This is a genomic window from Chitinophaga sp. (genome assembly GCF_039596155.1).
GTDB lineage: Bacteria > Bacteroidota > Bacteroidia > Chitinophagales > Chitinophagaceae > Chitinophaga.
The window spans coordinates 115,343-230,685 of the sequence record NZ_JBCNKF010000001.1; the positions used below are offsets into that span (position 1 = coordinate 115,343).

General features: G+C 45.9%; 86 protein-coding genes (2 of these 86 running past the window's edge). 61 read left to right on the forward strand and 25 right to left on the reverse strand.

The annotated features are described in order from the left end of the window. The 11 genes from ABDW33_RS00420 to ABDW33_RS00470 all read left to right on the forward strand — a co-directional run. On the forward strand, positions 1-3,280 hold the 3' portion of the coding sequence (locus ABDW33_RS00420) for a SusC/RagA family TonB-linked outer membrane protein (RefSeq protein ID WP_343688086.1). Its footprint begins 356 nt before the window's first position; 3,280 of the gene's 3,636 nt are visible here — the last part of the coding sequence; its start codon lies off the left edge, out of view; its stop codon occupies positions 3,278-3,280. A gap of 18 nt (positions 3,281-3,298) precedes the next feature. Further along, complete coding sequence (locus ABDW33_RS00425) at positions 3,299-4,750, forward strand: RagB/SusD family nutrient uptake outer membrane protein (protein ID WP_343688087.1); 1,452 nt, start codon at positions 3,299-3,301, stop codon at positions 4,748-4,750. Between the two features lie 24 nt (positions 4,751-4,774). Then, positions 4,775-5,686: a putative zinc-binding metallopeptidase gene (locus ABDW33_RS00430; protein ID WP_343688088.1), complete on the forward strand. Its 912-nt coding sequence runs from the start codon at positions 4,775-4,777 to the stop codon at positions 5,684-5,686. A 24-nt stretch (positions 5,687-5,710) separates the two neighbouring features. Further along, the gene (locus ABDW33_RS00435) at positions 5,711-6,991 is read left to right on the forward strand and encodes a DUF4302 domain-containing protein (protein WP_343688089.1); all 1,281 of its coding nucleotides are present in this window, start codon (positions 5,711-5,713) and stop codon (positions 6,989-6,991) included. A 36-nt stretch (positions 6,992-7,027) separates the two neighbouring features. After that, complete coding sequence (locus ABDW33_RS00440; protein ID WP_343688090.1) at positions 7,028-15,952, forward strand: gliding motility-associated C-terminal domain-containing protein; 8,925 nt, start codon at positions 7,028-7,030, stop codon at positions 15,950-15,952. A 21-nt stretch (positions 15,953-15,973) separates the two neighbouring features. Further along, a complete protein-coding gene (locus ABDW33_RS00445; RefSeq protein WP_343688091.1) occupies positions 15,974-20,131 on the forward strand; it encodes a PKD domain-containing protein in 4,158 nt (1,385 codons plus the stop codon). Between the two features lie 17 nt (positions 20,132-20,148). Beyond that, complete coding sequence (locus tag ABDW33_RS00450; protein ID WP_343688092.1) at positions 20,149-21,156, forward strand: PorP/SprF family type IX secretion system membrane protein; 1,008 nt, start codon at positions 20,149-20,151, stop codon at positions 21,154-21,156. A gap of 16 nt (positions 21,157-21,172) precedes the next feature. Further along, the gene (locus ABDW33_RS00455) at positions 21,173-22,939 is read left to right on the forward strand and encodes an OmpA family protein (protein ID WP_343688093.1); all 1,767 of its coding nucleotides are present in this window, start codon (positions 21,173-21,175) and stop codon (positions 22,937-22,939) included. A 6-nt stretch (positions 22,940-22,945) separates the two neighbouring features. Then, the gene (locus ABDW33_RS00460) at positions 22,946-23,971 is read left to right on the forward strand and encodes a type IX secretion system membrane protein PorP/SprF (protein WP_343688094.1); all 1,026 of its coding nucleotides are present in this window, start codon (positions 22,946-22,948) and stop codon (positions 23,969-23,971) included. Between the two features lie 134 nt (positions 23,972-24,105). Further along, positions 24,106-24,639, forward strand: a complete 534-nt coding sequence (locus ABDW33_RS00465) for a hypothetical protein (RefSeq protein ID WP_343688095.1) — start codon at positions 24,106-24,108, stop codon at positions 24,637-24,639. 89 nt (positions 24,640-24,728) lie between these two features. Beyond that, positions 24,729-25,316 (forward strand): sigma-70 family RNA polymerase sigma factor, encoded by a 588-nt coding sequence (locus tag ABDW33_RS00470; RefSeq protein ID WP_343688096.1) that lies wholly within the window; start codon positions 24,729-24,731, stop codon positions 25,314-25,316. Positions 25,317-25,322: 6 nt separating this feature from the next. Here the strand turns inward: ABDW33_RS00470 and ABDW33_RS00475 are convergent, their stop codons facing one another. Further along, positions 25,323-27,374 carry a tetratricopeptide repeat-containing sensor histidine kinase gene (locus ABDW33_RS00475; protein WP_343688097.1) on the reverse strand — a complete coding sequence of 684 codons (2,052 nt, stop codon included), beginning with the start codon at positions 27,372-27,374 and terminating at the stop codon, positions 25,323-25,325. A 330-nt stretch (positions 27,375-27,704) separates the two neighbouring features. Then, positions 27,705-28,562, reverse strand: coding sequence for an OmpA family protein (locus tag ABDW33_RS00480; RefSeq protein ID WP_343688098.1), 858 nt, complete (start codon positions 28,560-28,562; stop codon positions 27,705-27,707). Between the two features lie 342 nt (positions 28,563-28,904). Here ABDW33_RS00480 and ABDW33_RS00485 point away from each other — a divergent pair, with 342 nt between their 5' ends. Continuing rightward, a complete protein-coding gene (locus ABDW33_RS00485) occupies positions 28,905-30,296 on the forward strand; it encodes an alpha-L-fucosidase (protein ID WP_343688099.1) in 1,392 nt (463 codons plus the stop codon). 360 nt (positions 30,297-30,656) lie between these two features. Beyond that, a complete protein-coding gene (nfi, locus tag ABDW33_RS00490) occupies positions 30,657-31,322 on the forward strand; it encodes a deoxyribonuclease V (RefSeq protein ID WP_343688100.1) in 666 nt (221 codons plus the stop codon). Positions 31,323-31,332: 10 nt separating this feature from the next. Here nfi and ABDW33_RS00495 read toward each other — a convergent pair whose 3' ends face one another. Together ABDW33_RS00495 and ABDW33_RS00500 are read right to left on the reverse strand one after the other, a co-directional pair. Next, the gene (locus tag ABDW33_RS00495; protein WP_343688101.1) at positions 31,333-32,208 is read right to left on the reverse strand and encodes a FecR domain-containing protein; all 876 of its coding nucleotides are present in this window, start codon (positions 32,206-32,208) and stop codon (positions 31,333-31,335) included. Position 32,209: 1 nt separating this feature from the next. Then, complete coding sequence (locus tag ABDW33_RS00500; protein ID WP_343688102.1) at positions 32,210-32,782, reverse strand: RNA polymerase sigma-70 factor; 573 nt, start codon at positions 32,780-32,782, stop codon at positions 32,210-32,212. A gap of 294 nt (positions 32,783-33,076) precedes the next feature. Between ABDW33_RS00500 and ABDW33_RS00505 the strand changes: the two genes are divergently transcribed. The 13 genes from ABDW33_RS00505 to ABDW33_RS00565 all read left to right on the forward strand — a co-directional run bounded on the left by ABDW33_RS00505 (position 33,077) and on the right by ABDW33_RS00565 (position 48,712). After that, positions 33,077-33,514, forward strand: coding sequence for a hypothetical protein (locus tag ABDW33_RS00505; protein ID WP_343688103.1), 438 nt, complete (start codon positions 33,077-33,079; stop codon positions 33,512-33,514). Positions 33,515-33,699: 185 nt separating this feature from the next. Then, a complete protein-coding gene (locus ABDW33_RS00510) occupies positions 33,700-34,764 on the forward strand; it encodes a heparan-alpha-glucosaminide N-acetyltransferase domain-containing protein (RefSeq protein ID WP_343688104.1) in 1,065 nt (354 codons plus the stop codon). Positions 34,765-34,807: 43 nt separating this feature from the next. Then, positions 34,808-35,422 carry a sigma-70 family RNA polymerase sigma factor gene (locus ABDW33_RS00515; protein ID WP_343688105.1) on the forward strand — a complete coding sequence of 205 codons (615 nt, stop codon included), beginning with the start codon at positions 34,808-34,810 and terminating at the stop codon, positions 35,420-35,422. Positions 35,423-35,467: 45 nt separating this feature from the next. Beyond that, entirely contained in the window at positions 35,468-36,496 is a 1,029-nt protein-coding gene (locus tag ABDW33_RS00520) for a FecR domain-containing protein (RefSeq protein WP_343688106.1), read from the forward strand. A gap of 51 nt (positions 36,497-36,547) precedes the next feature. After that, complete coding sequence (locus ABDW33_RS00525) at positions 36,548-39,994, forward strand: SusC/RagA family TonB-linked outer membrane protein (protein ID WP_343688107.1); 3,447 nt, start codon at positions 36,548-36,550, stop codon at positions 39,992-39,994. Between the two features lie 24 nt (positions 39,995-40,018). After that, positions 40,019-41,539, forward strand: coding sequence for a SusD/RagB family nutrient-binding outer membrane lipoprotein (locus ABDW33_RS00530; protein WP_343688108.1), 1,521 nt, complete (start codon positions 40,019-40,021; stop codon positions 41,537-41,539). Between the two features lie 19 nt (positions 41,540-41,558). Then, positions 41,559-42,020 carry a RidA family protein gene (locus ABDW33_RS00535; protein WP_343688109.1) on the forward strand — a complete coding sequence of 154 codons (462 nt, stop codon included), beginning with the start codon at positions 41,559-41,561 and terminating at the stop codon, positions 42,018-42,020. 78 nt (positions 42,021-42,098) lie between these two features. Continuing rightward, positions 42,099-43,337 carry an aminotransferase class V-fold PLP-dependent enzyme gene (locus ABDW33_RS00540; RefSeq protein ID WP_343688110.1) on the forward strand — a complete coding sequence of 413 codons (1,239 nt, stop codon included), beginning with the start codon at positions 42,099-42,101 and terminating at the stop codon, positions 43,335-43,337. Between the two features lie 90 nt (positions 43,338-43,427). Next, complete coding sequence (locus ABDW33_RS00545; RefSeq protein ID WP_343688111.1) at positions 43,428-44,663, forward strand: amidohydrolase/deacetylase family metallohydrolase; 1,236 nt, start codon at positions 43,428-43,430, stop codon at positions 44,661-44,663. Between the two features lie 3 nt (positions 44,664-44,666). Beyond that, a complete protein-coding gene (locus ABDW33_RS00550; RefSeq protein WP_343688112.1) occupies positions 44,667-45,584 on the forward strand; it encodes an RraA family protein in 918 nt (305 codons plus the stop codon). Positions 45,585-45,600: 16 nt separating this feature from the next. Continuing rightward, positions 45,601-46,596, forward strand: coding sequence for a bile acid:sodium symporter family protein (locus ABDW33_RS00555; protein WP_343688113.1), 996 nt, complete (start codon positions 45,601-45,603; stop codon positions 46,594-46,596). Between the two features lie 393 nt (positions 46,597-46,989). Next, on the forward strand, positions 46,990-48,027 hold the full coding sequence (locus tag ABDW33_RS00560; RefSeq protein ID WP_343688114.1) for a sugar phosphate isomerase/epimerase family protein: 1,038 nt from the start codon (positions 46,990-46,992) through the stop codon (positions 48,025-48,027). 181 nt (positions 48,028-48,208) lie between these two features. Beyond that, complete coding sequence (locus ABDW33_RS00565) at positions 48,209-48,712, forward strand: hypothetical protein (protein ID WP_343688115.1); 504 nt, start codon at positions 48,209-48,211, stop codon at positions 48,710-48,712. On the opposite strand, the gene ABDW33_RS00570 is transcribed toward ABDW33_RS00565, so the two are convergent. Together ABDW33_RS00570 and ABDW33_RS00575 are read right to left on the reverse strand one after the other, a co-directional pair. After that, entirely contained in the window at positions 48,707-49,984 is a 1,278-nt protein-coding gene (locus tag ABDW33_RS00570) for a DUF4010 domain-containing protein (RefSeq protein ID WP_343688116.1), read from the reverse strand. The two genes, ABDW33_RS00565 and ABDW33_RS00570, sit on opposite strands and share 6 nt — an antisense overlap. 38 nt (positions 49,985-50,022) lie before the next feature. Further along, on the reverse strand, positions 50,023-50,796 hold the full coding sequence (locus ABDW33_RS00575; protein WP_343688117.1) for a DUF4974 domain-containing protein: 774 nt from the start codon (positions 50,794-50,796) through the stop codon (positions 50,023-50,025). 201 nt (positions 50,797-50,997) lie between these two features. On the opposite strand from ABDW33_RS00575, the gene ABDW33_RS00580 reads away from it, so the two are divergent. Genes ABDW33_RS00580 through ABDW33_RS00590 form a run of 3 tightly spaced genes read left to right on the forward strand, consistent with a single transcriptional unit; the run spans position 50,998 to position 53,544 of the window. Beyond that, complete coding sequence (locus ABDW33_RS00580; protein ID WP_343688118.1) at positions 50,998-52,176, forward strand: proline dehydrogenase family protein; 1,179 nt, start codon at positions 50,998-51,000, stop codon at positions 52,174-52,176. Between the two features lie 47 nt (positions 52,177-52,223). Next, the gene (locus ABDW33_RS00585; RefSeq protein WP_343688119.1) at positions 52,224-53,018 is read left to right on the forward strand and encodes a thymidylate synthase; all 795 of its coding nucleotides are present in this window, start codon (positions 52,224-52,226) and stop codon (positions 53,016-53,018) included. 28 nt (positions 53,019-53,046) lie between these two features. Continuing rightward, positions 53,047-53,544 (forward strand): dihydrofolate reductase, encoded by a 498-nt coding sequence (locus ABDW33_RS00590; RefSeq protein WP_343688120.1) that lies wholly within the window; start codon positions 53,047-53,049, stop codon positions 53,542-53,544. Positions 53,545-53,617: 73 nt separating this feature from the next. On the opposite strand, the gene dnaG is transcribed toward ABDW33_RS00590, so the two are convergent. Further along, positions 53,618-55,600, reverse strand: coding sequence for a DNA primase (dnaG, locus tag ABDW33_RS00595; protein WP_343688121.1), 1,983 nt, complete (start codon positions 55,598-55,600; stop codon positions 53,618-53,620). A 140-nt stretch (positions 55,601-55,740) separates the two neighbouring features. Between dnaG and ABDW33_RS00600 the strand changes: the two genes are divergently transcribed. The 10 genes from ABDW33_RS00600 (at position 55,741) to ABDW33_RS00645 (ending at position 69,954) form a co-directional block, all read left to right on the forward strand. After that, positions 55,741-58,758, forward strand: coding sequence for a PKD domain-containing protein (locus tag ABDW33_RS00600; RefSeq protein WP_343688122.1), 3,018 nt, complete (start codon positions 55,741-55,743; stop codon positions 58,756-58,758). A gap of 236 nt (positions 58,759-58,994) precedes the next feature. After that, positions 58,995-59,588: an RNA polymerase sigma-70 factor gene (locus tag ABDW33_RS00605; RefSeq protein ID WP_343688123.1), complete on the forward strand. Its 594-nt coding sequence runs from the start codon at positions 58,995-58,997 to the stop codon at positions 59,586-59,588. Between the two features lie 31 nt (positions 59,589-59,619). Beyond that, positions 59,620-60,582, forward strand: a complete 963-nt coding sequence (locus tag ABDW33_RS00610; protein ID WP_343688124.1) for a FecR domain-containing protein — start codon at positions 59,620-59,622, stop codon at positions 60,580-60,582. Positions 60,583-60,745: 163 nt separating this feature from the next. Beyond that, positions 60,746-64,159: a TonB-dependent receptor gene (locus tag ABDW33_RS00615; RefSeq protein ID WP_343688125.1), complete on the forward strand. Its 3,414-nt coding sequence runs from the start codon at positions 60,746-60,748 to the stop codon at positions 64,157-64,159. A gap of 12 nt (positions 64,160-64,171) precedes the next feature. Continuing rightward, the gene (locus ABDW33_RS00620; RefSeq protein ID WP_343688126.1) at positions 64,172-65,746 is read left to right on the forward strand and encodes a RagB/SusD family nutrient uptake outer membrane protein; all 1,575 of its coding nucleotides are present in this window, start codon (positions 64,172-64,174) and stop codon (positions 65,744-65,746) included. 230 nt (positions 65,747-65,976) lie between these two features. Further along, the gene (locus tag ABDW33_RS00625; protein WP_343688127.1) at positions 65,977-66,516 is read left to right on the forward strand and encodes a hypothetical protein; all 540 of its coding nucleotides are present in this window, start codon (positions 65,977-65,979) and stop codon (positions 66,514-66,516) included. After that, positions 66,513-67,253, forward strand: a complete 741-nt coding sequence (locus ABDW33_RS00630; RefSeq protein WP_343688128.1) for a hypothetical protein — start codon at positions 66,513-66,515, stop codon at positions 67,251-67,253. The genes ABDW33_RS00625 and ABDW33_RS00630 overlap by 4 nt, the downstream gene beginning before the upstream one ends. Positions 67,254-67,261: 8 nt before the next feature. After that, the gene (locus tag ABDW33_RS00635; protein ID WP_343688129.1) at positions 67,262-67,894 is read left to right on the forward strand and encodes a DUF3575 domain-containing protein; all 633 of its coding nucleotides are present in this window, start codon (positions 67,262-67,264) and stop codon (positions 67,892-67,894) included. A 2-nt stretch (positions 67,895-67,896) separates the two neighbouring features. Further along, complete coding sequence (locus ABDW33_RS00640; RefSeq protein WP_343688130.1) at positions 67,897-68,673, forward strand: DUF3575 domain-containing protein; 777 nt, start codon at positions 67,897-67,899, stop codon at positions 68,671-68,673. Between the two features lie 108 nt (positions 68,674-68,781). Continuing rightward, entirely contained in the window at positions 68,782-69,954 is a 1,173-nt protein-coding gene (locus ABDW33_RS00645) for an acetyl-CoA C-acyltransferase (protein WP_343688131.1), read from the forward strand. A 30-nt stretch (positions 69,955-69,984) separates the two neighbouring features. Here the strand turns inward: ABDW33_RS00645 and ABDW33_RS00650 are convergent, their stop codons facing one another. Further along, on the reverse strand, positions 69,985-70,623 hold the full coding sequence (locus ABDW33_RS00650) for a hypothetical protein (protein WP_343688132.1): 639 nt from the start codon (positions 70,621-70,623) through the stop codon (positions 69,985-69,987). 283 nt (positions 70,624-70,906) lie between these two features. On the opposite strand from ABDW33_RS00650, the gene ABDW33_RS00655 reads away from it, so the two are divergent. Further along, entirely contained in the window at positions 70,907-71,890 is a 984-nt protein-coding gene (locus ABDW33_RS00655) for a pyruvate dehydrogenase complex E1 component subunit beta (RefSeq protein ID WP_343688133.1), read from the forward strand. 135 nt (positions 71,891-72,025) lie between these two features. Here the strand turns inward: ABDW33_RS00655 and cysM are convergent, their stop codons facing one another. Then, a complete protein-coding gene (gene cysM, locus ABDW33_RS00660) occupies positions 72,026-72,913 on the reverse strand; it encodes a cysteine synthase CysM (RefSeq protein WP_343688134.1) in 888 nt (295 codons plus the stop codon). Between the two features lie 17 nt (positions 72,914-72,930). Further along, complete coding sequence (locus ABDW33_RS00665; RefSeq protein WP_343688135.1) at positions 72,931-73,740, reverse strand: serine O-acetyltransferase; 810 nt, start codon at positions 73,738-73,740, stop codon at positions 72,931-72,933. 177 nt (positions 73,741-73,917) lie between these two features. Between ABDW33_RS00665 and ABDW33_RS00670 the strand changes: the two genes are divergently transcribed. The 6 genes from ABDW33_RS00670 to ABDW33_RS00695 all read left to right on the forward strand — a co-directional run bounded on the left by ABDW33_RS00670 (position 73,918) and on the right by ABDW33_RS00695 (position 78,996). After that, entirely contained in the window at positions 73,918-75,102 is a 1,185-nt protein-coding gene (locus tag ABDW33_RS00670) for a sigma-54 dependent transcriptional regulator (protein ID WP_343688136.1), read from the forward strand. Between the two features lie 72 nt (positions 75,103-75,174). Beyond that, on the forward strand, positions 75,175-75,837 hold the full coding sequence (locus tag ABDW33_RS00675) for an alpha/beta hydrolase (RefSeq protein ID WP_343688137.1): 663 nt from the start codon (positions 75,175-75,177) through the stop codon (positions 75,835-75,837). A 102-nt stretch (positions 75,838-75,939) separates the two neighbouring features. Beyond that, positions 75,940-77,121 carry a signal peptidase I gene (lepB, locus tag ABDW33_RS00680; protein ID WP_343688138.1) on the forward strand — a complete coding sequence of 394 codons (1,182 nt, stop codon included), beginning with the start codon at positions 75,940-75,942 and terminating at the stop codon, positions 77,119-77,121. A 169-nt stretch (positions 77,122-77,290) separates the two neighbouring features. Beyond that, positions 77,291-77,776, forward strand: coding sequence for a nuclear transport factor 2 family protein (locus ABDW33_RS00685; RefSeq protein ID WP_343688139.1), 486 nt, complete (start codon positions 77,291-77,293; stop codon positions 77,774-77,776). A 77-nt stretch (positions 77,777-77,853) separates the two neighbouring features. Continuing rightward, complete coding sequence (gene cdd / locus ABDW33_RS00690; RefSeq protein ID WP_343688140.1) at positions 77,854-78,342, forward strand: cytidine deaminase; 489 nt, start codon at positions 77,854-77,856, stop codon at positions 78,340-78,342. 60 nt (positions 78,343-78,402) lie between these two features. Then, a complete protein-coding gene (locus ABDW33_RS00695; RefSeq protein WP_343688141.1) occupies positions 78,403-78,996 on the forward strand; it encodes a tetratricopeptide repeat protein in 594 nt (197 codons plus the stop codon). 59 nt (positions 78,997-79,055) lie between these two features. Here the strand turns inward: ABDW33_RS00695 and ABDW33_RS00700 are convergent, their stop codons facing one another. After that, positions 79,056-80,981 carry an arginine--tRNA ligase gene (locus ABDW33_RS00700; protein WP_343688142.1) on the reverse strand — a complete coding sequence of 642 codons (1,926 nt, stop codon included), beginning with the start codon at positions 80,979-80,981 and terminating at the stop codon, positions 79,056-79,058. Between the two features lie 85 nt (positions 80,982-81,066). Further along, positions 81,067-81,651, reverse strand: coding sequence for a porin family protein (locus ABDW33_RS00705; protein ID WP_343688143.1), 585 nt, complete (start codon positions 81,649-81,651; stop codon positions 81,067-81,069). A gap of 184 nt (positions 81,652-81,835) precedes the next feature. On the opposite strand from ABDW33_RS00705, the gene dnaK reads away from it, so the two are divergent. The 3 genes from dnaK to ABDW33_RS00720 all read left to right on the forward strand — a co-directional run bounded on the left by dnaK (position 81,836) and on the right by ABDW33_RS00720 (position 86,191). Beyond that, entirely contained in the window at positions 81,836-83,737 is a 1,902-nt protein-coding gene (dnaK, locus tag ABDW33_RS00710) for a molecular chaperone DnaK (protein ID WP_343688144.1), read from the forward strand. A gap of 218 nt (positions 83,738-83,955) precedes the next feature. Further along, positions 83,956-84,966, forward strand: coding sequence for a dipeptide epimerase (locus tag ABDW33_RS00715; protein ID WP_343688145.1), 1,011 nt, complete (start codon positions 83,956-83,958; stop codon positions 84,964-84,966). A gap of 13 nt (positions 84,967-84,979) precedes the next feature. After that, positions 84,980-86,191 carry a PmoA family protein gene (locus tag ABDW33_RS00720; protein WP_343688146.1) on the forward strand — a complete coding sequence of 404 codons (1,212 nt, stop codon included), beginning with the start codon at positions 84,980-84,982 and terminating at the stop codon, positions 86,189-86,191. On the opposite strand, the gene ABDW33_RS00725 is transcribed toward ABDW33_RS00720, so the two are convergent. From ABDW33_RS00725 to tssD (ABDW33_RS00740), 4 genes are all read right to left on the reverse strand, one after another. Then, positions 86,160-86,432: a hypothetical protein gene (locus tag ABDW33_RS00725; RefSeq protein WP_343688147.1), complete on the reverse strand. Its 273-nt coding sequence runs from the start codon at positions 86,430-86,432 to the stop codon at positions 86,160-86,162. The two genes, ABDW33_RS00720 and ABDW33_RS00725, sit on opposite strands and share 32 nt — an antisense overlap. Before the next feature lie 160 nt (positions 86,433-86,592). Further along, the gene (locus ABDW33_RS00730) at positions 86,593-87,240 is read right to left on the reverse strand and encodes a redoxin domain-containing protein (protein WP_343688148.1); all 648 of its coding nucleotides are present in this window, start codon (positions 87,238-87,240) and stop codon (positions 86,593-86,595) included. Between the two features lie 255 nt (positions 87,241-87,495). After that, positions 87,496-88,830 (reverse strand): hypothetical protein, encoded by a 1,335-nt coding sequence (locus tag ABDW33_RS00735; RefSeq protein ID WP_343688149.1) that lies wholly within the window; start codon positions 88,828-88,830, stop codon positions 87,496-87,498. Between the two features lie 519 nt (positions 88,831-89,349). Next, on the reverse strand, positions 89,350-89,742 hold the full coding sequence (tssD, locus tag ABDW33_RS00740) for a type VI secretion system tube protein TssD (protein WP_343688150.1): 393 nt from the start codon (positions 89,740-89,742) through the stop codon (positions 89,350-89,352). Between the two features lie 575 nt (positions 89,743-90,317). Here tssD (ABDW33_RS00740) and ABDW33_RS00745 point away from each other — a divergent pair. The 5 genes from ABDW33_RS00745 to ABDW33_RS00765 all read left to right on the forward strand — a co-directional run bounded on the left by ABDW33_RS00745 (position 90,318) and on the right by ABDW33_RS00765 (position 96,694). Then, positions 90,318-92,756, forward strand: coding sequence for an ATP-dependent Clp protease ATP-binding subunit (locus tag ABDW33_RS00745; RefSeq protein ID WP_343688151.1), 2,439 nt, complete (start codon positions 90,318-90,320; stop codon positions 92,754-92,756). Between the two features lie 49 nt (positions 92,757-92,805). Next, a complete protein-coding gene (locus ABDW33_RS00750; RefSeq protein ID WP_343688152.1) occupies positions 92,806-93,249 on the forward strand; it encodes a hypothetical protein in 444 nt (147 codons plus the stop codon). Positions 93,250-93,272: 23 nt separating this feature from the next. Then, positions 93,273-94,655: a DUF5458 family protein gene (locus ABDW33_RS00755; protein ID WP_343688153.1), complete on the forward strand. Its 1,383-nt coding sequence runs from the start codon at positions 93,273-93,275 to the stop codon at positions 94,653-94,655. A 129-nt stretch (positions 94,656-94,784) separates the two neighbouring features. Beyond that, complete coding sequence (locus ABDW33_RS00760) at positions 94,785-95,666, forward strand: hypothetical protein (protein ID WP_343688154.1); 882 nt, start codon at positions 94,785-94,787, stop codon at positions 95,664-95,666. Further along, complete coding sequence (locus ABDW33_RS00765; RefSeq protein WP_343688155.1) at positions 95,663-96,694, forward strand: lytic transglycosylase domain-containing protein; 1,032 nt, start codon at positions 95,663-95,665, stop codon at positions 96,692-96,694. The genes ABDW33_RS00760 and ABDW33_RS00765 overlap by 4 nt, the downstream gene beginning before the upstream one ends. A 61-nt stretch (positions 96,695-96,755) precedes the next feature. Here ABDW33_RS00765 and ABDW33_RS00770 read toward each other — a convergent pair whose 3' ends face one another. The 3 genes from ABDW33_RS00770 to ABDW33_RS00780 form a co-directional block, all read right to left on the reverse strand. Continuing rightward, positions 96,756-98,588: a hypothetical protein gene (locus ABDW33_RS00770; protein ID WP_343688156.1), complete on the reverse strand. Its 1,833-nt coding sequence runs from the start codon at positions 98,586-98,588 to the stop codon at positions 96,756-96,758. Positions 98,589-98,685: 97 nt separating this feature from the next. Then, positions 98,686-99,117 (reverse strand): GPW/gp25 family protein, encoded by a 432-nt coding sequence (locus ABDW33_RS00775; RefSeq protein ID WP_343688157.1) that lies wholly within the window; start codon positions 99,115-99,117, stop codon positions 98,686-98,688. A 10-nt stretch (positions 99,118-99,127) separates the two neighbouring features. Next, positions 99,128-100,111, reverse strand: a complete 984-nt coding sequence (locus ABDW33_RS00780; RefSeq protein WP_343688158.1) for a PKD domain-containing protein — start codon at positions 100,109-100,111, stop codon at positions 99,128-99,130. Positions 100,112-100,356: 245 nt separating this feature from the next. On the opposite strand from ABDW33_RS00780, the gene ABDW33_RS00785 reads away from it, so the two are divergent. From ABDW33_RS00785 to tssD (ABDW33_RS00805), 5 genes are all read left to right on the forward strand, one after another. After that, the gene (locus ABDW33_RS00785) at positions 100,357-101,313 is read left to right on the forward strand and encodes a type VI secretion system baseplate subunit TssG (RefSeq protein ID WP_343688159.1); all 957 of its coding nucleotides are present in this window, start codon (positions 100,357-100,359) and stop codon (positions 101,311-101,313) included. A 117-nt stretch (positions 101,314-101,430) separates the two neighbouring features. Further along, complete coding sequence (locus tag ABDW33_RS00790; RefSeq protein WP_343688160.1) at positions 101,431-102,285, forward strand: TssN family type VI secretion system protein; 855 nt, start codon at positions 101,431-101,433, stop codon at positions 102,283-102,285. A gap of 26 nt (positions 102,286-102,311) precedes the next feature. Further along, the gene (locus tag ABDW33_RS00795; protein WP_343688161.1) at positions 102,312-103,487 is read left to right on the forward strand and encodes a hypothetical protein; all 1,176 of its coding nucleotides are present in this window, start codon (positions 102,312-102,314) and stop codon (positions 103,485-103,487) included. 29 nt (positions 103,488-103,516) lie between these two features. After that, positions 103,517-104,029: a type VI secretion system TssO gene (gene tssO, locus ABDW33_RS00800; RefSeq protein ID WP_343688162.1), complete on the forward strand. Its 513-nt coding sequence runs from the start codon at positions 103,517-103,519 to the stop codon at positions 104,027-104,029. A 182-nt stretch (positions 104,030-104,211) separates the two neighbouring features. Continuing rightward, positions 104,212-104,601, forward strand: coding sequence for a type VI secretion system tube protein TssD (gene tssD / locus ABDW33_RS00805; protein ID WP_343688163.1), 390 nt, complete (start codon positions 104,212-104,214; stop codon positions 104,599-104,601). Positions 104,602-104,706: 105 nt separating this feature from the next. On the opposite strand, the gene ABDW33_RS00810 is transcribed toward tssD (ABDW33_RS00805), so the two are convergent. After that, positions 104,707-105,441 (reverse strand): GntR family transcriptional regulator, encoded by a 735-nt coding sequence (locus ABDW33_RS00810; protein WP_343688164.1) that lies wholly within the window; start codon positions 105,439-105,441, stop codon positions 104,707-104,709. Between the two features lie 41 nt (positions 105,442-105,482). On the opposite strand from ABDW33_RS00810, the gene ABDW33_RS00815 reads away from it, so the two are divergent. After that, entirely contained in the window at positions 105,483-106,751 is a 1,269-nt protein-coding gene (locus ABDW33_RS00815) for a hypothetical protein (RefSeq protein WP_343688165.1), read from the forward strand. A gap of 174 nt (positions 106,752-106,925) precedes the next feature. On the opposite strand, the gene ABDW33_RS00820 is transcribed toward ABDW33_RS00815, so the two are convergent. From ABDW33_RS00820 to ABDW33_RS00835, 4 genes are all read right to left on the reverse strand, one after another. Next, positions 106,926-107,456, reverse strand: coding sequence for a YceI family protein (locus ABDW33_RS00820; protein WP_343688166.1), 531 nt, complete (start codon positions 107,454-107,456; stop codon positions 106,926-106,928). Between the two features lie 164 nt (positions 107,457-107,620). Further along, on the reverse strand, positions 107,621-108,565 hold the full coding sequence (gene coaA, locus ABDW33_RS00825) for a type I pantothenate kinase (RefSeq protein WP_343688167.1): 945 nt from the start codon (positions 108,563-108,565) through the stop codon (positions 107,621-107,623). Positions 108,566-108,615: 50 nt separating this feature from the next. Beyond that, on the reverse strand, positions 108,616-109,974 hold the full coding sequence (locus ABDW33_RS00830) for an NAD-dependent succinate-semialdehyde dehydrogenase (RefSeq protein WP_343688168.1): 1,359 nt from the start codon (positions 109,972-109,974) through the stop codon (positions 108,616-108,618). A 40-nt stretch (positions 109,975-110,014) separates the two neighbouring features. Next, the gene (locus tag ABDW33_RS00835; protein ID WP_343688169.1) at positions 110,015-111,004 is read right to left on the reverse strand and encodes an AraC family transcriptional regulator; all 990 of its coding nucleotides are present in this window, start codon (positions 111,002-111,004) and stop codon (positions 110,015-110,017) included. A 223-nt stretch (positions 111,005-111,227) separates the two neighbouring features. On the opposite strand from ABDW33_RS00835, the gene ABDW33_RS00840 reads away from it, so the two are divergent. Further along, the gene (locus ABDW33_RS00840; RefSeq protein ID WP_343688170.1) at positions 111,228-114,002 is read left to right on the forward strand and encodes a TonB-dependent receptor; all 2,775 of its coding nucleotides are present in this window, start codon (positions 111,228-111,230) and stop codon (positions 114,000-114,002) included. 75 nt (positions 114,003-114,077) lie between these two features. Here the strand turns inward: ABDW33_RS00840 and pyk are convergent, their stop codons facing one another. Next, a protein-coding gene (gene pyk / locus ABDW33_RS00845; protein WP_343688171.1) for a pyruvate kinase crosses the window boundary here: on the reverse strand, positions 114,078-115,343 show its 3' portion. It continues 174 nt past the right edge of the window; only the last 1,266 of its 1,440 coding nucleotides appear in the window; the start codon falls outside the window, past its right edge; its stop codon occupies positions 114,078-114,080.

The following is a 115,343-nucleotide window of genomic DNA, read 5'->3' on the forward strand; positions in this document are numbered from 1 at the left end:
CGGCCATACCGTGGCCCTCCGCACACAGGACATTAAAGGCGTGGTACTCACCGCAAACAATGAACCACTGCCCGGTGTAGCAGTATTGATTAAAGGGACAACCAGGGGGACTACTACCAACGATAAAGGTGTGTTCGAGCTGAAAAATATTCCGGCTAATGCCGTTCTGGTTATCAATCTCACAGGATATGAACCTCAGGAGATTTCAATGGCCAACTTCAAAGGAGACATGCTGACCGTTCTCCTGAAAGAAAAAACAACGAAGCTGCAGGAGGTAGTGGTGACAGGATTTCAAAACATTGATAAGAATAAGTTTTCTGGTGCTGCTACCCGTATTAAAATGGAAGATGCAAAGATAGATGGTATGCCCGATGTGAGCCGTATGCTCGAAGGTCGCGTAGCCGGTGTGTCTATCCAGAACGTATCCAGCACTTTCGGCTCTGCGCCTAAGATTCGCGTACGCGGTGCTACCTCTATCAATGGTGACAACAAACCCCTTTGGGTAGTTGACGGAGTCGTGCTGGAAGATGTGGTGAACATCTCAAACGATCAGCTCTCGAGTGGTGACCCTACCACGCTGATGGGCTCTTCTGTCGCCGGTCTGAACCCCAACGATATTGAGAGCTTCGATATTCTGAAAGATGCTGCTGCAACAGCTTTGTATGGTGCCCGCGCTATGAATGGTGTCGTGGTGATCACTACCAAGAAAGGAAAGATAGGCAGACCGTCTATCGTATACAGTGGTAATTACAGCACACAGCTGAAACCCAACTACGGTAATTATAATATCATGAACTCAGCGCAGCAGATGTCTGTACTGGCAGAACTGGAACGCAAAGGTGCACTGACTTCAGATATCCTCTCCCGTGCCGATAACGGAGTCTATGGAAAGATGTATGAAAGACTGAATGCTGACGAAAACGGTGGCTTCCCATTAGAAAATACCCCGGCGGCCAAAAGGAAATTCCTGCTGAGATACGCTTCTGCCAATACTGACTGGTTCGATATCCTTTTCCGCACCAGCTTTATCCAGGAGCATTCCCTCAGTATTTCCTCGGGTACAGAAAAGTCTCAGTCCTATTTCTCCACCAGCTATTATCATGATAATGGCTGGACCGTAGCCGACAGGGTAAGCCGGTACACACTCAATTTCAGGAACAACTATAAGTTGTCCGATAAGGTCATGGCCGGCTTCTCTGTCTTAGGCTCCGTACGTCAGCAAAAAGCACCCGGTGCACTGAGCCGTACCAGCAATCCCGTAGAAGGGCAATATGACCGTGACTTTGACATCAATCCTTTCAGCTACGCCCTGAACACCAGCCGTACGCTGACAGCTTTTGATGAAAGCGGTAACAGGGAATACTTCAGAAGAAACTTTGCTCCCTTCAACATTCTTACGGAAGTTGATAACAACTTCCTCAAAATAAATATGATGGACCTGCGCCTGCAGGGCGATTTCTCCTGGAAGCTGACGAAAAATCTTCGCTATGAAGTAGTCGGTGCATTGAGATATGTAAAGTCTTCACGTGAACACATGATCACTGAAAACAGTAACATGGCCAACGCCTACCGCGCAGATGGCAACTCTACCATCGCAGAAAACAACAAGTTCCTGTATCGGGATCCGGACAATCCCGACGCATTGCCACAGGTGGTATTGCCTTACGGTGGTTTTTACAACCGTACAGAAGACCTGCTGGTAAACTACGATTTCCGCAACAGTCTGAACTATTCACTCAACGTGGCAGACAGGCATAACCTGAATGTACTGGTAGGACAGCAGGTAAAGTATGCTGACAGGCAGAACTCCTCCAACACAGGATACGGGTATCAATATGAAAATGGAGGTGTGGCATTCACGGATCCACGCATCCTGAAACAAACGATTGAAAGCAATTTCCCTTACTATGGCATGAGTCAGGACTATGATCGCTTTGCCGCATTTTATGCTACTGCAACCTATGCGTTCAAAGAAAAATATAACCTGACAGGTACTACCCGCTACGATGGATCAAATAAACTGGGACGTTCGAAAAATGCACGCTGGTTACCTACCTGGAGCGTATCTGGTAGCTGGAATATAGACAAGGAAGGGTTTATGAAACCAGCAACATGGGTAGATTACCTCGCGCTGCGCGCAAGCTATGGCCTCACCGCCAGCATGGGGCCTGCCACCAACTCTAATATTGTATACCAGACAGTCAATTCAAACCGCGGTCACCTCGATGAGGTTGAATCTGTGATTAAAATTGCGCACCTCCAGAATGATGACCTTACCTGGGAGAAGATGTATACTACCAATATCGGGCTGGATGGTACCTTCTTCGACAGGCGCCTCAACATCACTATCGATGCATACACCAAGAAAAGCTTTGACCTGATCTCTCTGATCAAGACTTCCGGTATTGGCGGTGAACTGTACAAAGCGGCTAACTACGCAGACATGAATTCAAAAGGTCTTGAAGTGATGGTAGGTGGCGACGTTGTTCGCAAGAAGGACTGGGGCTGGAAGGCGAATGTCACCTTCGGTTATAATACCAACAGGATCACCAACGCAAAAAACATTCCTTCCATCTTTGACCTGGTAGTACCAGAGGGTGGTAATAAAGAAGGCTATCCCGTAAGAGGACTGTTCTCTATCAAATACGAAGGCCTGGATCCAAAGAATGGTTATCCTCGCTTCCTGAATCAGAATGGAGATGTAAGTGCCGATGTATACCTGCAGGACCTGAACACCTCTCACCTTGTATACCAGGGACCGGTAGATCCTCCGGCAAACGGTGGTCTGTCCAATACTTTCCATTATAAGAATTTATCCCTGAATGTGTTTGTGACTTATCAGTGGGGCAATAAGATCAGGTTGTACCCTGCCTTTAAAACCGCTTACTCTGACCTGGATGCAATGCCTAAGGAATTCTATGACCGTTGGGTAATGCCAGGTGATGAAAAAGTGACAAAAACACCTTCTATTCTCGATGCATTGGAGCAGACGGTGATCTACGGCACTTATCCTTATAACAATTATAACTATTCGACTGATAGAGTGGCCAAAGGCGATATGATCCGATTGAAGACAGTTTCCCTGACTTATCAGCTGCCACAGCACTTAATAAGGAGAACCGGGTTTACAAATCTGGCGGTAACCGGTGCTGCGATCAATCCATGGCTGATTTATTCCGACAGCAAACTGAGAGGACAGGATCCTGAATTCTTCAATACAGGAGGTGTAGCACAACCTATCCAAAAGCAATTCACACTTTCATTAAAAGTAGGACTCTAAAAAAAGAAGAAGACTAACATGAAAAATTTTACACGGGTATCATTGATCAGTCTGGGCCTGCTTGCTATGAGTAGCTGCAGTAAATATCTGGACCAGTCTCCGGATAGTACCTGGACAGAGTTAAATACACCGCAAAAGGTATCACAGCTATTAGGCACTGCCTATCCGCAGGCCAACTACATCGTGTTTAGTGAAGCTATGTCTGACAACGTAACAGACAAAGGAGCCGGGGTGATTGAAAGGACAAATGAAGATCCATATTTTTTCAATGATGTAAACGACATCAAAGAAGATTCGCCTGAGTGGTACTGGACAGCATGCTACAAAGCGATCGCTGCCTGTAACAATGCACTCAAGGCATGTGAAAATGCGAAAGACACTACCCAATATCAGGCGCAGAAAGGAGAGGCGCTGGTAGCCCGGGCATATGCACATTTTATGCTCGTGACCTTCTTTTCTAAATTCTACAACGCAGCTACAGCAGCTACTGATCCGGGTATCCCCTATGTAACGGAACCAGAGACGGTGGTATTCAAACAATACAACCGCGGCACCGTGGCCAGTGTGTACGATAACATTGAGAGAGATCTGCTGGCCGGTATTCCGTTAATCAACGACGAAAAATACAACGTACCTCATTACCACTTCAATAAATCGGCGGCTTATGCCTTTGCTACCAGGTTTTACCTGTTTAAAAAAGATTATGCAAAGGTGGTGGAGTTTGCTAACAAAACTTTTCCAAATAATGACCTGGCCAGTTACATGCGCCCCTGGAATACCACCTACAGAACATTGACGCCTTCCATGCTGTGGGAAACGTATGCAAGAGCTACTGAAAAATGTAACCTGCTGCTCGTGGAAACACAATCAGTATATGGCCGGTATGTAGCACAGTACCGTTTCGGTATGGACTATAATATTGAACAGGTTGTACTTGGTGATAACGTAACCGGTGGCGCTTTTTCTTATCCACTGTACTACTATGGTACCCGCGACTACTTTGTACCCAAGCTGACAGAGTACTTCGTAAAAGCATCCGTGAACGCGACCATTGGCGACCCTTATGTGATGGTGCCGCTGTTCACTACAGAAGAGGTACTGTTCAACAGGGCAGAAGCGAATCTTTATTTAGGTAATACAAATGATGTGTTGGCTGACCTGAACCTGTTTGCCAGCAAACGTATCGTTAACTACGATGCTACCCGTCATGCCGTGACAATTGCCAAGGCACAGACTTACTATAGCACTTCAAACAGTAAGAACGCTTTGCTGAATACCATCCTCGGCTTTAAGAGAGCTGAGTTTATACAGGAAGGCCATCGCTGGTTCGATCTGCAACGATATGGTATCACAGTGACTCACTACGATGTTTCCGGCAATAAGACAACCGTCGCTGCCGACGACAACCGGCGTGTATTGCAATTGCCATTGTCTGCCCAGACATCAGGACTCGCCTTAAATCCCAGATAACAACCAAAAATATTTCGCATATATATGAAACCGTTAAACGCATTCTTTTTCTTCCTGCTGGTGATCACACTGGCAGCCTGCTCGAAAGAAAACGATGATCTAAGTGGTGTGCAAGACATCCCCGGCCTGGGTGGCGACACCTGGGTCGAGGATTCTCTGGACAAATGGCTGCATGACAGCCTCACCGTTCCCTACAACATAGAAGTGAAATACAAATGGGACCAGTTTGAATTTGATGTGACCAAAACACTGGTACCTCCTAAAGAGGAGGTGGTGATCCCTGCCATGCAGGCAATTATGAAGGTTTGGATAGATAATTATATCAGATATGCCGGAGAACTTTTCTTCAAAAAGTATTCTCCCAAATTTTTTATTCTCTCCGGTAGCGCCAGCTGGAATGACAACGGTACCATCACCCTGGGTACTGCCGAAGGTGGCCGTAAAGTAGTGATGTACCTGCTGAATGAATTCCGTACCAAGGGAATGGATGGCTATCAGAAAAGTGATACTGCCAATGTGAAGCAGATCTTTCATGTAATAGAGCATGAATTCGGGCATATCCTGCACCAGAATATTATGTATCCAACGGAATTCAAAAAGATCAGTGTCGGGCTTTATACGGCTAACTGGAACAATATCTATGATGCCGACGCGCATCAGGATGGTTTCGTTACAGCATATGCCATGAGCAGCGAGAATGAAGACTTTGTTGAGATGATCGCGACCATGCTGATAGAAGGAAAAGAAGGATTCGACAGGATCGTAAACAGTGTGAAGAACAAGACCAGCGACAATGGCACTACACAGGCACAGGCTGTTGCCGCCCTCCGAATGAAGGAAGCGATGGTAGTGAACTACTACAAGTCCGCTTACGATGTAGACTTCTATGCCCTGCAGAAAGCAACCAGAGACAGTATAAACGCCCTTTTTTATTGATGCGTACCAAAATCTAAATGCATTATGAGAACAAATTTAAGGCTCTATATTTTCCTTACTGCATTATTATTCGCCGCCTGTAAAAAGGAGGATGATAATGTATTTAAACAATCACCTGATGAAAGGATCAACCAGGTGCTCAATACTTACAGTACTGCGCTTACAGGCGCTGAATATGGCTGGAAAGCACTGGTATACCCCTCGGCATTTTCTACCGTACCTTTTAGCTTCTATTTTAAATTTGATACGGCAAACCGTGTGAAAATGTATTCAGATTGGGACTCCTCCACGCTCATCAATGCACGGGAAAGTAGTTACCGGTTGAAAGCCCTGCAACAACCCTGTTTATTATTTGATACTTACAGTTATATCCATATACTCTGCGATCCCGATGCCAGCATTAACAATGGTTATTATGGCGGAGGATTGTTGTCCGACTTCGAGTTCATACTGGATGGTATGAGCAGTGACGGAGATACAATTAAACTTACAGGACGTCAGCATGCCACAAGGGCCGTGCTCGTCAAAGCTACCTCCAAAGAGGCACAGGATTATTACGATAGAAAACGGAACTGGGATTTTCTCTATTCTTCCCGGTTTCTTACTTATTTCAAAAAGCTCCACACCGGTAAAGGTGATTATGACATCTACATCAACGAGAGCTTTAAAAGCGTTAAGATCGTAAATGCCAATGTAAAGTTCAGTGCCGGTTATTACCTCACCCCCAATGGGGTTGCCTTTGACAAAGCGTTTACAGACGCAGGGGAATCTATTTACGGATTTGACAACGTCGTATGGTCCGAAGATAGCCAGCTCATGACCCTGCAGGTCAATGGACGGGCTGCTACCATCACCAGCGATAAAAAGCCTTACATCGTAGACAGCACTGCAGGCACCCGCTGGTACAATACCGCTGTGAACGCCGCTAATTACTACATCGCGCCCAATGGAATTCATGTAGACGGACAGGATGACTACTATAATTTTTCTTCCGTCCCCGGATTTTCCTACCTGTTTTTCTTCCCTAATTACGGAAAGAGTGGATATGAATTTACGGGGATCATGGAAAACAGCTACTACGGACCTGCCTTAAAGAGGAAAATGAGCGCAGGTGGGATCACAACATTCACCTACGGAGGTACATTCGGTAATATCCCTGATTACGCCACCACACCCATCACGGACATCGTCACCAAATTCACGGAAAGCACCGGTTTCTACATTGTACAAACCAGTGACTACAATACCTATGATATGGTGAATGTAAAGGATGCCCGTAGCTGGATCAGCTGGCAATTGTACTAATGCATTAACCCTAAATAATAGAAAAAGAGAACCCATATGAGAACCAAGCCTGTTTCTGTACGCCTCGGGGCTGTCTTATACCTGTTATTGCTGCTGCTGCCGGCCATTGGTCTGCATGCACAGACTGATATCACCATCGGTCTGGGCAATGGTAGCAACTCTACGACAACTTATCCTTGTCCTATACAAGACTGGTATCAAGCTTCGCGTGCCCAATATCTTTATCGAGCCTCAGAATTGATAGCGAAGGGCATGGGCCCCGGTATGATCAATGCTGTAAAATTCAATGCCATATCCGTAGGCAGTGATGTGGACGGAGCAGAACAATATGCAGTCAAGATTGCAGGTACCACCGTTGCCTCCCTGTCCGATGCATATTATGAACCCGTAGGCAATAACTTCTTCGGACCGGTGAATTATATGCCGGTTGTCGGATTGAATACTTTTCCCATTCCTTCAGGTTTCTTCTGGAATGGTACCGACAATATCCTGATTGAAGTGTGTGGAGGCGCATCCTCTTATACACATAATCCCGAGTTTCCTTACACCACAGGCCTTGCGTTCAATGGGTCTCATACATATTACCAGGATGCCGGTACCAGTCTCTGTGGCACCAACCAGGTGAATTCCGCATCGACTACCCGTCCTGACATCATTTTCAACTGGACTCCTGCAGCTGCATGTACCGGCACACCTACCGCCGGTACTGCAGTCAGCAGTGCTTCAACCGTTTGCCTGAATGAAAGTTTTACCCTTTCTCTCAGTGGTACCACAGTTGCCTCTGGTCTGAAATACCAGTGGCAATCGTCTACCAACAATACCACCTGGACAAATATTCCAAATGATACATTATCATCACTTACTACCACACAGACTGTGTCCACATATTACCGTTGCGTGGTCACCTGTGCTGCCAGCAATAGTGCGGCAAACTCTAATAGTGTACAGGTGGCAAGTCCATCGTTAGTACATGGTACGTTCACGATCAATAAAGCATTACCTACGGGTGCCGGTAACTTTGCCTCCTTCAATGATGCCTACAACTACATCAAGTGCGGTATCGATGGAGCAGTTATATTTAATGTTGCGGCAAATGCAGCTTCCGCTTATAATGAACAGCTGATCATGACACCGGTACCAGGTGCATCAGCTACCAATACCATTACGTTCAACGGTAACAATGATACCATCGCTTACCTGAGCACAACCAGTGCAGAAAGGGCAGTGATCAAACTAAATGGCGCTGATTATATCACCTTCAATAACCTGGTGATCCAGGCAAAAGGCAGTACCTCCAGCCAGTATGGCTTTGGTGTGCAATTGCTGAACGATGCTGACTACAATACGATCAATAATTGTAAGATCCTCATCAACACTACTTCTTCCTCATCTGATTATGCAGGTATCGTAATCAGTGCTTCAGCGACATCAGCTACCGGCAGTGGCGCCACCAACTCCGATAATAATACCATCAGCAATAATACAATCATAGGCGGTTATTACAGTATTACACTGGTGGCCAGCTCTACGAACTCAAATGGCAGTAACAAGATTATCAATAACAAACTACAGGACTTCTACTACTATGGTATCTACATCCTGGGTGCTTATAACCTGACTTTTGAGAAGAATACCATCAGTCGTCCTACCCGTACTTCCGTTGATAATTTCTATGGTGTGTATGTGACAGGTCTGAGTACAAAACTGAACATTAACGCCAACAGAATCACCAATCCTTTCGGTGGTAATCCAGCCAGCACCAGTACTTTCTATGGTGTTTACTTTACCAGTGTAGACGCATTGAATACGCTGGAAAACGTAGTGAGCAATAACCTCATCTGCAACCTCACAGGCAGCGGGTCTGTTTATGGCTTCTACAACAGTTCTTCCGATAATGTCTTCTATTATCATAATACCCTTTCTCTCGACGGATCTGCCACACCAGGTTCTTCCTACGTGACCAGGGGTTTCTACCAAACCTCACAGGCTGCAGGTATTTATCTGAGAGACAATATGATCACCATTAACCGTGGTGGACAGAATGTGAAGCACGGCCTCTACTTTAATTCAACATCCAGCGATATCGTATCGAATTACAACAATATCTTCCTGGCACCAACAGTTGCCAATGCTTATACAGGATACTATTCGGCTAACAGGGCAACACTCACCGACTGGCAGACCGCTGTCTCACAGGATGCCAACTCACTGGCTGCCAACCCTATTTATAAGGATAGCACCAATGGCAATTATGCGCCCAGCAGCCAGACTGTGAACGACAGAGGTACACCTGTTGGCATTACTGCTGATATCAATAGTAATACCCGTAGCACGTCTACCCCTGATATGGGCGCCTATGAGTTCACCCCCGATCCATGTACTGCACCACCTGTACCAGGAACATCTACTGTGAATAGAAACCCTGTATGTGTGGGCACGAATGTAGGTTTAGGACTTACCGGCAATAGTAATGGTCTTACACAAACCTATCAATGGCAATACGCTGCCACTGCTTCAGGACCATGGACCAATCTCGGGAATGCCCTTAATTATCCTGATACCATCATTGTATCTACAGCCACTTTGTACTATCGTACTGCAGTGACCTGTAGTGGTAACACCGCCTACTCCACACCTGTGTTGCTGACGGTGAATCCCGCACTGCCGCCAAATACTTACACGATAGATAAGAATGCACCATCCAGTGCTACCAACTATACCAGCTTCGCAGCGGTGAAAGCTGCCCTGGAGTGCGGTATCACCGGCCCGGTTGTATTCAATGTTGTGGCAGGCCGTACTCCTTATGAAGAACAATTCTCGCTGGACTCTGTAAGAGGTACTTCTGCGATTAATACGATCACCTTCAGGGGGAATGGTAACACCATCCATTACAGTTCCAATACCACCGATGAGCGCGCAGTTATTAAACTGAAACATACAGACCATATCATTTTCGATAGTCTGAATATCGATGCAACCGGTACCGGTACCTACGGTTTCGGCGTACAATTCATCGACCATGCTGACAGTAACGTGGTGAGACATTGTAATATCATTTCAAATACAACCGAAGGTTATAATACAAATTTCGCAGGTATTGTTATCAGTGCATCTGATTCAGATCCGTCTGGCTCTGGAGCTACCCGTTGTACAGGCAACGTGATCGACAGTAATAAGGTAACAGGTGGTTTCTACAGCGTGACCGTAGTCGGTGACGACGGTGACCCGGTGTATAGAAATACCATCACGAACAATATTCTGCAGGACTTCTACTACTATGGTATCTACCTGGAATCTACTTTCGGTACCACGGTGAAAGGAAATACCATACAACGTCCTACCCGTACTAACGTAAGTTACTACTATGGCTTGTATGCATATGGAGAAAATACCAACCTGAATGTCCTGGAAAACAGGTTCACCAATCCTTTCGGTGGTGTACCTACCTCTACCGATTACTTCTATGGTCTGTACTTCAGCAGTGTGTCTTCCAATAACAGCACACCTATCCTGGTTGCTAACAACATTATGTACAAGACCACAGGTGCAGGATACCAGTATGGTATTTATAACTATAACTCACCTGATATTAATTACTACCACAATACTATTTCGCTGGATAATACAGGTGGTGGCTCTTCTTACTATTCAAGAGGCTACTATCAGTCCAGCACAACGACTGGTATTAATTTCAAGAATAACATTATTACAATCAATAATACCGGTGCCAACTATAAATACGCAGTCTACCTGTCATCAACCGGAACTGAGTTCTTTGCTGATCACAACGATTACTACGTAGCAGGTGGTGGTACCAATAAATTTATCGGCTATAGCAATGGTGATCAGGCTACACTCGCTGCCTGGAAAGCAGCAACCAATCAGGATAGTGCCACCATCAGTATAGATCCGGTGTATGCCGATGCGCCAAATGGGAACCTCACCCCGGTGATCTATCCACTGGATAATACAGGTTTGTCGTTAGGTGTCACAAACGATATCGTGCACAAAACGAGAAGCACGACTACCCCGGATATTGGTGCATACGAAATAGATATTGTGCCATGTGTATCTCCGCTGAACCCTGGTACTGCGGTCGTAACACCTAACAGCAATATCTGTATGGGTACCCAGATTACCCTCAATCTTACCAACAATACACCGGGTGGCCGCATGACCTACCAGTGGCAGGCTTCTTATACAAACAATGGTCCATGGATCAATGTATCTGATACCCTGTATGTGTCTCAGTACAGGATGGAGCTGGGCATGCTGAACTACTTCCGTTGTAAGATCGTGTGTAGCGGTACAGACAGTGCCTTCTCTACTGTGGCTGTAGTCAACATGAATGCACCACTCGTTAAAGGATTGTACACAATCGATCCTGCAGGTTCAGGTCCCCGTAATTTCACTTCATTCCAGCAGGCTGTAACAGCGTTGGAATGTGGTATCGCAGGATGGGTCATCTTCGATGTAGTGCCTGGCACTTACACAGAAAGGATCCGCATGCGCAAAATACCCGGTGCTGCAGATACCAGCCGCGTTACTTTCCGCAGCCAGAATGGCGATCCGGCATCTGTTACGCTCACAACAGCGCCAACAGCCGCCAATAACTATGTGCTGAAACTGGATAGCGCCAGCTTTGTAACCTATAAGAATATCACCATTAAAGCAACCGGATCCACCTATGCAAGAGTCGTAGAACTGGCTGGTACTACCGCGTACGATAGCTTACTTACCAATAACCTGGTAATGCCGGCTACAACCAGCAACAGTACCAATATGACAGGTGTGTATGCCACTAACTTTAAAGGAAACAATAATGCAATTGTCGGGAATACCATCACAAATGGCGCCAGTGGTATCTATTTCTCAGGTACCGGTTCAAGCGAACAGGCTGCGTCCATCGTGATTGACAGCAACACGGTGACTGGTGCCTATGTGAATGGTATCTACACCTCTTACGTAGACCATGTAGTGATTACCCGCAATAACGTGAACATGGCTGCACCACTGGCCAGCACTGCTTACGGTATCTATAACTACTACGATGATGGCGCGTTCAGAACAAACCACAACGTTGTAAAGATCAGCAATGCTACAACCACTACTTACGGTATCTATACCAACAGTTGTGATGCATCGCAGGCAGATACCTCTCAGATGGACGGTAACAGGGTGATTGCCACCACCGGAAATACAGGTAGCATGTACGGGCTGTACAACCAGTATTCAACCTATGTGAATAACGTGAACAACGTGATCAACATCAAGACATCCGGTAGCAGCTCCTATGGCCTGTACAGTGGAAGCGATGCGAACAGTGTATACTACAACAACACGGTGCAGAGTGCTGCTACTTCAGCCAGCAACAATGTTGCCGCATACCTGGGGCATGCTTCTGCCGGATACAGCAATGTCTTCTTCAGAAATAATATCTTCTCTCATACCGGTGGCGGTTATGCGATGTATGTAACCAGCGTGGGATATCACAATAGTGACTACAATACGCTGTATACATCCGGCACAAACCTGATCAGGAATTCCGGCCTCGGTACGAACTATACTTCCCTGAATGCCTTCGTCACAGCTGCCGACCAGGATATTCATTCCATTGTATACAAACCAGCCTTCGATGCCAATAATGCAAATCTGCAACCCGATCTGAATAACCCTGAAGTATGGGCGATCCATGGCCGTGGTGTACAGGTAAGAGGTAATGCGCATGACTTCAATGGTGCATACCGCCCGCAGACACTGGCTGAAGGTGTACCGGATATGGGTGCATACGAATTCCTGCCAGCTGTAGACCCGGTGTTGTTAACACCAGTACCGGCAGCACCATCTCCGGGTATTACCCAGACATTTATGTTCGGTACAGATACCGTAGCGAAAATTACATGGGCTGCCTCCGGTGCCGTTCCTGCTTCCCTGACGCTGAAACGTTACTCCGGTATTAAGCCGCCAAACCTGGCGCCAACACAGGAATTCATGTACTTCTATACAGACGTGGATGCCAGCGGTCAGTACAGCAACTTCGATTACAAACAATATTATGTGCCTTCATGGCAGGGTACTTTCGACGATGAACAATCTATTCACCTGGGTAGAACAAACGTTGACTCTGCATGGGTGGTGAATGACAGCAGTAAGATCGATACTGACTTCAAGATCATTTCTGAAAATCAGTTATCCTATCTCGACAGGTATACCGGTCTCAAAGGCAGCGAGCCTGAGGTACCACACTTCCCGGCACTGCCCGATAGTTCGAACAGGGGTACCCGCTTCTGGGTGGGCTATGGTCACCAATACTACATGAACCAGGATAACTCACAGAACATGGTGCTGTACCTGAGTGCACAACAACCCGCACATGTAGTTGTGAAGATCCATGGTACCAGCTACAGAAAAGAGTATACTGTAGCAGCCAACTCCGTACTGGCCACTGACATCATTCCTAAATCAGGTCTGAGCGATGCCCGCCTCCTGGGCGAAGGTCTGTACGAACAAGGTATCAGTATTGAAAGTGACGTACCTATCGTAGCCTATGCACACATTTATAGCTCGGCTTCTTCCGGTGCAACGATGCTGTTGCCCGTGGGTACTTACGGCTATGAATACTATGCGCTGACCTCCCGTCAGAACTATAGTTCCACTTCTTATTCATGGTTCTATGTCATCGCAGACAATGATAATACAGTCGTAGAGATCACACCATCTGTGCCTACACTGGCAGGTAAACCAGCCAATGTACCATTCACCGTAACGTTGAATAAAGGGCAGGTGTACCAGGTACTTGGTGCTATTATGAGCGGATCTGAAGGATATGACCTGTCTGGAAGTAAGGTAAGGTCTGTGACCAATGGAGCAGGTAAATGTTACCCGGTAGCTGTATTCTCCGGCAATAGCCGTACTTCCCTGGGTTGTGATGGTTCTGTTGGTAGCTCCGGCGACAATGCCATCCAGCAGAACTTCCCGTCACAGGCATGGGGTATGCACTATCTCACATCACCTACTTCCAGCTCTGACGATGCTGCTACACTTTCTACAAATATCTTCCGTGTAATGGTGAAAGACACCAATACAGTCGTGAAACTGAATAACGTGCAGCTGACAGGGCTGATTAATGGCCGCTACTACCAGTACCAGAGTAATACTGCCGATTATCTTGAATCAAATCAACCGATCATGGTAGCGCAGTATATGTCTTCTGAAGGCGCGTGTCCAAATACCGGTTCTATGGGTGATCCTGAAATGTTCTATATCAGTCCGCTCGAACAGGGTATCAATGCCGTAGGCCTGTACCGCAATACAGTAGATGATATCGAGGTGAACTACCTTACACTGATCATCCCTACAGGTGGGTTATCATCACTCCTGATTGATAATAGTAACCTCTTTGACTACACCTATGCACATCCTAACAAACCGGGATATACAGTAGTCGTAAAGAGATGGCCTGCTGCCTCTGCACAATGTATTGTAACCAGCGACTCCGCGTTTACCGCAGTCACCTACGGTATGGGTAGTGTAGAAAGCTATGGTTTCAATGCCGGTACCCTGGTCAGAAATCTGAATGCGACCACTTCGTTTAATAACAACTATGGTACTGGTACCAGCTCCAATTATACCTGTGCGGGAACACCGTTCCACTTCACAGCCATGCTGCCGGTCAAGCCAGTCTCCATCACATGGGAACTGAGCCAGGTAAGCAACCTGTTGCCTGCAGGTGATGTTACCCAGACAAATCCTGTTGCGCTCGACAGTATCGTCGCTAATGGTAAAACATACTATAAATACAGCCTGACAGGCGATTACATGTTCACAGCTCCAGGTACCTATTACATTCCAATGAAGATGCGTCATCCTGAAATCGAAAGCTGTGACAACAGTTCCGAAGTGATGCTGACCATCAAAGTGATCAGGAAACCAGTAGTGGACTACAGCATCGATTACTCCGGTTGTGTGGCTGACATTGCTGAACTGACAGGTAGTGTCACTACAGAGAACAATGCCGCCATCAATACCTGGAAATGGAATTTTGCAGATGGTACTACTGCGGCTACGCAAAAGGTAACCAGACAATATCCGGTAGCTGGTACATATGTAGAAGAGCTGCACATCATCACTTCTGAAGGGTGTATCGGCGATACTACAAAAGAAGTAACAGCCAATGAACCAACAGCTGCGATACTTGTGACCGATAGCTTTACCGTGTGCTACAATACATCTGTCACCTTCACTGTGAAAGATCCTGAAACCGGTGTGACTTATAGATGGTACAACGCGAAGAATGGCGGTGCACTGCTGGATACCGGCAATACCTTCACCATCAACCCGGTCACTACACCAGGTATCTACTATGTAGAGGCGATGAAAAATGGTTGTGTAAGCACTTCCCGCACATCCGCGAAAGTGATGGTGCTGCCACAGCTCACCGTACCAGTGGTAGAGGTAGACAGCATCGGAGTGAACACGATCCGCTTCAAATGGAATGCAATTCCTGGCGCTACCGGTTATGAAGTAAGTACTGACAATGGTACTACCTGGTCTGCTCCTTCATCAGGTTCGCTCGGTACTGAACATGTAGTGAATGGCCTGAGACCGGTGCAGGAAGTGACCCTCATCGTGAAAGTGAAAGGTTGTGAAGACAAGCTCTCCGATCCGGTATCAGCGATCACCCTCACAGATGGTATCTACATACCAAATGCATTCTCTCCAAATGGCGACGGTCTGAACGATGTGCTGAAAGTATATGGTGCGGTGATCCGTGAAGTTCACTTTATGGTCTTCAACCAGTGGGGTGAGAAAGTATTCGAATCGAATGACCAGTCAGTAGGCTGGGATGGTTTCTACAAGAATAAGGCGCAGCCTTCAGGTGTATACATCTATGTGGTAAAACTGAAACTGATAGATGGTAGTGCAGTAGATCGCAAAGGTTCAGTGAACCTGATCAGGTAAGCCTAAAAAAATAGTTATCCCATGAAGTATCCTGTTTTATTTTATACTGCTTGCTATTGCTCTCCACCTTCGGGTGGGGGCAATAGCCGCAGGTTACAGCGCCCCGCGTGGCTCACCCTGCTCTTGCTGTTCATGATTGTACTTTCCGGCCATGCACAGAATCTTTCCAACAGGGGAACGGAGTTCTGGACAGCCTATGGACACCATCAGTTCATGGAACCAGGTCAGCCCAACTCACAGGAGATGGTATTGTACCTGAGTGCAGAGCAACCGGCAGTCGTAACAGTATCTGTAGACAGCCTTGGCTGGAGCCGCACTTATTCCATTCCTGCCAATACGGTAATTGCCACCGATTATATTCCTAAAGGAGGTACTTATGATGCACGTTTGTATTCTGTACCGCCCATGTTTGGTGGTACAGGTGGTGAAGGTGTGTTCAGATACAAAGGTATTCATATCGTCAGCGATATACCGATCGTAGCCTATGCCCACATATTTGGTTCTGCCTCTTCGGGTGCCACCACATTATTGCCTGTCAATACATGGGGATATTACTATGTATCGCTGAACAGTGAGCAGAATTATGGCTCTGATTGTTTTTCCTGGATGTATGTAATAGCGAGTCACGATAGCACGGTTGTTGAAATTACACCTTCTGCACTGACCCGCAACGGACGTCCTGCAAACGTGCCTTTCACTGTAACCCTGAATAAAGGACAGATCTATCAGGTGGTGGGTACTACGAACGGTAGCTCCGGTCCGGAACTAACGGGCACCAAAGTTCGCTCAATTGCAAATCCGGGCGATACATGCTATCCGATTGCTGTGTATTCTGGTAGTAGTCGTACGGCTATTACCTGTGTACCAGGTGGTAGTGGCAGTGGAGATAACAATATGCAACAGGTATTCCCGTCACAGGCATGGGGTAAGCGTTACCTGCTGGCGCCTACCAGTACTGACAACAGTCCTTCTACTTTCATGACTAATATCTATAAGGTAGTAGTAAAGGACCCAACTACAGTGGTGAAAAGAAATGGTGTTGTATTGACGGGATTGATTGGCAATAGTTACTACCGCTTTACCAGTGGTACGGCAGATTATATAGAAGCAGACAAGCCGGTATTGGTTGCACAGTTTATGTCGTCTTCAGGTTCATGCCCCAATACCGGGGGACTGGGAGATCCTGAAATGGTCTACCTCAGTCCAATAGAACAAGCGATCAAAAATATCGGTTTCTATCGCAATAACAGGGAGTCTATTAACGTGAATTACCTGACCCTGATCATTCCGACTTTAGGATTGCAATCTTTAAAAATAGACGGGCAGAATAATGCGTGGAATTATACATATGCTCATCCCACCCTGGCTGGTTATTCTGTGGTTATTAAACGTTGGTCGGCGGCCCAGGCACAATGCCTCGTATCCAGTGACTCGGCTTTCACTGCCGTGACCTATGGTTTAGGGTCTGTAGAAAGCTATGGCTACAATGCCGGTACCCTGATCAATAACCTGAATGCAGTAGGTACTATTCACAACCAGTACGATACAGCCAAAACAAAGAATGATTTTACCTGTACCAATACGCCTGTAGAACTCTCCGTTTTGCTGGCTTACCATCCCACAAGAATGGTGTGGCAGATCAGTCAGCTGGGTAATGTGATCACACCAAATAATGATGTGGTAGTAACGAGCCCGGTCAGCACAGGACAGGAACTGGTGAATGGGGTACCTTATTACAAATACACCCTGCCCGGCACTTACCAGTTTAGTAATACCGGCACATACAATATTACGATCACTAATACCAATCCTGAGATTGAAAAATGCGATCATACTGAGCAGGTGAAAATATCGGTAACCGTTAACAAAAAGCCTTCCGCGAAATTCAGCTATACGCATACCGGTTGTACAAAAGACTCAGTTTACTTTACGGGCGATACCGCTGCAGGCGCTTACGACGTCAATCGCTGGAAGTGGACATTTGCAGGACCTGTGTCAGATAGTGGTCAGCATGTTACGCATGCATTTGCACCCGGCCCGCAAAATGTTCAACTGAGGGTGATCACAGAAGAAGGTTGCGTAGCAGATACAACAGCATCTATTACGATCTATCCCCGACCTACTGCCAATTTTAATTCCAATGTGCAAAGCGTATGTGAAGGCGGTGATGTAACGCTCACCGATCAGTCTACCTTTGGTGGTAGTGCGCCGATCGCAGGCTGGTACTGGGATGGAGGCAATGGGACTACCAGCAACAATACAACGGCTGCTGCCCAGAATGAGCATTATAACACATACGGCACTTACAATATCAGGCATGTTGTAAAAGTAAGTGATCTCTGTGTGAGCGATACAATAACGAAAGCTGTAACGGTTTATGCAAAGCCGGTACCAACCTTTACTTATCCTGACAACTGTCTGGCTGTAGACGGCATTGTACAGTTCACCAGTACTGCAACAGTACCGGATGGGCAGACACTGAGCACCTACACATGGGACTTCGGAGATGCTGCTGCGACGCCTTCTAATCCTAATACAAGCACAGACGCCAATCCACAGCATACCTATACTTCATTTGGTACCTATACGATCAGGTATAGTGCAACCACTGCCAATGGCTGTACCAAAGACACAACGGTAACTGCTACGTTTAAGCTGAAACCGAAACTCACTTTTACCCGGCTGGACTCTGTCTGCGTAAACCAGAAAGGTACAGTTGATATAGCAAAAGCTGCGGTAACCAATGGCGTGACAGGTGCAGGTGTATACAGGGGACCAGGTACAAGTGCTGCGGGTATCTTCACCCCGGCCACTGCTGGTGCAGGTACACACACGATCTGGTACGTATTTACAACCAACAGCGGGTGTATAGATTCTATCTCTGCAACTATCAAAGTGAATCCCAAACCTACTGCCGCTTTTACAGCCGGGAATGTGTGTATGGGTACACCGGTTGCGATCAGTGACCAGTCAGCTATCACCACCGGTAATATCGTGTCCTGGAACTGGAACTTTGGCGATGGTAATAGTGAAACGCATACTGATAATACAACCTTCAACAAAACATACACTGTCTGGAAATCCTACGCTGTGAAACTGGTAGCGGTGAGCGATAAAGGTTGCACGAGTGACACTGCTACCAACACAGTGATTGTACATCCCAACCCAATTGCCGACTATACATTGCCAGCGCATATCTGTATGCCGGGAGGGGTAGCTGAGTTTACAAACAACTCATCTACTGCTGACAAATCACAGATGACCTACGAGTGGAACTTCGGTGATAACACAGCCAATGGTACGACCACTTCGCCTACACATATTTATCAGCAGGCAGGCAACTATACAGTAGTACTGACTACCACAACTAAATATGGTTGCAGCAGCAGTAAAGAAAAAGTGCTGAATACATTCTTCACTCAGCCGGTAGCCAAATTTGCGGTATCGCCTGATACACTCTGTCAGGGTACTGAAAGCGTATTCACCGATCAAAGCACAGATGCCAGCAATAACATCACGACCTGGAACTGGACCTTTGGTGACGGTAGCAGTGCTACCAGCCGTAATCCCATCAAGGAGTACACTACACCGGGATCTTACACCGTACAACTCACGGTAACGAATGGTGCGGGCTGTGTATCGACACCAGTGAGCAGCCAGGTAGTGGTATACCTCCAACCTGTGATCGATGCCGGAGATGACTTTGTAGTGCCGCAGGGTACGCCTGTCACCTTCAATGCTACTGCCAACGATAGTACACAGCTGGTGTTCCGCTGGTCACCGGGCGAAGGGCTGTCGTCTCCAAATGAACTGAACCCATCGCTGATAGCCATGGCCGACCAGGTATATACCCTCACTGCGATTGGTAAAGGAAGTTGTGGCGCGCAGGACCAGATACAGGTAAAAGTGCTGAAGCCGGTGAAAATACCAAATGCATTCTCACCGAATGGAGATGCGATCAATGATCGCTGGGTAATCACCAACCTCGCAGATTACCCCGGTGCTACCATCGAAGTATTCAACAGGTATGGACAGCGGGTATTCTATTCTGTAGGTTATGAAACGCCGTGGGATGGTATGTGGAATGGCAGGCTGCTGCCGCTGGCGACTTACTATTACATCATCAAACTGAAAAACGGGTTCCCACCGCTCACCGGGTACGTTACGATACTTCAATAAGCAAATATTAACTCGCAATGAAAAAGATCATCACCTTCATCCTGCTTTGCCCGCTGTTGTTTGGAATGGCTGATAAGGCAAATGCGCAATCTGATCCGCATTTCTCCCAGTACTATGTGTACCCCTCCTGGCTGAACCCCGCATTGACCGGTGCTTTTGACGGAGACTACAGGGTATCAGCTATCTACCGTACCCAATGGGGTAATATCAGTAGTCCATTTTCAACCTATGGCGTAGCGGGTGATATTACTACCAATAAACAATTCAATGTCGGTGCCAGTGTATTGAATCAATCAGCTGGCGATGGTGGATATAATTATACAACCGGGTATGCCAGCGCTTCCTATACAGGTGTGAAACTGGGTGCTAATCAGACACACAGACTGGTATTCGGGTTACAGGTTGGATTGATCCAGCGTCGTTTCGATGCATCCAAACTCACCTTCGGTGATCAGTGGAATCCGGTAACTGGTTATAATCCGGGTACTCCCAGTGCAGAGGTATTAGGCAGAACATCGGCTACCTCGTTTGATGCGGGTGCCGGCGTGCTGTATTACGATGCTGAGCCAGGCAAAAAGTATAACATCTTCGGCGGTTTCAGTGTAAGTCACCTGACCCGTCCTACCGATCAGTTTAGTGCTACAGGTGATGCACGTTTCCCTATGCGCTTTACAGGCCATGCAGGGGTGAAGATTGCGGTCAACGAGACCTTCAGTATCACCCCCAATTTATTGTACCTGCACCAGGGGAATGCCGAAGAAAAGATGATCGGAGCATATGGACAGATGTATGTAACACCCACCTGTGATTTCCTGCTCGGCGTGAACTATCGTTTCAAAGATGCGATTGCGCCACATGCAGGTTTTACATATGGCAGCTTTACCCTTGGCGCCAGCTATGATATCAACACGTCTGACCTGGGCAAAATAGCAAGAGGTTCAAACAGCTTCGAGATCTCGCTGACCTGGATAGGTAGAAAACTCTTTAAAACACCTGAAGTAGAATTTGTGTGCCCACGTCTCTAAAATCTAATAAAGAACTATGAAAAAGATCTTCTTCACAGCAGCATTGTTAGGTGCAGTAATGGCAGGCAAAGCGCAATTTGCTTACAATTACCTCAAGGCGGCTGACTATTATTTCAGGAACGCGGACTATAATTCTGCTGCACAGTATTATGAAAAATACCTGGCGGGCAACCGTTCCATTGTTAGCAATGCAGTGTACAAACCCTACAATACACAACAGGTAGCCAGCAAGAAACAGTTACCCGTAAGTTCCGAACACCAGGCAATATATAAACTGGCGGAGAGCTACCGCTTATTACACGACTATAGCAAGGCAGTGCCCTGGTATGCAGAGGCGATGGAGTTTGACAAATCTGAATATCCATTAGCCCCCTATTATTATGCAGTATCACTCCGTGCGTTAAGTCGCTATGACCTGGCGGAGAAAGCATTTGGATATTTCCTCGATACTTATCAGCCGGAAGATAAATACCGCGATGATGCAAAGCGGGAACAACAAAACCTGCATTTTATCCTCGTACAACTCGCGCGCCCGGATCTCTCCCTTTATACCATAGAAAAAGGAAACGCTACCCTGAATCCGGAAGGTGCGAACTATGCACCCGTATGGCTGGGTGATACCCTGTTGTTATTCACTTCTACCAGACCAGATAACAGTGCGGCAAAGAACCATGTCTTTACCAACAGGGTATATGGTGCAAAGTTCAGTGGTACGGTACCGGATAGTATTTCTAAGCTGTCATTGCCCCAGCCGAAAAATGAAGAACAGGGTGTGATCAGTATTGCGCCTGATGGAAATACACTTTTCCTGACACGCTGGGTGAAAAATAAGAAGGCGGCGATCTACAGCAGTCATAAGAACGGTGATAACTGGAGCGACCCGGTATTACTGGATACTATTGTAAATGTAGCCGGTTTTAGCGCACAGCAGCCCTTTGTAACGGCTGATGGTAAGCGCTTGTTGTACGCCAGTGACAGACCGGGAGGTGAAGGTGGACTGGACATCTGGGAAGCACAACTGAATGGCGATGGCACACCTTTCTTTACCAGGAATTTAGGACCGGTAGTGAATACGGCGTCCAACGAGCAGGCGCCTTATTATCATGCTCCATCCGGCCTGCTGGTCTTTTCTACAGACGGCCGGGTAGGCATGGGCGGCTATGATTTCTTTTATACCAAAGACAGTGCAGGCGGATATACCACACCAGTTAATTTTGGTTATCCTGTAAACTCGGTAAAGGATGATATCTATTTTACCAGCAAAGGGAGTAAAGACAATATCCTTGAGTCAGTCTGGTTGTCATCAGATCGTGCGGCCAGCTGTTGTTTAGAGTTGTTTACCCTGAACAAACGGGTACCACCGCCGCCCCCACCAACGCCACCGGTACCTGAAACCCCTGTGGCTGTAGCTCCACCGCCAGCAGAGATACCTGTTGTACTGGACAATGTATACTACGATTTCAATCAATCATACCTGCAACCGGCTTCTTATCCTGCATTGGATAAACTGGTAGCTATGCTGCAGGCACATCCTGAAGTGAAGATAGAACTGAGTGCACATACAGATAGCAAAGGTGCAGATGAGCTGAACCGGAAATTGTCTGAAGCCCGTGCAAAGAGTTGCGTTGATTACCTCGTGAGCAAAGGTGTGGCAGCAGAACGTCTTACCTGGAAGGGATATGCGGCTACCATGCCGATAGCGCCGAATACCAATGCTGATGGATCAGATAATCCGGAAGGAAGGGCCAGGAACAGAAGGACGGAATTCAAAGTGATTAAATAGTAAACTATGAAAAGATTATCACTGCTGTTGTTGCTGCTGGCCTGGCTGGCCAGTAGCAACGCACAGCAACAACCGCACTACACCCAATATATCCTCAATACATTCATCATTAACCCTGCTGTAGCAGGAATTGAGAACTATTGGGATGTAAAGGCGAGCCATCGCCACCAGTGGGCAGGATTGAATGGTGCCCCGGTTACTTCTTACCTCACCGTGCATGGACCGTTGCGCAAGAGTGATTATCCTGAAGCGAGCATTACAGGATTGACCCCTCAGGGCGAGAATCCAAGAGGTAGGGCTTACTGGCAGCAGTATACAACACCGCCGGCGCATGCAGGTGTGGGGCTGACAATCCTGAATGATAAGACAGGACCGCTGAACAGGTTTTCTGTAACAGGCACCTATGCGCATCATATTCCTATATCCGCGCGTACCAGTGTAAGTGCCGGTATTTCCGTGGGTGCACAACAGGTGTCGCTGGATGCCTCTAAGCTGGATTTTGAGCAGGCGGGCGACCCGGTCATAGCAGCCAGTACCGTGCTGAATAAATGGAGGCCGGAAGTGAATGCGGGATTGATGTTGTACAGCAGTAACTATTATATCAGTGCGGCGGTACAGAATATTATCCCGCAGGGTATTGCATATGATAATGGAAAAGTGGTAGGTGACTCATTGTATAGAGGTAAACTGGTGCCGCATTTATTCCTTTCAGGCGGATACCGTGCATTTGTCACTGAAGATATCAGTGTATTGCCTTCAGTGATGGTGAGGATGATTACAGCAGCACCGGTGAGTTTTGATGTGAATACAAAATTTCAGTATAGAGACAGGATGTGGGTAGGGGCCTCTTATCGCATAAAGGATGGGTTTGCGGCGATGTTAGGTGTGAATGTTAACTCGACAATCAATATCGGTTATTCATATGATTATACCACATCGTCATTGAATACGGTGAGTAAAGGAACCCATGAAATTTTAATTGGTTTCCTGATAGGGAACAGATATGGTGATCTGTGTCCACGCAATTTTTAAAGTGTTTTTCCGGCAGCCGGCAGGCATATGCCATTAACCCATGTCCGCAAAGCGGGCGATGATAAAAGATGGAGATAAAAATTATTTAAAAGACTTAAACATTCTATCAATAACAAACAATCAAAATTTAAATTATGAAAAAGGTTTTCGGTTATTTATTCGTTGCATGTATGTTCTCCCTTGCTCTTGGAATGACTTCTTGTAAAAAAGGTGATGCAGGTCCTGTGGGTCCGAAGGGTGAGAAAGGCGACACAGGTGTTGCGGGTAATGCAGGTATTATTTATTCTGCATGGGCAGATGCTACTTTCAGCCTGGCATCTGACAATGTGACTTACTTTGTAGATATAGACGCGCCAAAGATCACATCAGCTATCCTGAACAGCGGCGATGTAAAAGTATACACTCAGTATTATACAAGCAGCGGTGAGCTGATCGTAATGCCGTTACCATATTTCGATGGCAGCTACATTCTCAACGTATCTATTTTTGCTGGTGGCTTTGAAATCTACAGCAATTCAGATTTTAGCTCTCATACAGATGATAGTGGAAAGAAGTCTTTCCAATACAGATATGTAATTATTCCGGGTGGCCAGGCTGCGGCACGCAAGGCGGGTATCGACTGGAACAATTACGAACAGGTAAAAGCTTACCTGCATCTTAAGAACTAGTTTACTAATGACCATCTCCATCAAAACCACAAGTAACAGGGCTGCTTTATCGAGAGCGGCCAGTTTCTTCAACATCTAATAATCATACCATGAAAAGATATAGTGAATTGACAGATGAAGAATTAATAAAACTCTACAGATCGGGAGACGACAGTGCTTTCTCGGTGCTGGTATACAGGCACAAGAACAGGATCTTTACCACCATTATGCTGTTGGTAAAGGACCGTCACCTGGCAGAAGATATCTTCCAGGATGTGTTTATCAAGATCATTAATGCGCTGAACGAAGGCCATTACCTGGACAACAGCCGTTTTATTGCATGGGCTGTAAGAATCGCCCACAACTGCTGTATCAGCCATTTTCGTAAGAAGAATGCCCGTCCTGCTTTTGCTCTCATCTATAACGATGACATCACCAGTGGCGACAGTCGTATGGACCTGAGCCAGGAGCAGCGGATTATTATCCAGGAAACCAATACCGCTGTACAGGCATTGCTGGATCGCCTGCCTGAAACACAGCGGGAAGCCCTGATCCTGCGTTACTATGCGGATCTGAGCTTTAAAGAGATTGCGCAAACCGTTAATGTAGGTATCAATACTGCATTGGGCAGGGTACGGTATGCCATTATTAACATGCGGAAGCTGATGGAGCGGGAGACAGTGGAGGCTGTATTATAACCAACATTATACGTTCAGACGCGCACCTTTAACAGCAGGTTGCTTACTAGGCTCACATGGGAGCGCTACATAAAACGTTGTTTCCTTACCAGGTATACTTTCAAACCATAGTTGACCATTGTGCATTTCTGCAATTTTTCTGGAGATGGATAACCCTAGTCCGAAGGACTGTTCACCGGCTGTACCCGGCCTTCCCGCAGAAGTGTGCATCTCAAAGATCTTTTCCTTTAATTCCGGCGGAATACCAATGCCTTTATCCTTGATCATAATGGTAAAGGTATTGTCTGTCCGGGTAGCACTGATACTGATCACTGATTTTTCACCACTGAACTTGATTGCATTGTCAATCAGGTTGGTGAAAAGCTGCCAGATCTTATCCCTGTCAAGATAGGCCAGACCTGCGGGTATACGGCCCACTTTGATGCGTTGCCGCTTTTGCTGTGCTTTGAACTGCAACAGATCAATACATTCCATCAGTAGGAGGGGAAGGTCGGTCAGTTCTGATTTTAAACCGGCCAGTTGTCCTTTGTTTTTATTCTCCAGTAATTGGTTGATGATTTCAAACGCCTGATTACCTGCGTTGGCAATCATCTGGTACATGGCTTTGCGCTGCACCGGGTCAAATTGTTCTCCATCCAGTAGTAGACCAGCTATGGCCCCGATATTGCCCACAGGGTTTTTCAGGTCATGAATGATGACTTTGAGCAGGGCTGCATTTTCCTGATCGCGGCTTTCCAGGTTGCGGAGGGCATTGGTAAGCCTGTCATTCTGGATACCTACAAGTTGCAGGTTTTGTTTGGAGCGCAACCATGTTCTCCAGATCAGGAAAGCGATTGTGATCACCGATGCTAAAAAGAGCGATGCGATCACCAGCAGGATTGTCTTGAGCCTATCGTCGTTTTTGAGTGAAATGATCTCCTGCTGACGGGCTACGTTGTCAAATTCCCTGCTGATATCTGCTTCGTGCATAGTCCGGTTACGATTGTCGAGCGAATCTTTGATGTAAGTATATTCTTTCAGAAAAGCATAGGCTTTATCAGGCTGATGGGTCTTCTCAAACCAGGTTTGTTCAGCTTTCAGCCATCTGAGCCGCAGTTCCCTGTCTGGCAGGGCAATAGTATCCAGTGCCGACTTTATAGAAGTCAGTATCCGGAATGCCTCGGACATCCGGTTGGTATTAATGTACAGGTTGGCCAGCCGCAACTGTGTATAATAGGCATCGTCGTTGGCAAAACCCGGTTGATTATTAATGCGGATACTTTCCAGGAGCAGTGGTTCTACACTGGCGGTATCTCCTTTTTTCAGGTACATGAACGACTGGTTGCCGTAGATGATACCTTTTGCGGCAATGATATAGCGCTTGTAATTGGCAGCATCCTGAAAGCGGGCTTCATTTGCTTTGATGTAATTGAGTGCTTTCCGGAAATATACATCAGCGCTGTCATAGTTGCCGGCACGGTCGTAGCTGAGGGCAGTATTGTCCAGGTTTTCCTGTATAAAAGAAAAGGCGCCGAAATCCTGCAATCCGCAAACCAGGCGAAGTTGCGTAGCCGACTTAAAATACCTGGCTGCTTCTGCGTATTTCTCCTGCCTGTAACAGATCATGCCCAGCTGGTTATAATAGTCAGCCAGGAAGGCGGTGTCATGGGTGGTTTCACCTATTTGCTTCGCCTTGTAATAATATTCAAAAGCTTCCGTCAGTCGTTTTTGCGCGACCAGTACATCTCCTTTATTCAACAATGCATTGACATAAGACTTTGTATACTTTTTATTGTCCGCCAGATCTTTCATCACATACAACATGCTATCGCAATAAATCAGGCTTTTTGAATAGTCTTTATCATAGTAGTATCCTCTTTTCCAAAGATATTTACGGTATAAATCGCCGGGGCCCGCATGTTGAAAATGGGAATAAACTGAATCAAGATAGCGCATACTTTTTTCTCTGTCCGGATCAGCACCCAGGCTATCAGTATGGCGAATGACGGTATCGAAAAATTTGGGGTGATCAACCTCGCCCTGTTGACCGGGGTTACAGGCAATGAATGCTGAGAGCATGTACACAAATAACACATACCAGAACATTCGCAAGCGGGATAATTCTTTTATACTACAAATAAACATTACATCTTATAACGTTAATAATCGCTAAACTATTTTTTTAGCAAAACATATTGTAACAGGTATCGGTTATTGTCCACCGTAGTGTAAGTTAAAGTGTTTTTTGCACTAGTGCTAACGGGGGGGTAAAAATTACATGTAAGTGGTATTTTGGTATAAGGATACTTTTTCAAGTAAAAGAGATTTTTAATGCGATCAGCTATCGGTTGATATTTTCTATAGGGGTAGAAAAACTGAGGACCACTTTCGTGATCCTCAGCCATCAATTTATTGTTTCTTTTCCAACAGCTTGAAGAACTGATCCAATTGTGGCAGGATCACAATCCTTGTTCTACGGTTGGCTGCGCGTCCTTCCGGTGTATCGTTGGATGCTACAGGCACATATTCGCTACGACCGGCAGCAGTGATACGTGCAGGGTTGATACCATAATCATTCTGTAAAATACGGGTTACTGCGGTTGCTCTCTTCACACTCAGATCCCAGTTGTCCAGCAGTACACCTTTTTTATATGGATTAGTATCAGTATGACCTTCTACCAGGAATTCAATATTAGGCTGGTTATTCAGCACTTTGGCCACCTTACCCAATACTTCCTTCGCGCGTGCAGTGATATCATAGCTGCCACTCTCAAACAGTAATTTGTCGGAGATATCGATGTATACCACACCTTTATCTACTTTGATGTTGATATCCTGGTCATTCAGATCACCAATAGCTCCTTTCAGGTTCATGACCAACGCCATGTTGAGGGAGTCTTTCTTAGCAATTGCTGATTGCAGATCCTGGATATATGCATCTTTTGCACCAATATTGTCCAGTGATTTCTTGATGCTTTCAGCCTGTGAATTACTGATTACCGACAGATTTTTCAGCTGATCCAGCAATTCGTTATTGTTCTTTTTCAGACCTTCTGTACGTTCGTCTGCGACAGTTCTGCGATGTTCAAAAGCAGCAGTGGAATCACGAAGGCTACGCTGGCAATCCTGTAATTGTCCCTGCAGTGCAGCATATTTCTCACTCAGAGAAACATAGCGGGCTTCCGAAGCTTTATACTTCTTTGTACCTACGCAGGAAAACAATAAAACAGGCAACGATACTGCCAAAGTTATGATCCTTAGTTTCATATGAATTTTATTTTAATTAATTGACTCTCTAGTTTGGTACCTGCACAGGGGTGATATTCCAAAACCTTGCCATAATCTGTTTTGGCGGGGTGAACCATACCTGTAAATTTGTTAAAATAGGGGAGCCAGTGATTTTCACTGCGAAAGCCGGGCACAGGGCATCCATCCACCATTAAATAGATGATAAAAAAGCCTTCCGGAGAGGATTGGTTGCACATGAACTTACCATAACATAAGTAGATTGGTGTGAATTTCACCAATCATGATAGTAGTTTATCTGAGAGATTGCAGCACGCAATGCTTATATTATATTGGGTTTTCTAAACCACGTATAGGTCTCATATGAAGAAAGAATTCTTTTCCAGCTTATTGGCAGGCTTACTGTGCTTGTCGCCAGCCATTTTAAGTGCACAATCAAAATCGCTATCCACACTGCAGCAACAATTTGTTGACCTGAGGTTTGGTATGTTCATTCATTTCAACATTCCCACATTCATGGACCAGGACTGGCCTGACCCGGAAACACCTGCCAGTGCTTTTAATCCTACCAGATTGGATTGCAACCAGTGGGCCACTACTGCCAAAGCAGCGAATATGTCCTACGGGTGCCTGACAACCAAACATCATAGTGGCTTTTGTATCTGGGATACAAAGACAACAGACTACAATGTGATGAATAGTCCCCTGAAACGTGACGTTGTAAAAGAATATGTAAATGCATTCAGAGCAAAGGGATTAAAAGTAATGTTGTACTATTCCATCCTGGATACACACCATAAGATCCGTCCGCATGGCATCACCCGCCAGGATATTGAAATGATCAAGGCACAGTTGACAGAACTGCTGACCAATTACGGGGAAATTACGGCATTGATCATTGACGGGTGGGATGCCCCATGGTCCCGTATCTCTTATGAGGATGTGCCTTTTGATGATATCTATCATCTTGTGAAGACACTGCAGCCTAACTGCCTGCTTATGGATCTGAATGCAGCCAAGTACCCGACCGATGCCCTCTTCTATACGGATATTAAATCTTATGAGCAGGGTGCGGGACAGCACATTTCAAAGGAAAGTAATCAGTTGCCGGCATTGTCCTGTTTACCAATCAACCAGAACTGGTTCTGGAAAACCAGCTTCCCGACTACTCCCGTGAAGGATCCTGTAAAGCTGGTGAATGATAACCTGGTACAATTGAATAAGGCATGGTGTAATTTCATACTGAATGTAGCACCTAACCGTGAGGGGCTGATCGATGATAATGCTGTTGCCGCATTGACACAGATGGGTAAGATGTGGAAACCTGCGGGACCATTACCTGCCTTGCCTAAAGGAGAGGCGCCTATTACTGCACAGAACTTTGCGAAATATCAGTATAGTAATTCCAGCTGGAGTGATGATATGAACATTATGGATTTTGCAAATGATGATAACTTCCGTACCAGCTGGCAGTCGAATGCAGTAGTAAAACAACCATGGTATGAAGTGGACTTTGATCGTGAGAAGGATTTTAATATGATTACGATTGTAGAAGATGGGGATCATATCAGGAAGTACAAACTTGAGTATAACGATGGTGGTGTGTGGAAGTCATTGCCGGCTGGTGTACAGCAGGGGCGCGTGAGAATACATCGCTTTAATACAGTTAGAGGTGGAAAAGTGAGAATCAGTATTGAGGAAAGTAGTGCGCCGCCGGCCATCGCGGAATTCGGTGTGTACGACGAAAGAAAGTAAATAGCTGATGTCTTAAATTCCTTCCTTAAAAGAATAATGCTACCAGGCCCCTATGTTTTTGCCAAAGGCAAAAACATAGGGGCCTGGTTATTTTATATGATGCATAAAAGCGGGATAACAGCAGCTACAAAATGGCCGCTTCCAATAGTGAAACAATAGCGCCAACCTATCACCAATTGAGTACTGGTACATCACCAAAAGGGCACCTCAATATCGTTTGGATATTGAGGTGCCCTTTTGGTATACTTATGGTGCCCTTATGATGTACTGTTAGATGTATCGTCAGCATATAGCCTGGCTATTGTGCAGGAGGGAGGAAAATTCTCAGGAATTTAAATGAGTAGGTTTTACTTTTATAGCATGCTAACTGAACAAGCTGCTATTGAACTACAGGAAAATCTTAGACAACAACTGATTCTAAAAGATGAGTTACCCGCAGATCTGCAATTGATAGCAGGTGTAGATGTGGAATATGATAAAGATACCGACCTTATTGCGGGTGCTATAGCTGTACTTGACTTTCATACGCTGGAAGTGAAGGCAGTGGCTACACATGTTATGCATGTGACCTTCCCTTATATCCCCGGGCTGTTTTCATTCAGGGAAATGCCGGTCTTACTGGAAGCCTGGAAAAAACTCTCACTTCATCCCGGATTGATTTTCTGTGACGGGCATGGATTGGCTCATCCGCGGCGATTCGGATTGGCCTGCCACCTGGGCGTTGTACTGGACCTGCCAACGTTGGGATGTGGGAAAACCCGCCTGTATGGTAATTTTGGCCCATTGGCGGAAGCACGTGGCAGTATCTCTCCTTTACTGGCAGAAGATAATAATGAGCATGTCGGGAATGTATTGAGAACACAACCAGGTATTAACCCTGTGTTTGTATCGCCGGGGCATAAGATCAGTATCGGTACTGCTACTGACATCGTACTGAAAATGGCGGCTGAATATCGCTTGCCGGAAACAACCCGAAAAGCAGATCATTTTGGAAGAGAGGCAATGCTGGCATATAAAGGAAGCTGATGGCAGCCCTTTATGAGGCCTCAATCAATATTTCATCTGCATGGATATAAGAATATTGTAAGTTGAGCGTAGAGGTGATCACCTCCAGCATGTAATCCAGCGTTTTACCTTCAAATACACTGGATATCCTTAATGCTGCCAGAGCAGGATCTTTCAGTATGATCTTTTTATGGTAGGCAATGGACAGTCTTTCAATAATGCTGCCCAGTGTATTGTTCTCAAAAGTAAAGTGATAGTTTTCCAGAACCAGGGCACCAGTTTTATAGTAGCCTAGTTGCCCTGCGGTAACGATGATCTCTTTACTATCTTTATTCATTTTTACCTTACCGCTGCTGACCTGCACAGTGATGAGTGAATCACTTTCTTCTACATGAAAGGCAGTGCCAAGCACGCTGATCTTCACTGGTCCTGCTACTACCACAAATGGTTTATCCGGGTTATATGTAACATCGAAGTCCCCATTCCCCTTCAGTTGAATGGTACGGTCAGTATAGCTGATGCTTCCACCGGTGGTGACTTTGGCGGTAGAGCCATCGGGGAGTGTTTGTGTAATGGTCTGTTGGATAGCCGCAATCGTGATGGTGGCCGGCTTTCTGAATTGCAGCCATAAGAGTGCAACGGCGGTAAGCAGTGTAGCCGCTGCCGCCATCCATGGTAATAGCCGTATTTTACGTGCCGGTTTTATTTTCTGCCACGTTGCATGGAGGTCTGGCGGCGTATAAGTATGCTCACTGGTCATGTGCCAGGCTTCCCAGCTGGCATTGAAAAGGTGCGCATTGTCTGCATGGCTTTTTTTCCACTCATCAATTGCCATAGCTTCCTCAGGGAGTGCTTCCCCTGCGAAATATTTTGACAGCAGTTCGTCGGTGATTTGAATATTAGCCATATCAGTGAAAGAATTTTTGAATTTCAGTCAATAAACGTAACGAGATCAATAGCCAGAAATAGGTCCTGTCTGATAATTTTGTTCGTAGTGTACGGAGTGCTTTCCCCATTTGTGCCTCAACTGTTTTGACCGAGATCTCCAGCTCTTTTGCTATTTCCGGGTAGGTTTTCTCCTCAAATCTGCTCTTGTAAAAGATTTCCCTGCATTTGTCCGGTAGCGATTCCATTGCCGATAAAACCTCCTGTTTCAGTGCCCGCATGGAGAGTTGTTGTTCATTGTCCGAGGTAGCATGCTCCTGTCCGCTTGCAAACCTGTTATAATGCTGTTGCCGTGTTTGCAGGCTCTTGATCCTGTTCAGACAGTGATTATGTGTAGCGGTATAGAGATAAGCCTTTACTGATTGCTGGATAGAGAGGGTGTCTTTCTTTTCCCAGAGGAGCATGAAGATATGTTGTACCACATCTCGTGCTTCTTCACTGTCTTTCAGTATTGTAAAAGCATAACGATGCAATCCTTCGAAATATTCGAAGAAATATCGCTCTATTGCATGGTTATCTGTTAATTTTTCTTTCACGGATTCCCAAAGGTAGACAACGGGGAATTACAAATACCCCTAGCGCTGCAATTATTTTTCATAAATTCTTACTTCCGGCTGTATGGCTATGGTGGGAGCAAAAAAATGCCCTTCCTGCAGCTGTATGAGCGAGGTCTCGCGGTATAGACCCGGCTGCAGGACTCCTTCATTTTATAAGGTTAATTTGGTAAATTAGGGAGAGCAAATGCTAGGATAAATTTAAACCTGTTGGAGCAAGGGCCGTCTAATCCGGAGCGTCGTAATCAAATTCAACCACCATTTATTCCCCTTCGTATGCAAAACAACTATCTCCTTTCTTTGGTGTTATGCCTGCTGGCATTACAACCTGCTTTTGCCCAGTCTATCGGAAATGTAGATCAGCGGGAGGTCGCTATCAGCTTTATGGAGTATGTACAGGATGGCAAGCCCGATAAGGCAGCTACCTTACTGGATCAAAGTAAGGTGAAGTATGATGATCATTTAAAGTGGAGTATGAAAGGAGCTGCGGAGAGCATCCGGGATGTGGCAGAAATGACGATTCCTGCTGTGACGGCTATGAAGACGGATAGCACCGTGTTTTTCAGGTGCCGGTATTACGCCCCCAAAGATAAGTTCCCGGATTACTACCAGGTGGATATACAGTTTGCAGATGAAAAGTCATTGAAAATAAACAAGCTGGTGTTCTATGACCGGGCTACACTGGTAAAAATGCAAACAGCAAAACAAGAATAAAAGAAGCACTTAAAAGTAATCGTAAAGTTTCCTCAGTTAGCTGCCGGCACGGCGTTCCGGCCTTACCTCCGTTTGCCCGGTCAACTGAAACGGTCAGTATCTCATTCAACGTTCATGCCGGTACCTGAATAAGTTTGGGTAAAAATTACTTTTGATACCCGATCTTTTTTTATATTTTTCATTCAATGAAACAGCGCTTACTTTCCTTAGATTTTTTTCGCGGCCTTACCGTAGCTGCCATGATCCTCGTTAATAATCCCGGGGATTGGGGACATATTTATGCGCCCCTGGAGCACTCCAAATGGAATGGATGTACGCCAACTGACCTGGTATTCCCGTTCTTCCTGTTTATGGTAGGCGTGGCCGTATCATTTGCATTAAGTAGCCGGCGGGAAGATCCTGCCTTACATAAATCCCTCATCCTCCACATATTTCGCCGGGCGGCCATTATTTTTGGTATCGGACTGGCTTTTGGCCTCATTCCTAAGTTCGACTTCGCGCACGTTCGCATTCCCGGTGTATTGGCCAGGATTGCCGTCGTTTATCTCATCATATCATTATTGTATCTCAAGACCAGCAGCAAGACCCGCATCTGGATCTGCGGGGGCCTGTTAATCGGATATTACCTCCTCATGACCCTGGTACCGGTGCCGGGTGTAGGATATCCTAACCTTGAGCCGGAAACCAACTTAGGCGCATGGCTGGACAGAACCATTCTCACACCCGATCACCTCTGGAAGGCATCCCGTACCTGGGATCCGGAAGGCATCTTAAGTACATTACCGGCTATCGGTACCGGGTTGCTGGGTATTATGGTGGGCGACTGGGTAAGAAGAAAAGATAAACCGGAAGCAGAGAAAGTAGCCTGGCTATTTGCAGCAGGTTTTCTTGCTGTGATCGCAGGATTAATATGGGACGAATTCTTCCCTATCAATAAACAATTGTGGACCAGTTCTTTTGTACTGTTTACCGGCGGGTTAGCCAGTATGGGCCTGGCCTTGTGTTACTGGCTGATAGATGTGCAGGGATATAAAAGGGTCACACCCCCGTTCGTGGCTTTTGGCCGGAACGCGATCACAGCCTACGTACTGTCTGGCCTGGTACCACGTATACACAGTATTCCCTCTTCTTTGTTTATGCCGTTTTTATCGCCGCTGAATGCATCACTGGCGGCTGCCATCACATTGGTACTACTCATGCTTATACCGGTATGGATCATGTATAAGCGAAATATTATCGTGAAGATTTGACCAGTTTTTCGTATTATTAAGCGTCTTCCAAAACTAACTGCCCATGCAATCGGAGAGTCACGTGTTATGGTGGAATGCGTTTAAACAGGGGGACTGGGATGCCTTCACCGCTCTATATGGAGAGTTTTACGAACTATTGAACAATTATGGCCGGAAGTTCACGCGCGATGAAGACCTTGTTCACGATGTAGTCCATGACCTTTTTGTGAGAATATGGACTACCCGTCAGCGACTGGGTCAACCTGTATCTGTAAAGAATTATTTGTACAAAGCATTCCGTTCTACCTTATTCCGTAAGATCCAGTCCCTTTCCAAATTTGTTGAACTGGATGGGGAAGGGGGAAGTTTTAGTGTCAACTTTATTCCGGATGCCTCTTTCCGCCAGGAAGAGCAGGAGCTGCGGAAGCAGGTGATCGACATGGTCAATACACTCCCCGCCCGGCAGCAGGAAATTATTTTCCTGCGATTTTATGAAGGGATGTCCTATGAAGAGATCTCTGGGATCATGGACATCAATATGAGTTCCACATACAAGTTATTATATAAAGCCCTGGATAATCTCCAAAAGGCCTCCAACAAACGAACCTGGCTACTGATAAGCTGTCTTTTTTTCCTCCTGAAAAATTTCTCAAAAAAAATTCCGATTCCGGAGGGATAATTTTTACTATGTCATGTATAATACCAATAAACAGGGGATAGCGTGATGAACAATGATAAATATTTAGATTATTCACTACAGGATTTTTTGGACGATGATGCTTTTATAAAATGGGTGTCCGGCAAAGAACAAGATGCTGTAGCAGCACAATTCTGGAGCGAGTTCCCTGTACTATACCCTGCAGCAGCTGCCAACTTTGAGTTTGCTGCAAGTGTGATCCGTTCCTACCGGTCACAGGAGTTCTGGGATAATAAGGATAACAAAGCCCGTGTACTCGAAAGGATCACGGCCACTATAGAAAACCACGGCGCAAGACCTGCGCGCATGCGTTGGTTAAACAACTGGGTGCGTGCTGCAGCTATAGCCCTTGTCGTTACAGCCGGAGGTTATATGATAGTGAACCATTATTTCCGGTCGCATATGGAGCAGATAGCAACAGGTTATGGAGAAATGAGAACAGTGACATTGCCAGACCACAGCACCGTAACACTCAACGCATCTTCTGCTATTTCATTTAATGAAGAGTGGAGTGATAAAAAGCCCAGGGAAGTATGGGTAGAAGGTGAAGCCTATTTCGATGTAAAACATATCAGCCGAACAGGCCCCGGGCAGCAGTTTATAGTACATAGCAATGGAATTAGTATCGAAGTGCTGGGAACATCCTTCAACGTAAGAAGCCGCCATGGCAGAACCAAAGTTGGATTGATCACCGGCAAGATCAAAGTAGATTATAATAAGAATCGCTCGCTCGTCATGTTGCCCGGTGATTATGTGGAATACGCAGATAATAAATTGTCAGTTACAAGAAAATTAGATCAACCAGAGAAGATTAAGCGCTGGACCGAGATACAGCTTACGTTTACAGATGCCACTTTGGGTGAGATCATAGAAACACTGCAGGATAACTATGGCTATACCGTAAAAGTAACAGACGCATCACTCAGGAAATTGAAAATTGAAGGAGATATTAACGTAACGAATGTAGAAGAACTCTTAACCGTAATTACCACTACGCTAAACGTAACAATCGATCACCCTTACAAAAAGGAACTGGTCATCACATCAGGAAAGTAAAGGGAGTACGCGGAGGAAGCGCGTATAAACAGTACACGTAAAAAAAAACTAATGAACATCGTAAACCAGAATCTACTTTTGGGGCTGCTTTCCTGTGCCCTGCTACCAGGTATTGCTGCACCTGTCAGCGCACAGACGCCCGCAATGTATGCTTCCATGAGGCAGACAGATAATATCCCATACCACAAGGCAGGAACAATTTCACTGAAAGATGCATTGGTAAGGCTGAAAAAGCTGCAAAATATCCGTTTCGCATACAGAGAAGGACTGCTGGATGGCAAAATGGTCTCCGCTGACCTCGTAGACAGAGCAGAAACAATGGAGGCAGAAGCTGCCTTAAAATTATTATTATCTGATTTTGCGCTGCGGTACATGCGTGTCAATAAGACACAGTATTCTATTTATACCAGTGACGCAACTGCAACTATTCTCAATTACAATTCCCTCTTTGCTGATAAACTGAAAGGTAAAGTTACCGGTCCTGATGGTGCGCCTGTGCCAGGTGCTACCATCTCTGTAAAGGGTAATTCATCTATCGCGACTGTCGCCAATGAAAAAGGAGAATTTGAACTGAACCTGAAGGATGCTACACTACCGGTAGTTTTGGTGGTTTCATCCATCGGCTTTGATAAACAGGAGATCACTGTAAACAGTGCCGCGGATGTTGTGGGTATTTCTCTTGCTGAATCCAATAAAGCACTTTCCGAAGTTGTAGTGACGGCATTGGGTATCAAGAAAGATAAAAAAGCACTGGCATATGCTGTAACCGAAGTAAAGGGAAGTGATTTTACACAAGCCCGTGAGGTGAACGTAGCCAATGCACTGACTGGTAAAATCGCAGGGGTGAATGCCACCAGCTTAGCTAGCGGCCCTGGTGGTTCCAGCCGTGTGATCATCCGTGGTAACACCTCCCTCAATGGCGATAACCAACCCCTCTATGTGGTAAACGGTATGCCTATCGATAATACTACTCCCGGTGGTAGCCCGACTACCGGTGGCGGTGGTCAGAACGTAGACCGCGGCGATGGTATCGGTGGTATCAACCCTGATGATATCGAAACCATCAGCGTACTGAAAGGTGGTACTGCAGCGGCACTCTATGGCTCCCGCGCAGCAAATGGCGTCATCCTCATCACCACCAAAAAAGGTCGTGCCCGCAAAGGTGTAGGTGTAGATTACAACAGCACTTTCACCATGGAAACACCTTCTGTTTATCCTGACTGGCAATATGAATACGGCCAGGGTGATGGCGGTGTAAAACCTACCTCACAGTCACAGGCAGTAACCTGGGGCCGTCGTAGCTGGGGGGCAAAAATGGATGGACAGAACTACATCGCATTTGATGGTAAAGAACATCCTTACTCTCCGCAAAAGAATAATATCCAGAACTTCTACCGTACCGGTTCTACCTATACCAACACCGTAGCTTTTAACGGTGGTAATGAAGCACTGAATTTCCGCTTCTCGCTCTCTAATACCAACAGCAAAAGCATCGTTCCCAATTCCAAGTTCGACAAGAAAATTGCCAACCTGAATCTGAACGCTGCACTGGGTAAAAGGATCAGCATCGAAGCAATAGCGCAATACAATGTAGAGAATGCCACAAATCGTTCCAGTTCCGGGGATGCTACCGGCAACCCCAACTGGGGCGTGTATATGATCGCAAACACTGTGGACATTCGCTCGCTGGACCCCGGTTATGATGCCGATGGCCGTGAAATTCAATGGAACGAAACTGCTTACGCGTCTAACCCTTATTTTGTTGTAAACCGCTTCAAAAACAACGATACTAAAAACCGTTTCATTGGTCAGGCCAGTGTGAAGTACGATCTCCTGAAAAACCTGTATGTCAAAGCAAATATCAGCCGCGACTTCTTCAACTATGACTATGTAGGTATTATTCCTACCGGTACAGTGTATACTACAGGGGCGGCAGGTGAATACAGTGGTTTGAGAAATGCCGTATCAGAAACCAACTCTATGCTGACGGCTAACTACAATACCAAACTCGCCGGAACGATCGGCCTGAATGTACTGGCAGGTACCAATGCCCGTCGTTACAAGTCAAACCAGACAGCGATCACCGGTACACAATTCATCATTCCATTCTTCTACAGCTACACCAACCTGAGTACCACGACTACTACGCCAACAAGAAATAACGTAGCCACCAACTCTGTATTCGGCGCTATCGATCTGGATTACAAATCTGTGCTGTTCCTGAACTTCAGCAGCCGCCAGGATTGGTTCTCTACCCTGAGCCCGCAGAACAATCACATATTCTATCCTGCTGTTGGAACCAGCTTTATCATCTCTGATGCGGTACAGTTACCTAAAGCTATCAGCTATGCCAAAGCACGTGCTTCATGGGCACAAGTGGGGGGCGCTACACCTGATCCGTACATCCTGAACCAGAGTTATACGATGGTACAGGGTGGACATGCCGGCCAGCCAGTACAGACGGTTACTCAGTCCGGTGGGGTAAACCTGGTGACTAACTCCAGCCTGAAACCGCTTACTTCTACTACATACGAGGCCGGCCTGGAAGCACAATTCCTGAACAACAGGATCGGTTTTGATATCACTTACTATAGCAAGCAAACGACCAACGATATCGTTAGCACCGCTATCTCTACTGCTTCCGGTTATAACAATGCCCTGCTGAACGTAGGTAAGTTGTCAAACAAAGGGATTGAAGTCCTCTTAACCGGTACTCCTGTAAAATCCAAAGACTTTACCTGGAACGTGAGCTATAATATGGCTTACAACAAGAGTGAAGTGGTACAACTGGCAGCAGGTCTTACCACCTTACAGATGGCTACCAGTGTTGGTAGCTGGGCATTCGTACACAATGCGGTTGGTCGCCCTTATGGTGTGATCATGGGGTACAGCGCAGCGAAGAATGACAAGGGTGAAACCATCTTCAACAGTGCTACCGGTTATCAGCAAAAGAGCGCATTGAAATACCTGGGTAATGGTGTACCACCACTGACCATGGGTTTCAGCAATACTTTCAGGTATAAGAGCCTGACACTGGATGTACTGGTAGACGGCAAATTCGGTAACAAAGTATTCTCTGTAATGGATGTATATGCTACCCGTTTCGGTCTGCACAAGAAGACCCTGGCTGGTCGCGAAAACGGACTTACACTGAGTGGCGTAGATCAGAATGGCAATGCTTACACCAACACCATTCCGGTATCTAACCTGCGTCTTTACTATGACAATACCAAGAACTATACAGATCAGTTTATGTACGATGGCAGTTTCGTAAAACTGCGCCAGGTTGTACTGAGCTACCAGATCCCTGTACAAAGCCTGAAGGTCGTACAGAGCGCTTCTATTTCTTTCGTAGCGCGTAACCTGCTCACCCTGTACAAGAAAACGGACAACTTTGATCCGGAATCAAGCTACACTAACAGTAATGCCCAGGGCTTTGAAGCGTTCGGTATTCCACGCACCAGGAGCTTTGGTCTGAACCTGATGGCTAAATTCTAATTGTTCATGTTACACACTCGAATTATGAAAATGCGTTTTAACTTTCTGATATATACAGCCATCGCAGCTACCTTACTGGTACAGTCCTGTGATAAAGGCTTTGAAGAAATGAATGTGAATCCGGATGCCTCTACCACTGTCGTGCCGGAATATATGTTCAGCAAGTCCCTGCTGGATGCACTGAACAACAGCTGGTTTGCGACCGACGCACTGGCTTGTGGCGGCTCTATGCAACAGTTTGCTACTTACAAAGATGTACCTGGTATTGGCGACAAATATTATTTCCAACAGGGTACTTATCCATATGATTATTTTACTACCGGGTATCCCGGGGCTGTGAATGAAATAAACACAGTCATCAATGCACTCGATTCATCACAAACCAACAAACGTGCTATCGCCCGTATCTGGCGTGTATATATCATGCATCGTCTCACAGATATCTATGGCGATATTCCTTACAGTGAAGCGGCACACGGTTACACAAACAACAACTTCACACCTAAGTACGATGCACAGCAGGCGATTTATGCTGACATGCTGAAAGAACTGGACGAATCTGCCAATGCTTTCGATGCATCTAAAGCAACATTTGGCGCAGGCGACTATATCTACGCCGGCAATGTAACCAGGTGGAAAAAGTTTGCCTACTCGCTCATGCTGCGCCTGGGTATGCGCCTGTCAAAAGTAGATGCTGCTACGGCACAGACCTGGGTGACGAAAGCAATCGCGGGTGGTGTGATCACCGACGATGCTGATATCGCTACCATGAAGTACACAGATGGTACTGCACTGAACAGGAATCCGAAAGCAGCTGCATTACTCTCCAACGACTACGCTGTAGCAGATGGTAAGAGCAATACAGAAGGCGGTAAACTGGCGCAGACTTTCATCAACATGATGAAGAGCAACAACGATCCCCGTCTGAATGTAATCGCGATCGTGTGGAATAATGGCAAGGCTGATACCACTACTGCTTTACAGGCAGGTATGCCAAACGGGCTGCTGCTGAAACCGGACAATTTTGCCACTTATTCAGAACCTAACCCGGCTACTATCTTACAATACACTGCTCCGATCATTGTAATGAGTGCCGCGGAAGTAAATCTGTACCTGGCTGAAGCTGCTGTAAGAGGCTGGTACACGGGTGTAGCAGCAACAGCATTCTCCAATGCAATTGGTGCTTCTATGCGTAACTGGGCAAAGTTTGGTGCTGCTGGTGTGATTGCAGACAGCAGGATTGCTGCTTATCAGGCTACACATGTACTGGCGGGTACTACTGCACAGCAGCTGGAGATGATCGGCAATGAATACTATGTATCTATGTTCCTTGATGAGCAGGAGATCCATGCTAACTGGCGTCGCCTGGGGTATCCTACACTGACACCTGTAAATATTTCCGGCAATATTACCGGTGGTACTATTCCCCGCCGTCTGCTGTATCCCCCTTCAGAAGAAAGCGTGAATGCTGCAAGTCTGCAGGAAGCTGTGAACAGACAAGGGGCTAACCTGATGACAACCCGCGTATGGTGGGATAAAGAATAATCCGCTCAAATTTTCTATCATGCAAAACCAAAGAAGATCAGTATTAAAGAAGATGTTGGCTGCTGCAGCTGGTTTCACAGGAATCAGTGCTGTTGCCAAAGCTGCCGGTGCTACTCTACCTGCTACCGCTGAAAACGGGCAGGTGGTGTATGACCAGGAAGTACCGTTGTTCTCCAGCTTCAAAGTACATGGTAATACGGTATACATTGCCGGCATCGGCGCTCACTTTGAAGGAGACATCAAAGCACATACAGATCATGTGCTGAAAGAAATGGAGACACAGCTGAAAAAGGCAGGTTCTTCGATGGACAAAGTACTGAAGGTAAGCGTATTCCTGCATGACCTGAACGATTATAAGGCCATGAACGAAGTGTATAGAGGGCGCTTTGGCGCTAACCCTCCGGTACGCACTACCGTGGCTGTATATGGAGGAGTGCCGGGAGACTCTCTTGTAGAGATGGACTGCATTGCATCTCTATAACAATAGTTCCCCCTTCTCTATGGGATCGCTTATTAAAGCGATCCCCCTTTTCTTCCTCACGTTTTTATTTTACTACTCATGAACCGCAGAGACTTATTGAAAAATATGTCTGTGATCCCCGTATTCGGGGCTTTCGCAGGCAGCGCTAAAATATTGCCATTAACGGACGACACCTCCACTGCTGTCGCAAAAGATTATTTCAGGGAACTGGGTATCCGTACATTTATCAATGCGGCCGGTACCTACACGGCTATGACAGGATCGCTTATGCGGCCTGAAGTGATGAATGCCATCAACTACGCCTCTAAAGACTTTGTATTGCTTGACGAGTTGCAGGACAAAGTGGGAGAGCGCATCGCAAAACTGCTGAAATGTGAATATGCCACTGTTACTTCGGGTTGTGCATCGGCCATGACCCTGGGAGCTGCCGGCGTATTGACCGGCATGGATGAAAAGAAAGTGGCACAGCTGCCTCACCTGGAAGGTACGGGTATGAAGACAGAAGTGATCATTCAGCGCAAGCATGATATTGCATATGCACATGCGCTGAAGAACACGGGGTTAAAAATTGTTTATACAGATACAAAAGAAGATCTCATTAATGCTATCTCTGACAAGACAGCACTGATGTACTTTCTGAATGCCAACAATTTTGATGGACCGGTACAGGTGGAAGAGTTCCTGAAAATTGCACAGGCGCACAACATCCCTACAATGATCGATTGTGCTGCCGACGTACCCCCGGTTGAAAACCTGTGGAAGTATACGAATATGGGATATGACCTTGTCTGCTTCTCTGGTGGCAAGGGCATTCGTGGTCCGCAGAGTGCCGGTTTGCTGCTTGGCAGAAAGAAATATATCCAGGCGGCACGCCTCAGTGCACCGCCAAGAGGAAATACCATTGGCCGAGGTCTGAAAGTAAATAAAGAGGAAATACTCGGGATGCTCATCGCCCTGGAAACTTACCTGGCTACCGATCATGATAAGGAATGGAAAATGTGGGAGGCACAGATCAAACTGATCGGAGATGCGGCTACTTCCGTTGGGGGGGTCACTACTACCGTAAAAGTACCGGCTATTGCCAACCACGTACCTACATTGCATGTATCGTGGGATGCAAAAAAGATCCCTGCCACAGCAGCAGATGTCAAGGAGAAACTGAGAAGCGGTAATCCATCGATAGAGGTCGCAGATGGGGAAAACCAGCATGCCATCGCTATTACAACCTGGATGCTGGTACCCGGACAGGAAAAAATAGTAGCTACCGCATTGAAAAAAGTGCTGACAGAAAAAGCGCTTTCAGAAACACATGGTTGATAAATTGGAGTGTGTTTAGTCACCCCACAGGGAGCCTTTGGGGCTCCCTGTTAATTTTTATTACAGGTCTTAACACTAAAGTAACAGCGTATGAGGTTCTTATTATTACTCATGCTGGCTGGGAGTGCAGTGCATGCACAACAATACAGCCTCCTCATCAGGAACGGGCACGTCATCGACCCGAGAAATCACATTGATGCAGTCATGGACATTGCGCTCAGAGAGGATACTATTGCCCGGGTAGCGCCACACATTGACGCTGCAAAAGCAGTGACCGTCATCGATGCGAAAGGATTGTATGTAACGCCGGGGCTCATCGATATTCATACACATAACTTTATCGGCACTACTCCCAACAGGTATTTAAATAACAGTTACAGTGCTGTTGCACCAGATGGTTTTACATTCCGTTGTGGTGTTACAACAGTAGTAGATGCCGGTAGTTCCGGATGGCGCAGCTTTGAAACATTTCTTGATCAGACCATTCGTCATTCACAGACGCGGGTACTGGCCTTCCTGAATATAGTCGGCGGTGGTATGCGTGGTGGTCCTTATGAACAGGACACCAATGATATGGATGCAAAGATGACGGCGCTGACCATCCGCCAGTATAAAAAGTACCTGGTCGGGATCAAGGTAGCTCATTTTGAAGGTGCAGAATGGACCCCGGTAGACAGGGCTGTGCAGGCAGGGGAGATGACGGGAACACCCGTGATGATTGACTTTGGAGGGAGTATTCCTCCTTTGCCACTGAATGAACTGTTTGAAAAGCACCTGCGTCCCGGAGATATCTTTACCCATGTATATGCGAATGTAAAAGGTCGCATGCCGGTAGTAAATGAAAACGGGAAAGTGCCCGGTTATATCTGGGCAGCACGTAAAAAAGGGATCCTTTTTGATGTAGGGCATGGCGGCACCAGCTTTTCCTACAAGATTGCCATGCCGGCTATGAAAGCTGGTTTCCTGCCTAACACGATCAGTACTGACATTCATACGGGGAGTATGAATGCGGCGATGAAAGACCTGCTGAATGTGATGTCGAAAATGATGGCAATGGGAATGGATTTCCCGGCACTGATCAAAGCGACAACGGACGATGCTGCAAAAGCAATTCGTCATGATGAACTGGGGTCGTTGTCTGAAAACACAGTGGCAGATATTGCGATCCTGCGGCTGGAAAAAGGACAGTTTGGGTTTGCTGATCCGATGGGTGTAAAACTGGAAGGAAAAGATAGAATCGCCTGTGAAGTCACGATCCGTGCAGGTAAGGTGGTCTATGACCTGAATGGGCTGGCAGATAATATCACCGTACAAACCGAAAATTAACATATGAAACTGTTTTTTTTGATTCCACTTTGCCTGCTGGGGTATATGAACTTAGCAGCACAGACCATATCCAAAGACGAACTGATATTTTTAACGGCCGACTGGAAAGGAGAACGCTTTCCGGACGGCCGGCCCCGTATTCCGGATGCCGTAATCACGCAGGCAAAGGAGGTGGGACTGGATGATGTATGGACGATTTTGGAAGGAGAGGGGTACCATTGCCAGTTTGAAGGAGGTTTTAAAATGATCCATCCCGATAGTGTGATAGCGGGAAGGGCCGTTACAGCAATGTTCATTCCCTCAAGACCTGATGTGGAGCAACATATGAAGGAACGCGGGCAGCAGCAGGGCTGGAAAGGCAATAGTAACTCCTGGCCGATCCAGCAACTGACGAAAGGAGATGTGTATGTGGCAGATGGATTTGGTAAAATTGCAGATGGCACCCTGATTGGTTCTACATTGGGTAATGCTATCTTTGCCCGCACAGGTAATGGTGTCGTTTTCAATGCTTCGGCGCGTGACCTGGAGGGGTTGGAAGAGATTCCGGGATTCAATGCACTGGTGAGAGACTGGGATCCGTCTTTCCTGAAAAATGTGATGCTGTCAGGTATGAATGTACCGATTCGTATAGGGAAGGCTGTAGTACTGCCGGGAGACCTCGTATTGACGAGTAAGGAAGGTGTCATCTTTGTACCGGCACACCTCGCAGAAAAAGTGATTGGTATTGCTGCTTTTATACAAGTTAAGGATGCATTTAGTTTTGAGATGCTGAAAGCGGGTAAGTATACGCCCGGTGAACTGGACAACAACTGGACCGACGCTATCCGTCAGGCTTTCCTGGATTGGCAGCACAAGCAGGTGGGCAGGCAGCCCATGACCAGACAAGCGCTGGACAAAATGTTAGAAAAACGCACATGGTAAAAATAAATTTCCACTTATGAATCAGCTGGGCCCTTACATTATTGGTTTTTGGATACTGTTAGCAATATTGTTTTCCAGAAAACCACAGACGCGCGGTTATGTTTATACATTAATGATCTTCGCCGCTGTGACAACCTCGTTATATTATCCGCAATATTTTACCCACATTGGGGAGTATGATCTGTCCATGCTGATCACACCATTACTCCAGATCATCATGTTTGGTATGGGAACGGCAATGAGTCTTCAAGACTTTTATGGTGTGATAAAGATGCCGATGGGCGTATTAACGGGCGTACTCTGTCATTTTACCATCATGCCATTTATAGGCTGGGCACTGGCCCACCTGTTTGGATTTCCGCCTGAGATAGCCGCAGGAGTAGTATTGGTAGGTACCGTGCCTTGCGGGATGGCTTCGAATGTAATTTCTTACCTGGCAAAAGCGAACATTGCCCTGTCCGTCACGCTGACGGCTATTTCTACCATGATGGCGCCTTTTGTGACACCATTGCTGATGCGCTGGCTGGCAGGAAGTTATATAGACATCAGTGTAACACACATGATGTGGGATATTTGCAAACTGGTGATCATACCGGTAGCAGCGGGTTTGATCTTCAATCATTTTTTGAGTGGAAAGGCAAAATGGCTGGATGATATTATGCCGAAGATTTCGATGACAGCTATTGGACTGATCATCGTGATCATTACAGCACATGGTCGCGACAGCCTGCTGGATGTAGGATTGTTTTTGATACTCAGTTCCCTGATCCATAATTTATCAGGTTACGGCCTGGGCTACTGGTTATGTAAACTGATCAGGATGAGGGAGCAGGATTGCCGTACAATTGCGATAGAAGTAGGCATGCAGAACAGCGGGCTGGCATCTGCGATAGCGAAGAGTATGGGTAAGATCGCAACGGTAGGACTGGCGCCGGCAGTGTTCGGCCCGTTGATGAACGTGACGGGGTCCCTGCTGGCAAGCTGGTGGCACAGGCATCCGCCAAAGGAATAGTTTGAGGATCGTTTATAAACGCCTGTAATAACAATCTGAAAAGAAATTGATTGACAGTTTCCGGAGAGAGAAAGCGCTGTTATTCAGCAAAGGATAAATGAAAAATAAGGAAGAGATAACGTGGAGGAGCCGTACTACCGTAAGCAGTACGGCTCAAGTTTTATCATACAAGACGCCTTTCGGCATCACGTGGTGGAATCTATAATAAAGACAAACGGGAATGAGAGGCAAAAGATAATAACTAAAAGCGAAAAAAGTATGCCTTTCGGCTAAATTTTTATAAATAATCTGTAGTCATCTTTCATTTGTCCTGTTAATTTGATAAATTGTTAGGGAATAAGCAGGTCTCAAAAACGGGGCCGGAATCCACTTTCATCAATCAAAACCACGTATATGAATGCTCCTTCTCATCGTCGGGATTTCCTTCGTCAACTGGCATTGTACACAATGGGCGCCGGCATGGTTCCTACAATTCTGGCAGCATGTAATAATGGTCAGTCAACAAAAGAATCAGGTACAAGCGACTCCACTGCCGCCACTAAAGCGGAAGCGCTGGGTACAGCCAAGTCCCTCTTTTTCAAAATATCCCTGGCAGAATGGTCCTTCCACCGTGCATTGTTTGCAAAACAAATGACTCACCTTGACTTCCCTGTGAAAGCCAAAAAAGATTTCGGCATTGAGGCGGTAGAGTATGTTAACCAGTTTTTCATGGATAAAGCGCAGGACAAAGGTTACCTGGCTGATCTGAAAAAACGCTGTAGTGATAATGGTGTAAGAAGTGTACTCATCATGTGTGACGGAGAAGGTGAAATGGGTGATCAGGATGCAAAGAAACGGCACCAGGCTGTAGAAAACCATTACAAATGGGTAGAAGCGGCAGAATACCTGGGCTGTCACGCCATCCGCGTAAATGCCGCCGGACAAGGTAAGCCGGACGAGGTAGCCAAAGCAGTGGTGGAATCACTCTCTAAATTATCAGAATTCGCAAGTACCCACAATATCAATGTGATCGTGGAAAACCATGGTGGCATTTCCTCTAACGGTAAATGGCTGTCTGGTGTCATGAAAACAATCAACCGTCCTAATTGCGGTACCCTCCCTGACTTTGGTAATTTCTGTCTGAACAGGACCAAGCCTGAAGCCAATACACCGGAAGCCTGGGCAAAAACAAAATGCCTGGAGGAATATGATCGCTATGAGGGCGTAACTGAGTTAATGCCTTTCGCGAAAGGGGTAAGTGCTAAAACCTATGATTTCGATGCAAATGGTAAGTGTATAGAAACCGATTATCACAAAATGTTGAAGATCGTGAAGGAGGCTGGTTATACAGGTCATATCGGAATAGAATTCGAGGGTAACCAATTGTCTGAAGATGAAGGCATAAGGAAAACTCTTGCATTATTGAAAAAAGTAGGAGAGGAACTTAGCTAAGTTCCTCTCTTTAAATTTTTATGATTTTAGCTTTTTCTTACCATTTATCAATTATATTTGGAGCTGACGATATAGTAATATCTTAGTAGTCAATTTTACTTCTCACTTTCGTCCACCGTTTAGTAGATTATCCCTAAAAACCTTTGTCAGCAACTGTAAGTTTGTAGCATAACCTCCCTCAATGGATAAGTTAATATTATTCGGAGTTATGGCAAATGTGGTATTCATCTTTGCCTTTTATATGGATAAACTGATGTCTTTCTTAGAGGAAACAGAAGAAAAGGAAGTATTGAGTGTAAGTTATGGAACCTGTACCAGAGAAGGATTCCCAGCCGCATCACAGGGTCCGGAAGCGCCGGAATTGTTTACGGGTATTCACAGGAATGTGGATAACCAGTACGTGTACATTTATCCCAATCCAAAGGATCGCTTTCTGGCTGGGTATTTTGTACAGGTAGTGGGTACCCGGGTGCTGTATAAAATAGGGAATTATGGGGATGAGGCCATTGTGATCGGCATACCGGAAAGATTGCAGGGTAAGCAGTTTACCTTGCAATATGCGGCGTATGACACGATGAATCTTGTGAGTAATAAGATTATCGTGGTGGTAGATCCGGTGGAAGTGTTGGCAGATGATCTCTCGGACGCCCGGGAACTGGACTGGATGCCGGAGAATGGATTATAATTTTAAGAGCATTTCTGAGAGCTGGAAGATCCTATCCAGTATCACTAATCCGATCCCTACACCAATTACCACCATTAACTCAATTGTCAGTCTTTTCACAACACCTTTATCCTGAATATTCTTCCATACGATAGGCAGGTTAACGACTGCACTTGCCAGCGAAGATAAAATCGCTACGTTCCCTGCCAGTGCCGGGCTGATTCTGTTGTGCATGGCCATGGTAGCGGCAGCTGCTGTAGTGCTGGCACTACTTACCAATCCACCAAATACCCCGGTAGCCAGTAAGCCATAACTGCCAAATACCCTTGTCAGTAAGGTACCACCTACCTGGATCATGATAAACAACACACCAAACCATAATACCTTGGGCAGGGAAATAGGAGATGCAAGTTTCAACGTTCCGGCATCATCTGAAATGCTGCTTTCATGAATTTTATCCCGCCATATAAAGAGGCCGGCAACAATGGACATAGCCAGTAAAGGAACAAGGGTAGAAGATAATGAGGCTGGCGAAAATAAGGTAGCAATGACAAGATTGCGTGCAAACATGGCAATGGTAGTCAGCATACAAAGGGTTGTCATTTTGGAAGTAAGCCCCGATGTCTGCACCCTGGAACTCACCTCTGCTACTGTAGCACTACTGTTTACCAGTCCCCCGAATATAGCGCCCAGGTATAACCCGCTTGTACTGAATACCCTTAAGCATACATAGTTTACAAAACCGATACCGGCTATGGCAATGACACTGAGCCAGGCATCACTGGGGTTAAATAACTCCCAGCGGTCAATATATCTGTCCGGAAGAATAGGATAGATCACGAAGCCGATCAGTCCCAGTAAGATAGCACTTCTGATTTCGGAAGGCAGCAGACCACCGGCAAACTTATTCAGTTCTGACTTCCATGCCAGCAGCATGGTCATCACAATGGCGCCGGCCACAGGTGTGAAAATATGCCCCAGACCTACCAGCACTCCTAGTACGCAATTGACAATGAGTGCAGCAGATGTGGTGATTTCAACCTGTCTTTCCGCCAGCAGGCTACGCGCATTGATGGCAATGACCAGCAGGAACACGCCCAACATGGCAATAACGATGAACTGCTCACTGATGACGGCACTTAGCATACCCAGTAAGGCGACAATTGAGAATGTACGAATACCAGCCTCTTTTTGAGACCATTTTCTTTCCATACCTACCAGCATTCCGATGCCAATAGCTACTGCCATTTTTAAGGCAATTGGCGTAGCCTCTAAGTGCGCGAGTTCATCCATGGGTTAATACGTATTCTTAATAAAGTTATCAGGCACCTTTATACTTTTATTTTTACCTTATCACCTTTCAGGCTATATGTAAAAGGCATTTTTTGCTGCATCACTTTCAACACCTGTTCCAGTGATTGATTTGTATACGCGCCCTTTACATTTTGTAATCCGGACACATCGCCATCTACATAGATCTCTGCACCATACCATTCTTCCAGTACCTGCATAGCCTTCATAAAAGGGACATCTGAAAAGATCAGCTCACCCCTGAGCCATTGATCCAGTTCTGCCGGCTGGTAAGTCTCCTTTTCCATGAGGTCTATCTCTTTGTTGGCGAGCACCATATTGCCAATACCCAGCGTTTCTGCCTGGTTATCAGTAGTGGAATGGTAAGATTTAGCTGCCAATACCGTTCCACTTCCCAGATAGGCCGTGGCGCCCTGCTGTTTCTCAAAACAACGAATTCTGAAAGCTGCCGGTGCAGTATTGCTGATCGTGAGAATATTCGTTACCACTTTCAGGGCGTTCCGGGTATTGATCCAGGCTTCCCCATCCAACAATAACGTATGTGTCTGTGCATAATTATCAGGCACCAGTACGGTCGATTTTCCATTCAGCAGTATCTCTGTACCATCAGGTAATGTAAACCGGGTACGGTTACCCAGGGTACCCTCATGCGGGGTATAATTCACCTGTGCTTCTCTGAATGATGCCAGGGCTGGCTTTCCCTGCCTGAAATACCACATGCCGATGGTGGTGCCACTTAAGATAAGAACGATAATGATATACAGCCACTTGCTGGACTTTGAGTTTGAAGGCACTGGGAATTTTGATTTTGTTGAAGCTATAAAAATAAAGAAAAAATTATAGGCCGTATACCCGACGGGATCAAATAAAAAAAGAACCTTTATTATCAATTTATTTAATTAAGACTTCACTTGATTTGATATTATCTAAACCTGACGACAAGCAGGCGGGCCTCACTGTTGGTGATGTTGGGAGGCACCTTAACTTTGCGCCCCATGGAAAAGCAGCAACCTTTGTCATTCGAGAATACCGCTATCGCCTTTGAATCCAGAACGGATAAAGCATTGAAAAAAGCTGACTTCCTGTTTAGCAACATCGGTAAGCCCTGGCTGGTAAAGCTGGGAGCGGCCCTTACGCCCTTAGCCTTTAAGATGCACCTGCCTGTAAAGGGGATCATTAAATCTACCATCTTTGACCAGTTCTGCGGAGGCGAAAACCTGGAAGAAGCAGCCCGTACAGCTGAGACCCTCAGCAAGTATCATGTAGGGGTGGCCCTGGATTACGGGGTAGAAGCGATGGAAGGAGAGGAAAATTACGACCAGGCGGTACCGGAATTCATCCGGGCGATCGAGTATGCCGGCAATAAAGCCAGCATTCCGTTTATCGCCATCAAGGTGACCGGATTTGCCCGTATTTCCCTGCTGGAAAAAATGCATGCCGGCGAAACGCTCTCTGCTGAAGAGACTGCGGAGTTTGAAAGAGTGACAAAGCGTATACAGACGATTGCTGCGACTGCTGCTAAGTATAACAAAGGCCTGCTCATAGATGCCGAAGAAAGCTGGATTCAGCAGCCGGTAGACGACATGGCTGACAGGTTGATGGCACAGTTCAACAAAGAAAACGTAATCATTTTCAATACTTTCCAGTTGTATCGTCACGATCGCCTGGAGTTTTTAAAAGCTTCTTTCCAAAAAGCACAGCAGGAAGGTTACCTGCTGGGTGCAAAACTGGTAAGAGGCGCTTATATGGAAAAGGAGCGTAAACGCGCCGAAGAAATGGGATATCCATCCCCCATCCAACCAAACAAAGCAGCTACCGATGCTGATTACAACGCTGCGGTAGCATTCTGCATGCAACACCTCGATAAACTGGCCGTTTTCATTGGTACACACAATGAAGACAGCAGTATGCTGGGGGCCCGGCTGCTGGAACAACAAAATCTACCTCACCAACACCCACATGTCAGCTTTTCCCAGTTATATGGCATGAGCGACAACATCACCTTCAACCTGGCGCATGCAGGTTACAGGGTGTCAAAGTACCTGCCTTATGGTCCTGTAAAGGATGTAATGCCTTACCTGATCCGTCGTGCACAGGAGAATACTTCTATCTCCGGGCAAATGGGACGTGAACTGGGCCTGCTGCGAAAAGAGATGAAACGAAGAGGGTTGTAACCACCTGGCAAAGGTGGAAGCGATCCTTTTTTCCTTACTTTTGCCAAATGGAACAATACCTCAACTTACTCCAACATATCCTGGACCACGGCTCCGTAAAAACCGACCGTACTGGTACAGGCACTGTCAGCTGCTTTGGAGCTCAGTTACGTTTTAATCTACAGGAAGGCTTTCCGCTGGTAACGACCAAGAAGCTGCACCTGAAATCCATTATCTACGAACTGCTCTGGTTCCTGAAGGGCGATACCAATATCAAATACCTGAAAGACAATGGCGTAAGGATCTGGGATGAATGGGCTAACGAAAACGGCGATCTCGGTCCTGTATATGGTAAACAATGGCGTAGCTGGGAAACAAAAGATGGCAAAGTCATCGACCAGATCAGTGATGCGATCAACACCATCAAAAAGAATCCTGACTCCCGCCGTATTATCGTTACAGCATGGAACCCGGCTGACCTGCCGGAAATGGCGCTGAGTCCATGTCATTGCCTGTTCCAGTTCTATGTGGCAGATGGTCGTCTCAGTTGTCAGCTCTACCAGCGTAGTGCCGACGTTTTCCTGGGTGTACCTTTCAACATTGCCTCCTATGCGCTGCTGACAATGATGATCGCGCAGGTATGCGAGTTGGAACCAGGCGATTTTGTACACACTTTTGGCGACGTACATTTATACAGCAATCATATAGAACAGGCAAAGCTGCAGTTGACCCGCACTCCTTATGCATTGCCGCAAATGAAAATCAATCCTGCGAAGAAGGATATTTTCGCCTTTGAATATGAGGACTTTGAACTGGAAAATTACCAGTTCCATCCACATATCAAAGCACCGGTAGCCGTTTAAGTTTTTCTTCTTTTTCTAAAATCAATACATGGTTTCTATAATCGTTGCTGCATCAGAAAATAATGTGATCGGTATTCATAATCATCTGCCATGGCACCTGCCGGTAGATATGAAATATTTCAAAGACACAACAATGGGGAAACCAATTGTGATGGGTCGTAAATCATTTGAAGAGTTAGGAAAAGTGCTGCCGGGCCGGCCTAATATCATGATCACCCGTCAGGAAGGCTATACCAGGCCGGGATTGATTGTGGTACCTTCACTGGAGGCGGGTATTGAAAAGGCAAAGACCTTTGGCACAGATGAACTATTTGTGACAGGGGGAGGAGAGATTTTTAAGATGGCGATTGAAAAGGAAATCATAGATAGGATCTACCTGACAAGAGTACATGCAGAAGTGGAAGGGGATACATATTTCCCTGACTTTGACCAGTCAAAATGGGTGAAAGTGAAGGACGAACTGTATGAGAAGGACGAGCGGCATCAATATTCCATGAGCTTCCAGGTATGGGAGTTTAAAAAATAATCACAAAAAAGGAGCCTGTATCAAAAGAAAAGATACAGGCTCCTTTTTTATGTAGCATGCAGTCATGCTTAAATTATCTGAATATCACCGTCCCCAATCCATTCGTCAGCTCATTCTCCAGTTGCTTCAGGTGCTTATGCATTTTAATACAGTTGATCTGTACTTCAAAATCCGTCGATTTCTCCATCTCCTGCTGGTTTTCAATGATCATTTTCCGGATCTTCCGTAGCATGAGATAGTTGGTAGTAGAGATCGTATCTTTCAGGTAAGCATTATCCCCGTACACTGTATCAATTTCAAATTCCTCTTTCCATTTAGGACTCAATTCGGCTTCTTTATCTTCCATGATCTGTACCACCAGTGCGGTTACATCATGATCACTGTGATAGAGGAACCATTTCTTATCAGGCAGGTTATCTTCATCATACATCTGCTTATATTCTCTGAGAATGCGTTTTACAATCTCGTTGTCTGCCAGCGATTCAAAATCATAAGGCAGGTGGAAAATATAATCAGCCACGGTATTCTGATCTTCTTCACTAAATGGTTTATCGCCAAAGCGGAGCAATATTTTCACCAGTTCTCTCTCCTGTCTTTCATCAGGATTAAAGAAGTTGTCCGATACGACACCTCCATTCTCCATGGCTTCCATCGCGGCGATGGCTTCGGGAGACAGATCATCGTCCGACGGGGGAGGGGTATTTTTCTCCTGGTCGCGGGTGAACTGTTGTTCTTTCTTCTGTAATTTCTCCCTGATGAATTTGTTCACCAGGTTGATCAGGCCCTGTTCATCGATCTTCAGTACCTGGCTACACTGGCGGATGTAGTCCTGTTGCCGGGTAAAGTCTTCCGTCTTATCGATTTTGGCGATGGTCTCCGCAATTTCATTAACCAGCTGTGATTTTTTTGTGGTATCATTGCCGGCGTCCTGCATGGATATTTGCAGTTTAAACAGGATGAAGTCCTGTTTATTGTCTGCAATGAATTGGCGGAAAGCTTCTGCACCTATTTTTTGTACATAACTATCCGGGTCTTCCTTGTCAGGTATCAATACCAGCTTCACATTTAACCCTTCTTCAATCGCCATATCCAACCCGCGCAATGCAGCTTTTACACCGGCATTGTCACCATCGAAGAGGATGGTCAGGTTATTTGTATATTTCTTGATAAGGCGCAGCTGGTGCTGTGTGAGGGAAGTACCACTGGAGGCCACTACGTTTTCAATACCGGCCTGGTGGAGGGAAATGACATCGGTATAACCTTCTACGAGCAAACATTCATTCAGTTTGTCGATAGCATGGCGGGCAAAGTAAGTACCATACAACACCCGGTTTTTGACATAGATTTCATTTTCCGGGGAGTTGACGTATTTAGGCGCACGATCGTTTTTGACAAGGATACGGGCACCAAACCCCAGCACTTTACCACTCTGGTTGTGAATAGGGAAGACAACCCTGCCCCTGTAGTTATCGCCGGGTTGTTCATTCCTGATGGTGACCAGACCTGTTTTTTGCAGGTATTCCAGGTTATACCCTTTGGCGAGGGCTGTTTTGGTAAAGGCATCCCATACATTGAGGCTATAGCCCAACTGGAACTTACGGATAGTTTCCTGTGTGAAGCCTCTTTCTTCAAAGTAACTGAGCCCTACATTCTGGCCTTCTTCTGTATTAAAGAGCGTATTGGAAAAGTATTCTCTTGCAAAGTTGTTGATAATGTAAAGGCTGTCAGCCAGTTGCTGTTGTTGCTTTACTTCTGCGCTGACTTCTGTCTCTTCTACGGTGACATCGTAGCGCTGGGCAAGCCATCGGAGGGCTTCCACATAGGAGTATTTTTCATGCTCCATGAGGAATTTGATGGCATTTCCGCTGACTCCGCAGCCAAAGCATTTGTAGATCTCTTTGCTTGGCGTGACAGTAAATGACGGGCTCTTCTCGTTGTGAAAAGGGCAGAGTCCAAGGTAATTGGCGCCTCTCTTTTTCAGTTTTACGAAATTGCCGACAATCTCCACGATATCAATGCGGGCAAGAATCTGTTGTATGGTTTGTTGCGAAATCACCGGGCAAAGTTAGGGGTTTTTAACGGAAGGGTAGGTAGGGCAGATTACCAGCTGATAAATTATAACAATAATATTTATGAGTATTTTATAATAGGATGCATATCTTTATCTTTTAGTTGATTATCAATCCCTATACATAAATGAGAAGAATTTTACTATTGTTTGTACTGCTCTGCATTGGTACGTATTCATCAGCACAATTATTAAAAGCCCGCTATACTGTAGATTCCGCTGTGATGTGTGCTGCCCGGCAGAACTTACATTTTACAGATCAGAGTACAGGAGATATTGTTTCCTGGCAATGGAATTTCGGTGACGGCAATACGGCTACTTCACAATCACCGACGCATGTGTATGCGCAGCCTGGGCGGTATGTGGTGAAATTGGTAGTGAGGGATGCAAAGGGAAATGTGGATTCCACGCAGGTGTCAGATAAGCAGGATGCTGTGTATTTGTTGCCCGTATTAAAAGTACCGTCTTACTATCTGATGTGTGGTAATGAAACAACTGCCACTTTGAAAGATAGTGGGTATGCATCAAAGTTTCCTCAATTTCCATACAGCTATCAATGGTCGACTGGTGAAACCTCTTCTTCCATCCAGGTGAGTAAAGATGGTTTGTACAAGGTAAACCTGCAGCAATGCGGGCAGACGGTGACGGATTCGGTGTATGTACAGAAGCTGCAGACCGCTTTATCTGTGACGCCTGCTGACAGTGGTGATTATTATGATATTGACAAGGATACAATAACGATAAGATGGAACGTTAATTTCCCTTTTCCCGAGGGTAGTTATAATTCATTTATGTTTAAGTCCGGCAGCGATTATGACCGGGGATTAAATACGCTTCCTTATGCTGTTGGTTACTATTATAATGCGAAATCAAACTTTTATCCGGGTATAAGTGTAAATCTTAAGAGTGATGTAGTATACCATTGTGATACAGTAGCAAGCTATCATTTCATTCCCCGTGCGCCTTATATACATCATAACTTTTTTAATAACATTGACACCACAATTATAACAGGAGACACATTATTCCTGAAGGATTCAAATAGCAACGCTACCTGGCTATGGGCGAACTCCAGAACAGGAGAGCTCATATCAACGGATTCTACTTTTTATACAAGGAATGCCGGGTCATATTTTTTAAAAGTGCAAAAGCAAAATGATTATGCCTATGAGTACTTTAGAGTCAACCTGGTCGATAAGTTAACACCAGCCATTCAGACAATGATCAATTGTGATGACGCAGTGGTAACTTGTAAATTTGGAGGTGGTTATAAACGTACAGATACCATCCAGGTATATAAATGGACGCTCAACGGAGAGCCTTTGTCTTCAGAAAGAAATCCTCCTGTACTTCATTTGAATAAAGGAAATTATGTGTTGAAATTATGGGTGCAGACAGCTTCGGGCGATACCGCATCTACGGCTAAGACGCTGACGGTAACTGCGCCGTGGACAATGAGTACAGCTATTGTTCACAACTATAATTGTGGGGAATCATTTGAAATAGGCACTAACATAAATGCGACGGTAAATCAATATCAACCCTATTCCATAACATGGAGTAATTTTCCTTTTCAGGGAGGAAGTATTTACGTGAATACTTCAGGCACTTATATTGCAACACTGAAAGACTACTGTGGGAATATCCGTGCCGTAGATTCAATCAGCGTGCAGGTAAATAGATTACCTGCTGCGATTGTGAACGATGCAGATACATTGAAAGCGAAGGATTACAATGCTGCCTATACATACAACTGGTATAGGAATGATTCGCTGGTCGCTACTGGTGGAAAAGCACCTTTCCCGACTCTTAGTGGTGTTTACAAACTGGTGTTAAAACTTGATAGCTGTTCACGTGAATCAGCACCGCTTACATACGTGGCCAGGACTGCGTCAGCAATACTGACCTTTACAGCTGCACCGTGCGATTCTGCAAGCTGGCTTATGCATGCCAGTATTGAAAACCTGCCTGCGAATGATGTGATCGTTTCCCGATCTGTTGACTATGGGGATGGAGCAACTGCAACAGTAGAAGAATGGCATCGTTTCGCTCATCCTGGTACCTACAATATTTCCTTTACGGCAGTAACAGCGGCTGGCTGGACGATCAGCCAAACAGCTGCACTGATTGTTCCTGTTTACCTGTCAAATGCGATAAACCTCTCCATACACCGTGGTGTACAGGATACTATTTTTGCTATACCCGCATACAGAGACCATTCTTCCTTTACTTATAAATGGAGCAAGGATGGTAAAGGCCTGCAGGATACCAATTGGTTCATCTACCCGTCCGGATCCGGCAACTACGAGGTAGTAGCAACTTCTCAATATGGATGTGATGATACCGAAACAATAGTATACACCGCACCGGCAGTAACTGAAGTCACTCCACCTGCTGCTAACAGCGACAGGCTGCAGCTCTCTGCTGATTTCGGTAATGTCGCCTTTAATACTGACAACGAATTTACCATCGAACTCACCGTCAAAAATCCCGGTGCCCGTACGCTGACTGACACAGAAGTAATCAATCTCGGCACTATAAAAAGTACCGATCCAACCAACCTGTCCGTAGCTATACCCGACTCTCTGGCATGTGCTTCCAACTATATAGTAAGAGTGATCTCCAGCTCCCCTGCTGATACGACTAACTGGTCGGGGACATTTGCCATTACCAATCAGCCACCACCACCTGTCATTAAGCAAGTCGGCGATAGCCTTTTCACCAGCAGTATATATGACCTGCAGTGGTACAAAGATAATGTGGCTATATCCGGGGCTACAAGCGCTGCTATCCGTGCAAGGGCGAATGGCTCTTATACGGTAGCTGCCATGAACGGTACCGGTTGTAGCAGCCAGTCAGACGCCCGTGCTGTGATTATTACTGCTATTACCAACGTCTCACTGGGAAGCAACACAGTCAGTGCGTTCCCTAATCCTTCCGAAGGACAGGTATACCTGAAATTCGGTTACCCGCTTACACAACAGGTAGCCGTGAAAGTGTATAACTTACAGGGTGTGGTTGTATATGCCATCAACACCACTCAACAACAGCAATTACTTGAACTGTCGGCACTGCCAAAAGGGTTCTACATTGTAGAAGTATCTGGCTATGGTGCTAAGAAAATGCTGACAATCATCCTTCAATAATTAATTATCACCGGCCATCGGCCATACTGTTCCGTCCCCAATTGCTGAAGCTGCGGCTTCAGCAATTGGGGACGGTTATATTCAGTACATAAAAGCAAAAGGGTGGCACTCACCATCAATTGATTAATTCCTTTATAATCAACCCTAAATTTCCTCCACTGGTAAAAAAGTACCTGTAATGGGTAATTTTACATTTAATAAAGTTCCATAACCGGCCTAATTTTATCTATCACGGAATGGAATCAATACGCAACAACGATCAAATTCTGGCCACGCGTCTGAAGAACGGCGATCACTCTGCATTTGAGGAATTGTATGCTACCTATCACCAACTATTATATGGTGTAGCATGCAGGTACCTGAAAAGTGCGGCTGCCGCTGAAGATGCTGTGCACGAAACCTTCGTGAGACTGTGGACGCACAGGGAGGCGCTTGATCCGTTGCAGGGGGTACGCAATTACCTGTTTAAAACGCTGAAGTTCCATATACTGAACCTCATCAGGAACAACAAACGTATGCTTGTCAAGAACTATGAGATCTCTTACAATGCAGGCGACATTCACCAGGAAACTGAATCCATTATTATATTCAATGATTATAAAAAGGCAGTTGACACTGCTATCGACAGCTTGTCTGCACAGAAGAAACATATCTTTAAAATGAAATCTGAGCAGGGGCTCTCCAACGAGGAAGTTGCCCAGCGTTTAGGACTGAGTATCAATACAGTTAAGTTCCAGTATTCACAAGCCAGCAAAACCCTGAAATCTGTGCTGAAATTGCTTTTTACCTTCACCACCATCGTTTGCAAACTTTTTTTTCATCAGGCATAATACTTTTTAAAACTTCAGGTGTAGTACTAATATGAAGCCGCTTATCGACCAGCATCTTTTACAGAAGTTCAGACAGGACCAATGTACGCCCGGAGAATACCGGATTGTACTGGAATGGTTCTCAACTGATGAGGGTAAAAGGTATCTGGAGGAATCGATTATGCTGGACCTGGAAGAAGGAAATGGAAGTGATGTTACGGCACCACCGGCACTGTACGAAAACGTTATGCATACGCTCTTTTACAAGCCACGTCGCCGCATCCGCACCTTGCTGAAAGTAGCCGCCGTCACCGCAGGGTTGATCGTGATGACCTATGCAGGTGTATCCTTTTATCATTATCAACAACTGAAAGTAATTCATACAGCTTATGGAGAACTGCGTACCGTCGTACTACCTGATCAATCGGTGATTACCCTGAATGCCAACAGTACCTTACGCTATTATGATAATTGGAAACATGTGAAAAACAGGGAAGTGTGGATAGAAGGAGAAGCCTGGTTCTCCGTTCACCCTACGCCCGTTCCACGTCCTTTTCTGGTCAATACTGCCAGCCGGATGCAGGTAGAAGTACTGGGTACTACCTTCAATCTCATCGACAGACATGGTCGCATGCAGGTAGTGCTTAATTCTGGTAAAGTACGCCTGCATAGCAGTAAAGAACCTGAAAAGTCAATCGTTATGCAGCCAGGGGACCTGGTTGAATTCAAACAGCAGGAGCAGACGATGCAAAGGAAGCATGCAGATACACTCACCTATACTTCCTGGACTAAGCGCAACCTCCATTTTGAAAATGCTACGTTCGCCCAGCTGGCCCAGCAACTGGAAGATACTTATGGGGTATCAGTAGAGATTAGGGACTCCTCGCTGTTACGCCAGCAGTTCACGGGCACAGTACCCGGTCAGCAAATGAATATGTTGCTGGATGGTTTATCTGAATTATTTCATGTGAAGATTACAAAGGAAAACAACAAAGTAATAATAGAGAAAAAGTAGTTAAAACAACCGATGCCGCAAAAGATGTATGTTGGTGTACAACAACATACAACGCAACAGCGCTTTTATTTTCAATTTTTGCTTAAAGGCCGTAGCACTTTCGCTCAATAGCGGAACAGAACTTCCTATGACTTTTAGGTAACGAAACACAAACCACACTCACATGAACAAGTTCGTTAGTGCCTTTATGGCGGCTATGGGCGTGGCATGTTTACACAACATGCCTGCCAGTGCCCAGGACCTGGCTATGCTGGGGAAATCCGGCACTGTACCGTTCGAAAGAACACAGACAAAATCGCTGAAGACAGTTCTGGACAAACTGGAGCTCAAGTACAATGTACACTTCATGTACAAAAGTAAGCTGGCCAGATTGCAGTTGTCGAACGTAGACGAAAGCGCCAATTCCATTGATGAGGAGCTGAGAGCTATCACCGTTCCCAATAAACTGCGTTATAAAAAACTTGGAGAAGGTTTCTATATCATCTTTGCACAGGATGATGAACCTGCTACACCTGCTACTTCCAATGGCACTATAAATGCCATCGCTTCATCCATCTCCCCCGAGACTATCACCAGTAGCGCCCTTAGGTCCATTCCCGTTACAGGTGTGGTAACCGACGACAAAGGACAACCTATTCCGGGTGTGACCGTATTAATAAAAGGTACTACTATCGGTACTACTACCGATGTAAATGGTACATGGAAACTGAATGTGCCGGATGCAAACGCCATACTTGAATTCTCCTTTATCGGATATGTAAAACAGGAAGTACCTGTAAACGGTACTACTAACTTCTCTGTGAAACTTGCTGCTGATGTAACAAGTATGTCAGAAGTCGTGGTAGTAGGTTATGGTACACAGAAGAAGGTAAACCTTACAGGTGCAGTCACTGCCATCGATGGTAAGGAGATCAGTGCAAAGCCCGTAGGCCAGGTATCTGCTGCGTTGCAGGGGGTTGCTCCGGGAGTAACTGTTACGACAGCTTCCGGTCAGCCGGGTGTAGACCAGGGAACTATCAGGATTCGTGGTGTCGGAACACTGAATAATACGGACCCATTGGTATTGGTAGATGGTGTGCAGATGAGCATGAACGATGTAGATGCAAATGATATTGCTACCTATTCAGTACTGAAAGATGCCGCTGCCGCTGCTATTTATGGGGTAAGAGCAGCCAATGGGGTGATCCTCATTACAACGAAAAGAGGTGCTACCGGCAAGGCAAAGGTGACCTATTCCAACTATTTCGGCTGGCAGAATCCTGCACGCCTTGCAAAATATGTAGGTGCGCAGGACTTCATGAAACTTGTGAATCAGACAGCTATCAACAGTGGAGGTGCTGCCGTTTATTCCGATGCACAGATCTCTGCCTATAATGATCCTAACCGTGATACCGATCTTTACCCTGATAACTACTGGCTGAAAAAGATCCTGACGGGTAGCGGGTTTCAACAGGAACATAGCCTGGGTGTAGCAGGTGGTTCCGAGAATGTGAAATACCACTTTTCCGCTAACTATTTCGACCAGAAAGGGCTGATCCAAAACATGGATTTCAACAGGATTACGGTTAGGCTGAACACAGATATTAATGTGACCAAAAGACTGACTTTCAGTGCAGACATCTCTGCGCGTCTGAATGACAGGAATGAGCCACAGGGTGTATCTGGTTCCGCATGGTACCAGTTTGGTCAGGGTGCAGTGATCAATCCGCTCACCGTGAACAAATATAAAGATGGGACCTGGGGAATTGTAAGAGGAGGGCAAAATCCGATCCGTTTACAGGAAGAAGGTGGCATTTACAACTATAAGAGCAATTTGTTCTCCGGCAACTTCAAAGGCGTTTACGACCTGGCAAAAGGTTTGAAACTCACAGGTACCGCGGCTGTGAACTATCAATCTGATTACAATTCACTCCGTGATAAAACGCTGAATTATTATACTGATTATCCTACTAACTCCAACATCCTGCAGCTAGGTCAGAATAACCTGACCAAGGCCGCACAGGGTTACTGGTTCAGGAACTTCCAGGCTTTAGCAGAATACACCAAACAAATAGGTAAGCATTATTTTAAACTGTTAGGCGGGGCCTCTCAGCTGAATGAAACGACCGATTACCTGAGCGGTTTCAGAAAGAACCTGGCTACCGGTACCACCCAGCTGAATGGTGGTGAGCAATCCGGCCAGAGCACTGCAGGCTATGCAATGGAGTATAACCTGGTATCCTTCTTTGGCAGGTTGAACTATAGCTATGATGAGAAATACCTGTTCGAAGCGAACCTTCGTCGCGATGGATCTTCCCGTTTCCCGAATGGCCAGAAGTGGGGTACATTCCCTTCATTCTCACTGGGCTGGAGAGTATCACAGGAATCATTTATGCAGGATGTAAACTGGTTGAATGACCTGAAACTGCGTGCTTCATGGGGTAAGTTGGGAAATGACAGGGTGATTGTTAATGCAAGCGATCCTACTTCATTCAACTATCCATATCAGACGACTTACAGCTATGGCAGCTATCCTTTTGGAGGGGTGCTGTATCCGGCTGCAGGTATCTCTATCTATCCAAACAGTGGCCTGACCTGGGAAACTTCTACCATGACAGATATCGGTCTGGATGCGACGATCCTGAAAAAACTGGATGTTACCTTCGATTGGTATAACAGAACGACCAGCGACATCCTGATGACGTTGCCTATTCCATCTTCTGTAGGGTTGAGTGCTTCTGCCATGAACGCTGCCAAGGTACAGAACCTGGGTTGGGAATTGGGGCTGAATTACCGTAATTCCATCGGTGACAAAGGATTTAAATACAATGTTGGTTTCAATATTTCAGATGTACACAACAAAATCCTGGATGTGAAAGGTACCGACCAGATAGCTGCAAACACCAATTATATCTACACGGGTTATGTAACCGGTCAGCCGATCAATGCACTGTATGGTTACAAATCAGAAGGTATCTTCCAGACAGCAGAACAGGTAGCTGGTCATGCGAAGCAAACAGTAGGTACTACCGGACCTGGTGACCTGATCTACAAAGACATCAATGGGGATGGTACCATCACACAGGCATTGGATAGTAAAGGTGGTGATATGGTTTACCTGGGCAATACCATGCCGCGCTTTACATATGGCTTTAACCTGGGCGCATCCTATAAGCACTTTGATTTCTCTGCATTCTTCCAGGGAGTAGGTAAAGTAGATATCATGACCATGCCAATAGAAAGAGCGCCTATCAGCAATGATGGTAACTTCAGGGAAGAACATCTGAACAGCTGGACAACGACGAATACAGGTGCTGCTTTCCCCCGACTGCTGACAACTACACAAAACTACCAGGCTTCTTCCTACTGGGTAAGAAGCGGTGCATATCTGCGACTGAAGAATGTGCAGCTGGGTTATTCCCTGCCGGCAAACGTCCTGGGTAAATCAGGATTTGACAGATGCCGTGTGTATGTAAGTGGTTCCAACCTGCTTACTTTCTCTTCACTGCCTAATGATATAGATCCGGAATCACCCAACGACAGCAGGTATTACCCACAGGTAAAGACCTTTACTTTCGGATTAAATGTGTCATTCTAAACTTAGACAACCATGAAGAAATTATCGATCTTAATAATGCTGGGTGGAATCGCGTTTGCCGGTTGTAATAAGCAACTGGACGACCAGCCACAATCCAGCACCAGCCAGGCAACTTATTGGGCCACCGCCACAGATGCCACCAATGCTGTGAACAATTGTTACACCCGGTTGGGTGATGTGGATAACCGTATCTTCATATCCTGTGCGACAGATGATAGCTACAGCTGGAGCGACTGGCCAAGTGATGTAAGGCTGGTGGGAAACGGAAGTGGTTCTATCAGCACAGGTACCTTTTCGAATTTCTGGAGCAATTTATATCGCATGATTGCCAGCTGCAATGATGTACTGGATAATATAGACAGGGTGAAGATGGATGCTGATCTGAAAGCACGTCTGAAAGGTGAAACCCGTTTTATCCGTGCATATGCTTATCAGCAGCTGATAGGTTTGTACGGTGATGTGGTGTTCAGGGATCATACACCTGCTGCCGCTGAATTCTCTGTACCCCGTACGCCCCGTGCTACTGTTGCTAAATGGATTGTAGATGAACTGGATGCTATTGCACCTGCGTTGCCGCTTTCTTATGGTTCTTCTGACCAGGGTAGAATTACCCGGGGGGCTGCGCTGGCACTGAAAGCACGTACACTGCTATATGAGGGTGATTATGCAAATGCGGCCGCTGCTGCAAAGGCAGTAATAGACCTGGGATATTACCAGGTTGATGCAAATTACAACAGCCTGTTCAACGGTACCAATAAGAACAGCTTGGAACTGATTCTGACAGCAGGATATGTGAAGACAACCAAACCCAATGCCATGGCTACCTGGGTAGGGGGTCCTTCCATGGGTGGCTGGTCACAGGTAGTGCCTTTACAATCACTGGTAGATGCGTTTGAATGTACAGACGGTAAAACTATTGATCAGTCACCACTGTATGATGCAGCACATCCTTTTGCCAATCGTGATCCACGTTTGAAAATGGTGGTTATTACACCGGGAGATGTGCTGAATGGAGTAACGATCGATGTAACAAATAAGAATGGCCTGGATGCACTGGGGAAAAACAATGCTTCATTCACCGGTTACTATTACAGGAAATATGTACCGGCTGATATTGATGGTAACTGGGATAGTAACTCTTACAATGACATGGTGCTGATGCGCTACCCGGAGGTATTGCTGACTTATGCAGAATCAAAGATTGAACTGAACCAGATCGATCAGTCTGTATATGATGCCATCAACCTGGTACGACAACGCCCGGGAGTAGGGATGCCTGCTGTTACAGCTGCAACGGCAGCCACACAGGAAGCACTGAGACAGGTAGTCCGCCGGGAGAGACATGTGGAGTTTCCCATGGAAGATAATCGCATTTTTGACATACGCCGCTGGAAAATTGCGGAGACGGTAATGCCAGGTGTTGCACACGGCATACTGAATAACTATGATGCCAGCCGTTCTGATTATGGTAAAAACGTGGTGATTGAGACAAGGAATTTTTCAAATCCACGCGATTACCTCTGGCCTATTCCGCAGTCTGAAATAGCTGTGAACGCAGCAGCACTGCCTAATAACACAGGATGGTGATTTAATTAGAACCTCCCGCCAGACAAAAGAGGTTGTCTCCTGAAGTAGCCTGGAAGTTTCGGAAATCGTTTATACGAAATTCCGTACTGCCAGGTACCCGGATAAGATCGGGTAACATTACTACAGGAGGCAACCTCTTTTTTATTGTTATTGCACACGTTAAAACCATGTTAATTCCCCGCTTAAAAGTAACTTTCGGCCCCGGTATTTCGCTTTAATAAAAAATCTTTATGCCTACCCGACTGTTATTCTGTACGTTGCTCGGGGGACTGCTATTCTTAAATGCGTGTAGAACGGACAATGAGTGGGATACCAGTTCGCCCCCCTACGAACCTGTTTACAATGCAGACCCTACTACAAAGCTTATTCGTTTTCAACCTCCCCGCACGACCGTTAATGGAGGAAACCTTTACACGGCAGGGAATTATGTACTGGAAGAAGAAAAAGATTCCGGCTTACATGTAATCTCTTACCAGGACGCCGCCAATCCAAAAAAAGTGGCATTCATCAGCATTCCCGGCTTTCGCGCAGCCGCTATCAAAGGAGATTACTTATATGTGAGTAACTACGATGACCTGGTTACGATTCACCTGGATAGCTTCAATAATTTACAGGAGGCTAGCCGGCTTTCCAAAGCCTGGCACCTGAAAGATTATCCCCCGTTTGTAGGTGTATTGTTTGTATGTGCCGACACCACCAAAGGGACGATCATGTCCTGGAGACTGAATGAAAATATTCCCGGAACCTCTGCAAAATGCCGTAGACAATGAAGAAAATTTACATCATCTACTTATTCTTACTGTCAGCCCCCTTGTTAATGTCTACTTCTACTCCTGTACACTATCGTTATGTAGCACCCTATAAAACTGTGGCACAGGCAGGCATCGTCATCGATGGCAATAATATGTACATCGCCGATAATGATGATTTAGTCAGCTACGATATATCCCAACCGGCCAGTCCTGTCGAAACCGGGCGTGAGCATTTGCGTGAAGGGATCGATACCCTGTACATGTACCGGCAATACCTGGTAGTGTGCCAGGACAATTATTTTGGTACAGTTGTATTCGATGTGACAGGAGGTACCTTCAACCGGTCTGGTATTAACTGGATGTGGGGAAGCTGTAATAAAGTCGCTTTAAATGAGAACAAAGCTTTCGTGGCCGACAAGCCAGGTTATTCGTGTACCGGAGAACAGGTTGACCACATCGTAGGTATCTATAATTTGAACGGTACCGTCACGGATGATTATGTGACTTCCTTTGCTGTCCGGAATGTAAAAGCTATGGTCGCAAATGGGCAAGCCCTGTACGTTTCCGACGAGAGCAAGGGCCTCAAAGTAGTGGATCTGGCTACCAATGATGTAAAGACGGCCGGTGCCAATATGAACTATTATCAGCTAAAGATAGCCGGTAATAAACTGTATGCCCGGACTGCCAGTTCCCTGGATTGTTATGACATCAGCAATGCGCTGCATCCTACCCTGATATCACAGCTTTCAAACTGATACCGGACATGAAAAAAATCTACTTAATTATATGGCTGACCGGCTGTATGGTAGCTGTAAAGGCACAATCGTCACTAACGGGTATGCGGGTATTTGTCAATGTACCCTCCTTCACAGAAATGGACGGTGGGCCTGCTGCGGGTGTGGAATATCGCATCAAAAATAATATCAGTATTGCACTGGAAGGACAGTGGATCTTATACAGCATGCTGGACTATGAGAGACAGAACCACGGGTTCCGTTTTACCCCGGATGTGAAATTTTTCATTCCCGGCAGTAAGCAGCGTTATAAATGGTTCTTCGCCGTACAGGCTTTGTATAAGCAGGTGAATTCGTACGAAGACTACATCATACCGCACTATGAGGATAATACGGAGGTATACCAGGAATTGAGGTCCGTCGGGAAACAAAAGCAGGTGTTTGCAATGGGTGGACGTTTTGGCGTACAATCTACTTTTGGGGGAAAGAACGAGCGATTTTACATGGAGATCTCTACTGGTTTTGGTTTTAGATGGAAAGAAACGCACTTTGTGCAGCAGCCACCTGCAGGCAGTGTAAAAAGAGGGCGTGAACCGATATTGGAGACAGATGGTTTTCTGCCGGATATACCCTATAAAATAAGATTTGGATATCGTTTTTAACTATGAAGAGACTATTACTTATTTGTATCACTCTCCTGCCTGCAATCTATGGAATAGCACAGGAAAGGCCGACTACCGGCACAGGGGCAGCACTGATCCGCAATGCGAAACTGAAAAGGAACTATAAAAAAAATATAATGCCAGATTCCAGGCCGCCGGCACCCAGTGAACCGGGGTTGACAATAGGTACGAACCTGCTCTCACTGCTGGAGGAAGATGCCGGCCCGTCTTTATGGGCGGAATATAGGTTCACCCGGCACCTGGAAGTGGGTTTGCAGGGGACATGGGTGGCCTACAATTTCCTGGTGGGTGATAACTTTAACCATTATGGATTTCGTTTTCAGCCGGATCTTAAATATTACATCATTCCCAGGCATCATAAGATCATGCCTTTTGTAGGGATAGGCGGAGTGTTTACAAGGGTGCATTACAAGGCATACACGGCTGATTGGGATAATGGATTAGGCGGTGGTCCTGATCTGTCAGCAGGTAAAACAACAGTGGAAAAAAAGCTGTTGCTGGGGTATGCCTTTTTATTTGGGTTTAAGAAATATTTAGATGGAGACAAACATCGGTTAGCATTGGAGGTGTATATGGGATTGGGTACCAAGTGGAAGACTTTTCCCGGGCGGTCGGCGGAGAGAAAAAGGTATGTCGAGTATAAAGCCAATGATATGAATGGTGGGAGAACCGTTGGTTTCGTTAATAAATTCGATTATCTGAAACCGGATCAGTATGGATATTTACCGGTTTGTGTGAAGTTTGGCTATCGTTTTTAATCCTGTGATGATAAGATGGGTGAGGTCCGGTTCGTTGCGAAGTTTCGATACCGTTTCCGAAATTCCATTATATTTGGTTATCGCCAAAACAAAAAAAACATTCACGGAATGAAAGACGTATTTATTGTCGCCGCTGTGCGCACCCCCATAGGCTCGTTCAATGGCGCCTTGTCGACCCTGCCAGCTACCCGGATGGGAGCACTTGTCATCAAAGCCGCTTTGGAAAAAGCCGGTGTGGCAGCCGGTGCAGTCAACGAAGTATTTATGGGCAATGTATTGAGTGCTAACCTGGGACAGGCCCCTGCCAACCAGGCAAGTATCTATGCCGGGTTGCCAGATACGGTGCCTTGTACCACTGTCAACAAGGTTTGCGCGTCGGGTATGAAATCTATCATGCTGGGTGCGCAGAGTATTATGCTGGGAGACAATGATGTGGTGGTAGCGGGTGGTATGGAGAATATGAGTGCAGTACCCTATTACCTCGATAAAGCGAGAAATGGGTATAAACTGGGGCATGGCACTTTGTCGGATGGCATTATCCGCGATGGTCTCTGGGATCCTTACAAGGATTTTCATATGGGCAATGCTGCAGAGATCTGCGCTACAGAATATAAAATATCGCGCGAGGAGCAGGATGAATATGCCTCGCGGAGTTACAAACTGGCAGCAGAGGCATTTGAAAAAGGATATTTTAAGAATGAAATCGTTCCTGTAGAAATCCCCGGAAAAACAGTCGTTACAGTCGCCGAAGATGAAGATTATAAAAAGGTTAACTTCGAAAAGATCCCTACCTTAAAACCCACATTCCAGAAAGACGGTACTATCACAGCTGCCAATGCTTCCAATATCAACGACGGGGCTGCCGCAGTGGTATTGGTAAGTGGTGAGAAACTGAAAGAGCTGGGGCTCCGGCCGCTGGCAAAGATTATCAGTTTTGCAGATGCTTCGCAGGCGCCGGAATGGTTTACTACCACACCGGTAAAAGCCGTCAATAATGCACTGAAGAAGGCAGGTATGACCATTGATCAGATGGACTTTGCGGAGATCAATGAGGCATTTTCCTGTGTGCCGATCGCAAATCAGCGTGATCTGGGACTGGATATGAAGAAGGTGAATGTATGGGGTGGCGCGGTGGCGTTAGGGCATCCGATTGGTTGTAGCGGGGCGAGGATCGTAGTCACATTGAATTCAATATTGCATCAGCATCATGCTAAGTATGGTGTGGCCGGAATATGTAATGGGGGAGGAGGGGCAAGTGCCATCATTATAGAAAGAGTCTAATGAGGAAGAGCGGCCTTGAGGCCGCTCTTCTTATCTGTATAAACTTAATGTAGTATCCAGTTTAGCTACCTGCCCGGCATCTTCCAGCATATTCAGGTGCAACATGACGCTATCGGTTCCTCTCTTTTCCATTTTCACGCCCAGCACCCGCCGTTCCGGCATCACCACATCACTGCTGATCTTCTCAAATAAATAGTATTTATCCTGTACCAGGCTAATGCTGGGATGTCTGTCGATAATATCGATGCTCCTGGTTTGCAAGGCAAAATCGTCATCTATCCGGTACCTTTCCATTCGGGCGTCTGACAGCAATCCTAAACCCATAATAACGGCCAGTGTACGCAGGGGAGGTAGCAACAACCCCGCTGCGAGTACAAACGGGAACCCGTAAAATGCGGCCAGGTATACCCGTTTCCCAGATACCTCTGGTTGGGTGAGACCATATAATATGATAGCGGAGCCGGCATACAGGGTAAAAAATACCCGCTCAGTGTAGGTGCCTTTAAAACCGTAGCCACAGATCAGCAGGATCACAGAGAGAATAGAAAAGAATAACATAGAAAGATGGAAGTACCACATGAGCTGTGTGATCACGGGTGCTTTCACTTTTTTGATCTTGCAGGAGATGGCTGCCAGGAAGCAGCCGAACAGGACTGTTAAGGTAAACATAGGTAAGGATATTCGCAGCTAATATATATAATATATATCTATTATTTAAATAGACGTCCTGCAAATCACGATAAACACTTCCTGCCGCCGGAGTATGAACCCATATCCTGGCGATAATTCCCCCGGTTGTTAAATAAATAGAAATTCTTCCCTGCTGCCGCAGGCCAATTCCATTCTTTCAACACGCAATTAATCTTTGCTTTTTTCACCATTAAACAATAATTTTGCCCCTGCCTTTGGGAAAAGCAAAGGCAATTATCTTTCAAACTTTAAGAGTAACAGCATGCGTCAGATAGCTTTCAGACAAGCCTTACGAGAAGCCTTACAGGAAGAAATGCGCCGTGACGAGCGGGTTTTCCTGATGGGAGAGGAAGTAGCCGAATATAACGGAGCCTATAAAGTTAGCCAGGGAATGCTGGATGAATTTGGGGCAAAAAGAGTGATAGATACCCCTATTGCCGAGCTGGGTTTCACAGCAATCGGTGTTGGTGCTGCTCAGAACGGACTGCGTCCGGTTCTGGAATTCATGACCTGGAACTTCGCCGTACTGGCACTGGACCAGATCCTGAATACTGCTTCTAAAATGCTCGCTATGAGTGGTGGACAGGTAGGTTGCCCGATCGTATTCCGTGGCCCTAACGGTTCTGCTGGTCAGCTGGGTGCTCAGCACTCCACTGCTTTTGAAAGCTATTATGCAAATATTCCTGGTTTAAAAGTTATCTCTGTTTCCAACCCATACGATGCTAAAGGTCTGCTGAAAGCGGCTATCCGCGACAATGACCCGGTTGTATTCATGGAAAGTGAGCAGATGTACGGTGATATGGGTGAAGTACCAGAAGAAGAGTACATCATTCCTATCGGTAAAGCTGATATCAAACGCGCTGGTAAAGATGTTACCATCGTATCTTTCAATAAAATGATGAAGGTTGCACTAGGTGCAGCAGAAGAACTGGCTAAGGAAGGTATCGAGGCGGAAGTAATTGACCTCCGCACCATCCGTCCGCTGGATTGGTTCACTATCCTGGAGTCTGTTAAGAAAACTAACCGCCTGGTGATCGTGGAAGAACAATGGCCATTCTCCAGCATTTCTTCTGAGATCTCTTACAGAATTCAGAAAGAAGGTTTCGACTACCTGGATGCTCCAATTCGTCGTATCACAGCTGCTGATGCTCCAATGCACTACGCACCGAACCTCGTGAAACTGTACCTGCCGGATATCGAAAGAACAGTGAAACTGGTGAAGGAAGTAATGTACATGAAAAAGTAATTTATTTCAGGGAAATAGAAAAAGCCGTCTCAATTGAGGCGGCTTTTTTATTTACATCTTTAGATGGTGAATGCCCAATAAGGTACTAACGATTATATTGGACCACTCTTGTTTACAACCAGGGTTTGCAGGTCATCAACCGAATAAGTCAGAAGACAAATACCGGTCTCCTCTGTCACAAATAATACAAACAATCACCCCTTTATCCAGCTCTTCCGATAGCCGTTGCGCAGCAGACACCGCACCACCACTACTCATCCCGCAAAACACCCCTTCTTCTTTTGCAAGTCTCCTCGTCATCATCCGCGCTTCCTCTTCCGCAATATCCATGATCCTATCTACCCGCTGCCGGTCAAAGATCCTGGGCAAATAGGCCTCCGGCCACTTACGAATACCTGGAATCTTAGAGCCATCTGTCGGCTGACAACCTACTATCTGCACCGCCTCATTCACCTCTTTCAGGTACCTGGATACGCCCATGATGGTGCCTGTGGTGCCCATGGCGCTTACAAAGTGTGTCACCGTTCCCTGTGTATCTCTCCAGATCTCCGGACCTGTAGTTTTATAGTGCATGCCGTAGTTGTCCGGGTTGCCAAACTGGTTGAGCATATGATACCCACCTTTTGCTACCTGTGCATTGGCATAATCAATAGATCCTTCCATTGACTGCTCTTTGGGCGTAAGAATGACCCGGGCGCCGAAGGCCTCCATGGTGAGTACCCTCTCGCGGGTGGCATCTTCTGGCATTACCAGCTCAATCTCTACGCCAAACAGGCTGGCGATCATAGCCAGTGCAATACCTGTATTACCGCTGGTAGCTTCTATCAGTTTAATCCCCGGTTTCAGTTCGCCCCTGTCCAGCGCGCCTTTGATCATGCCATAAGCCGCTCTGTCCTTCACACTGCCTCCCGGGTTGTTACCTTCCAGCTTTGCCAGAATGGTCACATTGGGATTGGCGCTGATATTTTTCAGCGTAACCATAGGTGTGTTGCCTACCAGGTCCAAAATTCCTTTTCCTTGCATCAGTTTTATAGTTTATATCACACGTTCACTGTGTTCATGCTCCCATCTGCCTTGTAATAGATCCGGCTGAAAGGTTCAGTGCTCTTGATCAGCCACACGTTCCCTCCGATAATGCTGTGATGGCCTACTACCGTATCTCCACCCAGAATAGTCGCTCCTGCATAGATCACTACATGATCTTCAATAGTCGGATGTCTTTTGCTCCGGGCCATATCCTTATCCACGCTCAAAGCCCCCAGGGTAACGCCCTGGTAGAGTTTTACGTGCGCACCGATTTCAGTGGTTTCACCGATCACGATACCGGTGCCATGGTCCATGCAGAAGTAAGGAGCGATCACCGCAGAAGGGTGAATATCAATACCGGTACGGCTATGCGCCTGCTCAGTGATCATACGGGGCAGGAGAGGGATGTTTAATTTATGTAAAGCATGGGCAATACGATAAAAAGCAATGGCATAAAAACCGGGATATGCCCTGATCACTTCATACAGGCAGGTTGCTGCCGGGTCTCCCTGCAACAAGGCTTCTGCGTCCTTATTGAGTGCATCATATATATCTGGCGCCTGTGCCATAAACTGCTGGCTTAGCTTTGCAGCCTCTGCCGGCAATTGTGGTTGCATAGGTTGTAAAAGATGTTGCAATTCATTTTGCAACATGTGCGCGTATTCTTCTAACAGGACGAGGTCCGGCATCACTTTTCCCTGATATTCGGGAAAGAGCCAGTTAATAAAATTATTCGCAAAGTCGTTTACCGAGCTTGTCGAGGGATAAGCTATCGCAGCAGCCTGCTGATGTCTTCTCCTTAATTCTTCCAAAAGTTGTTGCATATGCAAGTGAATTACAGGCCTATAGTGAATCTTCCTATTCCCTGAAATTACGTAAAAGTCCATAAAAGTAGTAGATAATTATCAAATAAACATGCGATCTCCTATGGCCGGCAAAGGGGATTTGTTACCCAATACATTTTTATATTATTTTTGCCTGTTGTTCACTAAAACCAACATATGGCCAACATTCTGATAATCGATGACGAAAAAAGTATCCGCAAAACGCTGTCGGAGATCTTAAGTTATGAGGGGTACAAGGTAGATGAAGCTGCGGACGGCGCCGAAGGCTTTAAAATGTTCAAAGACAAGCAATATGATGCAGTGCTTTGCGATATTAAAATGCCTAAAATGGATGGGCTGGAATTTCTGGAGAAAGCAAAAGAAACTAATCCGGATGTTCCCATTGTGATGGTGTCAGGCCATGGCAATATCGATACAGCGGTAGATGCCGTAAAAAAAGGAGCTTATGATTACATCTCCAAGCCACCCGATCTGAACAGGTTGTTAGTCACCCTGCGCAACGCGATGGACAAAAGTACCCTTGTTGCAGAAACCAAGGTACTTCGCCGCAAAGTGAACAGAACCCAGGAGATGATTGGCCAGTCAGCTCCCATCCTCAAGATCAAAGAAACTATCGAAAAGGTGGCGCCTACCGATGCCCGTGTGCTGGTTACCGGCGAAAACGGGGTAGGTAAGGAACTGGTAGCCCGCTGGCTCCACGAGCGCAGCAACCGTGCTGCCGGTCCTATTGTAGAAGTAAACTGTGCTGCTATTCCCAGCGAACTGATAGAAAGTGAGCTCTTTGGTCATGAAAAAGGCTCGTTCACTTCTGCCGTGAAGCAACGTATCGGTAAATTCGAACAGGCGAACGGTGGTACGCTCTTCCTCGATGAAATTGGCGATATGAGCCTCAGTGCACAAGCCAAGGTGCTCCGTGCCCTGCAGGAAGGTAAGATCACCCGCGTAGGTGGCGATAAGGAGATCAGCGTAGACGTACGCGTGGTAGCGGCTACCAACAAAGACCTGCTGAAAGAAGTGGAAGACAAGAACTTCCGTCTCGATCTGTATCACCGTCTCAGCGTCATCCTGATCCATGTCCCTTCCCTGAACGATCGTCGTGACGATATCCCGGCACTGGTGGAACACTTCCTGGAAAGTGCCTGCCAGGAGTATGGTATGGCGAAAAAAGGTATCGAAAAGGACGCCATGAAAGCCCTCCAGAACCACAACTGGTCCGGTAATATCCGTGAACTGGGCAACGTGGTTGCACGTCTGGTCATCCTTTCCGGCAAAACTATCACCACAGAAGACGTGGTAGATTATGTAGTACCGGCAAGAGATAAGAAGAAAGTGAATGCATAAGATATTTTTAAAGAGGCTGCCATAGCGAAATGAGCAGCCTCTTATACAACTCTCTTTCCAATTGTTATTCCCATGTCAAAACACCTGTACTTGTTGAGTGGTATGGGCTCCGATGAACGGGTGTTTCAGCACATTACCTTCCCGGATAAATACACCCTTCATTTCATTCCATGGCTTACTCCATTGCCGGATGAAACGCTTGCCGGCTATGCTTCCCGTATGACCGCCCATATTCCTGCTGATGAAGATATCACCCTGGTGGGTGTATCTATGGGTGGCATCTTATCACTTGAGATAGCCCGTCAGCGCCCTGTGAGCAAGGTTGTCCTGATCAGTAGTATCAAGACCACCGCCGAGCGCCCCCTATATTTTAACCTCGTGCGTCGTACCCGCCTGCTGGCATTACTGGCCTTGCCGGATGCCATCCTTTTCGGGAAACACCGGAACCTCATTATCCCCTTCTTCCTGAAGGCAGAATCGCCGGAAGAAAAGGCGTTGCTCCTGGATTATGTGAAGCATACAGATTTTACATACCTCCGCTGGGCCATAAAGATCCTGATCGGCTGGGAAAACGAAGACGTGCCTTCTCCGCTGGTCCACATCCATGGCGGCAAAGACCTGACCCTGCCCATTGCCACTGTCAAGGCGGATTACGTAATTCCCGACGGTGGACATTTCATGGTATATAACCGGGCAAAAGAGATCAGCGCCATACTAAAAAACGAGCTGAACTAACGCCGGTTAAAATATTTTAAGAAAACTTTTATCTGTTATTCAGTAGCTTGCAAACAACAGAATATTATATTTGTAAAATTAACTATCTTAAACACCATCTGAATGAACCTGGCTTTTTGGAAAAAGAATAACGAGGGTCAGCCAAAGAAGAAAAAATCTGCCGTAAGAGAGTGGTTTGATGCAGCCATATTCGCTATCATCGCTGCTACTTTGATCCGCACTTTTATTTTTGAGGCATATACCATTCCTACCCCGTCTATGGAAAAAACCTTGCTTGTGAACGACTTCCTGTTTGTAAGCAAGATCAGTTACGGCCCCCGTATCCCCATGACGCCACTGGCAGTACCTTTCACACATCACACCCTGCCTTTTACAAAATATTCCAAAGCCTATTCTGAAGCAGTACATTGGAAATACAGACGTTTACCAGGTTTCTCTGATGTGAAACGCTATGATGTAGTGGTATTTAACTTCCCTGAAGGTGATACCGTAGCCCTAGAAAACCAGGACCAGAGTTACTACCAGATGGTGCGCGCCTATGGCCGCGAAACAGTATGGGAGCAGAATCATGTGATTTCCCGCCCTGTAGATAAAAGAGAAAACTATATTAAGAGATGTATGGGTGTTGCAGGCGATACCCTCTCTATAAAAGATGGTGTTGTATTTATAAATGGACAACAGGCACCTATTCCACCAGAAAGCGAGCGTCGCTACTGGGTGACTACCACGGGAGATCCCCTGAACCCATCCCGTCTGGATGAAATGGATATCGATCCGGGTACTGATGGTCCTTATGACTCTGCTAAGTACAGGTACAACCTGACACCAGGCGCCGCGGCCACCCTGAAGTCCTGGCCGGTAGTAACAAACCTTACACCATTCGTCAATCCAAGCGCTGAAGAAGTGGCAGTGTTCCCACACGATACTGCACACTACCACTGGACCGAACACAATTTCGGCCCAATGTACATTCCTAAGAAAGGGGTGACAGTGAAGATCGATGCGACGAATATTGCTTTTTACGATCGTATTATCAGCGTGTATGAGGGGAATAAGTTGGAAGTGAACAACGGACAGATCTTCATCAATGGCAAACCTGCTGACTCTTACACATTCAAAATGAATTATTACTGGATGATGGGGGATAATCGCGATAACTCCCTGGACTCCCGCTATTGGGGTTTTGTTCCGGAAGATCATATCGTAGGTAAGGCCTGGTTGATCTGGATGAGTTATGGTAAAGGCAGTATTCGCTGGAGCCGTTTGTTCCGCACGATTAAGTAAACCAGTCCAACTTTTTAATACTACAGGGAAGCTATTGTCTCAGGACAATAGCTTTTTTGTTTTAAATAAGATGTGAAGCAGTTTTTGTCAGTGATTTCCGCTGGTTCATCAGTTCTTTTTCCTGATTCCTGCCGGCTCCCCGTTCTTTGTGTTATAAAATCAGTGACACATGAGAGTCTTCTTTCTTTTTTGTTTTTGCGTCATCAGTGGTCGGTTATTCGCACAGGTTGCCGATACCAGTAAGCTTTATAAAGATATTAAAGCCGGCGACAGCCTCATTTTTGATATAGGTTTCAATACCTGTAACCTGGCGCCGTATGAGGATATCTTCGCTGATGACTTCCGGTTTTACCATGATAAAGGTGGTATTACATCCGGCAAAGCCGCTTTTATTCAGGACATGCAAAACGGCATCTGCAAGCAGGAGAATAAGTTAGATCGTCAACTTGTACCTCATACACTCAAGGTTTTCCCTTTATACAATAATGGGGTGCTGTACGGAGCTATCGAAAATGGAGAACATGCGTTTTTTAGCACAGAAAAGGGGAAAGCCCGTTACCAGACAGGAGTGGCCCGGTTTACCATTGTCTGGCTGTTAGTCGATGGAAAGTGGAAAGCCACCGAAGCATTGAGTTATGATCACCACGGTGTTTAGCCTGCTACGGGTCTTTCATCCTATCCTCCAAAAATGCTGATGCAGAAGGCAGAAGCATTTTTTTCGTAATTTCAACCATGACTACCCAACAATTCACATTCGAATTCACTTCCTACCCGGACATCAGCGAGCTCACACCCGCAGATCAACAACTGTTAAGTGCTGCCCGCAAAGTCACTGAAAACGCCTATGCACCTTATTCTAATTTTTATGTAGGTGCGATCATTCAATTGGAAAACGGTCAGACAGTACCTGGTACCAACCAGGAAAATGCGAGTTTCCCGGTGGGTATCTGTGCTGAAAGAACCGCATTGTCTACTGCCAGTTCCCTCTACCCGGGCGTAGCCATCGATACAATCGCTGTGAGCTATAACAATCATAATGGTGGTAAAAACGATGCCCCCATTTCTCCTTGTGGCATCTGTCGCCAGACCATCACGGAATATGAAAACAGGCAGAAGAAGCCTATCCGTATCATTATGAGCGGACAGAGCGGGAAAGTTTACATCCTGCAGACAGCTAAACACCTGCTGCCATTCGGATTCACGGCAGAAGATATGGAGTAGAGAGATTTTAATTATCTTTACGGCCTACTCGAACCTATGTTGTATATCCGTATCCTATGTATGCTACTTTTTGCAGTGCTCACTGTACATACTGCTTTCAGTCGCACGCGTTATAGAATGATTCCATGCAAAACAGCACTACCTGCGTCATTACGTCCTGCTATCATGCATTATCAAAGTGAAACTCCCGGAGGAGACAGCTCCTACCTGCATGTTATTAAAGCAGCTATAGAAAAGGAGCCGAAGGAGCCACTCTTTTATTATGCGTTAGGGGTGATTTACTTTAACAAGCGCCAATATACCGAAGCAGTAGCAGCGTTTGAAGCAGCAGCAGCGAAAGGGTATAAACGTGATGCAGACTTTTACCTTCACATCGGTACGGCCTGTCTGCAATCAAAACAATTTAGCAAGGGATTCCATCACCTGTATCACTGTCTGAACCAGCGCCCCAACGATACTACAGCGATGCAAGCCCTTGCACAGGGGCTGTATCAGCACGGAGATTACAAGCAGTCCGTAGCTTATTGGGAACAGTTATTACGCTTGCAGCCAGAGAATGCTTTTGTAATGTTTATGCTGGGTAAAGCATATATAGCACATGGAGACACAAAGAAGGGACAACAATGGTGTGACAAGGCCACTGCGGGACTATAAAATAAAAAACGGCATCCACTCAAAGCGAATGCCGTTTGTAAAACAGGTATCGTCAACGACTACATCTTTTCAGGAACATTTATACCCAACAATTTCATCGCTGCCGTAATAGTATTAGCTGTCAGCATAATGATCTGCGTACGTAGCTTCTGCTTTTCAGGTGTTTCTGCATTCTTTACAGAATAAACCGGCACTCCCTCTTCCTTTGCAGCATAGAAGCTGTTGAAAGTCTGTGTCAGGTTATATACATAATTCGCGATCACAGCAGGACTCATTTCCTTTGCGGCTTCTTCCAGTATGGTTTCATATTGCTCATTCAGCAGGATCAGTTCCTTCTCCAGCGGCAATAAGCTGCCCTTATGACAGTAGCCTTCCAGTTTTGTGACATCAGGAGCTACGTCACGGAGAATTGATTTGATACGTGCATGACCATATTGAACATAAGTGGCAGTAAAGCCATGGAGATCTATGGATTCTTTCGGATCGAACACCATTTTTTTCTTAGGATCTACACGCAGCAGGAAGAATTTAAGACCACCTAAACCGATCATTTCATACAGTCCATCCAGCTGGTCATCACTCAGATCCTGTAACTTTTCGACACTGGTTTTTTCCCTGGCAGTATCAATCATTTCATCTATCAGGTCATCTGCATCCACAACGGTACCTTCGCGGCTCTTCATACGTCCATGTGGCAGTTCAACCATGCCATAAGAGAGGTGGTAGATACCATCTGCACCGGGTTCCTGCATTTTCTGCAGGATCAGTTGCAGTACTTTGAAGTGATAGTTCTGTTCATCGGCCACCACATATACGCTACGATCCATGTGGAAGTCTTCGTATTTCAGGCGGGCAGTGCCCAGGTCCTGCGTGATATATACAGAGGTTCCATCACCACGCAGCAGGAGCTTTTCGTCCAGGCCATCAGCAGTGAGGTCGATCCATACAGAGTTATCTTCTTTCTTAAATAATACTCCCTTGCGAAGGCCATCTTCTACGAGGTCTTTTCCTAACAGGTAGGTATTACTCTCATAGTACATCTTATCAAAGTTGATACCCAGGCGCTTGTAAGTCTGGTCAAAGCCTTCATATACCCAGCTGTTCATGGTACTCCACAGGGCGCGTACTTCAGGGTTACCGGCTTCCCACTGTTGCAGCATGATCTTAGCCTGCTGCATGATCTCCGTTTGTTTTCTTGCCAGTTCTTTGATATCGTCGTTGATCTTTGCTGTCTTGTCCTTATCAGCCTTTACTTCGGGTTTTTGGGAAGCGGTAACGAGCTTCTGTACTTTGTCCAGGTCTTCGCCGGAGAAATCTCTGAAATCATTTTCCAGTGCCCTTGCGATGATGGGGGCTGTCTGTTCTTTCAGGATGGTTTCGAACTTTACGTAGTAGTCGCCTACCAGGTGATCGCCTTTGATACCAGTACTTTTCGGGGTATCGCCATGGGCAAAGATCTGCCAGGCGAGCATCGATTTACAGATATGAATGCCCCTGTCGTTAACAAGGTTTGCCTTGATCACTTCATAGCCATTGGCTTTCAGTATTTCTGCTACAGAATAGCCGAGGAAGTTATTACGGAGGTGGCCCAGGTGCAGTGGTTTGTTGGTGTTAGGGGAGGAGTATTCCACCATTACCTTCTTACCATTGGCTGGTTTTCTGCCAATATTTCTGTTATTAAAGCGTTGTTGCAGGTCCTGTACCCAGTACTTTTCAGCGATGGAAAGGTTCAGGAACCCTTTGATGACATTGTAGCCAGCAAGGAGGTCCGGGAAATTTGCTACCAGGTAAGTACCCAGTTTGTCGGCGGTATCTTCCGGTTTCAGTCGGCTGAATTTGGTGAATGGGAACACAAGAATGGTATATTCTCCCTCAAATTCAGGTTTGGTAGAATTGATGGCGATATCCTGGGCAGGAATATCCTGGTCAAACAAGGCCTTGATGGCCGCGGCCGCAGCCGTTTTTATATTAAATACTACACTCATGCTGAAACATTGTTGCGAACGGCAAAGGTAAAATAAAAAACGCTCCCACCTCAGGCAGGAGCGTTTTCTATCAAAATAGATCTTTTTATAACTTGAATTTCTTATTGAAGGTATACGTCAGGCCGACACTGGCTACACTGTTCTTGTGAGATTCGGTGGCATTCTTATATACGTCGGTAAGACCAAACATATATCTTGCAGAAATACCCACGCCAATCGGGAACTGGTAGCCCAGGCCAAAGCCAAGTCCGAAATCAGCAGTAGTCATCTGGTCTTTTATATCTACTGTTACCTTTCCTGCTTTTGCTTTTGCCGATGCCAGGAAACCTACCTGCGGGCCTGCTTCCAGGAAAAACTCGTCCACCAGGTGTACCTGGAACATCACAGGGATGTTGATATAGCCGAGTTTAGTAGTGTATTTATTATTTACTGCATCTCTATAAAAATATCCCTGGCCGGAATAAAGCAACTCTGGCTGGATGGCAAACATGTCACTGAGCGCAAAATTGGCAAAACCACCTGCATAAATGGAAGCCCTGTTGTGGGAATTTTCAATGTTTGTCAGTTTGGCAACATTTAAACCGCCTTTCACGCCAAAAGTGAGGGTTTGTGCTTTCGCTCCCAGGGCAGCGCAAGCTACAAACAATGCAGCAAGGATAGATTTTTTCATAATATAAGGTCAAATTTCCCCTGTAGGACCAAATATTATGCCGAACCTGCATGTGTAGGCCACTCCACGATACTGACAACCTCGACTGACATAATTGCATGTTATATCCCGTTGGCATAAAGATTGACTTATAGCGGTAAGAAGACAAATCTATCTACAACTACAATCGAGAATTATATAAACTATGGGAAAGATAATAGGTATCGACTTAGGAACTACCAACTCTTGCGTTGCCGTAATGGAAGGTAACGAGCCGGTAGTAATTGCAAATGATGAAGGACGTAGAACGACCCCTTCCGTTGTGGCGTTTTTGAAGAACGGGGAAAGAAAAGTAGGTGACCCAGCAAAACGTCAGGCTATCACAAACCCAGTTAACACCATTATGTCGGTGAAGCGTTTCATGGGACGTCACTTCGACGAGGTGTCTAACGAAATTCCTCACTGGAGCTATAAAGTAGCCAGAGGTGAAAACAATACTACCCGTATTGACATCGACGGCAGATTATATACACCACAGGAAATCTCTGCAATGATCCTTCAGAAAATGAAGAAAACTGCTGAAGATTATCTGGGTCAGGAAGTAAACGAGGCAGTTATCACTGTTCCTGCTTATTTCAACGACGCTCAGCGTCAGGCTACAAAAGAGGCTGGTGAAATCGCTGGTCTGAATGTACGCCGTATTATCAACGAGCCTACTGCAGCAGCACTGGCTTATGGTCTGGATAAGAAACACCAGGATAGCAAAATCGCTGTATTCGACTTAGGTGGTGGTACCTTCGACGTATCCGTACTGGAGTTGGGTGATGGTGTGTTCGAAGTAAAATCTACCAATGGTGATACACACTTAGGTGGTGATGACTTCGATAAAGTGATCATGGACTGGCTGGCTGAAGAGTTCAAGAAGGACGAAGCTGTTGACCTGCACAAAGATCCAATGGCATGGCAGCGCCTGAAAGAAGCGGCAGAGAAAGCAAAGATCGAACTCTCTTCTTCTCAGGAAACTGAAATCAACCTGCCTTATATCACCGCTGTTGACGGGGTGCCTAAACACATGGTGAAGAAACTGACCCGCGCTAAATTCGAACAGCTGAGCGACAACCTGGTGGAAAGAACACTGGAACCTTGCCGTAAAGCACTGAAAGATGCAGGCCTGGGTGCTTCCGAAATCGATGAGGTAATCCTGGTAGGTGGTTCTACCCGTATTCCTAAGATCCAGGAAGTAGTAGAGAAATTCTTTGGTAAAAAACCAAACAGAGGTGTAAACCCTGATGAGGTAGTAGCGATCGGTGCTGCCATCCAGGGTGGTGTACTGACCGGTGAAGTAAAAGATGTACTCCTGCTGGACGTAACACCATTGTCTCTGGGTATCGAAACAATGGGTGGTGTAATGACCAAACTGATTGAGTCTAACACAACCATCCCTAGCAAGAAATCTGAAACTTTCTCTACCGCAGCTGATAACCAGCCTAGCGTTGAGATCCATGTACTGCAGGGTGAGCGTCCAATGGCTAACCAGAACCGTACACTGGGCCGTTTCATCCTGAATGATATTCCTCCTGCACCACGTGGCGTTCCTCAGATCGAAGTAACTTTCGATATCGATGCGAACGGTATCCTGCACGTGACTGCAAAAGATAAAGGAACCGGCAAGAGCCAGAACATCCGTATCGAAGCAGGTAGCGGCTTGAGCAAGGAAGAAATCGAAAAGATGAAGGCTGAAGCGAAAGCAAACGAGTCTACAGATAAAGAAGCACGCGAAAAGATCGAGAAACTGAACCAGGCAGATAGCCTGATATTCCAGACAGAAAAACAACTGAAGGAATATGGTGACAAGATCTCCGCTGATAAAAAAGCACCTATCGAAGGCGCGCTGGCTAAGCTGAAAGAAGCACATAAAACACAGGAAGTAGCAGCAGTAGATGCAGCAGTTGCAGAACTGAACAATGCATGGACCGCAGCTTCCGAAGAAATGTACAAAGCAACACAGGATGCTCAGGGCGGCGCACAAGGCGGTCAGGAAGCTCCTCAGGGTAGCACAGCCGGCAACGATGGTGTAACCGATGCAGAATTCGAAGAAGTGAAATAACGTTCACTTTAGGAATAAATAGTTGAAGAGGGCAGTATCTGATGATACTGCCCTTTTTTATGTGATGACGTGCCGGAAATGACTGGCATGAAACCTGATTTCATTGTGCGATACCAGCATAAAAGCGATCTCCTGATCATACTTTTGTTAAAGGTAGACTCGTTATCATCACTGTTTGTGAAGTAAGTTCATGAATGTTTTTATTATATTTATATCCTATGCAATTGACACTACATCCTTTTGAGTTAAAGTTCAGATATACATTCACTATTTCGCGTAAGTCCAAAGATGTACAGCCCCTGCTGGTCGTAGCGCTTGAACAGGATGGATACACTGGTTTGGGGGAAACTGCTGATAATTCCTATTATCACATTACCGTACCCAAACTGATGGATGATATCAATGCCCATCGTGCGCTGATAGAAAACTATCGTCTCAATACCCCGGAAGCATTCTGGGAAACGATGTACCCACTGTTGAAAGATAATCTCTTTGCGCTCTGTGCATTGGATCTTGCCGCCCATGATCTGTACGCTAAAATGCAGGGAAAGAAACTATATGAAGTATGGGGACTGGATATCTCCCATAACCCAATGACAGATTATACCATTGGGATTGACAGCGTGGAGAACATGGTAAAGAAACTCGAAGAATTCCCATGGCCCATTTACAAAATTAAACTGGGCACAAAGGATGACATAGCAATCATAAAAGAGTTACGGAAACATACAAAGGCTACCTTCCGGGTAGATGCGAACTGTGCCTGGGGCGTAGAAGAGACCTTGCGAAATGCGACAGCCTTTGCACAGCTGGGCGTAGAGTTCATAGAGCAACCCATGCCTGCCGATAACCGGGAGGGGATGAAGGAAGTATTTGCCCAATCCGCGTTACCACTGATTGCTGATGAAAGTTGTATAACCGAATCAGATGTAGCTGCCTGCAAAGGCCTGTTCCATGGTATCAATATCAAGCTGACCAAATGTGGGGGTATTACACCTGCCCGTAGAATGATCGCAGAAGCGAGGGAGCTGGGTCTGAAAGTAATGACCGGGAGTATGAACGAAAGTACGGTTGGTACATCGGCAGTTGCTCACCTGCTGCCTTACCTGGACTACGTAGATATGGACGGCCCGTTGTTGCTGGCAGAGGATGTAGCAGATGGCGTGAAGATCCTGGATGGAAAGATCTACTACGCTGACAGGCCCGGTACAGGTGCCATCCTGAAATAGAAAATAACCCGTTATGAAAGATATAATAACCCTACTATTGTGGCTGTGCTGCCCGATCTGTTTGCAGGCACAGCAGGTAGCCCGTTTTACAGTCAAAGCAGGGAACTATCCCTGTAAGAATTTACCCGTTAGTTGTGCCTTCGACACGCTGGTAAATAGTGATCAGGTGGAGATGTTCGAGATCAAAGGGAAAGAACGCATAACTACCCCGTTCCAGATCGAACCCGGGAAGATCTGGTTTACAATGACAGGTAATACCCAACCCCGACAAACCCGTGTATTTGAATTGAGGGAGCGGCAATATCCGGTCAGGGTACTTGTTGACCTGGTCCGGGCCTTCGATACTACCGGTGTACTGACCATCTCAGAAAAGGGCAAGGCCCGGCTACAATATCATACCATTGGGGTGGATAGCATTTATCATCGAAGTGGGTTTATTCACCCTTTATGGGCACCTAACGGGCAAGTGCTCACTAATATCCAGCCGAAAGATCATCTGCATCACTACGGGATATGGAACCCGTTCACGCATACATCCTTTAAAGGAAAAGAAATTGACTTCTGGAATATGCGGAAAAAGGAAGGTCGTGTGGATTTCGTAAGTTTTGTAAGCAGGAATACAGGACAGGTATTTGGCGGATTCAAAGCGTTACAGCAACATATGGCAGGGCAGGTGAAGGCAATGGATGAATTACTGGATGTAAAAGTGTATTACAGCGGCTCAGATACGTCCCGCTATACCTGGGATTATACTTCTACCCTGAACTGTGCCACCGTAGATGGTATTATGCTACTGCAGCACAGATATGGTGGTGGATTCGGCTTAAGGGCTACGGCAGACTGGAAAGCTGGCAATACTACCCTGCTTACAGATGCTGGTACCACCCGTAATAATACCGACAGTACCCGTGCCCGCTGGGTAAAAGTAACCGGCAATACCGGCACGGGACGTTCCGGCATGTTAATCCTCTGTGCTCCTGACAATTTCGACGCACCGCAACCTTTGCGGGTATGGGATGAGAAGGCGGAGCATGGAGAGTTGATGTTGAATTATAGTCCGACGAAAATGAAGGAATGGGATTTACATTACGGCAGGCAATACCGGCAACGTTACCGGGTAGTAGTATTTAACAATGACTTATCAGTAGCTGAATCAGAAGCTGCATGGCAGGCATTTGCGCATCCACCGAAGGTTACCTGCGTCTTACTTCACGGAAAGCAATAATAGCGTTGAAAAGGCCCACAAAACCCATTAACAGCAGGATTGCGATAAGGCCCCACTGACCGGCAGCCCGGAAAATAAATCGTTCTATTCTGGAAAGCTGGTTGAAGCTGCCTGCATCGAAATTGTGATAGAACTGCATATAACGCAGCAGGGCAAAGCCAAAACCGGTCAGGGTGAGAAGAGTCGTCCAGACGACAGTGGTCCAGGTGGATACATCTTCATCATGACGTTTTGTAGACATGATAGTAATATACATAAAAAAAGAGGTTGCCTCAAAAGTAAATTTTACCTGATTTTGTTCAGGTACCTGAATGAACGGAATTTCGTAAAACGATTTCCGAAGCTTTCAGTTTACTTTTGAGGCAATCCTCGATTATTTATGCGTTAATGTATATATAATATTAAATAGCGATCGCATGTTCCTGCTCCTGGCTGGCAGCTTCCAGCGCTTCCAGTAAGGCTTCTTTTGCAAAGGGTTGGTCGAACCATTTATCCACACTTGCATACACGATCTTCAGAGAAGGCGTCAATACATAAATACCCGGAACCGGTACATCTGCCTCGATACCTGCTACCCTGTCCCAGATAGGATCGGTGGTAGCGTACAGGCCTGCTTTCTTTGCAATACCATTAAATTGGTCAAAGATGGTAGCAAATGGCAGTTGGTACTGGGCCGTCGCGTTTTCGAAAGCCTGTTTATCATCAGTAGTAGCTACCAGCAACTGACCACCCAGTACACGGATATCAGCGTATACTTCCTGCAGTTTTTCCAGCAGTGTATTACCATAGTTATTCCAGTGAATTGAGTGGAACGCCAGTACAAGAGGACCGTCTATTACCTGTGTTACAGGGAGAGAGCCGTTCAGTGTTTTGAGCGTATCAGAAGTAGCAATGATGTTCTTCTTATGTATATGGAAGGTCGGTAAATGCTCACCTGCCTGCAATGGATTGATCGGTGTTCTGTCCTGACTTCTTTTAGGAAAAAATTCAACTTCAAATTCAGGAGCGATATCAGCGTATCTGTATAAGTTATTATTGTTAGTGGCCATGTTCGTAAGGTTGGTTTGATTTGTTAATGGTAGTTCGATTTCTAAGAAACGGTGTATAAAAGGCTGGTGTCACATGCACATACAACAGCAGGCATTTGGGATTGTCGAACAAAATTGGCCATTAAATTTTTCCGATGTTGTCTTGTTAGGCATGTGATTAAATTTTAGATGATTGCCTGTTATTAACAACACAAAGATAAGGGAATTTCTATTACTCCACCAACTTTGTAGGGTAATATTTTTTATCGTTGGTTATCAGTTGTTTAGGTTTGTTATTTCTAATGGCAGGGGCATGGGGGCTCTATTCTTACGTATATTATCTACGTCTGTTTTCCATTCAGCGCCAAATATGCGGCTCATTTTTGCATCTATCTCGTTAAGGATATCTGTTTGCTTATTTGAAAATGCATATTCATAATAGTCGCGCAGCATGTAAATGTATACAGAAGCGCTGATTTCATCGTCTGACAGCAGCATACCTGCCTGGTATCCTTTTTCAAGTACATCGTGGTAGCGACTGGTGTCTTTGCGTCGGCACAATTCTGCTGCCTGGTACCAAGCATTTAATGCAGCAGTCTGTAATTGGTGCTGCTCCGCAAATTCAGCTTGTTGTATATATAAAGGGATGGCTTCGGAGAAGCGTCGTCTGATCTGTGCATAAGCTGCCTGGTAACCGTAAAACTGTACCACCAGCGGTAAACAGGCAGGATCTTTTTGGAGCATACCTTGTTTGGCTACCCGTAAGCCTCTTTCCAGCAGTTGCGAAATCTGCGGTTCACGTTTGAAATTAAAAAGCAGGCCTGCATACATAATATGTGCGGTTGCAAACAAGCCTTTATTTCCGCTTCGCTGTGTACAATCTAAAGCCTGCTGCCCCCATTTATGTAATCGTTTCACGTCTTTATCTTTGAGCGCATTCCCCATTTCAAATGCGCATTTGCGTAACATGATCTCCGGGTTGTTTGGATCGCCCTGTCCTGCCAGTTTTCGGATAGCATCGGATAGGTCCATGGGTACATGCAGGTTGCAGATCATACCAGGAAATTGTTTCTCAGCAATGGTAAATTGTTCATTACCTACATGGTCAATGAGCATGATCTTTATGCCTGTTGGAATACCTTTTTTTAGAAGCTGGGTGATCCAGTTTTTTAGATGGAGGGTATTGCTGACCTGTCTTGGAATCAATGCTAAAACAAGATCCCTGGATGTTGCCTTATGAAATGAGTCCAGCATGGCGATGAGTAATTCATCCTGCTTAAACAATTCACCGGATCTATATGGTTGGGAATTCCATTCAAAGTTAGCTTTCTGAATTATTTCACTACTCTTGTCATATTCTGTGAGCCAGTCTCTGACCAGGGCACCGCTGAATGTATCAGTATCATCGAAATCGGTGAGTTGTGTTACAAATACTTCCGGCAGCCGTCCATGCGGAGTGGATTCCAGTTTACAAAACCCTTCATATACCCGTGATTCCTCGGGTTTGATCAGCACACGTACAAAGTGTAGGTTTGGATTGCCGGCGACCTTTTCCATCCAGGCCTGCTGGATTTTCAGCACCAGTTGGGCAATCGGATTATGTTCATTCATGCTATTTTATTGTTTCTCCTGTAGCAGTAATGGCTGATGTAAAGTACCTGTGGCCTGTACAGGTGTCAGTACCACATTTTACCTGCGAAAGAAATGGTATAACTGGCAGTATATGGGCTGTAAATGCAGGTCGCCCGGTGAATGTCGGAAGGCCGGTCATTTTAACATCTTTGAAGTCTGAATGTTACTATACAGTAGGTGAAATGACTGATCGTATCTATCGAATTGTTTTCCTTTGAAAAGAGAAGAGCGGTGATTGCCTGGCATCTCAGGATATGGTTTTGTCTTCCTGTCGGCAGGAGGATCGTTTACCTGGGATGGAACGTGAGTAGTTATACATGATAACAGTGCTGAGCGTATCAATAATGTTTTCATACAATACGATGGTACCATTATTGGGCCAAAATCTACCTGGGAAAAACAGGGTTGTCTCAAAAGGTATTAATTTGAAATTTCTTTTCATCAGTTGGCCGGATAAGATCCGGGAGATTCACTTTTGAGACAACCATATGATCCACTTTAGGCTTGTGGCCATGGATTCTGGAAGGTGGAGCTGCCGAGCTGGAGTTCTCTTGCAGAAAGCACGAGCTTAATCTGCATAGGAATTTCGCCACTGGCATTGAAGTGCTCAAAATATTCAACACAGTAGGCATCGGTAAATTTGAGCTCTTTCATTTTGGACATGGCATCGCGGCGATAGAAGATAATACTGCCACTCTTGGTTTGCGTATTAGAGATCATCCAATCAAAAAGATTGGTGTCGCCGTCTGATTCAAGTAAAACTGTTACAGCGCCTCCTATAGGGCGGGCAGCGGGTTTACCATTATGATCTGTGTGTTGGGAAAAAGCATACTGACATTCCAGTACATTGATTTCTTCACCGTCTAATCGCATTACTGCTTTGAATGACATACCTTGAAGGTTTTGTTTTAACAATAAATTTATGGTACAGCAGATGAATTGGGGTTATATCAATTGCAAATGCCGGATTAACATGTTAATTAAGATATATGGTCCATGCGAAAATAATTATTCTGGGAGATAATGGAAATTTTTTTTGTTCGGGTGTTGTTCGACTGTTCTTCGACTGTTCTTCGACTGTTGTTCGACTGTTCTTCGACGCTAGTTCGATGCTAGTTCGATGCCAGTTCGACTAAAATACATCCGGGAGGGCAGTTTGTAAAATAAAAAATCAGTCATTATCGCTTAATGATTAATTGTTATTTTAGAAATAAATAGAATTTGTATTTCGATTGCATGGTGATTAAATCTTATTGAATAGTAGTCGTTTAACTGTTACCGTAATTTGAACAACTATCGTAGAGTAACATTTATCGTTCCAACAGCTAAGAGGAAAACCTTTATGATTAACCGCTTATTAAATAATTTATATACATTTTCGCGTATCTTTACTGCGAGATCATGACCCAAAACAGTATTAACCCTTGATCGGAAAATATTTTTAAGAAAAACCTTAGATCATCCAAATGACCCTGGCAACTTATACAATTCAAGCTCCGGAGGTGCAGGCAGCCATACGCATTGCCCAGGCCCTCGCAAAAGAACATCAGCATGTGCAATATACGCCTGCACACCTTTTACTGGCATGTTTACACAAAGAATTGAATCTGACAGCTCCTTTGCAGGCAATGGGTATCGACGTCTATTACCTGGAAGAATGGGCGGAAGTAAGGTTGGATGGGTTACCCAAAGCATCCCGTATACCGGATGAACCCGAGGCAGATGAGAATGCAGCCAATGTATTGCAGGAAGCCGATGCGATCAGGCTTGAATACGATATGGATATGGCAGATGCCTGGTGCCTGCTGGTAGCGATCAGTACACCCGGGGTAGGTTTTACTTTTGAACAATTGAAATCATTTCCGGTACAGCGTACACAGCTGCTTACCCATTTCATTAAGGATGTACCGCAGCCTAACCTGAATGGTGCAGCCAAACCACCTGCTGCCGGGAAATTGAAATATATCTATCGCCTCACCGATCCGCAATACCTGCAAATGAAGCATGCACTGGCCGGCAGAGATGCAGAAGTGCGTACGATGCTGGAGATCCTTTCCCGCAAAGGTCGTTCAAGTGTGCTGCTGATAGGGGAAGGAGGGGTAGGTAAGACTTCCATGGCCGAAGCACTGGCCAGGGCTATCGTACAAAAACAAGCGCCTGCCCACTTGCAGCAGACTGACATTTATGCCCTCGACTATGGTGCATTCATAGCAGGTGCTGCTTATAAGAACGAGCTGGAAGACAGGCTGCAGCAAATTATCTCCCATTTACAGGAAAGAGGCCGGCATGTGTTGTTTATCGACAACCTGCACACTTTGCTGGATAAGCAACCCGGCTCTGCCGGAGGCATGGGCAATGTGCTCAAAGCTGCAATCGGCAAAGGAGAGCTGATCGTGATAGGGGCCTGCACCCCCGAAGGCTTCCGGAAAATGATAGAACCAGATAGCCTGCTGCGCCATTGTTTTGAAACGATGAACCTGCCGGAACCAGATGAAACACTGGCGGCGAGAATGATCAAGGCAGTGATGCCGGATTATGAGAGTTACTACAACCTGACGGTGGATAACGAGGTCATTAAGGAGGCCATTCGCCTGTCACGCCGTTACCTCAAGGAGCGTAGCCTGCCGGATAGTGCGATTAATTTACTGGATCGTACCCTGGCTGCTATCAGAACTACCGCAGATACAGGTAAGCAGGTGGTGGACGATCTGAGAAAGCAATTCGAAGAGATCGAAGACGACCGTACAGAATTACTTTGGTGGTATCAGCAATGTATGCAGCGCCTGAGCGCCTTACTTACGACAAGGCTGCATATAGAGGAAGAGGTAACGAAGATAGAGGATATTGCAACTTTAAAGGCTGTTTTAAGCGATATACTGACCCAATTGGACCAACAGGTCATCGAAGTCCACAATGCGGTTAAAACCGTGGATTTGGCTACCATGATCGCCGAAAGTACCGGCATCCCCCTGGGAAAGATCCAAAGCAGTGAGCGTGAACGTCTTGTGAACATGGATATGGAACTCAGAAAGCGGGTAGTAGGGCAGGACCATGCCCTGAAAACCGTATCTGAGGCGATTCTGGAGTCCCGCTCTGGTTTGAGCCGGCCAGGACAGCCTATTGGTTCCTTCTTCTTCCTGGGGCCTACAGGCACCGGGAAGACCGAACTTGCCAAATCTTTGGCAAACTTCTTGTTCCAGGATGAAAGAAGCATGATCCGGTTTGATATGTCTGAGTTTAAGGAAGAACATTCAGCCGCATTGTTGTATGGAGCCCCTCCGGGTTATGTTGGTTACGAAGAAGGTGGTCTGCTGGTGAATAAGATCCGTCAGCAACCCTATGCTGTAGTATTGTTTGATGAAATAGAAAAAGCCCATCCTTCCGTATTCGATATTTTCTTACAGATCATGGATGAAGGTAAATTGCATGACCGCCTCGGTAAAACAGGCGATTTCTCCAATGCCCTCGTCCTGTTCACTTCCAATATAGGCAGCGAAGTAATTGCCCATTCTTTTCGTCAGGGAGTTATCCCGCCATCACAACAACTGATGGAGATTATGGCTAAAAATTTCCGCCCTGAATTCCTGGGCCGACTGACGGAAATAGTGCCGTTCGGACCTATACAGGCAGAAAATGTAGTGAAGATATTTGACATCCATTTGCAACACCTGCTGCAGTTACTAAAGCAACAGCAAATAGAGCTGGAAGTATCGGCTGCAGCAAAGGAACAGCTGGCTGGAGAAGGTTACTCGCCACAGTACGGCGCAAGACCGCTGAAAGAAGTGATTCGCGCCAAACTGCGGAAACCGCTTTCCAGAATGATCATCGAAGGGAGTTTACAACCCCACCACAAAGTAGCATTGGACGTGGATGGAAATGGCGGATTAGTCTGGGATATTCGTTAACTTAGAATGTAGAACCATAGCGCATTTATTGTAGTAAAAACCATTTATTATGAATGATAATTACGGAATTGGCGGCACCGAGGTGAAGCTCGACGCTAATGAAGCCATTGTTGAAATCTCCCATAACCGGACCTTGTTTGCTGAAAAGTTGACCCAGCAAACCCCTGTTAAACCGGAGATTGTACAGGGATTAACTTCAGTTGAAGATGTGTTTGAGCATTTCAAACCCACTGTTAACATGCTCTACCGTGATGCCGAAGGCCGTACCATACCCGAAAACCTGGAATTTCATAACCTGGGTGATTTTGGCGTGAAAGGTATTACTGCCCAGAGCAAATTCCTGAACGATCTCTCTACCGAGAAAGAACAGTATCTCAGGATCATGAAACACCTTAAAACAAACAAGATCCTGAAAGCCGCACTGGCAGATCCTTCCGCCAGAGAAGCTTTACTGGGTTCTATCAGACAGCTGCTGGCTGATCTGAACAAGTAGTTCGTACCATTTAATTCTTACCCATGACAGAATTACAAAAACAACAGGGGGGACAGCAGGAAGAACAACTGCAAACCGCACCCGGACAAAAACAATCCGCATCCTTACAGGAAAATCTCGATATACTTGCCAAATACGGCGGATTTGATCTGCTGGAAGGCACCATTGAAGGTGTACAAAACCTGAACCCCGATCGTAAAGCGCGCCGTAATATCTTCCTGACCGAAAGCTCCAAAAAAGGAGAAAGAGAATACCTGAAAAAAACACTGGAACTCTGGGAAAAAGTGCTCACCGAAGCACAGGATCTTCCAGACATGGTCACCTACTGTACTGAACATTCTGAACAGGCGGGCAATGTACTGACCCACAACCTGGCCGAAGCCGTAGAAGCTACCCGGGAACTGGAACAGTCTTATCGCAACGTCGCCCTGTTCTTTAAAAATACTGAGTCTGACAAGGTAAAGAATATCTCCTTCATCAACGTGGAGTCGGAACAACTCAAAGACCTCGACAACACCCGCTTCATTGACGCCATTCACCAGGAACTGGTACAGAACTACGATCGTCTCGACCTGCGTGATAACTATAGTTTACTGGTCCTGCCAGGTTACCTGGGCTCCAACAAAGTACTGGAGAAATGGGCGAAGATCGCTTACGAAAACAAAGCGATGCTGGTGACTGACTTCTCTCACCTGGATGCGCCGGACGACGTAATGGAAATGTTTGAACTGGCTAACCTGACCGGTGGCGAAATTCATCGTTCCAATGTGATCATGACTGCCAACTGGCTCGTGGGCCGTGGTAAGTTCGACGAGATCAATGAGCAGGATAACTTATACGTTCCACCTTCCGGCGCACTGGCAGGTAAGATCTACAAAACCCTCATGTCGCAGGTAACCGCTGGTAAAAAATTCGGCGGTATCAACGAAGTCGATGGCGTGAAGTTCGAACTGAAGAAAAGTGAAATTGCCAGCCTTGAAAAAATGGGCCTCATTCCAATGGTAAAGGAATACGGCAAGGTAATGGCCTTTAGTGCAAAGACGTTGTTCAATGGCGATAATATTGGCCTGCAGACTTACTCTGTCGTTCGTGTATTTGACTACGTGACCAAAGTACTGATGGACTTCCTGAACCGTCGCGCATTTGAAAACTTCAATGCCAATACCCGCAAAGACCTGATGAAACAGATCATCCGATTCCTGGATAGTATCACAGGTCCCGATAAATTGATTGAAGATTTCAACGTCCGCCGTTTCGAGCAGGATCCTTTACAGAAAGATCGTATTCACCTCGATATACACCTGAAACCATACTTCCCTGCCAAAAACTTCCTGATCAAAATGGATGGTCATAAAGGGGAAGATGCTAACGAATGGAATACTGAATATGAGCAGGATAAAGCATAAAATGGTCCCCGGCCACTCAACTTATTGATGATAAACAAACTGTAGTTCCCCCTCCTGGAGGGGGAGCCTGTTTTTTAAGCCGGGAGCATTTTTTGTAAACATAAAAACAAAAGCAAGGAAAAAAGTCAGATGAAGCAATTGCTATTAGGCGTTTTCTGTGTTTGTTTCTTGTCATGGAGCCAGGCTTCAGGACAAGCGCAACCAGACAGTATTATCACGACGAAAGGCGCCGTTACCCTTATTACCTGTGGATCTTCCATCAGTACCTTTCAAATCGGAGATGGAAAAAATTCAGATTACGACTATCGCATCGTGGATGGAAATGTCGTATTTATCCGGCCGGTAGTGGCAAATCCAAAACCGACCAATCTGGTAATCAGGGAGGGAGACAATATTTTTTACATGATCCTGGCCTACAGAGACAAGGTTGAACTGTCAAAACTGAAATACAACCTGTCTGGCGGCACCGCTGCAAACAGGACCCCTACCGGCGGCACAACGTCAACCGGTGGGTCGTCAACAGGTGGTAACACTGCTGCAACTGCTGAACCGGCAGCTGATGATAATACCCCACTGCCGGATATTGATACCGTGACAGTGAGCAATATCGCAGCCGATTTTATGAAACAACGCAAATTGCAGCGACAGTATGAAACTACCTCGGAAGGTGTCACAGTGACGTTTTCCCAGGCGATGAGTCTGAATAACCTGATGTATTTGTCTTTCAGGATCAGGAACCAAAGTGGTACACCTTATCAGGTAGGGAAAATAACGATCATGCATAAGTTACATACCGATACCACTACACTACACCATCTGCCTGTTGCATACAAAAAAGGCCCCTCCTTTTTTGGTGGAAGAGATGAGGAGAACGTAGTGTTCGTAACACCTGCACCGGTGCTGAAGAAGTCAGATGAACTCATCTTCATCATGTACAATGCAGCCACTAAAAACCAGATCGTTCTCTATATACCGACGACGGCAGTGCCGAAATATATGCTCACTAAATGATCCGACGTTATCTCCATATTATCCTGGTCTGTGCCTGTTGCATAATAACGGGAGGCCTCTCTGCACAGCAGGTAGCCTTTTGCGGCGAATCTGTGCCGATGGAGCGTGACTTTGTTCACTATAAACTGATGGATGTAATTAAGGGACATCTTAGTCACCGGAATTTTCTGCCTGCTTTAAAAGCCCGGTCAGAACAATATTTCCCCCTTATCGTACCTATCTTACAACAATACCATATACCGGAAGATTTTAAATATTTACCTATCGTAGAAAGTGGCTTTACCAACGCCACTTCTGTGGTAGGTGCACAGGGCGTCTGGCAACTGATGCCGGCTACTGCTACTACTTTGGGACTGGATGTAAGTGAATCAAATGATGAGCGGAATGAGCTGCTGAAATCTACACACGCCGCCTGTAAATACCTGGTTCAGTTATACAACCAGTTACATTCATGGACACTGGCCGCTGCAGCATACAATTGTGGCGCGGGCAACATCTCACGCAATATTCGCAGGCAGGGTAGCAACGATTACTATCAGTTACAGCTGAACAGCGAAACCGCACAGTACATTTACAAGATCATTGCCATCAAGCAACTGTTCGAGTATCCTGAAGTATATATTCCTGAATTTGGATATAATGTATTCAACAAGACAACCGTCAATGCGTCTGTATTCAATTCAGGCCCTGCCATCGCTGCTGATAAGCAATTCCGAAGTATAAAGATCAATATCGGAGGAAAATCGGAGCAGGCTACCGTAACTACACTGTCTGCCAAAATGCAGAGTAGCAAAAGTTTTGAAGATGGTCAACTGGTCAGCATCATGTTGCTGGATGACTTACAGGCAAATGGTGTCTTTATCAGAAAACAAACAAAACTGTCGGGGAGGGGATGGCTGGTAAGTAACCGTATTTATGTAGATCTTGGTTTTGGTAATAAGGTCGTTCTGTGTGATGCAGGTGGGAAGAAAGGGGTGCCACCCGATATTCTGAAGAATGGTGGAGAAGTTCGCTTACAAAAAATTTAACACTATAATTGATTTAGAATAAAAACGCTTTTGCCTTTGGCAAAAGCGTTTTTATATTTTATTACATCAGTACATCATTCATAAAGATCCGATAAGGATAATTATTCGTTCCATTCTCCTTCAGTTGCTGCAACATCTCGTCTTTCATGTACAATAAACTTCCTTCCGCATACAGATTTGCCGGTTTCGAAAGCGTGATCTTAATATCCAGCGTTCTGCTATAACCCTCTGATGCACCTGGTTTCACAGATACCCCTTTTACGATGCTTACTTCTCTCAGTTCTTTTCCCATCACGTATCGCACCATCGCTTTGATGTCTTCCGGTGTTACGATCCGGTTCCGTGTCAGCAGGTGATATCTGTACAGGTTGATCTTCTCATCGATACTCAGGCGGTCTTTACCTCCCTGTGTGTTCGACAGCATGGTGATGGAGTTGGGTTGTAACTGTACACTACCATATTCCTGTAGCTTGCTTCCCATGCGGATGTTATTGGCAGTGCTGCCGTTAGTGGTATAAAACTCCAGGAATAAATAATCTGCATTTTCTTTTGGCTTGATCATGAGGTAAGGAATATTACCCCTGTTGCTCGTAGGCTGTAACTGTTCTTCCAGAGAGGCGATCAACTGGTGAAGTTCCCGCATTCTGCTGGCTACATAGTCGTTACGCACTTCTTCGAAGAGAGAGCTTTCGTCCCTGATCACTTCAATCAGGTAGGCAATGATCTCTTTTGCCTCGCGGGAGTCGAAACGACCAATACCACTGCTTCTGATCACAAGTTCACCTTCCTGCATTTCACCACTTGTCGTGAAGTTACGCACATGGTAATCAGTACCCGCTACATCATACACACGTTTTACATCAAAATAGATATCATTGGTATGCAACGGCATTATGTTCAGGTACTTGTTCAGTCGTTGCGATTGTTCATTGAGTTTTTTATTGATCACCGGGAAGCAGTTAATGCTGCAAAACAGGTCTTCCAGCAAGGAGTGACGGATTGTCTCTGGAAATTCAATCCTGATCCACACAATCTCCTGTTGCAATCTGCTGCTGCCCTGCCCGAATACGTGATGTAAACCGGGAGGGAAGGGCATGGCTGCCGGTAAGGGGTCCGTGCTGGTGATGGTCAGGAAGTGCTGTTTGAACCGTTGCAGGATCTGCTGACTATACCGGGTATTGGTATCGAAGGCCGGTTCCATGATGGCGTCCAGGTCTTCTTCAGCAGAACTTTTGCTATGGGTATAACCACTTTTTACCTGTAAAGGTGTTTCTCCTACATAAAATTTAGCCAGTGGCAGGTAATGATAAAACATTTCCTGCAGGTGTACGTTCCTCAGGTCAAAGAAGAAAGAGAGCCCCTCTGCGGAGGTATGGGCGCCTTCCATACTCAATCCTAACCAAAGGTGATTAGGCGGCGTATCGGCCTGTAAATTGCCCTGCAGCACCTGTTCTTTGAACCAATGGTCCCGGTTCTCAAACAGTTTACCACCGATCACGCTATATTTTACCTGCCCGCGGAACAGGCGGTGATGGGTAAGGGGCATGAAAAATAGGTCCTGGCTGTTAAAGCCGTTTCTCAGGGAATAGAAAAACTGATGATCGGGTGTAAGTGCAGCAGTACGCTCATTGCAGCTGGCATGCAATATACCATAAGCCGGCTGGCTGCTGGTAATCGGCTCCGGCATCATGATCTGTGCGAGTCGTTCTACAAGTCTTGCATGGGATACTTCAGCTTCGCCGGAGATTTTTTCAAGTTCGCTGGCACATGCTTCCAGTAGTAACTGTACAATGGGATCAAAGGAGGTTTCTACCTCTGCATCAGGGTATCCCCAAAGCCTGGCGGCTGTTTTAAGCATCCGGTCTTTGATTCGTTCTTTTTGCTCTTTAGCCAAGGGTGAAGGGTTTAAGTTGAGTGAATTCCGGACGGTTTAGAACTTGCCGGAGCCTGAAGAAAATTCAATGGTTTCGTATAAATGATTAAAATTACTTTTAATCGTATGACAGTGGACTCACATAGAAGAAACTACTATAGAGGAAATCGGTTTTATTTCTTGCCAGTACCCCCGTCACAGTCACCTTTATCTTCTTCTTCACTTTCTTTGCACTGACCCCCATTAGTTCTTCCTGACTGATCTGTGCCACAACTCTTGTCTGTGTCAGTCGTTTCTCATACCTGTTGATGGAAGCCCTGATGGACAATTCCACCTGTTCCTTTACTTCATTGTTCGAAGCCCTGATATCGAAATCGTTGTCCCACAACTGGCAACCATACTGGGGATCATCTTTGTTTTCCCCCAGTACGGTTGTGATTAACAACTGGATATGTTGCGCCACAGACTCTTCCAGGTTTACATCCGGCAAATCCTGCTTTTGCAGAATTTTAGAAAAGTCCATGGGCAATTTATAATACTGCTGTTTCATTTTTTAATCATTAAAAAATGCCTAAGAATTTCTTGTCATACCGCACACGTATTTCCTTCACACAACCGTTTTGATCTTTGATCAGGTTCACAACTTCGATCTTGAATCTTCTCTTACCACGAATGCGGGAGCAGAAGTGACTGAAGGTATCAGTATCCTTATCATTCAGCAGCACCCTTGCATTGATATTCTCACAAAGGTATGCGGAGAAGTCCGTTGCATTCTTTTGTTTATCTACAACCTGGCTCAGCATGAATTTAAATTCATCGTCAGACACAGAAGGTACCTTCGGCTTTTCAGGAGCAGCTGGTGTTGGCGTAGGCTCTGGTGTCTTATTCTCTTCGGGGAACGGCATGGGAGTGAAGTCAGGCACCTTGTGGTTGCTTTGAGCAGGGAACACCATGATATGCTTGGTCACCATCTTGCTGCTATCACCATTGATAATGAGTGATAGAATACGTTCACCGGGAGATGAAAAAGTATAGGTGACTGTACGGCCACTATGTACTTCAGCCCCTCTTTGCAGCAGTTGCCATTGCCATGTACGGGCATTGCTGGTACTATTGGTAAATGTAACAGCACGACCGGCCAGCACCTCTTCAGGGCCATCGATAGTGGGGTAGAGGTCGGCTGCCGGAGCAGGTGTGTTATCTGCTAAAGCATTGATAATAATCACCTCCTGGTGCCAGGTGCACTTACCGTGCGATAAGGTGACCATATAAGTGCCTGCCTTGGTAAAAGCATGGTAAACCTGCAGCCCCGAAGTGGCGGCTGTAGAATCACCAAAATCCCAGGTGAGCCCGCTGTTATCTGCTGCTTTGGTCGCAGCTTTAAAGGTGATCACTTCTCCTGTACTGAAAGAAGTGTGTTTCCCTGCATTGTTCCGGCTTGCCAGCTCGATGCTTATCTGGCTGCAATCTTCACGGCCGTTCACCTGGAAAGCCAGTATAATAATACTGATACCAAGTAATGCAAGGAATGTGTACAGTACCATTGGGTCGATATGGTTTGTTATCTTGCTGAATGGTCTATACGTAGTAACTTTTCGCTCATTTGCGGACTTTCTTGGGGTCATAGGTTTCTCGTATTTCTGCAATTTTAAATATTTTTTTAGAGAAATTAATAAACTACCTACATTCGTAGTTGAAATTTTAACATTTGAATCCGTGAAATCTGGTGATATTTGTTAGTATGTAACCCTGAATAATTAGAGATAAAGAAAAACCTAAATTAACCCGTATGGTAAATAATGCCCAAAAAGCCGCGGTACTGGAAGAGGTGATAGACCATATCAGCAAATTGCATTATGATGTACGTGCCGAAGTAGTAGTGGGGGAGTTACTGGATAATCATGTGCGTGCCGAAGAAATTGCTGTACAGAATCAGAACGTTTTTGTACGGTCTTTCAATAAGGATATTTTAGATGCTCAACTGGATGATTCGCAGCCTTATCATCCCTTCATTTCGCTTACCCTCTCCCGTGATGGACTGTACGATCGCCTGCCGGAAGGCATTTTCCACCAGTTCACACCACAGCAGCAACAACGTTCTGTGAGGGAAATGGTATTAAATTACAAGCGACAGCAAAAGGAACAACAGGAAGCCAGAAAGTTTTTTCGTCCCCTTGAAAATGAATTCTTTCTGCAGAGAGTTTTCCTTGAGCAAAAGGAAAAACATCTACTCTTTGATGCGTTTGGAAAAGATGCTGATGAATTGTTCCTGTCCTTCTGGGGGATCAGGTCCGACCTTCCTAAACCTGCACTGAAAAAATTGGTCAAATTGTTGCCATACATTTATCGCATAGCGGGTAATCTGCCCCTGGTACAGTTATATCTGAAAGCCATCCTGGATGAGCCGGTACGGATTGTACAGGAAGATACCCCTACCGCCGTGGAAACAGGGAGTGCGGTGCCGCTGGGCGATTCCCGGCTAGGGCTGGATTCCATGACAGGAGATCTCTTTTATACAGATATGCCTGTATGGAAAATAACTATCGGTCCCCTGCAACAGCACAGGGTACACGACTTCCTTCCCTGGCAGCCCTATGGTAAGTTGTTAGAGACCTGTATAGGTTTCCTGGTGCCGGCAGATGTAGAGGTAGAAACCATATTGGAACCCCACCCAGATGAACGCCGGGTCTTTATGGCTGATTCTCAGGAAAAAGAAGGATTGGGAGGCTATAATTTTTACCTGTAAGCATTAAATGGAACTATTTTTGCATGTTATATACCCTTATGGTTTGATTCCGGGCACAGCGGAGTATGCCAACCCCAGATCATCCAACAGGTTTAACCCTTTCCGAGGAAATAAACTATGATACTAAAAGCTAAAATCTACATTGTACTGGCGGCATTCATGGCTATCGGTTCCCTGATAGTAGGATTGCTGAGCCGTTATATTAAAAACTTTACCCTATATAAGAAAAAGGCACTCTGGTACCTCGCTTTAATGGTACTGGTATTTGCTGTTATCAGCTCAATTCCTTTCCTCTTTACCCATCAGAATTCCATGAGTCAGTATATCTTTTACGAAGTATGGTTCCTGGGGCTGGGCGTAGTACATTGTAACCTCATGTATACCCGCTTCTGGGGAAGTGAAGATTCTTTGGGATCAGAGCTGGCATTCATCGTCGCGATCTGGCTGTTTGGTGGTATCGGCTTCCTGCTTATACAACATCTTTTTGTGAAAGGTGAATTGGTATTCTATCCCCTGCTTACCTGTATGTTCGCATTCGCATTGCCTACATTTGTGTATAAAACATTTGAAAAAATGATGGCCATTCCTGCCAAGATTTTCAAATGGTGGCAATATCCTGCTTACCAGGAATTGCCCGAAGTGAACGAAGATGATATGCGTGACCTCATCGTAATAGGATTTGAACTGGAGAAGAAAGTAACAGACCATGACCGCACTTATTTCCGTGCACGTACACCTATCAAAATGGACCTCGGCGACCTCTTCTATCATTTCATCAACGACTACAACGACCGTTACCCCAATACGCCAATTGACGTAGTGGATGCAAACGGACAACCATACGGCTGGGTATTTCACCTGAAATCAAAATGGTCATTTACCGCCAAAACCCTCGATCCTGATAAAGCCGTTTTTATGAATGGTATGCAGGAGAACAGCGTTATTATTTGTAACAGAATTATTATCAATTAATCCCTACATTATTAAATTATTCATCCATGGCAGAACCGCTCAAATATTTTCCCGTCAACTGGGTTGATGGTATGAAGATAAAGAAGCAGCATTTCGTTGAAACTGAAAACGCGATGCTGGATCAGATAAGGGATGCTATTTCCAGCGGCTTGCATGCGCAGAATTACGGATTGCTGCCTGCAAAAGCAGAAAGTAAAGAATCGTTACGTTGCTGGTTTGTAACCGACAATCAGCAACAATGGCGGATCAAGCTCACCGAATGCCGCGCTGTAACCCCGGGCGGTGCAAGAATTGAAATCCCTGAACATACCGTACACTCGCTGAAATACGCTACTACTTTTCCGGAGGCTACTTTTAACTGGGATCCTCAGCATTCAGAAAGTGCCTATTATATTCTCATACAGGTAAATCCTTTCGATCGGCAGCCAAGCGGAGAACCTTTGCTGCATGAAGATCCGCCACGTTTACCATATGCTACGCCTGAATATCAGTTGTACGTAACTCCTGCCTCACAATTACCGCAGGGACAACTGGGTAGCTACCAGATGATCCTGGGGCGTATCAATATTGTAGACGGCCGCCCGCAGATGGATGATGATTACATACCACCCTGTACAATGGTATATGCACATCCTGCACTGGCAGACCTGCACCAGGAGCTGGATCAGTTCCTCGGGCAGCTGGAATTATATGGTGTGCACATTGTGCAGAAAGTATATTCACGCAATCAGAATAATGACCTGGCCCAGGTAGTGTTGTACATCACAGAAAGATTAGTACAATACCTTGGAACACGTATATCCCAGTTCCGCTGGTTAGGTATTTATCAGACACCTGCTGCGATGCTGGAAGTGATCGCTGGCCTGGCACGCACTATGAAAAATGCCATCGATCAGCGGGCAAGTGCAGGTAAAGAAGAACTACTGAATTATTTTTCGGAATGGTGTGAACTGAAACAGGGCGAGTTGGAAACGCTGATGGTCAATTGTGCAAACATCCGTTACAGGCATATCGATGTAAGAGAATGCCTGCAACCAATGATCCCATTCGTACGCGCGATTAACAAGCTGTTCGAAAGCCTGAGCAGACTGGATTACATCGGCCGTAAGATGGACAGTGGCATCTTCGTAAAAGAAGAATCAGCAGAAGATACAGAATACATCCGTAAACATAAAACCAAGAAATGGTTTTTCACAGATTGATCATAATTACCAACTCAATTTAATATCACATGCGTGTACTGAACAAACAGGAAAGAACCTCCGCTTTTTTATGGTTCCTGTTATTTTTTATCGTTACAGTAGGTCTGTTTGTCCTGGCTATATTTTTCAACTTCCAGGTGCCAAGCCGCGAGAATGCAGAGCTGCGTAAGGAGCTGGCTACATTCCGCCAGGAACAGGCATTCCAGGGAGAATTCCTGGCAAAGCTGGAAAGAGTTAGAAACAATCTTGACTCCATCAATCTGCCTAACCAGAATGCAAATTATATGGACCAGGTAATCGCTCAGGATCTGGTGAGTATGCGTAACTCTATACCTAAAGATGCAGTGACACATTATGGACTGTATGCAAACATCATTCAGAATTGTCTTTTATTGCAACAAAGTAAGCAGCAATTACGTGGATTATCCAACGCACAACAGAGCATCGCGGAGCTGAAAGAAAAGATCAATGATCTCAATAAAGAACTCGAAAATGCCAGAAGTGAGCTGGACTACAACAGGCAGTTAATGAGAAGCAGGTAATAGTTTTATACATATCATTAATGATAAATGATTAAAAATATAATTTGTTAAAGTGGGGTTTTATGGCTGTTCAGGCTTGGCTATCCGAAGAATTATTTTTAGTTTTGGGCATCATAAATACATACATAAATAAATAGCCCTTAGTTAGTAATTCTTTATTGTAAACCTTAAACATTTAACCCATGTCATTCAAATCCGTGTTTGAAGTAGCAGGAAAACAGATGGTTGTAAAACACTGTAGCTACGACCTCACCCAAGAAGTAGATGCAACTGGTCGCCCTTCAGCAATTACCCGCGGTGGCCGCATCCGTTTAGTAGTAGAATCTAATGGTGATACCGATTTGTTTGAATGGATGGTCAACAACTTCGAAAGGAAGGATGGTACTATCACATTCTACAAAAGAGATTCTGATGCTAAACTGAAATCACTCAACTTCAAGGAAGGTTACCTGGTAAAGTTCGAAGAAACTTTCGATGCTGACAACCAGAACCCGATGATGGTTTCATTCACTATCTCTGCCCGTGAAATTGCCATGGGTAATGCTTCCCATATTAATGAATGGGTAAAGTAGTGGTATGATTTGCTAAAGAAAATTATGCCTTTTTAAAAGCCCTTCTGCTGGCGCGGAAGGGCTTTATATATTTTACTTTATTCTCTCCAGCTTTCTGCTTTTATTTTATTCCCTCCTGCTTTCTACCGTGTAGATAAAGCTATCCGCTTTGTAATAACCTAAATTATATTCCACCGGCCAGTCATTCTTATCATACACAAATCGCCTTCTGAACAACACCGGACTCCCCGCATCAATTTCTAATTTTCCTGCAAGGAATTTATCTGCTGTTCTCGCACTGATCTCCTCCTTTGATAATACCGCTACTACACCGTAATCTTTATCCAGGATGTCGTACAACTGCCGCTTAAAATCCTCTTCACCTGTCAACCCGATCCGGGGATGAAACCAGGAAATGAAATACACAAACGGCCCCTCAGGTGTTCCCCTCAATCGTTCCAGCTTCAGGATCTTCTGCGTCGCCGGAATTTTAAAAAACGCTGCCGTGTCACTATCCGGCAACACCCATGTCACATGTAACTCAAAATTTCGCACTTTTAAGCCCCTTGCCTGCATTTCCTGCGTAAAACTGATCCAGTTCTTCGCCTTCGAACTGATCCGCTCTAATTCAGCCACTTTAGTGCCTACCCCTTTCTTTCTCACCAGCAGTCCCTCATATACCAGTTTATTCAGCGCCTGCCGCAAAGTAGACCTGGATATCGCCAGTTGCTTTGCCAACTCTACCTCGTTCGGCAAAAACTGCCCTCCCGCATACTTCGGATCCCGGATCATATTCCGCAAAAGCTGCTCCGCCTGAATGTGTAAAGGAACCGGATTCTGATGATCAATACTTATTTCCATCTGCTAAAATTAATCATTATGTTTGTATGTATATACATACTATGAGAAAAAAGGTCTTCTTCGCTATCATCATGCTTACCGCCCTCCATGCAGGCGCGCAAAACAAAAAACTCGCTGATAAAATTTTAGCCGATCACCGGCTGGATACCATTCAGAACATGGCGTTACAACTGCTCACCGGTTTTACTGCCGGCACCAGCTACGGGGAGGTCTGGATCAGGGACTTCAACACCTTTATCAACGGATCTTTAGCCGTCCATGACAAAGACAAAGTAAAAGACATGCTCCTGCTCTTCTTCAAAATGCAGGGCAAAGATGGTAATATCGTGGATGGTATGATACCCCGGCAAAAGGCCCAGGCAGGATATGAGTACATCTATTCCGACCTGGCACCTGAATGGGCTGCCCACAAGAACACTGTCGAAACAGACCAGGAGTCTTCTTTGGTGCAGGCTGTATACAAATACATCAAACATACCGGCGATACCAGTATCCTTCACATCGTGATCGATCATCAAACCGTGCTCCGGCGCCTCGCTGCTGCCCTGCAATATGTTCACACAAACCGCTGGTCACCGGAATATAACCTTGTAACCGGTGCCACCACGATTGACTGGGGAGATGTGCAGCCGGAAAAGGGTTGGGGTGTTGTGATCAATGATCATACAAAGTGGTCCATTGATATTTATGATAATGCCATGTACGCCATCGCGCTCAAAGAATATGCTGCACTGTCCCATGACAAGAACTATCTCACCCAATACACACAGCTCAAAAAGAACGTTCGCAAATATCTCTGGCAAGCCACTGCCGGGAAGTATCTGCCACATCTCTATTTGAACGGCAGCCCTTTCAGTCCTGATTTTAAAGAGGCAGATATCCTCTACACCGGGGGCACTGCGACTGCTATTCTCGCCGGCTTTCATTCTGCAGGAGAGATCAAAGACATCAATCAGCAAATGCTGGCTGCCGCCGCCAAAGAGAAATACGCCACCATCGGCATCACCGTATACCCACCCTATCCTGAAAAGGAATTCCCCAATATGAAACCCTATGTCTACCAGAATGCAGGTGACTGGACATGGTTTGGCGGCAGGATGATACAGGCACTTACCGAACACGGTTTGGTAAAAGAAGCGTATACGGAACTAAGTCCCATGCTGGATCGTGCGCTCAGCCACCATGGCTTTTATGAGTGGTATGATGTGCAAACCGGGGAGCCGAAAGGATCAGGGGATTTTAGAGGAGAGGCAGGTGTGTTGTACGATGCTATCGTAACGTTGAAGAATTGGGCCGCTCACCAGCAATAACGGGGCTGTTTGTTTATATGTTTGTACATATTTGGTAATTCCCCTAAAAGATAACCGCCAATGATTATCGATGCCTGTAGCATCCACAATCATTGGCGGAACTTATTGCACTGCTTTAACTTAAAAATGTTCTATTGCAGGCGTTAATTTTTCAACCAGCTGTATAATAACAAATTAGTTTACCGGAACATTCACTTCCAGCTTAATGATATCATCCACTTTTCCTCCGGGTGTACCTACACCAAAATCACTTCTGTTCACATCAAACTTTCCTGTAAACGTACCCCCGTTACCAGCTTTTGCAAATGTAAAAGGGATGGAAAGTGGCTTCTTTACACCATGCATCGTCAACTCTCCTTTAGCAACATAACCGCTGCCTGATTTCGTAATCTCTGTAGATGTAAATGTAATCGTCGGATACTTCTTTGCATCGAACCATTTTTCACCTTTGGCATGTGTATTCTTCAATCCATTGCCGGTATTAATACTGGCTACATCAATCGTTACATCAAATTTGGAAGTATTCAGATGTTGTTCATCAAAGACAATCTTACCTTTTAAATCCTTGAAAATACCATTGGCGCCTGAAGCCGAAAATTTAACCGCATAGCCAGCAGCAATTTTATAATCCGGTCCGGAGAGGACGGTAAATGCTGACGCAACCAAAATAATAAAGGCAGTTACAGGGAGGAGGAGTTTTTTCATTGTGCTCGAAAATTTTGCTAAATGTATGCAAAAAAAGCTCCAACAAAAACGGCTTTGCCATCAGGCAAAACCGTTCAAAATATCTTGCTGTTAAGCAATCCCGGTTCAGTGGCCAAAGCGACTAAAGTAAGCCGCACTTTTTCCTGTCGCCGGGCACTCAAATTTTAAGTCTTTCTTAACTTCAACGACTGTACAAAATGATGGTTCCCTTTTTCCAGGATCAAACTTGCCCTGAATCTCGTAGGCAGTATATTCTGTACTAAATTCGGTTTGTTAATCTCATTCCAGATCTTCCTCGCTATCTCTTCCGATTCCTGGTCAGTCAAATGTGCATATCTGTGAAAATAAGATTCCGGGTTAGAAAATGCCGTCGTCCGCAATGACTTAAACCGCTCTATATACCACTTTTCCAGGTCCTTGTCTTCCGCATCCACAAAAATTGAAAAATCAAAGAAATCCGATACGAAAATACTTGGCTCCGGTGACCCCTGTGGCCTCGGTCTCACCTGCAATACATTCACCCCTTCCACGATCACGATATCCGGCGATTCTACCCACTGCATTTCGTTCGCCAGCACATCATATTCCAGGTGACTATACAGCGGTGCAGCCACCTTCTCTTTCCCTGATTTCAGGTTGGCCAGAAACTGCACCAGTCGCCTGATATCATAACTCTCCGGAAAACCTTTCCTATTCATGATACCCCGCTGTTCCAATACCCTGTTGGGATAAAGGAATCCATCAGTCGTTACCAATGCTACCCGCGGATGATTGGGCCAGGCGGCCAGCAACCTTTGCAATACACGCGCTGTAGTACTTTTCCCCACTGCTACACTACCTGCAATACCAATGATATACGGCACCTTTGTTACCCGGCTTCCCAGAAAAGTATTGGTGGTTGCATGCAGCTCCTGTGCTGCCGTTACGTACAGATTTAGCAAGCGTGACAGCGGCACGTAGATTTGTGTAACTTCTTCCTTTGTTAGCGGCTCATTTAACCCATGCAACTTGTCCAGATCTTTGATCAGGTGTTCCATCGGTTCATCACTTTTATTTGCCCATTCTTCACGGGAAATAGTGATATAGGGAGCGTAGTTGTTCCGTGTCATTTAGTTTAGATGCTGTTGACCTGTTGATTCGATTCCGTTGTTTCAGGGTGCTAAGCTATGTAAACCGTTTTAACATTCAAAAATTCATGTGTGCCTTCCAGCGAAAGTTCCCGGCCGTACCCGGATTGTTTTACGCCACCAAAAGGCAGGCGGGCATCCGAACGCACCATGGCATTGATAAATACGTTGCCGCTATCAATCTGTGTAGCCAGTTTTTTTGCTTTATCCAGGTCACTGGTCCACAAAGAAGCGCCAAGCCCGTAAGGCGTCTGGTTTGCCAGTGCGATGGCATGTTGTTCATTATCAGCGGTGATGATGACTGCCAGTGGGCCGAAAGTTTCTTCGTCAAAAGCTGTCATACCAGGTTTTACATTGCTGAGCAGGGTAGGGGCAAAGTTCGCCCCGGATCGCTGCCCGCCGGTGATCAGTTGCGCCCCCTGTTCTATGGATTGATGTAACTGATGGCCCAATTCCGTTGCCAGATCCGGACGTGCCATCGGTCCCATGTCAATTTCCTGTAAGGTAGGGTCACCCTGGCTCATTTGCTGTATGAGTGTGGTCACCTGTTCAGTAAATGCAGCTACGATGGCCTGGTCTACAATCCAACGCTTTGCAGCGATGCAGGACTGACCTGCGTTCTGAAAACGTGCCTTTACAGCAATACGTGCGGCCTCTTCCAGGTTGGCATCTTTCAGTACAATGAACGGATCGCTGCCTCCCAGCTCCAACACCGTCTTTTTAATATACTTCCCCGCTAATCCTGCTACACTCATACCGGCAGCAGTACTACCTGTCAGGGTCACCCCCTGTATACGTTCGTCAGCGATCAGTGGCTCTATATGTTTTGAATTTACCAGCACACTCTGAAATACGCCTTCCGGAAAACCTGCATCCAGAAATACCTGCTCAATCGCTAACGCGCAACCGCTCACATTGCTGGCATGTTTCAGTATCCCGGCATTGCCCGCAAGGATATTAGGAATTGCAAAGCGGAATACCTGCCAGTAAGGAAAATTCCATGGCATTATAGCAAGAATGATTCCCTTCGGCTCATAGGCTACATAACTCTGCTGACCATCAGATTGGATGATCTTCGCATCCAGCATGCTACCGATATTTTGTACATAATATTCTGCAGATGTAGCACATTTTAATACCTCCGCTTTTGCTTCTTTGAGTGTCTTCCCCATTTCGCGGGTGATGATGGCGGCGTGTTCATCTGCATGCTCTTTTAGCAGCGCTGCCAATCGTTGCATCCAGCTGCAACGCTGCTCCAGCGAAGCCTGCTTTAAGGCCCGGTGCGCCTGGTGCCCTTTCGATAGTCTTTCTTCCAGTTCTGATGGTGTGTGCGCTGTATATTCAGCAATGGTTGCCTGTGTGTACGGGTTAATACTCTTGAAGGTACTCATGTGAATAAAGTTTTGATTCCGTAAGGTGTAAAAGTAACGATTATAATTTCCTGAACTGGTCAGGAGTACAATTATAATACCGCGTAAAACTATTCACAAAAGTATCCACATGAGCATAGCCTGTTTCGGTTGCTATGGCTGCCAGGTCAGCCTCCTTACCGGTTAAAAGCATAGCTGCTTTTTCCAGTCGCCATAAGATCACGAAGGTTTCCACATTTGTACCATATAAGTACCTGAATCCATTCTGTAATTTATCCGGAGTAATATCAAACTGCCGGCACAGTTCCGCAATTGAAATACCGGTAGTATGGGCTTTGATATGTGCCTTTACATTATCTATACTATCCAGATCTTTATCAGTCAGCGGTTGATATTCCATTGGTGTTTGTTGCAACTGTGCAAAGAAATGTACCAGCAGCAATTCACATTGCTTGCTCACATACCTGCTGCGCGCAAATGCATTACCACCGATCGGATGCCTGATCTGATCAAGCAGCAGTGAACCATAGGCATCCAGTTGTACAGGTGTGTGATTGATTATTCCGCCATCCTCCAGGCGATCTGCAAGAGCAGGTAAAATCGTATCGTTTATAAACCGGCTATCGGCTAGTGAATGAAGCTGGGCTTCACTAAACTCAATATGTAAAAAACAATGTGTACCCGGATGTATCGATACCGCTTTTTCTTCACGGCTGGCATAGAACAAATTCAGATCCCCCTGTTGTATATCTTCTATCATTCCTCCCCGCATCGCGGAAGATACCTGTAGTGAACTAAGCGTTACTCCCAGATGTAACCCCGGTGATTCCACACTGGGATGAATTTCTGTAACCCGCGAAGTAATAACGTGGTGTTGCCACACACGAAAGGGGGCTGCTTCCAGCATTTGCTTAAATACAAATACACGGGCATTGCCGTATACTGTTCTTCTCGCATGGGGAATAATATAAGAATGCATAATTGTGGGGACATTCTCTACCTCTATAAAGTCGGCGAAAATTTGTTGTTCTGCCTGTCTGATTAAATTCATATCAGATAATAGTCGGTTGACCTTGGCTGTTGGTACTCAAAATACTTATAAATAAGCCGCCGGGAATCATTTCAGCATGAGCATCATGTAGGTACAGTAATGGCTGGCTGCAACAAAGTTCCCGGGCAGGCTGTTAACATCAAAGAAGGGAGGATTACAATTAAGTGAGTAATAGTATTCTCCCCCAAATTGGTTATATTTAATCCAACCCAAACTTGTAATTATGTCAACCAAAATCGTGTACTGTCTGGCAATGTTATGCCTTTGCCTGACTGTAGCCACCGCACAACAAAAAGTAACCGGAAAAGTCACCGATGCCGCCACCGGCACAGCATTAGAAGGAATCACTGTAAGGGTCAAACTCAGTAGCTCCGGCACTTTAACCAACAAGTCCGGTGAATATACGATCGAGGCCAAAGGAAGCGATATCCTGGAGGTCAGTGCTATCGGGTTCACGCCCCAGGCCATTGCGGTCAATGGGAGGTCCGTCGTCGATGTAAAACTCGTTTCCGCCGTCTCGGAACTGAACCAGATCGTGTTGGTAGGAAGTCGTGGTACCGGTAGGGCCAGGACTGAAACCGCTGTTCCTGTCGATGTAATACCCATTGCGCAGGCAGCCCTGCCCACCGCCAAGACGGACCTCACAGCTGTCTTAAACATGGCCGCCCCCTCCCTCAATTATAACAAACAGAGTGGGAGCGATGGTGCAGACATGATTGACCTGGCTACCCTCAGGGGCCTTGGGCCTGACCAGACCCTGGTGCTGGTGAATGGAAAAAGACGTCATCAAACCGCCTTCGTTGCCGTTTATGGCACCCGTGGCCGTGGTAATTCAGGCACAGACCTCAACGCCATCCCAGAAGCCGCTATCGACAGGGTCGAAATCCTGCGCGATGGCGCCTCCGCACAATATGGATCCGATGCCATTGCAGGCGTGATCAACATTATCCTCAAAAAAGATGTGAATCACCTCAATGTTACCGCAGGTTATGCCGGCTATTATGACCATAAATACAATACCTGGTTTGGCCGTAAACAATCCGAATATCAATACGGTGTGCCGATTGATGGGAATACAGGTACCCTGGGCCTTAGTTATGGCCTTCCTTTGGGTAAAAACGGCGGTTTCCTGAACTTTTCGGGCAACTTCCTCATGCAGGGTAAAACCTACCGGCAAAACCTCAATACAGACCTGAATTCCAAAGATGGTCTGCCTGTGAACAGTGTAAGAAGAGGTGCCGGCGATGGCTCCCGGGTAAATGGAGGAGGAATGATCAACCTGGAAGTTCCGTTGGGCACAGGTAGAACATCACTTTACGCATTCGGCGGTTATAACTATAAAAGCTCCGATGCCTTTGCCTATTCCCGCTCTTTTGCAGGACATCCTGACCGTTTCCCCACCGATGCTGACGGGAAACTGATCTTCTTTAAAGATATCATGTATGCTGTACCAGGCGACACCATTTTCGATCCTCATATTCAAACCCATGTCAGCGATGTTTCAGCCGCCGTTGGGGTAAAAGGTGAATTTGGTGAAGGCTGGACCTGGGATGTGAGTAATACCCTCGGCAGAAACAATTTTCACTTCTTTGGTGATAAGACCTTCAATGCCTCTCTGGGTGCAAAAACACCCACTCATTTCGATGATGGTGGATTCTCTTTCCTGCAGAACACCACGAATGTGACCTTTACCAAAGCGATCAATACATTGAACCTTGCCTTCGGTGCAGAATACCGCTATGAAAGATATAGCATCTATGCCGGCGAAGAGGCCTCATACACCAACTACGATCCAAGTTTCAATAAAGCCACCGGTTCTCAGGGATTCCCCGGCTATCGCCCCAGTGATGAAGTGGCGGCCAATCGCGGCAACATAGCGGGCTATGTGGATGCTGAATGGGATGTGACAAAGAAATGGCTGATTGGTGCTGCTGTAAGGGCAGAAAACTACAGCGACTTCGGTTTCACTACCAACTATAAACTCGCTACCCGCTACAAGATCACGAATGACTTCAATATCCGTGCATCTGTCAGCACCGGCTTCAGGGCACCGTCGCTCCAGCAGATCAACTACAGTTCTCAGTATACCAACGTACAGGGCGGTACAATCTCTGAAGTCAAGATCGCGCCTAACTATAATGCTATCACCAGGGCCGCCGGGATCCCTGATCTGAAACAGGAAAAATCCATCAATGCAAGTCTCGGTTTCACCTGGAAGCCTTCACCTGTACTGACGTTGACCATAGATGGTTACTATGTGAAAGTAAAAGATCGTATCGTGCTTTCCGGTCAGTTCAGCGCCAGCGATACCACCCTGGATGCGGAAGTATACAATACCTTAAACAGTCTGCACATCGACAATGCTCAGTTCTTTGCCAATGCAGTAAACACCACCAACTATGGGGTAGATCTCGTGGTGGATTATAACAAACGCTGGGGTAATCAGCATTTCCGTGGATTATTCACCGGCAATATCCAGCACATGAACATCGACCAGATCAATGTGCCTGCCAAATTGAACGATAGCTACGTGCATCGTCAATCATTCTTCAGTGACCGTGAGCAGCGCTTTGTGAAGGCTTCTGCACCGCCGGTGAAGATGGGCCTGAACCTGGAATATGGGATCAATAAAATTAGCTTTGGTTCCCATCTTACTTACTTCGGACAGATCTCCCTGTTTGGTTACGGTTATTCCGGCGATCTTGCAGGTACCGGTATCAACCCGATCGTAGAGCTGGATGAAGGAGGAAAGACAGTACCAGAGTTATTTGTATACAAAGGTAAAGTCGTGACAGATGTATATGCGAGTTATAAATTCAACAGGCATATCAATTGGTTTATAGGCGTGGATAACCTGTTTAATGTTCATCCTGATTTAGGTTATGTGAAAGGAGCCAAGCTGTCAGCATTTGACGGCGAAGCGGGTGGTGCCTGGGATCCGGTGCAGATGGGCGTGAATGGCATGCGGTTGTTTACAAGGGTCGTATTAGATTTCTAAATCAATAGAATTCGTATAAAACAGGAAGGGCTCCCCTAAAGGGAGCCCTTCCTGTTTTATATTTTGCTAAAGTGCTTACAGAACTTTAGAAACCTTGATAGTATTCGTTGGCAGATGCTCTGCTACCGGAGTAGAACCAGTATTGACAACTACATCATCCGTTTTCAGGAATCCCTTATCTTTCAGGATGCTGATCTGATCGTTGATGATATTGTCCAGACCGATTTCTTCATTGTAGTAGAATGCACGTACACCCCAGCTCAGGCTCAGCTGATTCACCAGCGACTTTTCTTTGGTAAATACGAACAGCGGAGAGCGTGGACGGTAGCTGCTCAGCATAAAGCCGGTGTAACCACTCTGGGTCATACCAACCAGTGCATTGGCTTCCAGGTCTTCAGCCATCTTACAGGCGTTGTAGCAAAGTGCATCGCTCAGGAAGGTGGGAGAATGACGGTGAGGGATCAGGTTACGGTTGTAGATGATTTCTTCTTTCTCTACTTCACCGATGATCTTACGCATAGTCTGGATAACCAGTTCAGGGAACTGACCTGTAGCAGTTTCACCGCTCAGCATCACGGCATCAGCACCTTCCAGCACCGCATTCGCTACGTCAGTGATTTCGCTACGGTTAGGGCGGGTACGGTCGATCATGGATTCCATCATCTGGGTAGCCACGATTACCGGCTTAGCACGGTGAATACATTTACGGATAATATCTTTCTGGATCATTGGGATCTGCTCAACTGGCAGTTCCACACCGAGGTCACCACGGGCGATCATTACGCCGTCGCTTTCCCAGATGATCTCTTTCAGGTTTACGATAGCCTCAGGCTTTTCGATCTTGGAGATTACCTTGATCTTGGAGTTACGCTCTTTCAGGCGTTTGCGGATCAGTTGCAGGTCAGCAGCATCTCTTACAAATGACAGGGCAACCCAGTCACAGTTATGGTCGATGATGAATTCCAGATCTTCCACATCTTTTGGTGTCAGTGCAGGCAGGGATACTTTAGTATCTGGCAGGTTGAAGCCTTTTTTAGAAGACAATACGCCTGGCAGGGTTACTTCAGCTTTGATTTCACCTGCAGCAGTGATTTCTTTTACGACAGTTTCAATCTTACCGTCATCCAGCAGGATTTTCTGGCCTGGTTTTACATCTTTATGCAGGTCAGCATAAGATACGTATATTCTTTCTGCAGTACCAACTACCTTCTCATTTACGAAGGTAAGGATCATACCCGGAGTCAGCGGCAGTGCATTGTTAGCGATTTCACCTACGCGTAGTTTAGGACCTTGCAAGTCAGCCAGGATGGCAACGTTGAAAGATTCAGTCTCATTGATGCG

Excerpts from the sequence above, each read along its gene's own strand:
- ABDW33_RS00425 (WP_343688087.1), top strand. The coding sequence starts at position 3,299 with ATGAAAAATTTTACACGGGTATCATTGATCAGTCTGGGCCTGCTTGCT.
- ABDW33_RS00430 (WP_343688088.1), top strand. The coding sequence starts at position 4,775 with ATGAAACCGTTAAACGCATTCTTTTTCTTCCTGCTGGTGATCACACTG.
- ABDW33_RS00435 (WP_343688089.1), top strand. The coding sequence starts at position 5,711 with ATGAGAACAAATTTAAGGCTCTATATTTTCCTTACTGCATTATTATTC.
- ABDW33_RS00440 (WP_343688090.1), top strand. The coding sequence starts at position 7,028 with ATGAGAACCAAGCCTGTTTCTGTACGCCTCGGGGCTGTCTTATACCTG.
- ABDW33_RS00445 (WP_343688091.1), top strand. The coding sequence starts at position 15,974 with ATGAAGTATCCTGTTTTATTTTATACTGCTTGCTATTGCTCTCCACCT.
- ABDW33_RS00450 (WP_343688092.1), top strand. The coding sequence starts at position 20,149 with ATGAAAAAGATCATCACCTTCATCCTGCTTTGCCCGCTGTTGTTTGGA.
- ABDW33_RS00455 (WP_343688093.1), top strand. The coding sequence starts at position 21,173 with ATGAAAAAGATCTTCTTCACAGCAGCATTGTTAGGTGCAGTAATGGCA.
- ABDW33_RS00460 (WP_343688094.1), top strand. The coding sequence starts at position 22,946 with ATGAAAAGATTATCACTGCTGTTGTTGCTGCTGGCCTGGCTGGCCAGT.
- ABDW33_RS00465 (WP_343688095.1), top strand. The coding sequence starts at position 24,106 with ATGAAAAAGGTTTTCGGTTATTTATTCGTTGCATGTATGTTCTCCCTT.
- ABDW33_RS00470 (WP_343688096.1), top strand. The coding sequence starts at position 24,729 with ATGAAAAGATATAGTGAATTGACAGATGAAGAATTAATAAAACTCTAC.
- ABDW33_RS00475 (WP_343688097.1), bottom strand. The coding sequence starts at position 27,374 with ATGCTCTCAGCATTCATTGCCTGTAACCCCGGTCAACAGGGCGAGGTT.
- ABDW33_RS00480 (WP_343688098.1), bottom strand. The coding sequence starts at position 28,562 with ATGAAACTAAGGATCATAACTTTGGCAGTATCGTTGCCTGTTTTATTG.
- ABDW33_RS00485 (WP_343688099.1), top strand. The coding sequence starts at position 28,905 with ATGAAGAAAGAATTCTTTTCCAGCTTATTGGCAGGCTTACTGTGCTTG.
- nfi (WP_343688100.1), top strand. The coding sequence starts at position 30,657 with ATGCTAACTGAACAAGCTGCTATTGAACTACAGGAAAATCTTAGACAA.
- ABDW33_RS00495 (WP_343688101.1), bottom strand. The coding sequence starts at position 32,208 with ATGGCTAATATTCAAATCACCGACGAACTGCTGTCAAAATATTTCGCA.
- ABDW33_RS00505 (WP_343688103.1), top strand. The coding sequence starts at position 33,077 with ATGCAAAACAACTATCTCCTTTCTTTGGTGTTATGCCTGCTGGCATTA.
- ABDW33_RS00510 (WP_343688104.1), top strand. The coding sequence starts at position 33,700 with ATGAAACAGCGCTTACTTTCCTTAGATTTTTTTCGCGGCCTTACCGTA.
- ABDW33_RS00515 (WP_343688105.1), top strand. The coding sequence starts at position 34,808 with ATGCAATCGGAGAGTCACGTGTTATGGTGGAATGCGTTTAAACAGGGG.
- ABDW33_RS00520 (WP_343688106.1), top strand. The coding sequence starts at position 35,468 with ATGAACAATGATAAATATTTAGATTATTCACTACAGGATTTTTTGGAC.
- ABDW33_RS00525 (WP_343688107.1), top strand. The coding sequence starts at position 36,548 with ATGAACATCGTAAACCAGAATCTACTTTTGGGGCTGCTTTCCTGTGCC.
- ABDW33_RS00530 (WP_343688108.1), top strand. The coding sequence starts at position 40,019 with ATGAAAATGCGTTTTAACTTTCTGATATATACAGCCATCGCAGCTACC.
- ABDW33_RS00535 (WP_343688109.1), top strand. The coding sequence starts at position 41,559 with ATGCAAAACCAAAGAAGATCAGTATTAAAGAAGATGTTGGCTGCTGCA.
- ABDW33_RS00540 (WP_343688110.1), top strand. The coding sequence starts at position 42,099 with ATGAACCGCAGAGACTTATTGAAAAATATGTCTGTGATCCCCGTATTC.
- ABDW33_RS00545 (WP_343688111.1), top strand. The coding sequence starts at position 43,428 with ATGAGGTTCTTATTATTACTCATGCTGGCTGGGAGTGCAGTGCATGCA.
- ABDW33_RS00550 (WP_343688112.1), top strand. The coding sequence starts at position 44,667 with ATGAAACTGTTTTTTTTGATTCCACTTTGCCTGCTGGGGTATATGAAC.
- ABDW33_RS00555 (WP_343688113.1), top strand. The coding sequence starts at position 45,601 with ATGAATCAGCTGGGCCCTTACATTATTGGTTTTTGGATACTGTTAGCA.
- ABDW33_RS00560 (WP_343688114.1), top strand. The coding sequence starts at position 46,990 with ATGAATGCTCCTTCTCATCGTCGGGATTTCCTTCGTCAACTGGCATTG.
- ABDW33_RS00565 (WP_343688115.1), top strand. The coding sequence starts at position 48,209 with ATGGATAAGTTAATATTATTCGGAGTTATGGCAAATGTGGTATTCATC.
- ABDW33_RS00570 (WP_343688116.1), bottom strand. The coding sequence starts at position 49,984 with ATGGATGAACTCGCGCACTTAGAGGCTACGCCAATTGCCTTAAAAATG.
- ABDW33_RS00580 (WP_343688118.1), top strand. The coding sequence starts at position 50,998 with ATGGAAAAGCAGCAACCTTTGTCATTCGAGAATACCGCTATCGCCTTT.
- ABDW33_RS00585 (WP_343688119.1), top strand. The coding sequence starts at position 52,224 with ATGGAACAATACCTCAACTTACTCCAACATATCCTGGACCACGGCTCC.
- ABDW33_RS00590 (WP_343688120.1), top strand. The coding sequence starts at position 53,047 with ATGGTTTCTATAATCGTTGCTGCATCAGAAAATAATGTGATCGGTATT.
- ABDW33_RS00600 (WP_343688122.1), top strand. The coding sequence starts at position 55,741 with ATGAGAAGAATTTTACTATTGTTTGTACTGCTCTGCATTGGTACGTAT.
- ABDW33_RS00605 (WP_343688123.1), top strand. The coding sequence starts at position 58,995 with ATGGAATCAATACGCAACAACGATCAAATTCTGGCCACGCGTCTGAAG.
- ABDW33_RS00610 (WP_343688124.1), top strand. The coding sequence starts at position 59,620 with ATGAAGCCGCTTATCGACCAGCATCTTTTACAGAAGTTCAGACAGGAC.
- ABDW33_RS00615 (WP_343688125.1), top strand. The coding sequence starts at position 60,746 with ATGAACAAGTTCGTTAGTGCCTTTATGGCGGCTATGGGCGTGGCATGT.
- ABDW33_RS00620 (WP_343688126.1), top strand. The coding sequence starts at position 64,172 with ATGAAGAAATTATCGATCTTAATAATGCTGGGTGGAATCGCGTTTGCC.
- ABDW33_RS00625 (WP_343688127.1), top strand. The coding sequence starts at position 65,977 with ATGCCTACCCGACTGTTATTCTGTACGTTGCTCGGGGGACTGCTATTC.
- ABDW33_RS00630 (WP_343688128.1), top strand. The coding sequence starts at position 66,513 with ATGAAGAAAATTTACATCATCTACTTATTCTTACTGTCAGCCCCCTTG.
- ABDW33_RS00635 (WP_343688129.1), top strand. The coding sequence starts at position 67,262 with ATGAAAAAAATCTACTTAATTATATGGCTGACCGGCTGTATGGTAGCT.
- ABDW33_RS00640 (WP_343688130.1), top strand. The coding sequence starts at position 67,897 with ATGAAGAGACTATTACTTATTTGTATCACTCTCCTGCCTGCAATCTAT.
- ABDW33_RS00645 (WP_343688131.1), top strand. The coding sequence starts at position 68,782 with ATGAAAGACGTATTTATTGTCGCCGCTGTGCGCACCCCCATAGGCTCG.
- ABDW33_RS00650 (WP_343688132.1), bottom strand. The coding sequence starts at position 70,623 with ATGTTTACCTTAACAGTCCTGTTCGGCTGCTTCCTGGCAGCCATCTCC.
- ABDW33_RS00655 (WP_343688133.1), top strand. The coding sequence starts at position 70,907 with ATGCGTCAGATAGCTTTCAGACAAGCCTTACGAGAAGCCTTACAGGAA.
- cysM (WP_343688134.1), bottom strand. The coding sequence starts at position 72,913 with ATGCAAGGAAAAGGAATTTTGGACCTGGTAGGCAACACACCTATGGTT.
- ABDW33_RS00665 (WP_343688135.1), bottom strand. The coding sequence starts at position 73,740 with ATGCAACAACTTTTGGAAGAATTAAGGAGAAGACATCAGCAGGCTGCT.
- ABDW33_RS00670 (WP_343688136.1), top strand. The coding sequence starts at position 73,918 with ATGGCCAACATTCTGATAATCGATGACGAAAAAAGTATCCGCAAAACG.
- ABDW33_RS00675 (WP_343688137.1), top strand. The coding sequence starts at position 75,175 with ATGTCAAAACACCTGTACTTGTTGAGTGGTATGGGCTCCGATGAACGG.
- lepB (WP_343688138.1), top strand. The coding sequence starts at position 75,940 with ATGAACCTGGCTTTTTGGAAAAAGAATAACGAGGGTCAGCCAAAGAAG.
- ABDW33_RS00685 (WP_343688139.1), top strand. The coding sequence starts at position 77,291 with ATGAGAGTCTTCTTTCTTTTTTGTTTTTGCGTCATCAGTGGTCGGTTA.
- cdd (WP_343688140.1), top strand. The coding sequence starts at position 77,854 with ATGACTACCCAACAATTCACATTCGAATTCACTTCCTACCCGGACATC.
- ABDW33_RS00695 (WP_343688141.1), top strand. The coding sequence starts at position 78,403 with ATGCTACTTTTTGCAGTGCTCACTGTACATACTGCTTTCAGTCGCACG.
- ABDW33_RS00700 (WP_343688142.1), bottom strand. The coding sequence starts at position 80,981 with ATGAGTGTAGTATTTAATATAAAAACGGCTGCGGCCGCGGCCATCAAG.
- ABDW33_RS00705 (WP_343688143.1), bottom strand. The coding sequence starts at position 81,651 with ATGAAAAAATCTATCCTTGCTGCATTGTTTGTAGCTTGCGCTGCCCTG.
- dnaK (WP_343688144.1), top strand. The coding sequence starts at position 81,836 with ATGGGAAAGATAATAGGTATCGACTTAGGAACTACCAACTCTTGCGTT.
- ABDW33_RS00715 (WP_343688145.1), top strand. The coding sequence starts at position 83,956 with ATGCAATTGACACTACATCCTTTTGAGTTAAAGTTCAGATATACATTC.
- ABDW33_RS00720 (WP_343688146.1), top strand. The coding sequence starts at position 84,980 with ATGAAAGATATAATAACCCTACTATTGTGGCTGTGCTGCCCGATCTGT.
- ABDW33_RS00725 (WP_343688147.1), bottom strand. The coding sequence starts at position 86,432 with ATGTCTACAAAACGTCATGATGAAGATGTATCCACCTGGACCACTGTC.
- ABDW33_RS00730 (WP_343688148.1), bottom strand. The coding sequence starts at position 87,240 with ATGGCCACTAACAATAATAACTTATACAGATACGCTGATATCGCTCCT.
- ABDW33_RS00735 (WP_343688149.1), bottom strand. The coding sequence starts at position 88,830 with ATGAATGAACATAATCCGATTGCCCAACTGGTGCTGAAAATCCAGCAG.
- tssD (WP_343688150.1), bottom strand. The coding sequence starts at position 89,742 with ATGTCATTCAAAGCAGTAATGCGATTAGACGGTGAAGAAATCAATGTA.
- ABDW33_RS00745 (WP_343688151.1), top strand. The coding sequence starts at position 90,318 with ATGACCCTGGCAACTTATACAATTCAAGCTCCGGAGGTGCAGGCAGCC.
- ABDW33_RS00750 (WP_343688152.1), top strand. The coding sequence starts at position 92,806 with ATGAATGATAATTACGGAATTGGCGGCACCGAGGTGAAGCTCGACGCT.
- ABDW33_RS00755 (WP_343688153.1), top strand. The coding sequence starts at position 93,273 with ATGACAGAATTACAAAAACAACAGGGGGGACAGCAGGAAGAACAACTG.
- ABDW33_RS00760 (WP_343688154.1), top strand. The coding sequence starts at position 94,785 with ATGAAGCAATTGCTATTAGGCGTTTTCTGTGTTTGTTTCTTGTCATGG.
- ABDW33_RS00765 (WP_343688155.1), top strand. The coding sequence starts at position 95,663 with ATGATCCGACGTTATCTCCATATTATCCTGGTCTGTGCCTGTTGCATA.
- ABDW33_RS00775 (WP_343688157.1), bottom strand. The coding sequence starts at position 99,117 with ATGAAACAGCAGTATTATAAATTGCCCATGGACTTTTCTAAAATTCTG.
- ABDW33_RS00780 (WP_343688158.1), bottom strand. The coding sequence starts at position 100,111 with ATGGTACTGTACACATTCCTTGCATTACTTGGTATCAGTATTATTATA.
- ABDW33_RS00785 (WP_343688159.1), top strand. The coding sequence starts at position 100,357 with ATGGTAAATAATGCCCAAAAAGCCGCGGTACTGGAAGAGGTGATAGAC.
- ABDW33_RS00790 (WP_343688160.1), top strand. The coding sequence starts at position 101,431 with ATGATACTAAAAGCTAAAATCTACATTGTACTGGCGGCATTCATGGCT.
- ABDW33_RS00795 (WP_343688161.1), top strand. The coding sequence starts at position 102,312 with ATGGCAGAACCGCTCAAATATTTTCCCGTCAACTGGGTTGATGGTATG.
- tssO (WP_343688162.1), top strand. The coding sequence starts at position 103,517 with ATGCGTGTACTGAACAAACAGGAAAGAACCTCCGCTTTTTTATGGTTC.
- tssD (WP_343688163.1), top strand. The coding sequence starts at position 104,212 with ATGTCATTCAAATCCGTGTTTGAAGTAGCAGGAAAACAGATGGTTGTA.
- ABDW33_RS00810 (WP_343688164.1), bottom strand. The coding sequence starts at position 105,441 with ATGGAAATAAGTATTGATCATCAGAATCCGGTTCCTTTACACATTCAG.
- ABDW33_RS00815 (WP_343688165.1), top strand. The coding sequence starts at position 105,483 with ATGAGAAAAAAGGTCTTCTTCGCTATCATCATGCTTACCGCCCTCCAT.
- ABDW33_RS00820 (WP_343688166.1), bottom strand. The coding sequence starts at position 107,456 with ATGAAAAAACTCCTCCTCCCTGTAACTGCCTTTATTATTTTGGTTGCG.
- coaA (WP_343688167.1), bottom strand. The coding sequence starts at position 108,565 with ATGACACGGAACAACTACGCTCCCTATATCACTATTTCCCGTGAAGAA.
- ABDW33_RS00830 (WP_343688168.1), bottom strand. The coding sequence starts at position 109,974 with ATGAGTACCTTCAAGAGTATTAACCCGTACACACAGGCAACCATTGCT.
- ABDW33_RS00835 (WP_343688169.1), bottom strand. The coding sequence starts at position 111,004 with ATGAATTTAATCAGACAGGCAGAACAACAAATTTTCGCCGACTTTATA.
- ABDW33_RS00840 (WP_343688170.1), top strand. The coding sequence starts at position 111,228 with ATGTCAACCAAAATCGTGTACTGTCTGGCAATGTTATGCCTTTGCCTG.